Origin of the sequence: Legionella moravica DSM 19234 (genome assembly GCF_000423305.1) — a bacterium.
Taxonomy (GTDB): domain Bacteria; phylum Pseudomonadota; class Gammaproteobacteria; order Legionellales; family Legionellaceae; genus Legionella; species Legionella moravica.
This window is the reverse complement of record NZ_KE384000.1, coordinates 72,121-187,463: the sequence shown is the minus strand read 5'-3', so window position 1 is coordinate 187,463 and position 115,343 is coordinate 72,121. Positions and strand designations below refer to the sequence as shown.

The window sequence follows — 115,343 nt, the reverse complement described above, 5'->3', positions numbered from 1 at the left end:
GGGTGACCAGTTTTTATGAAGCAGATTTAGTCATAAAAACCTGTTTACTGGTGCGGCAATTAGGTTATGAAATCTATGTGATGCCCTGGTTTGAGAATGGAAAATCCCTTCATGTTCAGGGAAAGTTGAAACAATTTGCTCGAGTAGCTCATAAAAATGCATTGGTTTTGGAGCAGTTGGCACGTCACCATGTCACAATGATAGGGATTGATCCTGCTATGGTATTAACCTATAGAAATGAATATCCGGATCTCTTAAAAAAGACTGTTGAGTACCGGGTTTTATTAATTCAGGAATGGTTATCGGAGCAAATGGGAAGTCAGGATTCAAATCAATTCAAAATAACAAACTCAGAAATCAGGACACAATATAATTTACTGAGTCATTGCACAGAACAATCTAATTGCAATGAAGCACAGGAGCAGTGGCAGAGGGTATTTGCATTCCTGGGACTTCACCTAAACCTGATAAAAACTGGATGTTGTGGCATGGCAGGTTCTTATGGCCATGAAGTTATTCATCAAAATGAGTCAAAAGGGTTGTTTGAACTCTCCTGGAAGCCATTTTTTGCCGATGAGCAAGCAGCACAATCAAATCTTGTGGATGGGTATTCTTGTCGCACTCAAGTGAACTATCGGACGGGATATCAAACGCGACATCCGGTTGAGGTGGTGTATGATTTATTATCACTTCATCATCAAAGTATCGATAGCTAATGCACGTTACCCACTCTATAGATTTTTACTGTCGTTATCGTTTCGTCAAACCCAGTCGCGGGGGTATCATGTGACGAAACGACGACTAATCGCAAAAACTCTTATTGTAAGGAGCAAGTATTTTGTTCGACCTCTTGGTCAAACATAAGTATGTGAGGGTTATCCTTTAATAAATTTGCAACGCGTTCCTGAGTTAAACGCAACGCATCAAAATGCATGTCAAAAAAGCAATGAGTAAATTTGGAGGCGCTGTCTGTTCCGTTTGGCACATCTACCTGAAATTTTAAAGTAATCTTCATTTGTTCACAGGATTCTCTAAATTTAAAAAAAGAGGCCCAAGTTCCTGATCGCGGAAGAAGAATATCTTTTACTCGGTATTGTGTTTGCCTGCTTGTACTAATATTCATGGGATCAATGTCGTTATTAATAATATAATCTTTAAAGCAGTCACGATCTATGCCTTTAAAATTTTCTATAGTGACGATCCCAAACAATCCGGGCACTAACTCAATCAATGAATCAGGATTATCCATTGCAAAAATAATTTTTAATATTTTGACAAGATTATTACCTACATATTTTTGAAGACTCCGATCTTCAAAAAAAACTTCAGGTGCTTTTGCTGTTGATTCTTCATCCAACTGCTTTTTAACAGACTCGCTACTTGCTGACATAATTCAAACCTTATTTTAAATGTTACTACTACCAAAAAAATTGAAGTAGTGACTTATAAACAACCCAAGCTTTCTAGTAATATAGATATAGGTTGTTATCGAAACTGGCACACGGTTCAATATACTAAACTGATATATTGCTGAGAGCAATCCAAAAGCTTGCGGTTTGACAGCAGACAAAGAGTTTGGTGGAAATGTCCTGTTTTCATGGTTGTGATCATGTTATTTACCTTCATATTTATATCGCATTTGTTACTTACATATGAAATACATCCTCAACGGTTGATTTAGCACGGTTGATAGTAGCGTTTGCTATTGTCTCTATAAATCTCTCATCAATTTGATTAAAATGTTCGAGTACCTCATTGCAGTAGGTCAATGCATCCCCACTTGTACATCTTAAACTAATATCGGAATTCATCATTGAATTAACGAGATTTACAATAGCTTGTTCAGTAACTGTATAGTCCGATTTATTAATAGATACATTTGCCTTGCCTTCATTGAAAGAAACTGCATATATTTCTGGGAATAAATACATTGTTACAATACCCATGGCATAGATATCTTTGTAGAAGCCGTCTCCAAAAGTATGAGGGTCACTATATGCAGGAGTCCATGCAAAAGATTTAGATGAGCCTTTTTTATGTGAAGTACCAAAATCAATTAGATTCAGGGATCCATTATTTGGGTTGAGAATAAAATTTTGACATTTTACATCTCCATGTACTCGGTAGTGTTGGTGTAACATATTAAGATCAGCTAAGCCGGATTTGAGGCATCCAAGTCTTTTTTCTATTGGCATTTGTAATAGTTCACTTGCATTATAAAGATGCAATCCCTTTTCACGTTGCCAATCTGAAACTATGCTTGTTGTCCCGTTTCTCAAAAAATAAAATGCTTGTCGTCCAAGTAATCGATGATATTTTACCTCACGGCTCGCTTCTTTTTGAGCTTTAGACGGATCTGATTCCACTAATTTTTTAATGCCATAAATAGGTTCATTGGAATCAGGTAAATTGTACCCTTTTTTGACTTTACCAAAACCGCCACTTTCATATTGTGTACTGTGTTCTATAAAGAAACAATTTTCATTGTCTAATATATATTCAGAGCGAGGAGCACTTGTATTTTTCTTGCTATTTTTATTCACAGTTGAGTCTAGAACAGGGGGTAATTTCTCCATTATTCGATTGAATGTTTTTTCCAAAGAAGGTTGATCTAATAGTTTACTTGTTATAAGCCTCGATACTATTCCATGAAGTCGTCTAAGATTAGCATCAGATAAAGAAAAGAGTGTTTCTAGCTGTTCCTTGCTAATATTGAAGCTACTCTCATGAAATAACTCCAATACATTTAAAACACCTGTTTTAAATAAATCAGCATTTGATTTTATTAAAATTAATTCAAAGCAATTAGTTAATGATTTTTGATCCAGTAAATCGGCTTTTTTTAAATAATCAATTGTTCGATAGAATCGAATTCCACTAAATTCTTTATTGATTAGTTTATTAACTATTTCTTTATTTTCCGTTAACAAAGACTCCTCCGATAAAATTTTTAATATTTGTTTTATTGAAAAATCATCATTATTACAAACAAAATCAAAGGTTTTATCATCTAATAAGTCATTTTCCTGTAATAATTTCATAGCATCGTTTTTATTTAGGAAAAATTTGAAGTCTTGCTTTAAAAGCATTATCAACGTTTCACTCTTCAAATGAAATTCTTTAGATTCAACTAATGTTGTTATGAGTTCAACAAGGTAATGAATATTGCTGTTTATGCATATGGATTGAATTAGTTCTTCATTAAGGGTAACTTTTGCACGATTTAGCAGCGCAATTAGGGCGTCAAGTGAATAAAGAGATTCCCGATGTGCAAAATGTACTAGGCATGCATCATTTAAACAATTGGCTTTATCAAGCTCTTGTACTATTTGAAAGACAGTGTTTAGTCCATCAGTTTTGGTAGTAAGTAAGTTAAGTGAGGTTGATGTAAGATGATTTTTTTTATGTAAAAATCTTAAAGATTGCTCAATTGCTGGATAATAAAAAGCTGATCGGGAAGCTATTGCTAAAACTGCTGCAAGAATTTCTGAGTTTAGACTAATGCGTTCAAATGTTAATCCACAAAATAAGGTATTTAAAAGGCAACGCCACTCATGTGAAAGGCCATAAATAATTGTAAAATTAGCTTGGGAAATTACCTGGGCACTTTTCAAAACGTTAAAAATATCAAACAAGTAACTACTGTTTAGACTCGCTCTTATTGATCGGATAAATTGCAAATTGCTATTAGCGTCGTTCAGTTCGGGTACTTTTTTGAGCAGCCTAAAAATGTCTGTAACAGTTAACTCATAATCATCTTGAACATGTTCATATTTTTGTAAGTATTGTTTAAATTTTTTGGCTCTTTCATGATCTCCATACACATATTTGCGAAAATACCATGTTTGATCATATTCATTTACTAACTGTCGAAGTTCCAGTAATTTCATTTTGGTTCCTTATTTTTAGGAAACTCACATAAGCAATGTGCTCAAACTCTATCATCTAGAATAAATAATAAAAATATGTTGATGATATTATTGATAAAAATATTCTTGGATAAGGCTACAGACTAATTAACAGTCTTGTCATAAGTCATACAACTTTAACGAAAGGTCAGAGGATAGGGGGGCAAGTCTTTTGATTGCAAGTAAAATAAATTAACACTCTTATTTTGAATAATTAAACAAATTAATTAACCCACAACTTGGTGTTCGCTCATTGAAATAATTAGTAGTGTAGGTGGTTCATAAATTTAACATTTTGACTTCCGTATTGACAGAACACCATTTTAGGTGTGCTATTAAATAAAAAGAGTTGATATTGTGATAACAGAGGTTTAAATAACGAAAAATGCTCTTAAAGATTTGAAAAGAACACAAATAAGGGGCAAAGAAAGGGGGGCCCGAAAAGAACCTTTGATCATTGGCATTATGATGAAATGGATCAAGGAAGACCTTATAATTATGTTAATGCAGGTAAGGATGATATTGGGTAAATAGTATTTAGATAACAAGATAACTATCTGATACAAAAAATTAAAAGTATCTATGTGTTATAAGTCATGATGTCTTAAAAAATAGGGGAGAGCGGTTTCCACCCCAAAAAACGGTTGTTTTGTGAGATGACTGCATACAGAATACCAGACGGTGTTGCGGATCCTCTGGATGAAATCAAATGGGAATTGAACCGACAGTATTATTAGCTTTACCTTAAGTTTTAGTTACCGCTACAGAGTTACAGATTCCAAACTAACTGTTTCCATGGTAGAAATTTTTGCTGGCTTTAATGGTTTAAAAAAGAATAGGCGTGGGTTGCCATCATATTTTTTGATCGGCTCAGACTCTACGTGTTTCAATGTTTTTTTTAAAATAGCGCACGAGGCTATATTTTCAGGATGGGCGGTAGCTACAATTTCCTTTGGTAAAGGACCTCCATGCTCAGCAGCAATAACTCCAACAGCATGTTTAATGTATTTTTTTGCAGCAATCGCGATTTCAGTACCATAACCTTTGCCCCAAACAGCTTTATCTATGAAAAATCCAATTTCTATAACATTCGCATGACCGGCGCCAGTTGTATGATAGGTTTCCAACTCTTTTTTGATTGAAACCGAACCAACAAACTGATTCGTGTCGTTTTCATAAATTGAAAACAGACTGAATGGATCGCCGTTATTCCAGGCAGAAGTTTTCAGATCAATAACCGTTTGAACCAACTCAAGAGACCAGGTTTTTCCATCATTAAGCAATTTAACGATTTCTGAATCACCTAGTAGTTTTGAATAATTGTGTACCAAGGTTGCTCGCGAATCTTGATTCAATGATTTGAATGTGAGTCGATTTGTATGTATTGAGGTAATACATGTATCTGATTTAATTGATACATTACCAATTCTTTTTGATTTGTAATTAAATGTTGTCATCAGCAATCCTTATTAATTCCAATTGATGTGAGTTGTTTCAAAATCTTAGCGGTATGTCTGGTGCCATTCGAGCCTTTGTAGCTGACATAGTAACAACAATAGAATTTTGTGATCATCAATAAGATACCTCATGTGTCCTCGCTTCTAAAATAAGAGAAACGAGTTTGCCAAATTGCTCACTGGTAACTTTTCGTTCAGGAATATCTGTGTTTACGCGATGAACAATTACAAGATCCCATGATGGTACGATAAGAATGAAATGCCCTCCTGCGCCACGTGCTGAGAATGAGCCCTCTGGCAAAATCACGCCAGGGAAATGCTGGCCGTTCACGGCCACCCACCAAAGATAACCGTAACCTCCTGCATTGTAAGTATCGTCAATCGACCAGGGGGTTGTACTTTCTTTTACCCAGTCGGAAGGAATGATCTGATGATTATTCCAATTGCCCTGCTTGAGAAACAATAAACCAAAACGAGCCATATCACGAGCGGTCATACGAAAGGGGTAGGCTGGGTGAATGGATTCGCTGCCCGTAATATATTCCCCATCTTCCAAGCGAAAGTCCTCCATGCCTATAATATCTGCAATACGAATTTTGAATTCCGCAAATATTGATTTTTTTACCAGTTGTTCAAAAATCGTTCCCAAGGCATTAAAGTCCCAATTGTTATAATACCAAAATGTATTGGGCAGATGACTGCCGCGTGGCGGGCGTGTGGACGACATTTTCTCTGTTTCATAAAGGGCAGGGTGATATACCCCAGACCGAGCTTTTAATAAATCACGTACGGTTGCCGTTTGTTCAAGAGCAGTTAATGAGGGCGCATTGTCATTAATATCAAGTTCGGCCAATGTTGCATCAAGGCTTATCGTTTTCTCTTTGATGTGTATGCCATACAGGGCATTAAGAAAACTTTTTCGAATGGAGTGTATGTTGAATCGTGTTGTTGTTTCGCCCCACTCATCCAAAATTTCTCCATTTACTACAATCATGACTGCCGCTGTATCGATGGTTAAAGAGTAGTCTCTGGCGGCTTTAAGAACTTCTCTCGACCAGCCCAATGTTTCTGGTGACTCCATGTGCTTCCAACTGGTTTTTGGGTAATTTTCAGTATGAGAAAAAGCATTAGCCTGAAAACTTGCCAAGCACAGAATGATTCCAATTCGTCCCCATATCCTTGTATATTTATTCACGAAGAACTCCGGATTGTATTGATACAAAAAGCAATGGAGTATTGTACCGGGTGAATATGCTCGTCTGTGAGTAGTATCTGAAATAATTCATCGTATTATTCATCATTAGTGTGACTGTGAATCAAAGTGTCTTTCTAAAAAGCACACGGGTATAATTTGTATATTCCTCCCAGCTTACGCCTGCACTGAAGACATCCGCTTTTGTCTATTTGAGGATGTATCAAATTGGATTGCTCAGGATAGTTGCATATCTCTCAAAATTCAGGATAGAGTTAGGCATGAATTTTTTTAACAAATCCTTTTATTTTAAAGAGACTGATGCATACTGGTACGGTAGAATCACCATCCCCACTGTTGATGGTGTTGCTGTTCTGATTCAATATTTGCATAACAAATATCAGACCAACATCAGTCACGTTATTAAACATTACTCTGTTTTTCGCGATGACCAGTATCCGCAAGTCCAATTTCTTGAAACGGCAGGAGAGGACGATTTTTGCTGGATCAAACCTTACCTTGCCAAAGCGCACCGGCAGCCCGGCTCCTGGCGGCACGCTTTTTTGATTTGGATAGGCTCTCGGCATGCCCGATTTATGGCATATATTCGTGACAGTGGTAAAGAGTGCTTTTTGTATAGTGACTCTTTGGGGGGATATCCTGGCAATCTGGAAGTGCTGTATGAAAAAACAGGCATTCCTGTTTATGTCACGAGTTATCAAAGACAGACTGATGATTATTCCTGTGTGACAGATGCACTCGTGTTTTCCCGGGATATCACAGGCAAACGCCCTGAAACCGGTGAGTATATCATCCCAAACCTGGCCGAGGTTCTGGAAAGCAGAAAACAGGCGGTCATACAAACAGGGGTTTACCGCGTCCACTTACCTGAAATATTATTAAAATCGGCACAAAAATCCTCTTTTATTGCTGATAACCAGGGGGATTTATCAAAAATAATTTTTAAAGGTCAAAGTCTTGCAGAGTTTCGGGCACGTTATCACATTCAAGAAGATATAAACAGCACAAAGGGTACAACTATAAGCGCCATTCATGGATACCTGTTTGCAAAAGGTAAAAAATACGAACGGATTATGCAAATACAGTATTATCTGAATGAAATGGAATGGATCATACAACAGCCGTTGACCAGTGCACAAAAAAGGGAGTTTATTCTCAAAGCCAAAAGCATACTGCGGCAAAATGCAGAGGACAGGGATGCCATTCTGTTTGACGCTGCAACAGCCTTTGCCCAAACTGTGTCGCCATCCGTAAGTACGAGCATGCCAATTGCAACTCCTGAAGTGGTTTTGGAATCCGCTGCGTTCATTGAGATCGCTAAAGCAGCCAATTACCTGTGTTCCATGGAAGAAGATGCATTGCTTGTGCATCTGTCCAAAAAATACAATCTGGAACATGCTGAATGGGTATGTTACCTCAAAGAGTTTATTCTTTCTGTTCAGTCGTTGTTTGGTAAAGACATCAAACGATCCATTTCAAATATGGAGCAAGCATGGAAATTTGAAGATCAATTGATTGTGCATTCTATGGGGTTGGCCGCAATGGACTATTTGCTCACAAGACAATCACCGATGCTTCGAAATGCAACCCATTTTTTTTCCCGTCTTGTAGAAAAAGCAGCAAAACAGGCGCATAAAGATTTCCGGTTTGTGCATTTGCTACTTCAGCATCCTTGCTGGATTATCAGTTTGTGCAATAATAGGGAATTGTGTCATTTTGGAAACATGGATGCATGGTATGCAAAAAAAATACTGGATTGCTACCCAGAGCTGTTAAATCCCACAGAAAGGGACGTATTGATTTGGACAGCTGAATTCAAATCGTATCAATCTTTTTTTCCTGATCTGCTCGAGCCGGCTCCTGATACAACTGCAGTTCTTTCGTCATCCTCCTCCCAGTGTTTTTTTACGCCACCTCCTGATAGCAGCACAGATTGCATTTCATGTGCCCCAGTTGAGCAACTCATGAATGGCTGAAACAGGCTAGATGCAGCGCAGTTGCGCTATGAACATAAAAAAATCACCCTACCTTGATAGTACTCCCTGATTTTATGAGCCACTGAAGTTTTGCTTACCATTAATAAACATGTAATTAGGCAACGTCCTTAAAGTTTATTTAGCTTTCCCAGACCGAATCTGAGCACGGATAGTTCCATTCCCTCTCCCCAACCCTCATCCCGCGAAAAAGCATCTTCATAGGTCCGACCCGGGTAGATAGGCAACACATATTGAAAGGGTCAAAATCTCCCTTCTCCCTTGAGGGAGAAGGGAGACTTGCAAACCGGATAGGCAACACATATTGAAAAGGTCAAAAGCATCATCATACTCAAATTCCTTGCGCGAGAGAGGGGGCAGATCGAAATAATCTGAAAAATCCGTGCTCAGATTCGGTCTGGGAAAGCTAAAAAACTTTTGGGACGTTGCCTAATATCGCTCAAGAAAATATTTTCCATCTTGACCTAAATAATAGATCTGTCTTTGTTTTAAATAGACACTCACGTATACAACTCCAGCTCGAGCAATTTCCTTATGAAATGTTACAACCGATATTTTGTTGTGATCGAATTTATCCAAAGCATTTTTGAGTATGTCTAAGTCTAAATACTCACCAAAGGTAAACGAATTTTTATCTATGGACTTATCGATTGCTGCTGCGGGAAAATGGTACAGCATAGAAATCATTGAGAAGTTGCAAGAGAATTATAAACTCATTTTAGATAACTCCGAATACCCATTTTAGAGTTAGACTTGCACAAAAGCTTATTTTATTCCAGTTGGTGCCTCTCCCATACTGGCAAGCGTATCGATTTCCTCCTCCGTATTTTCTACGGTAATGTCAATCTCATATCTGTAATAAAATTGGCCAAAAAGCAGGTTTGATAAGATTAATGAGGGGAGTACTACTATGAGTGTGTGTTTTTTACCAAAAAGTGAAAAAAATTATAGTTCAGCGGGACATTTAAAAGTTGGCCTTTTACGACCTGGGGCTATATTTTTTACCATGACTGACAATGAGATTTTTTTAAATTTAATAGAGCAATTAGAAAAAATTGAAGGCCTTGATTTCTTTAAACCTGATTTTGAACATTGTTATATCAGAATTAAATCTGATTACTTGGGAAACCAACTCCTGATTAATAACATAATGTCTGCTTTGGATAAACTAACGAGCAGCATAGACAATAATGAAACCAGTAAGGAAATATCGTCTAAAATTATAACAACCATTGAACACTTAACGGGAATTCAGTACGCATTGAATAATGTAATCAATGACCATTCTGTTTCCCCGCCTTCCTATGCAGTCCTTGCCGAACCGGCAACGCCACTGGCTCTTGACGCTGCCCGAGAAGAAAATGCTCCACTTCAAAATTTAGCCGAACAATTTCCTCTACATTCGAGCAGCATGGATAATAATGAAACCAGTATAGAACTATCGTCTGAACCTATAACAACCATTGAACACTTAACAGGATTTGAGTACGCATTAATTAATGCAAGCAATGACCATTCTGTTTCCCAGCCTTCCTATGCAGTCCCTGCTGAACCAGGAACGCCGCTTGCTCTTGACCCTGCCCGTGAAAAAGCAGTATCGGAAGCCAGTCAGGCAGCTGCAAGTGCCATAATGCCAATGGCTGAACGGTCAGTTGCTGCTTCATCTGCAGCCAGTTCCTCCTCCCGTTCCGATTCTTCTGAAGAGAACTCTCCCTGGAAAATGATAAATACCATTCCCCAATCAGCAGAAAAAATAGAAGCGGATGATAAGGTGGCGCTTGCGTTTTTACAAGAAGGTTTTGAGATTTTGGCTAAAGGAGATGCTGCGACTTTTATGGCACCTTTCTTGGATAAAGATGAGGACATGATTTCGGTTGAAGCTAAAGATAATGAGGGACAGAGTCTGCTCCATTATGCTGTGTATAAGGGTCATTGCGAAACCACAAAATTATTGATTCGAGCGGGAGCCTCATTGTTTGAGAAAACGGCCAGTGGACTACAGCCGGTGCATATTGCTGTCTTGCAGGGCCATATAGATTGCATCAAAGTGTTGGCGCATCATGGCCAATTTGCGCGAGAGCAGCCTGTCGATATAAAAGTCGGTGATGAGGCGTTGTCGGTTAAATCGTTTCACCTGGCTGTTCTATGTGGCCAAATAAAGCTTATTGATGAGCTGCTCAAAATTGACCCCAAAGAGAATCTGCTTCGTAGAGGGGGGGAATTCAATGTGTTGCACTTGGCTGTTTATGCAAATAATCCAGCCATGTTGACCTTTCTTCTGAATCATCCAAAAGTAGAAAACAATAAAGATTTATACAACGGATATGACAGCAACGGGTACGCGCCCCTGCATCTCGCCATAAAACTCGGGCATCGTGATTGTTTCGACATATTGTTGCAATGTCCCTACGTGGATAAAAATCATTTGACCCTTAACGGTCTTCATCCTTTCCAGCTGGACTCATTGGAAGATCCTGAGCTTTCTGCATCTTTTGCTGGCTCCATCACCTCAGTTTCTTTTAAAAAAGAAGCGCCAATAGCTAAGATTTTAGCAACAGGAATTCTTCCATCCAATTTACTGAAAATGAAGTTAAGTGACATCGATCTACGAAAGAAAACCGGTGCAGAACTTTTGGCCCTGTTTCAGGCATTGCCGCAATGTCTGAAGGCGTTAATTTTGAAAAATAATTATCTCGGTTTTAAAACCGGCGCAGAGCTTCTGGATATGATTAAGATATTGCCCCAGGGGCTGCAATCATTTGTCTGGTCAAATAGTAGCCTCAGCAGGAAATCGGGTACAGAGCTACTGGCTATATTTCAAGCTTTGCCCCGAGGGCTGCAATCACTGGATTTAAGTCGTAATAACATTGGCAATAAATCCCATGAAGAATTTTTGGCCATGATTCAGGCCTTGCCAGAGGGATTGCTATCTCTGGGCTTGATGAGGATTGCTCTCGACAATAAAACCGGCGCAGAGCTGCTGGAGATAATGCGGGTATTGCCCCAGGGGTTGCAGTCGCTTGATTTGAGGGATAATGACCTTGATCAAAAAACCGATGAGGAGCTCATCGCTATACTTAAATTCTTCCGGGGAAGAGCGCTTAGTGAACTGAAACTTGATGACGATATTCTCTCTCGACCCGAGGTGAAAAGGATTTATGATGAGATTTTTGGAGCAGAGGCTCGTAACGCGCCCCTGCACGACTCGGCCTATTTGGGAACGGCGCCTGAAACAGAGGCTTTTAGCGCCTTGCACTCTGAGACCAGAACGGGCACATCCTCTGACCAAGGCGTCATTCGGTTTGCGGCTTCCTCAGGCACCTTCTTCAGACCAGAGACGCCCGAACCACTGGCTGCCTCACCAGGCCAGGTGCATCGCTGCGCCATTTGATGAAGCCATGCAGCGAGGTTGCCTGCAGGTATGGTCCTATCTCTTGTGCACAACTCACTGAAAAGCCATAATTGGTGCAGGTTGAGGAAACCATTCTGAAAAATGCTCACATAGCCATCTATGCTGCGCTTTTTCAGAATGGTTTTTGCTCAACCTGCCCGCAAATATGACTTTTCTCCAAGATTCAATATTTGTGACCAAGAGTCAGGGCTATCGTGCGGAGAAATTGAGTTCCCTATATGGAGATTTACCCATTTTTTTAATTCAAGCCCCCATTTATCAAGGCTTCTTAATAATTTCTTAATATTAAATATGTACCCTATAGCGCAACTATTGGTCGACTATTTTTTTGGATGTATTATGTTTAATGATGATAACAGCTCGGCAAGTTCCTCTGTAGATCAGGAACAGGTGATTCCTTTTATGATTCTCCCTCCTCTAAGTTCCATTATTCTTCCACCATTGGAACCCCGTGCAGAGCTACAAGCTAGTGATCTGCTTTTTCTTTCGTCAACATTTCAGAGCAGAGGTACTAAAAGAACAGAACGAAGTATACCTCCTGCCTTAATGGTTGAATTGACCACTATCAGTAAAATTCAACGTACTCTTTGGGGAAAACAACCAATACCCATAGAGTTAAAATTAATACAATTCAAAATAGACCCAAAGGACTACTCAAAATTTTATAATCAATTAAAAGATTTGGGCTATGAGCCAGAAGATATTAACAAGTTAATATTGAACCGCAGTAGAAAATTGACTCTTGAAAAATTGGTTGAAGAACATGATAACTTGATGGAACTTTGTCGTGAAGATAAATTGAATCATAAAGATTTGGCTAAAATTGGCGCTTGTAATGGTGGATGTAATAATCTCGATGCGTTTAAATTGTTCTATGGATCATTAAGATCATTGAGCTATTCAAAACAACAAATTGTTAATATAGCAGCTCATCATGGAGGCTCCAAAAATCTGGCTAGCGTAATAGCACATCATAATAAACTAACTTTGGAATGTAAGTATACTGTAGATCAGATTGTCAAAATTGTATCTCGTAATGGCGGGGCAAAGAATTTAGACGCCTTAAGTAAATACCACCATAAGTTGATTAGTGTTGGATTAAACAAAGAAGAAATAATTGGTATCGTCGATCGCTCAGGTGGTTCCAAAAGCTTAAAGGCGGTCGCGCAAAATTATACAAAACTCATCAATTTGGGTTATAAAAAGGATCAGGTACTTAATTGGGCTTCTAAACCTGGCTGCGACAAAGTGATTGAAGAAACCCTATCATTACACTCAGCCCCCACAAAAGGATACGGTTTTTTTGGGCGTATGTTATCGTCTTTATCCCGATCTGCTGCGGATCATCCCGATCAGGAACTATCAGCACCTGATGATGAGCCCTTAGCTCCGCTTTACAATAGCCCAAGCGCTTCCTTAACGTCTTAAACCCATAGAGTGTTTATCACTTTTTGAGATCTTTTTAATGGGGAGGTTGCCTACTATAATTCTTTAATCATCCAGTTTGTTTTGCATAACAGCGCGAGTTCCGAAACAAACCATATCTTGGTATGTTGGGCAAAAAGATGAGTCAAGAAAAGTAGGAAAAAATGGATTAGCATGACATGTTATTATTTTTACACATTGTTTATTTTATCAATCTTGTTTATTATAAAATTTTTTCTAATGATGTAGGTCGTGTCGTCACGAATTATAAAATCTGATATTCTTGCTGTTTTTATTTCCCCTATCCCTACGTCCCGCGGCTCGTCCGCGGGATCCAGCGATCTCGCTTGTTTTGGTGATGGTGGGTATATCACCAAAATTAATAGACAAGGATGTAAAATGTCAGAACCAGCGCATCATTGAGACACTGGGTAGAAAACGCTTTTATGCATCTTAAATAATGGCGTGGTATTGCGGCAAGATATGCTAAAAATACCCCCTCTTTTGTCGCAGCCGTTCAGATCCGGTGTATTGCATTATGGGCATCTATCTTGTGATGAAACTTCAGATAGCCTGGCGAGATCGCTTGGATCCCGCGGACGAGCCGCGGGACGTAGGCTTTGATGAGTTGGTTCGTGACGACACGGCCTAATCAAATTCAAATAATGGAATATTTTTAGGAAATAATAGTAATAATGATAATTGAAAATGCCATTTTGTTTCGTTACAAGAAAAAGGTTAAAACAGCTGAACCAGATACCGATTTATTATTTGATGTCATTTCACAGTATATTAAGGAAATGAATTGGATATATGAAGGCACTGCTGTCCAACAAGAAATTCACAAATTAAAGGAACAAAGAAAACTCAAAGTTAACTGTTTTATGCTAACTAATTTTTTTATTCACATGTCAACGCAAATTGGAGTTTCCAGTGATGATTGTTTTCAAGTGGTTATTCCTAATTTTGTTGGCACTACAAATAATCCCTATATTCAGGGAGACTACAAGCCTTTTAGTTCAACATATTGTGCTAACAGTGATGGGCTTTATGAGTTTGATGTTCATTGTATCGCAATGATTAACAATGCATGTTTTGACCTTCTGCTCCAGGTAAAATATCCTTTAGTTAATGATGGGGTGGATCTTTATTCCTCTCTGAGTTTAGCTATGAATGACGATAAACTGGATGATTTTAAACTTTTGCTACCCTTTTTATTAGATATCAATGAACAATCTCCCATAACTGGATGTACATTGTTACATCTGGCTTTAAGTGAAGAAAAATTTGAATTTGCTTTAGAATTATTGAAAAGCGGAGCACAAGATAATATTTTAGATAATTGTAAAACAACTGCATTAGATCTTCTAAATAACAAATTATATGAACCTTCTGTGTCATTAGAGATTTTAAGCAAAGCTAGAGAATATCAAGACTTTAAAATAGAGTTGCTTATAAAAAAGCAATTAGAAATACAAAGGCAAGCCGTAATAACCATCATGTCATTCTGGCGAAAAGGACATAACACAAACACATCAAATGCATCTTTAACACAAGAACTGAGAACTGAGCCAATATTTATGGGGGTTTGAGTTTAGTGCTACGAAAACGTAACCTAAGGAAGTGATGCACAAAAAATTAGAAATCGTTAAGGGTTGGGGTGCATCATCGTCTGAACAAAATCAGACGCCCTCAAAAATGATTGATAAAAGCGATTTGCACGATTGTTTTACTGTGACAGTCAAAAGGATCTGCAAATCATCGCTTGTGTAACCATTGACAGGATCTGGCAAGAGGTCTAGCGATTTATACTGAGGAGCCGGTATACCAAAGCCTGTCAATTTCACGATGACCTGTTGGATTGCAACAACCTGCAAATTAGAGGCTTAACTGCAGCGTATTAACTGGCTTGCAACGTGGTTGGGGGTAATCCTATTTTATTTAAAGCAGTGATTAAGGAGTCGTGTTCCCTCATTGCATATAAATCAAAAGGCTCTCGAATCGGAATACCCAGGGCTTCTTCAAACTCTCGTTGATTACCAGGAGTCAGAACAAGTTGAGGGGTATTATCCCCCAAATTGGAAGTAAATATTCCTGCAGCACTAATGGGGAGAAAATCTTCATAAATAATGGGTGTACATTCTAAAGATCCATCGGAGATCAACTCATTCACGGTTTTATTGGTTAGTGTTCCGGCATGCAGAATGCCTTTTTCAGTAGCATGATATTCCAGATAAACCAAGCCCTGGCTCATTAGTTCATGCAGTGAGTCGGGGAAGGCTAAAAATTGATCGTGCAGAACTTGATAATATTCTGCTGCATTGCTTCCATCAAGAGCGGGAATAATGTTGAAGCGCACCTGATTGAGAAGGTGCTCGTACAACGCCCTTCCTTTAGGCGTCAAAGCAATTCCTCTTTGTTCAATTTCGCCAAAACGCGCCTTATGAGTTCCTTTAACTTCACCTCCATCCTTTGTGGGAAAGTAAATCGCTTCTTCCAATGCTTTGAATGACGTTTGACGTAATAATATAGGGACATTTCGTTCGGGAGGCCCTTCAATTATCGCTTTTGGGTTAAGTCCTAGCTCATGCATTTTTTTTTGAATGGCAGTGATGTCCAGAGTACGGGGTGTGAGATGGTTGATATGGGGGCCTTTAAAACAAACGATGTCGGCTATTAAGGGATGTATTGTTTCCAGAATATGATGCTGTTCTAATGAGGTAGTCGCTTTATCATGCCAACGAAAAGTCTCTAAGGCTTCATGAACAAATTCTTGAGCCTGAATCCTTGATAATCCACCATTATCAGCATTGATCGCTATCAGTTCCCTGACTCTGGGGGTGAATATAGAGCGGGAAGCCAGGATGTTTTCTGCCATGAGACGGATTTTCGGATCGTCTATGAGTTCGATGCGTAACAGCGAAGTAAATACTCGAAATGGATTTTTCTTTAAATCAATGTCCGTTACCGGCCTGAACGCTGTTGCGTGAACGGGTATGCCTGCGATGGAAAGATCATAATAGCCGACCGGATACATGCCCATAACTGCAAATAATTCCCGCATGGTATGCAATTCTGCTGCTGTTCCCAGTCGAATAGCACCATGTCGTTCTTCGCTGATTCTTTCGAGATCATCATTCTTTTTTAATGCAGCAAGTAACTCAGGATGTGCTGCGAGTGTTGCCGTGTTGACCTCATCAACAATTTGCAACAAGGTTCCATATTGAGGAACCTCCTTTCGATACATGTCAGACATTGCTCTTGAAAAGAGAGTACGAATCACATGTTGTTCTACACGTTCCATGATTTATCCAAGAACATCCAGAGGCTCATCTCATTATTATAGTAGAAAAAATTTGGATAAATTTGTTAGTGAGCAGAGGGCGGCGAGGGGGGCGCCATTTATACTATGAAAAAGGCGTGATTTATGTTCACTGCTTGGGTTCTGTGAACACAATAACATTCTTGATTGAATTGCTTCACTACCTTAGATCATATTTATTCCTGGATTGACGGCTGAACATTTATGTGTCAATTTAAAAATGAAGGCCGCTTTTTCAAATCATAAATAATCTAAGGATGGATATTATGTCTCATAAGAAAAATCGTAGTCTTAAATTTGTGCAAGGATTAGGTTATGGCGTTTTAACAGGAGTCAGTGCCGTCGGAGTAGTTGTTTTTGCCACGGCTACTGTTGGTTTTTCCGTCACCATTATAGGTGTTCCAGTGGCCATTCTTTGTTTAGCTGCTACTGGGGGATGTGTTGCAGGAACGGTGTATTTTGGTTATAAAACCGGGGACAAATTCGTTCATGCCTTTGAATCAGAAGATCTCCAACCGAATTACGTTACAAACGCTGATATCAAGCATGTATCGGAACATTTTTCCCAAAATCAGATTCAGGAAAATAGACCTCAATTAATGAATCAGGCTGATATTACTGGCTCATCAAAGCCATTTTTTGCTCCAGGATCCAGGCAAAGTGCTTCGAATGCCCCTGTCATGGATACCGTTACCTCAAGCGTCTTTGAGGATGATGCAGTTGCAAAGGCTGGTATGTAATTTGAATGAACATCAGGGGGCTTTGTTATGAGCCCCCGCACTCGGATTCTGAATGTATTTTGACAATATCCCTGCCTGAATTTTTTGCTTTATATAATGCATCATCTGCTCTTAGAATAATCGATTCCAAGGTGTCATTTTTTTGAAATGATGTTACGCCGAAACTTACTGTAATATGGATGCCGTGAGAAAATTGATGAAGTTTAATGACCTGGCGGATGTGTTCAGCTAAAATTGCCGCTTGCTCCAAACTTGTTTTTGGAGTGACAATTAAAAACTCCTCTCCTCCCCATCGTGATACAATATCACTGCTTCTTGATGATTTTCTTAATAGATTGGCTAACTCAAGTAATATTAAATCCCCTACAATATGCCCAAAAGAGTCATTGATGGATTTAAAGAAATCGATATCAATTATGATCACCGAAAGATCGGTGTTGTAACGGTTGATTTGTTTCTTTTCGTATTCAAAAAGTTCCTTCACTTTATATCGATTATATAAACCGGTCAGTTGGTCAGTAACAGATAGTTTTTTTAAAGTTAATTTTTCCTGTTCCAATAATTGGTTCGCTCGCCTGAGCTCATCGGTTCGTTCCTGCACCTTTCGTTCCAATTCCAAATTTAAAGTTCTTAAGTCTTCGGTTTGTTGTTCTTTAACTTGTTCGTAGCTGTTAACGATAAAGTACAGGCAAATAATTGCAAAGCTACTCACCAATACATCAAGATGAGAATAGCCGATTAGGTTAATAAAAAAGACATCTCCTATGAAAATCGCGCTCATAATCGCCATCATCCAAAACAAACCTTGTTTTCTTCCTTTCAGGAACAGTGCAGTGGACATTAATAAAAAAAAGAATGACAAACGAAGAGTATAGGGAAAATTTAATAGATAAAGCGTTATTGCCATAATATAGGATTGCACTAAAACAAAAGTACATACCTGTTCAATGTGTTCTAAATGATGTTTTAAATAATAAAGGAAGTAAAATCCTGTAACTGAGTAACTCAGGGTAATCAGGCCAAGGAGAGTACTTTCGTAAAAACGCACCAAGCCCATAATCAAGCTGGCACAACATACTATAAAATAAATACGGTTTAAAAAATCATATTTATAGCGAATACTCTGAAATTCTTCCGGTATTTGTTGACTGGATAATCGAAATCTATGATAAAGTTTCTTCAAATTCATACCATCAATTAAGATTGATATATTGATTATACCTCATCTGAGGTTCATTTAAGTAGAAGAATTCGGAGTGATTTGAATTCACTCCGGCTGGCAACGGTTATATGATAAGAATGACCTCAAAATAGATTATCGTTGGAGCATTGAGGTCATCATAGAGTGTTCCGATATTTGTGTCACAATCTGAATCTACTGCCAGAAGGCATCATCCTGAACGACTGGCCTCCAATCTTCGTTCTCTGGAATACCATTTAATACTTGATGTGAAAAGAGACGCCTGGTTGTTTTATCAAAAAAGAGTTCATAGAGTTTAAACTCTTGAGAATGATTTTATTTTGATCTATGTGATTTTTTAATGCTGGCGCATCCTTGCAGGCAGTCAAGTTAGGCAGATCCTGATACAATTTGTTAGCAAGTGTTTTTAATACACTAGTGTATTGAAAATTTTTGATTTTTATTAAAGCACGTGTCTTATGAGTTCATTTTTAACGAAGTAGAAAAGTCATCATTTTGAAGACAGGCTTCTATTAATGCCTTTACAAAATCTACTTTTTCTACAGGATCTAAATCTGAATTAAGTATTTGCTTGGTCATTTGTTGAAATTTTTCTACCATGCTGGAATAAGTAGTATGAGGTTCCTCTTGCATAAACATTGAAGTTGACGGGTGTTTTAACGCCAGGTTCATGCCTTCAATCATGGATGAGATAATTAACTTGCGACTTGATGAGGAAAGAATTACATCGTCAGTACTTGAACTAACGCCAGTATTAGAATTCATACCACTCGAAATGGCGATTGCTTTGGCAGGCACATCATCTGCTTCCTCAGTGAGTTTGTGTTTTCTGGATCTTCCTGCTTCTGGAGCAGAGAAAAAAGCGGGAGGCAGATCACTACTGGAGACTTTAAAGCCCTTGGGGGTATTGCTATTGATAAAAGTGGGTTCTAACCAGTTAACCAGCCGATCCGGGTCGGGTACATGAGTACTAAGTGGGTTGTGGGCGCAATCATCGGATATGCTCTGGCCATCACGTATAAAAGGCTTATGGTCTTTTACTAAGAAGAACTTTTTGGTTTCTTCAAAAGATGAAAGAATTTTACCTGGATAAATGATAAAGTTGTAACCTAATTTTCCTGCTAACCACATTACAGCAGGGTTTTCCTCCGTCAAATAGTTTTCGGAGCGATGCCTCCAAACGTCCTGAGATATTGCTGTATCATCTCTATGTCTCATGACAAAGCTGTCTGCGTCAGTATCAATGGCTGCCTTGAGTCCATCGGTTGTCTTATAAAGTGGTACCATCTGTTTTATTTGATCTTCGGCATTGTCCCGGCTAATCCAGGTATGCCAGCGCACGATTTCAATGTTTTTGCCCATATCCAAGGCTAATTGATTAATTACAGAAATTTGTTCATCAACAGTTTTATTTCCATGAGTTGCATTAAACTCAGTACTGTTTATTCCCAGGGGGGTAAGGAATTGATCCAGATTCGCTTTAATGTATTCTTCGCCCATCATTAAAGCCTGATTTTTCAGTTCTTCTTCGCTTGCAGTTTCGGGAGGAAGCGAGCGCAGATTGTGCCAATATATTTCATCGGCTATTAAAAAGGTTGCTTTCCCTTTTGAGAGTGTTCCGTTGGGTTTATTCTGGTGCATATCGACAGCATACTGAACCATTGCACCTAGATATTTTCCTTCACATAGCTCATTTCCTCTAATGCTTAAGAGCACCAGATCTTTGGTGTCGGCTAGAGATGGAAAACGACATTTAGCTTTTCCGTTCGCTTTACCATCGAAAGTGACAGATGAAAATACACTGTCTTTTGGGCCTTTAACTTTAGACATTTTATATTCCTCTGTGTTATTCGTACCGCGTACATCAAGACACTCATTGTCAATGCATTCAATTTAGTTAAATCGAACAATTGGAGTCTTATTTGAACTGGATGCGCGTACTGGGTAAAGAATAACGTGTAGTTGTGTGCTGAACATATTGCATAGTATAAAGCATTTTGAAGAAAAAATAATCATTTTATTTTAAATCGAACTAATTAATCTGATAAAATACAGTTTTCTAATGGACTGTTCCATTAATATACTGATTTTGCTTTTAAAAAATTAATTGCCAGAGGTATTTATCTACTTTATGAGATTTGCAGGGTACATCCAATGTTGTTATTGAGAATATACGACAAGGATGTGCTCTCTAAGCTATAATATGAATACAGGCAGGAACTGGTTTTAATACAATGAACGACATGCACAGTATAATCGAAAAAAAAAATGAAGAGATACAACGGCTTACTCAATGCCTGGAAGAAGAACGTTTAAATTTTAAGAATGAATTACAGGCGGTTCAGGACTATTATGAGAGTATTCTCGCTTTTATGCCTGGACATGTGTACTGGCTGGACAGAAATAATGTCTTTTTGGGGTGTAATGATTTACAGGCTAAAAGTGCCTGTTTGAATTCAAGAAAAGACATTGTTGGAAAAACAAATTTTGATATGCCCTGGAAAGACCAGGCAGAAGAGCTCAACAGAATTAACAATTTGGTCATGGAAACAGGAGTACCTCATACAGCTGAGGAATATGCCATTATGGCTCAGGGTATGGCTATATACATTTCTCAGAAAGTTCCCTTACGCAATAAAAACAATGAAATTATTGGTGTGCTGGGTATTTCCCTGGATATTACGGATCGAAAAAAAATGGAGGTTGCCCTTCGACGCGCAAAAGAGGCCGCTGAAGTCGCAAATCAGGCTAAGACTGAATTTATTACCAACATGAGTCACGACATTCATACCCCGTTAAGTGGTATTGTCGGTATGTCCAAGTTATTGGAAGAGCAGGCAAAAGTACCAGAGCAAAGACAGTATGCGCGTTGGATTAATGAAAGCGGTGAACAATTATTAGGATTGCTTCAGAGTGTATTGGATATTGTCGCGGCAGATAATGTCACGGGAAATGATGTCCAGGTGGAGTTGTTTGATCTGTACAAAAACATTCAGGACATCGCTTATCTGCTTAAACCCACCGTCCAAATGAAGCAAATTCAATTGCGAATTGAGATGGACAAACAGGTGCCTCGCCGGGTGCTTACGGATGGATCAAAATTACATAAGGTACTCTTAAATTTATTGGGAAATGCAGTTAAATTTACCGAGCATGGTGTGGTTACTATTCGAGTAACGACTTTGGCTAACGAAAATGATTATGTTCAGCTTCGATTTAATGTAATTGATACTGGAATAGGTATTCCTCCTGAGCTGCAACTCCGAATTTTTGACCGATTTTTCCGAGCTGTTCCTTCTCATAAAGGCAGACAAGGCGGTTTTGGCGTCGGGCTGCATATTGCACAGAAATATATTGGCATGTTAGGTGGAGAAATTAAACTGGAAAGTGAACCTGGAAAAGGTTCCAATTTTTATTTTACTCTAACCATGAAAGTCGACAGCAGTGAACAACAATGGCTTAATCACGCTTCAAATATACCTGCATTACCTGATTCTCCGCTTATTCTTCTCGTAGAAGACAATATTCTCTCTCTGCGTCTCCTTGAAACAGTTGTGGAGCAAGCTGGATATCATTTTTATTCAGCAGTTGACGGTGAACATGCACTGGAGTTAATTGAAACGAATGATTTTGATTTAATTTTAACTGATTTGGGAATATCGGGTTTCTCTGGCAAAAACATTACTCAGATGATTCGTGAGTGGGAAAATACAATGCATAAAAAGCCTGTGCCTATTGTTGGCTTGATGCCCAATGAATCGAATGCAGAGGAAAAAGTGTATTTAGAGTATGGAATGAATAAAATTTTGAAAAAACCGATTCATTTAAAAGCCTTGCAGAATATAGTCGGTGAACTGGTTAACCCAGCGCCGGATGAGCATGAGGAAATTAATGCTCAAGCCAGGAATTGAACTGCGGACGTATTCGGCTGAGATTAACTTGAACCAGTTATCCGCAAGATACAACGAATAACGGTACCATTTTAAGAGAGCCAATGGGTAATCTGAGTCGGATAAGGATTCAGTATTTTGCTCTCATGTGTGTAACCTGTCGTAAAAAATCCAATGCCTGATAGCATAGAGGCTAATCCAAGGCTACCGACAACTATGCCTGCTGTACCGAAGGTTGCAGCATGGAGCATGGTAAACGCAAGGACAATAGCAACAACGCCTAGAGCCATCATAAATCCGGATACTACTTTATAGTCAATGTGTTCAAATACAGAGTCTAGCGTGTGCTCAATTTCTGTATTTGTAGTCCCTGGCGCACAAGAAGGGGGCTGATCACTGATTTCATCAGGATATCTTTTTACGGGAAGAAATCTACTACCGTTTACTCGCTCAGTTTTATTAGGGTACATTTTTTGTAGTGTATTAAAAAATCAACTGTTCCTAATCTTATATTCAAACCAGGAAATACGCATTATATAAAATCCTGATAACAGGTATTAATATTTTAAATGAACAATTAATGATCAGTTAATCCATTCAATTATATGATGAGTTGTCAATGCAGCAAGAGGAATACCATCATGCCAGACAACAACAGCATCACTAGCAGCAGTTCAAATTCGTCAATCGATTTTTCGCAAGATATTGAGTTGGCGGAATATCAGCCAGAGTCAGAACAAAGCACTGTGTTGTCTGGAATCCGGCAGCTTGGGGGTGAGGGCACTCGACGGTTTGTTATGCCTGTAGGGGCAGGGTTTCTTTCTGCCAATGCCATGTTTGAGTTATTTGTCACTGTATTGCAAGGATATCCCAATCTGGTTCCTCAAATGAAAAAGATATTGGCGGAGTATCAAATACCTGCTGTAGCGGCTACTTATGCTACTCTGGGTGCTCTTGATGCGGTAGGAGTCAGTGAAGTTAAAGAAACAAATCGTGTCGCTTTGTCTATTATGGAGGGTTTAGGCGCTACGACGTTTAGTCTCCCAATGACCATGGAGATATTGACCCGATTTATTCAATTAATCGAGGGACAACCTCGAAATTCAGATGTATTCATTCCCAATTGGTCCGCTGCCATAATTATTACGTTTTGTGGCATGCTGGGAGTGATCCAGTCCATGCAATCGGATTGTCTGAAAACGAATGCAGCAGATCCTGATAGTGAACAATCGACAATCAATGAAATAGTGACTCATCCATTCATGCTTACTGCTTCGGCAATAATGAAAACTGCAGCCAGCATCCACGGAGTCACTGTAGCGTTTATGGATTTGGCTCAAGTGGATACTCAGGCAGATTTGGAATATTACCTACGCTGGGGCATTACCTTGGCAGCCGGGGCGATTGGTGGATATGTACTGGGCAGACCTAATCCTGAAGAACGCTATGACGCCATTATTTTAAATCGTACTTTAACAGTAGCCCAACTTTTTACTTTATGCCTGGCTTTTGCTGGGACCTTTTATTTATCTCCTGATGCTGAAAAAACTTATGGAGACGTAGTAGAGGAACAAACTCTTTTATGGACTGCAATGATTCCAGTACTGGTCACTATGATTAATCTGTTTCAGTATCTTTGGGTGGTAAGTCCCTCTTTAATCAATAAATTTGAGAACGTTTTTAATCAATATCTTGAACCCGTTTTAACAGAACCTGAACAGAATGAGAACGAAGAGCTTGCATTATATTCAGAACACTCTATAAATTATGGTACAGGTGCATATGAAAAGGATTACAGTAGCTCAGACTCCCAATCTTCTTCATACAGTCTCGGGTTTGATTTGAATAGTTCAAGTGATTTAATTTCTTCAGCTGATGATGCATCTTCTGAATCTGATGAATATTCTTCAGATGATGTTTCGTCTGAACTCAACGAAGAGGAACAATCTGATTCTGATGCCCCATCAGAACCAGTGCAAGAAGTGAGGAATAGCGGGGGAGCGATAAGTTATGCTCGCTTAATTGGACTATCCAGTCCCATTTTAAGGGCAGTGCCAGCAGCAACGAAATCTGAAGACCCGACGAACTCAGACGTTGTTGAATCAGATCTAAGAATTAAGAATTAATCAACAGGAGAACAAGATGAACAGATTATTAATCGGGTTGTTTGCGCTGGCCACCGTACTTGTATCACCCTTTGCTCAGGCCCAATCGCCCACAACCCAGTCTAAAAAAGTCCCATTGAACTACATGTTTGTGCAAACAGGTCAATCCGGATCATTAATACCTATCACAGGAAAAGCTGGTTTTTATCAATTGAAACTTAAGAATACCGGTGAATACGTTCACTATTTTTCTGATAGACCAAATCGAGTTACAGGAGTATACCCTACAGCACAATTCGTTAATCAGTGGATAAGTAATAATAATCCCAATGGTTTTAATAAAGTGGCGCCCAATGCAGCCCTGAGTGCCCTGAATGTGCATTTACTGAAGAGCAACCAAGTCAACATCATAGTTCAGTTGTCTGAGCCTTCATATAACCCTAAAACGCGGACTATGACCTACATTGCTCAGATTTTACCTGGTGAAAACAATGTAATACCCATGAAACATCTGGATCAGGTTGCTTTGTTTATTGACAGTTACTGCGCCAGTTGTGTAGGTCAAGGATTCTAAATAACCTGACGGGTCAGAAGTTCTCAAAGAAGCAAACAGCGATGTTTGCTTCTCTTTTTTTATTCATCTTTTGAGTTATTAATTAACTGGATGAACTGTTGTAATTCACATACTGTACCGCCACACGCGGGTATAGTAACGGGCTCATTGTTGTAGGTAACCTGAACCGTATAATAATTGCTACCGCTTTCATAGAGCGAAAAATTGAGGTTTGAGGCATAGGGTGGTGGATTGTCTAATGGCGCACCTAAAAAGCTCAATGCTCCTGCAACAGTCGTATCATGGGCAGATAGTAAGACGTATTTGAGTTTTGAGCTCTGCTTACTGCCTGTCTCTAGAAACTTTGCTATGTTGGTCATTATTTTGGTGCTGTAGGCTTTGGCTACCTCTTTGGGCCGCTCCTGAGCCATAAATGCCCAATTACTGGCACTAATTATGGTTTCAAGATCCTCAGCACTTAATCCGGCAGGCATCGGTGCATTATGAATCTGGTGAATATACAGTGTATCTCCAAGTGGTTGCAGATCGTTTAATGATTTGATCGTGTATCCGGTTAATTGGCTCCAGAGTGGGTATTTATTTTTGAGTGCTTCATTTTTTTGTTGCCAATTTTTGTTGGAATAGACATATTGTTGCATGAGTTTTTCGTGTTCTTCACGGCTTAAACGCTGCAAAATGATCTCATCGTATTTCGATGGGGCACTAAAAATCGGAATGGGTTGAAAGCCATTAGGCAATGCGGGTGATGAAGATTCTGTGGTCTTTGGCCCGGTTCCCTGTGGGTAGAGACCTAATAGTAAGGATTGGGCGCTCATCAGAGTGCGCTCATAATCAGTAGAACGAACGTAAAGAGTTCCATATTCATAGTGTTCAGGCAACAGATGAGTTTGTTCGATGTATTTTTTTCTGAACGCTACACCCAGGTTGTATTCTTGTTGCATGCCTTTGGCGGTTAATTGACCTGGCCCTTCTGGCCATTGATGCGGAACAGTCGGCAAAAGAGTAATCGGTGTTCTATCACCATGACGAATAATATCGATTGCAAAAATAAGCGTATCTGCTGCAAATAAAACAGAGGGGACGCTAAACAGTAGTGCAAATGCTAAACGGATTGTATTGCCCATATAGAGTACTCCTTGATCTAATGATGTAGTGTTACTTTGATTATCCATGCCAGAGTGTGTTAACCATTTATCAATTAATTCTCAACGTCGCGGAACGTCGAACTTGGAATGGTCAACAGCCCCGGGATGTCTTCGGCCATAATGGCTATATCTTAGCCCTTCGCACTATGAAGAGTATTAAATTAAAAATCAAGGATTGAACCTTAATGAGGTAATTAAGTCGCTACACCCTGGTTTGGTTACGTTCGATGATTTTAGGATATCTGATTACTTGTGTTCCCAAAATGACAAAAAAACTATCTTGCTAGCGCGGGCATGACTGCGTACAGGACAAAAAAAATCTGTCTTGCCTAGGTGGGCATGACTGCGTATGGGACAAAAAAAACTGTCTTGCCCGCGCAGGCGGGCAACCATTTATCATTTGGCACTGCAGTACGTTGAGATAACTCGTTGATACACTCTTCAAATCATATCGTCTCGAACGCCAAAAGGAGGTGATATGGAGTGTTTCAGCGAGTTAAAAGAGAGTTTAAACCTGGCGTAGCTCTTTGGCATCGGTTTATTTTGATGAATGGTTGCCCGCCTACGCGGGCAAGACAGGTTGTTTGTCATGTACAAAGGAGGTGATATGGGGTGTTTCAGCGAGTTAAAAGAGAGTTTAAACCTGGCGTAGCTCTTTGGCATCGGTTTATTTTGATGAATGGTTGCCCGCCTGTGCGGGCAAGACTGATTTTTTTGTCATGTACCGAGTTAGTTTGGTTTGAACAGTTGACATTTACTTTGTACCCCCTAATATGGATGAGTGATAACGGAATGATGTACCAGGCGACATTGTCGGCAGACACATCTCACCATAAGGATTTGATGGATCGAATATGCATTTAAGTAGTGCCAACATTTATTCGTTTGTTTCTTTGCTTGTTTTGTTGTCGTTAAGCACTCTGATTCTTTTTCTTCTTAAGCCCCGTTTGGCAACTTCCAGTTGGATTGAGCTGGATAAGCGCATGCAGTCCTGGTGGATAATGATCATTTTGCTCATTATGGCTTTGGCAATTAATACCACTTTGATGTTGTGTTTTTTTGGTTTTGTCAGTTATCTCGCGCTAAAAGAATACATGACCATTATTCCAACGCGTAAGGTTGATCGGCGCATTATATTTATCGCTTATATTTCTATTCCCTTGCAATATTACTGGATTGCGATTCACTGGTATGGCATGTTTATAATTTTTATTCCCATTTTTATGTTCTTGCTGATGCCGATGCGCATGGTTACTTTAAAGCAGACCAAGGGTTTTTTAAAAGCATCTGGAACGATGCAGTGGGGCGTCATGATGACCGTATTTTGTTTGTCTCATATCGCCTATCTAGGGGTACTTCCTGATGATGAAGATTGGCAAAACAAGGGGATTAGCCTGATTGTATATCTTATCGTATTGACCCAGTTAAATGACATCAGTCAATACGTTTGGGGAAAGTCTCTGGGGAAGCGTAAAATTATTCCGGAAATCAGTCCGAATAAAACAGTGGCAGGTTTTTTAGGCGGTGTTTTTACCACTACTATTCTTGCGATGGCACTGGCACCATATCTAACTCCATTTAATTGGTATATGGCTTTGATTGCCGGGTTAATTATCTCGGTTTCGGGTTTTATTGGTGATTTGACAATGTCTGCTGTAAAGCGCGATCTGGGGCTCAAGGATACCGGTCAGTTACTTCCCGGACACGGAGGAATTCTGGATCGTATGGACAGTGTAATCTATACAGCGCCATTATTTTTTCATTTTATGAGGTATTTTTACTACTGATGAATACGGTACTGAGATTTATCTTTTACCAATTGTTTATTCGCCCTTTTATCTATGTGATTCTTGGATTGAATGTCTCACACAGGGAGCGCTTGCCGCTTCAGGGACCTGCTATTATCGTTGCGAATCATAATTCTCATCTCGACACCATGGTCTTAATGAGTTTGTTCCGCTGGAAATTACAGAACATAATGCAACCTGTTGCTGCTGCAGACTACTTTTTAAAAAAGCCAATTCTTTCGTGGTTTTCACAAAAAATTATTGGCATTATTCCAATACCCCGCAACAGTGGTAAAAATAAAATTGATCCGTTTCTTAAAGTTCAGGAAGCAATTAATGAACAAAAGATTATTATTTTTTATCCTGAAGGTTCACGAGGGGAACCTGAAAAAATGAGTGAGATAAAAAAAGGGATCGCTCATTTGCTTAGCGCAAATCCTGATATTCCAGTATACCCTATTTATATTTATGGCCTGGGTAAATCCTTACCCAAAGACGAGCGATTGCTGGTTCCATTTGTAATTGATGTCATCGTTGGTGAACCTTTTTTGGGAAGCCGTGTCGAATTTTCCCATATGGTTGATACCGTACGAAATTCATTTGATGCATTAAAATTGGAAATTCCGGAACGCGAATGGGAATAGTTTTTTAGCAGACGACATAGGGATATCAAGACAATGAATGAACGAAGAGAAATTAACTCGCGCAATACCTCCTGGGCTCAAGCAATTGCAAACGTATTGGCAAAAACTCAGATAACACCGAACCAAATTTCAATCCTTAGTATTTTTATGTCTTTACTGGCATTCATTGCTTTTTATTATTCATTTAATTATCCCCTTTTATTGTTGGTTGCCGTTTTTTTTATTCAAATGAGATTACTGTGTAATCTTTTTGATGGAATGGTAGCGGTAGAATATAAAAAGAAATCCAGTTTAGGGGATATCTTCAATGATTTGCCGGATCGATTTGCGGATTTATTTATCATTCTTGGTTTTAGTTATTCGGTTCAAAATATGCCATTTGCTGTTCAGCTTGGTTGGCTTTGCGTGGTGATTTCAATGATGACTGCCTATATACGAGTGTTAGGGCGTTCTCTCGGAACCAAAACTTATTTTAGCGGCCCTATGGCCAAACAGCATCGGATGTTTGTGTGTTCTTTATGTGCTGTAGTGCAATACGTGGTTTATTTGATGAATGGTCACTTTCCCATCATTTATTGCGGTTTGTATGTGATTGCTTTAGGTTCCATCATCACCTGTTTTAATCGCCTGGATAAAATTTCCAGTGAAATAAAATTAACCCAATCAAGATGGAGTCGTGAGGTTGCATACTGAAAATAGAGGCTATATGATTATTTCGTAGTTAAGTCATATTAATTTAAATGAGTGAGTCAGTTACTTAGGGATAAGGAGTTACTATGGGCCACGAGGGAAAAAATACAGCATCTGATTGTGTTGATAACAATTTTAATATTCCACAAGGATTAGTTGCCAAGAAACGAGATGAGTTATTGTTGGCAAAAATTTCAGCTTTAGTAGCCGCAGAACAAAAAGAAACGGATGTGACCCATCAACCGGAACATACGACCATTCAAACAGCAACGCGCCTATCCCATCCTACTCAATCAAGACCGATTCTTCACCATAGACGTCCTAGTCGTTTTAATCATCAATTTTTTATGGAACATCAGGAAAATATGAGTGAGGAAAGTAGTTCAGATTCCAATCTGAGTGTTATTGATCACATTAAAAACGCGGTGGTTCTTGCCAAAGAATGTTATGCGTCGCACACCAGATCAGGTGAACATCCGCGTCATCAATCCGGGTGGTTGACTGGTTGGCGACATGGGGGTGATGGATTGGAAAAAGCAGAAGAGCTCAGCAGGCAAATAAAGATCTTAGACTCTATTGATTTAATACTTCTTAATTTGTCCCATTTCTTTATGGACGTTAACACGCGATACAATAATCATTCTTTTGCTTCTTATTTATTAGATGAACTGAATAGCGTGTTAGAGAGGGGGGGGATGTCTTCTTATCGATCAACCGCAGATGCACCTTATGATAAATTTTCCTGGGTCAATGTTTCAGGCCAGTTGAAGATATTATGTTTCGATAAAAAAGAGATGAGTCTTGCATCCATCGCTTTGCCGCATAGTGAATTGGGAGCGTTTTAACGTTTTGATGACTTGTTAATGTTTGCATTTCTGAACGGTGATGGTTTTTTGTAAGACATCCTCGCAAAAGATGGGATCCATCCTCAAAATTGGCCCAGTGCTGCTTTCAGGAGATCCCTCATTGCATTCGTAATGATGTCTTTATTTATTGGTCTTAATTTTATCTTCAGCCCCTTTTTTCATTACTATAATACTGATTCGTCGATTTTCAGGATTTAATGGATTGGTTTTATCCAAAAGAACGGTAGAGGAGAATCCGGAAACGGTCATTACTTTATCTTCGTTCATCCCTGCTTTAATCAATGCTCGCCGTGCTGCATTTGCTCTTTGGGCGGATAATTCCCAGTTGGTGTATTCCAGTTCATCTGGGTTATGGTACGGGCTTGCATCGGTATGCCCTTGAATGGTTATTTTATTAGGGACTGAATTGATTAATTTCACTATGTTGGCAAGAATAGGTTCAATTTCAGGATTAATTTTATCAGATCCCACATCAAACATGGGTCTTTTTTGATTATCAATAAGCTGGATCCTCAAGCCATCTGAAACGACATCCATTAACAATTGTTTTTTTAATCCAGCAAGAGCAGGATCATGTTCAATACTCAGATTAATTTCTGATTTGAGTTCTTCAAGTTTTTTCAATTCCGCTTTATTCAAGTCAATAACATCTTTATTTTGACTCGTTTTTTGATTATTAAGTGGTTTATTATTGGCAGAAACCTGCCCATCACTTTGTTCGATGTTGGGACCGCCTCCTTTAACGTTAATTTGTCGGTTGCCTAAACTTTCTCCACCAAATAAGGCGACTTTCATAGGCTGTTTGAAATATTCAGAAATACCGGCTTTTTGCGCTTTATTTAAAGAAGAAACTAACCACATTAACAAGAAAAATGCCATCATTGCGGTAACAAAGTCAGCATAAGCGATTTTCCAGGATCCCCCGTGATGTTGGTGTTTTTGTTTGCTTATTTTTCGGATAATCGGCTGAGTAGAATGTTTCTCCTTTTTTTCCTTCTTCTCCTTTTTATCGCCAAGATCGTCATTGGTTGAATCACTAATATCATTTATGTCAGTCATAGTCAGGCTCTAGCTTGGAGTTGGTTCAGTAGTTTCTGTAGAAGTAGCGGCAGCCGCAGACGACTTTCCATTTTTGATTTCTTCATTTAATTGATTAAAGGAAGGTCGTTGTGATGAGAACAGTACTTTTCGGCCAAATTCCACCGCAATAATTGGGGGATTATTGTGTAAACTTGCTAAAATAGTTACTTTAATGCATTGGAGCATGAGTTGTGTTTGGTTTGCACGTTGTTCCATTGCTGTGGCAATAGGGCCTATGAAGCCATAACCTAATAAAATACCTAAAAAGGTACCGACCAGGGCATGAGCAATTAAAACTCCAAGTTCTGAAGGCGGTAAACTGATCGATTCCATAGTGTGAACTACACCCAGTACCGCCGCTACAATACCAAAAGCAGGCATGGCGTCTGCAAGCTTGGTAATGGAGTTAGCTGGAATCATTTCTTCTTCATGATGCGATTCAATTTCCATATCCATTAGAGCTTCCAGTTGAAAGGGTTGCATATTGGACGTGATGATTAATCGTAAATAATCACAAATAAATTCGATAATATGATGATTTGCCATTAATAAGGGGTAACCACCGAAAATGGGACTGTTTTCTGGCTCATCAATATCGTTTTCAAGAGACATCAAGCCTTGTTGTCGCGCTTTGTTTAATAGATTGTACAGGAGTGCCAGTAAATCGATAAAAACCGCTTTTGATGTTTTCTGGCCCCGAAAAATACCTGGCAGTGATTTAAGAACGGCTTTAATTACTGAGCCATTATTGCCAACTATAAATGCCCCGACTGCTGCTCCTCCAATGATAAGCAGTTCCAGCGGTTGAAATACTGCAGCTAAATGGCCTCCTGCAAGAGCGAATCCACCAAACACACAAAGCAATATGACAATATATCCCAAAATTATTAGCATCTTTTATCATCCTGAAACGTTTCGTTATATAGTATCCTGTTACAAGCCGTTCAATCTACTCCGAGCCATCAGAGCATTTACTTTAAAGTTTTTCGCTACGATTGGCCTGATTAGTAAAGGATTATCTGGTTAAATAATCATGAACAACTGTTCCATAGGGTAACGTCAAATCCGATAGTATATGAACGGCGTTTATTATTTTACGCACTGGAAGGCTGGCTACCGGGGCCAGAGCATGATGCGCTAGTTCAATTTGTGCTGGTCCTTGCCAGGCGCCTTTAACAGTAATATCAATCAGATGGTATTCAACTAATTCGCAAATTCTTGTGGTGCCGTCTACATGAGGAATGATTTTTAGTAAATAATTTGCAGACGCCATTGATTCCTCAATTTTTTTTACATCAAGGGATTCGTATTTATAACCCATGGTTGCGGTTGCAATCCGACAAGGTCCATATTCTAAAGTCCCCAGCAATGTTTCGTTGACAACTTGCAGTTTGGGTTGAGCCAGTTTTTTAGGGAACCCCCAAATTTCACGACCACCGGCTATTGGGGGTTGATCGTCAAGATACATAGCATGGGTGTAAGCGCCTGTTTTACCTTGATACCTTACCGGAATGACTTGGCCTGATTCGGTGTAATTACCAAAGCCTGTAGAGTCAGGCATTCTGATGAACTCGAATTTGACTAATGGTTCGGTTACTTCCAAAGGAGCTGGAACGATTTCACGCAGCAAATCCATATCTGTTTCATAAGTGATAATGAAGTATTCTCTGTTAATAAAACGATAAGGACCTCGTGGATAAGATGGACAGGTAAAGGGCATTGCAAATGCATTTTTTACCACATCAGCTTTATTCATCATGCTTCTCCTCTAAGGTTCTTAAATCCGACATATCGTATAATGCAATTCCTTCAGTCGCAGGAACTGGCTTGAGCCAGGGCGATTTTTGTATTGCTTTTGTTCCATCATGGTATCCGTTAGCCAAACGCTCATGGACTGATTTAGATGAAAATTCAGTGTCTTTTGTAGACAATTCGGTTTCGTCATGTCTGTATAAGAAGCGAACCAAAGATATTGTGGACTGATGTCCTCTGGAAACGCAGAGTTTGATTTTAGGATCTGATTTTTTCTCTTTGGGCACGAAATGGGACAACATATGGATGGTGTTTTTCAAGGTGTGGATTTGTTTATAAAGTTGAACGGTTTTAGTAAACCGACTGGAATATTCAATATCCTTTTTGCGTTTTAACACCTCATCAAGCGTCGTAGGATTTAACCCAAAGGAATCGAATAAATGCACCATAAAGCACAATACATTTTTACGCTGTTCACTGGATAAAAAATAACTTATAGGAGTGTTATTGGAGATACCTCCATCCCAATAAAATTTTCCTTCGATTTCAACAGCAGGGAATCCAGGGGGTAGAGCGCCACTGGCTATAATATGCTCAGGACCAATTTTTTGATTGAGCGAGTCAAAATAGATCATTGTACCCGAACTGATTTCTACTGCCCCAACACACAATCGAGTGACTTTTTTATTGTTAATTCGATCGAAATCAATAAATCGTTCAAGGGTACTGCGCAGAGGCGAAGTATCGTAGTAGCTGATTTTATCCGGGTTTTTATGCCATCCCCAATTTGGTGGCGGAAATCGAGGTGTAAAAAAACCAGGCTGTCCCAAAAGAAAGGCTGAATGAGCTGCTAATAAATGATGGATTTTCCGACTGTCCGGATCATTGGGTAATAAGGTGTCGTTTATATTGGTGGGCGTAGCGATGGATTCCCAGAATTGATACAACTTTTCAATACGTATGTGTTCGGGATTGCCTGCTGCTATCGCGGCATTAATTGCTCCTATTGAGGTACCTATATACCAGTCAGGGAAATATCCTTCTTCATCTAAAGCGCGAAGAACGCCTGCCTGATACGCACCTAAAGCGCCGCCTCCCTGAAAAGTACAGGCTATGTTTTTGAAGAGTGTCTTGAATTTGTTGCCTTTGGTTTGAACCATGGTTTACTCCATAAACCATCCATGACTGACAACAAGGGATTGACCGGTAAGTGCATTCGATTCAAAAGAAGCGAAAAATAATGCTGTTTGAGCGACATCATCTGTAGTAGTGAATTCACCATCAACGGTTTCTTTCAGCATTACTTTTTTGATGACTTCTTCTTCACTGATGCCTAGCTCTTTCGCTTGTTCCGGAATTTGTTTTTCCACCAAGGGGGTGCGCACGAAACCCGGACATATGACATTCGCTCTTACATTATGGGCTGCTCCTTCTTTTGCAACCACTTTGCATAAACCCAGCAAACCGTGTTTAGCAGTAACATAGGGGGCTTTTAGCAACGAGGCTTCCTTGGAATGAACTGAACCCATATAGATGATGCTTCCACCTTTGTTGGACGCATACATATGCTTTAATGCTGCACGGGTTGTTAAAAATGCACCATCAAGATGAATGGCAAGTAATTTTTTCCAATCAGCAAAGGCTAATTTATCCACTGATTCAATGATTTGAATACCCGCATTACTGACTAAAACATCAATGCCACCAAATTGCTCGGCAACAGCATCCATTCCCTGATTCACTTGATTCTCATCAGTAACGTTCATGGCCACTGCCATGGCTTGACCGCCAAGCGATTTGATCTCTTCTGCAGTGCTCTTTGCCTGCTCTGGATTAAGATCGGCAATCGCTATTTTTGCGCCTTCCTGGGCATAAACCAAGGCAATTTCTTTGCCTATACCACTGGCTGCCCCGGTAATTACGGCGACCTTATTTTTAAGTCTCATGGTAACGATCCTTGTAATTTATTATTTTATTCAAAAGTATAGCAATGAAATTTTATAATGCTGAATGATTTGACAAGAAATTTTAATAAAACACCCTACCCTGATTCTCTAGATCAACTAAGAATCAGGGTAATCAGGTACAATTGAATCTGAAACAGGAATAATAAAGTCTTGCATTGGAATTAGTAATAATAAGGACGACCGTAATAATAATATTCACGTCTATCCTGTTCTCTTCCGACAGCATTACCTACCAGAGCGCCAGCTCCTGCACCAATAGCCGTTCCCAAGCCTGAACCACCAGATACTGCATATCCTAATCCGGCACCCAAAGCTGCCCCACCTGCTGTACCAACTTGTTCATTGGTGCAACTGATCAGCATTAAACTTGATGCGCCTAATAGAATTGACGTTGCAATTATCTTTTTCATAGTTGACTTCCTCTTATAATTGTCCTTCATAGGAAATAATAGTACATAAATAATGAAATATGTAGAAATATTATTCAAATAGTAAGGGAGGAGCAGATGAGCAGGATGTTTCCGCTCCTTGTGGTCTTGCTGTTCATAGGGACGTGTTTTTGATGCGGAGATAAGGAAATTTGGAGGGCTGGTAATTGGGTTTTTTCCCGGAGCTTATATATAAATTTACTCTGACCCCGGTTTTCCAGTAATATAAAGGGTAACTCATAATAAAAATAGAGGGCACCATGTTTAGAGGAAGTATAGTAGCCTTGGTTACACCCATGCAGAATGACGAAGTGGATGTGCATCATCTGCGAGAGCTGGTTGAATTTCACATAGAAATGGGAACTCATGGACTTGTAGCTGCAGGCACTACTGGTGAGGCTGGTACTTTATCGCATGAAGAAAAATTATTGGTTATTAAAACAGTTATAGACCAGGCTAAGGAGAGGGTGCCTGTAATCGCTGGAACAGCAATGAACGCTACCAAAGAGTGCATTGCGTTGACCCAGCAGGCTATGGAGTATGGTGCCCACGCAGCGTTAATTATGACTCCGGCCTATATTAAACCGACTCAGGAAGGGTTGTATCTACATTACCAACGCATCGCTGAGGCAGTAGCAATGCCTATCATTCTGTATAATGTTCCTGGTCGAACCGCTTGTGATTTATTACCTGAAACTGTTGCACGACTGGCGAAAATATCCAATATCGTCGGAATTAAAGAAGCAACAGGCCAGATGACCCGGTTACAACAAATTCTTCGTCTTTCTGAAGGTCGAATCGATGTCTACAGCGGTGATGATTTAACCGCAGCACAATGGATGCTGGCTGGAGCAAAAGGAGTGATATCGGTTACTGCCAATGTTGCGGCTAAATTGATGGCTAAACTGTGTGATTTGGCACTGGATGGTGATCATGCGGCTTGTCTTCGTCTACAGGAGCAATTAATGCCTTTGCATGAGTTGATGTTTGTGGAAGCGAATCCAATTCCTGTGAAATGGGCGTTGAATAAAATGGGCTTAATTGGCGGGGAGATCAGACTGCCTCTTACTGAATTATCAGAAACGCACCACCAGGCATTGGAAAAAGTACTAAAAAATCTGGAGTTGATTTAATTGGGGATAGTTGTGAAAAAATTGAGTTTTATTGTTCTTGCTACATTGGCGCTGTCAGCCTGTAATTCTCGTTATTCCAGTAATGGAGAGAATGTTTATTTACACAGTCATAATGGAACGAAAATAGTAGTACCACCTCCATTGACCAATGCGAACATCAGTAATTTTTATGATTTACCCTCTCAAAATCAGGACGCGCAAGTCAGTATTGCGCCGCCAGGGGAAGACATTATTAATTCATAAGGGTTGACTATGACACCATCAGAATCAGGGGAGTTGCATATTGTACAGGAGTTATCCAAGCGCATTGTGGAAGCGCAACGCAAAATCAGGATTCTTGATAGTATTAAATGGGATGACTCGGTAAAAAAAGAATTTTTTAAAGCCAAGGGAAATAAATTACCGAGTGTTGATAAAGCCTATTATGATAATAAACCCTTGCCTTTTGATGTGCGCGAAAAACAGGAAGAGTTTCGACTGATTCTGCGTGATGCTCAGAATCAGTTGGGTCAGTACTCCTCCTTGACCCGGTTAATCAGGCGCCAGTGTGAAGAATACAGCCGAGCCACACAAATGTTGGCAGCCCGGGGAACTTCGTCATTTAGTGAATTGGCCATGGAATTGTATGGCAGTCCTGATGACGTTTTTTATGCAGGCGGTCCCCGCATGTCCCAAATGGGTACATTGCTGTTTGATGTGTTAACCAATCTTGATGTTCAACTGCAATCTGAAGCGGATGTAAAACGTCATACACCGCAACAGGCCCAGGAAATGCTGCAGGCACGACTAGGACATTTCTTTTCTAAACACCCAGGAAAAGTAACGGTTATGGTCAGTGATGATATGGTTGCTGATGCCTCAGCTGGTGCTGACAGCATTAAACTAAGTCAGCAGGCAATGTTTAGTGATCGTGATTTGCGTTATTTGGAAGTGCATGAAGGTTGGGTTCATGTGGGCACTACATTGAATGGTGCAATGCAGCCTAATTGCTTTTTCCTGTCCAAAGGTTCTCCGTCAAGCAGTGTGATTCAGGAAGGCTTGGCCGTAATCACTGAAGTTGTTACTTTTTCCTCTTATCCTGGACGTATGTTGAAGATTACCAACAGGGTGATTGCGTTGGATAAGGTAACCAAAGGCGCTGATTTTCTGGATATCTACCGCTACTTTATAGAGTGTGGATTGACAGAAGAAGACAGTTATAACCAGACTGTACGGATTTTTAGAGGCAGTACACCAACCGGTGGTCCCTTTACTAAAGATTTATCCTATGCCAAGGGTTTTGTCCTGATTTATAACTACATTCGCTTTGCGATCAGTCAAAAGAGAGTGGACTCCATTCCCTTGTTGTTTACCGGTAAATTGATTCTCGATGATTTACCTTTATTAGGTGAATTAAAAGAACGAGGAATTTTAACGGCCCCTGTTTATTTGCCGCCACCTTTTCAGGATTTAGCCGCGTTAAGCGCCTGGATGAGCTTTTCGCTTTATTTAAATCAATTTGATTTAAATGAAATCCAGAAGAACTTTCGCTTTTTATTGGTCTAATGCGTCTGCATTTCACCAAGATGGAAGGGGTAATCATGACGGCATCGGGCGTAAGCCGATCCAATCTTCGCCGGATTCGGATAAAAGGCATAATGAGTTGCATTATACGCGCAACAGGGCACTGAACTGATAAAACAGCCTCGTTTTGCGTTCCAGACAAGTCCGCTTTCCGTGGGCTCCAGAGTTCTGCCATCAAAACAAACATAGCGTGGTTGAGAGGGCTGCCCACCTTGAATGCATCCTTGAGCATGAGCAACATGAACCAGAATCATTCCAGCCAGTATTATTTTTATTCTCATTTATTTGCCCTTAAACTTGCTATACTTCTATTTATAAAATTAGCTTAAGTTTGGATCTATTCAAGCACCTTGAGCAAAATGATAATAAATTTAAGGTTAAATTAATAAAATAAGCTTAAAATAAAGACATATCAGTCTACGGAGTAAGTTTATGGCGAAGAATGGTGCGATCAGCAATGCAATTACCAATAATGAGGCACTGGCCGGGATAGATTCTGCTGTTCGCAACAGAGCATTAGATGATCTTTTAAAAGCTGATCCTGCGGATCTGAAGTCAATAAGGCTCGCAATTATCATTAACAAAGGATTTTGGGAGCATTTTCCAGGTTTAAAAGAAGCTGATGGTCATAAATTTTACGAGGATAATGATAATTTATTAACCCTTGTGGGACCTCCGGGCGTAGAGGTAATTCGCCAAATGGCTGCTCAGCAACGTGTCACTTTAGGCTTAAAGGATGTTGATGATGATGTTCTGATTGGTATTCTCACCCATAATGAAGAGGAATGCCGGGCATATCTGGCATCTAAACCCGTATTGGGAAAATTCGGAGTCGAAAATCAAGTTCATGGTTGGAAAAAAAATGAACCTGCTGCCGCTGCACAACCTCCTGCCCCGGTTCCACCAGCACGAAATAAATCCGATAATATTTTAACCGCAGATGCCATTCGTGAGATACGCCATCACGCGCGAGATCTTTTATTATTACGCTTGATTGCGCAATCCAAAGATCGTAATCACATAGAACTGTTGCTCACTGCACGGGATAAAGCTTCTGTTGATAATGCTGCAAAAAACTTGAATTATCCTCAATCTGCCAATGCTACTTTATCATATCCTTTGAGCGAGCCAATTCAAAATGCTCTTCAAAATCGTTTGCAGGTGCTGGATCATGCAGCTGGAAAGACTGAATTTCAACAATATGTGGCGGATCTCTCATCGAATGATATTTTGAGGCAAGTTGAAAATTTGAAAAAAAACAATAATGCTTTTTTAGAAAGCATACCTCAACCAATTAAGAATAAATTAACTATAGAAGATATGGATTGGGCTAAAAGCGTTCTCGGAGTAAGCTATCTTAAGGTCGCTGTAGCCCAGTTAGAAATTGATTTATTGCCTCTTCTTAAAACAAATACCGAGGAAGAGTTCAAGGCAAAATTAAAAGAGACATTTGGCCAACATGATTATATTGATTTGGCAGTTAAAGATAATCTCGGTGTCATCAAGAATGCCATGTTGAAGCAGTTTATTCCCAGGCTGGATCTTCAAAAATTAAAGGCTCTGAATGAAGCTGTCGGTTTGAAACAATGCCAGAAGGTATTCGTTGATGCAGGGGTAACTCCTGTTGACTGGATTGTAGACACGAATCTTAAAGATATAAAACAATCTGCTCGATCTTTTTTATTTGAGGATGAAATAAAAAAAGTGCCGCAATTGGGGGTAGCACCACATCCTCAATTGATTAGGGTATTTAACGAGTTGCCTGTAGCAAAACAACAAGCATTGCTTAAAAAAACTCCTCCGCTCTATCAGGTTCTAACAGCATTAGATGTGGAGCAATTGGCTGTTCATTTGGGAACGGGTGTCGCGGGTCTTGCCGAACTTGCTGAAGAAAATAAATCTCTAGCGGTTTTTCAGCTCATCCACAATCCAGCTGTAGCACGCATTTTGTCTGCTTTTCAACCTACCATTAAGTTAAGCGCTGTGCAAGTCGATGCCTTAAATAGGGATTTGGATGCGGCAACGGCTAGAAATAATGGGCAAGATTTTAATAATCCAGCTCTATACAAGGGCATAATTGATAACATTAAAGTACACTGTGGAGCTGACGTCAATGCAGGACGTTTTTATCAGGCTTTTGGCTTGAGTAACGACGGCTCGGCTTTCAAAGAGCCCTCTGCAATAAGAGATCAAATTAAAGCTCAAAATCAGCACAATCAAGAATTGCTCAGAGCATATGCTTTAATTTCTCCTGAGGATAAAAGTAATAAATCACTGGAAAAACAGTTGCTTGGCATTTTATTAACACTTAATAAAAATGCACCAATTGACCCAAAAGAAATTGTCAAACAATTTAATGGATCCCGGACGTATAATGAATTTATTGAACGTGTTGTTCCAAGAGGAAATTCAGATCTGCAAGCCCAGTTATACACTCAATTATCCAGCAGTATTTTTTATCAATTAAAAAATGCTGTATTAAAAAATAATTTGAATGATGCTGATCCCTTTGTTGTCATCGATGCGGTAACTGATTTGAAAAAGATTGCAACATCAATTAACCAGCATCTGGGTGCATTAAACAAATCCAGGGAACATTTTAAATTCATTGAAGGCATAAAACCACATCATTTATACAATCCATCGTTCAGGGGTGAAGCACAATTAAGTGCTAAACAAATGAAAGGTCAATACCAGCAGCTTTCTAATGATTGCGATCTTATTGTGGAGCAATTAAGACGAGATCAAAAAGCAATTGAAGCGATTTTAAGCCAGAATGAGAATCCTGGAAATATGCTGTCGGAGGAGCTGGATAAGCGTATATTAAGAGTGTTTCAACAACTCAGAGAAGAACTGGACGCCATTAAATCGAATTTACAATTTTATGAAACAATTCAGCAAAAATTATCCGGTGATGATGGGATTCTGCAAGCACTAGATGAGGCCGCTGATCATAAAAAAAGCTATATGTTCCATGCGGACTATATCACTCGCAGGATAGAGTCTCGTGATCACGTTGAGGGTTTAACTTATTCATCACAAAAACATAAAAATGGACTTGAAACACCAAGTGATACTGCAGGGGGACGAAAACTTGAGTTAGGACAGTCTATCCCTGAAGGAAAAATTGCTGTTGTTGACTATGTTCAAACTGCATATAAACAAGATAAGGTAAGTAAAGATTATGAAGTCGTTGGCCGGTATACCGTAGATTTATCTCCACCTGGTACCATGACCCTAAAAGGGGATAAAGTAACCAGATCCTCTGGCGGCAAGTTTGAGATACAGGAATTTCCAAGACAAACCCTGCCTGTTCCTGCCAAAGGTTCAGCTGAAGATTTTCGGCTTATCAAAGCGAAAATGGAATTTTCCCTGGCTCTTGCTGCTGATGCCATTGCTAATCTGGATTCACCCCCTACTAAAGAAAAACCATTAAGATTGTACGGTGATAATGAAGAGCAAATGCGTTATTTATGGACTGCTCTGATTATTCTAGGCGAAAAAAATCCTCACATGAAGATTAATGCTGACGCAATCAAGCTGGATCGTTTCGGTGAAAACCAGTTCGATCCTGCTCAGGAAAAAGGTTCTTTTCTGGGTATTAGCACTGGTTTTCACAACAATTCCTTATATCAACTTTTTAAAAATTCTCTAGTCAAGGATTCAGTTGAACAGACTGTAGACGCAGTTAAACAAATGAGCGCGGATAAAAAGAGCAGTGAGAAAGAGCGTCCAAAAGTCGACTCACAGGCTGCTAAAGCTACAAAATCAATTAAAGATGGACTCAGTGTGTTCCTGAGAGATGCCAGAACTACAAGAAATGCGGAGGGCCCTGAGGAGAAAAGAGATACTGGCCTAAAAAATTCATAGTGTCTTATAGAATAATAAAAAAGGAGTATTGAATTGAACTCTAAACAATTGGCTATTGGTGTATTTGATTCGGGTATGGGGGGATTGACCGTATTAAAAGCGTTACGAGCCAGTTTACCGCAAGAGTCATTCGTTTATTTGGGGGATACTGCCCGTTTACCCTATGGGACAAAAAGTCCTGATACGGTAAAGCAATACGCCATGCAAATGGCGAAACTGTTGGTAGAGCGGCGTATTAAGGCATTAGTTATTGCTTGTAACACGGCAACTACCGCAGCGTTACCCCATTTGCAAAGCATGTTGACGGACATACCTGTTCTTGGTGTGGTTGCTCCAGGTGCATCAGCGGCTGTGGAAGCGACTCGAAACCAACGTATCCTGGTTCTTGCTACAGAAACGACTATAGCGTCTAAAGCGTATCAAGAGCTTATAGCAAAAAAATTGCCGCAAGCGGTCATCAACACGCGCGCTTGCAGTGTATTGGTTGCATTGGCTGAAGAAGGCATGGTTGATAATGCGGTAGCCAGGGAAGCCTTAAAGCATTATTTGGATAAAGTGACTGATGAGGATGCTGTATTATTGGGCTGTACGCATTTTCCCGTGTTTAGGCCCTTACTCTCCAGCTTGCTGCCTGATAATGTAACTTTAGTTGATTCAGCTCAGGCAACAGCACGTTCACTACACAGTTTATTGAGCAATCAGAATTTGCTTAATGAAGATCCTGTGGCGGCATCCAGAGTACATTATTTAGTGACGGACTCAGTGAGCCGATTTCAGAAAGTGGGTGAAATCTTTTTAGGTGAACAGTTAAAGCTCGAGAATATAGAACTGGTTGACGCGAGGTAACTTCTTGATTTCCTTGTGATTGTCAGCATCCTTAACGCAATGAAGGATATCCTGCGCGGGCAGAGTCTTCCAATTAGCCTTAAGTTTTTCTTGACGAAATGCCAAATTTATAAATCCAAATGTTATCGAAATCTCGATAAAATGTCCTTCTCCCTCTGGGAGAAGGTGCCAACGGCGGATGAGGGGATCTTAAAACGATTAAAATTATCTATTAAAATACTTAGTCCAACCAAAAAAGAATTAAATGCATGGGATTAATTGATAATGCAAAAAGCCTACGCAAAAACAGCACCTGCATGGAAATTAAAATGTGGAACTCACCTGGATCACAACGATTTCAAGGATTTAAATTCAGAAGATAATGCCCTATTGGTACCTATATTGTAGATTTCGTTTGTATCGAAAAAAAATTAATTATTGAAATAGATGGTGGTCAGCAGAATGAGTGCAGGCAAAATGAATACGATAATAGAAGGACTAACTATCTTAATAATTCAGGCTATGAAATTTTAAGGTTTGGGAATAATAAAGTACAGCAACAATTTAATTGAGTAATGGATGTTATCTATAAGTATTTAATTAATGATGTTTGATTCCCTCATCCGCCGTTGGCACCTTCTCCCTGAGGGAGAAGGACATTTTAGCGAGATTTCGATAACATTTGGAATTAAAGATTTAGCATTTCGTCAAGAACAACTTAAGGCTAATTGGAAGGGCAGAGTATCCTTCTTATTTGAAGTCAATCATTGCACTCGGAATTAACATTCCCTGGCATGATTGAGAGTCAGGATGCAAAAGCGTAATCAGGAGGATGCTCGATTACATAAGCCTGCACCAGCCTTGATCTGGCTGAGAGGGGATTTCAACATCCAGACTGATTTCTTCGAAAGATAAATCCTCATCAATAATTAGAGAGTGCTGCAGCAAGCCATTTCCGAGATCACACAGTGGATCCGAACTGTTCTTTAATGCCACAAGATTGTTGAGCATATGCAGACAACATTGATGATCGCCACTGCGTGGTAAAACCGCGGCAAATTCACCTTTTCTTGGATTCGTGGGGTACGGTGCTTCGTCTAAATCTGCAAGAAAAGCGACTAAACGGGAAAAATCAGGGTGCCTCGTTTTTTCTAACAGGCTGAACATTCGAATATGCAATGCCGCTTTAGGCAGATTGATTAGTTCCAGAAGATACCGAATTAACGAGGCGCTTTTTTGTGTGCTGTCACTAGCATGCATTGTTTCCCTCGCATCCATCTCGGTATTCAGTTCAGCAACATTGCTCTGGGTAGAGTGTCTCTTAAGTTCCGTGAGCATTTTTTCTAAAAGAGATCGTGATGCTGGTAGCGCTGATTGAATGGATTCAAGATGTTTTTTCCAGCCTGCAATTTGTTCATGGAAATTCACTGGACCATGGACGTGTCCTGATTCATCGGGAGCAGGGATGGGGAAATCGGAAAACAATGAGATTAAATGATCAAGAGTATCTGCATTTTTAATACGGATAATTAATTCTGATGCCAATTTACCTTTGGAATTTTGTGCGTTGGCATTTTTGTATCTGTTGAGCCATATAACGTAATTTTCAGTGATTAGATTCTTCATGTAAAACACCTCTGAATCATGCCCCAATTGATCATCTGATCAATTATTCTTCCTTAGCTGGACGGCTCATTAAATTAACTACAGCTTGTTGTGCATCTATTTTATTTTGTAACAGGTCGTTTATTTGTTCACAAATAGGCATTTCAATTTGATGATTTTGAGCTATGGCACAAATCTGCGCAGCATTATTTTTACCCTCAACCACCTGTCCTATTTGTTTTTCGGCTTCGTCAATGGCAACATTATTTCCCAATAATAATCCAAAACGTCGATTTCTGGATTGATCGTCAGTACAGGTTAATACCAGGTCTCCCACACCAGCCAAACCTATAAAAGTATCCTGTTTTGCTCCCAGACTCAGACCTAAACGACTCATTTCAGCCAAACCTCGGGTAATTAGTGCGGCTTTGGCATTGGAACCGTAACCCAAGCCATCACTAATGCCACAGGCAATAGCTAAAACATTTTTAACAGCACCACATAACTGTACACCTATCAAATCTTCACTTAAATATACACGAATATTGTCATGATGGAATAATTTATGAATCTTTTTTTGATAGTCTGTGTTATTACATGCCAAAGTGAGTACTGTTGGTAAGAACCTTGCTACTTCTTTAGCAAAAGAAGGGCCAGAAACTACGGCAACAGGATAATCAGAGCCAAAACGATGAGCAACCAAATCACTTAATAAGCTATGGCTTAAGGGATCAACTCCTTTGGTTAACCAGGTTAGGCCTTGTGGCACATGATCAATTTTGTTTAGAAGTTCTGCAAAAGCATGTGAGGGAACCGCGATAATAACGTAGTCCGCTTCATGAAGGCATTGGTGTAAATTGACCGTTGGAATCAGTAGGTCAGGAAAGGTGATGCCGGGAAGATAATCAGGATTGGCGCGTTGCGATTCCATAAGAGCCACATGCTGTGGGTTATGACCCCACAGCAGAACGCGATGTCCGGTTTTGGCTAAATGTATTGCTACTGCGGTGCCCCATGAACCGGCACCGAGCATGGCAATGGTTTTTGTCTTCATTGCTTAGTGCGACATTGCTTCTTTAACACCGCCTTCTTTTTGTTTTTCTGCAAGTTGTTGCATGTACAGAGCATCGAAGTTAATGGGTGCTAAAACGAGTTGAGGGAAACTTCCACGAATCACTTGAGAAGTAATGGCTTCTCTGGCATAAGGGAACAAGATGCTTGGGCAGAAGCTATTTAATAAATGATCCAACTGATTATCTACAGCGCCTTGAATAGTGAATATGCCGGCTTGTTTCACTTCAACAAGAAATGCGGTGGCTTTCTGGTTAACAACGGTTGCAGTTACGGTTAAAACGACTTCATAAATGCCATTATCCAATCGAGTATTGGAGGTGTTGAGATCTAAATTGAGTTCTGGTTCCCATTGTTGTTGGAATACAGCTGGTGTATTGGGGGTTTCATAGGATAAGTCTTTAACATAGATTCTCTGAATCATGAATTGAGCTTCGTCATTGTTTTGTGGATTATTGGGTTGTTCAGTCATGATATTCCTATCCTTTTAAAAGTTGGTTCAATGTTCCCTGAGCTTCCAGGGCATATAAATCATCGCAGCCACCAACAGCTTGGCCATTAATGAAAATTTGCGGTACCGTACGTCTGCCGCTTTTAATTATCATTTCTTCCCGTAATTCCGGATGTGTATCCACTCGAATCTCAGTGAAGCTGATGTTTTTTTGGTTTAATAGCTCTTTGGCTTTGATACAGTAGGGGCAATAAGCTGTACTGTACATAATCACTTCGGACATGGGCTTAACCTTTGCCTTTGACTAAAGGAAGATCAGCGTTTTGCCAAGAAAGTATGCCACCACCAAGAACCATAGGCTGGTAACCCTGGGTGCTGATTTTGGCAGCCACCGAGGGAGATTGCAAGCCACGTGCGCAAACCAGAATTATTTTCTTGTTTTTGTATTTATTCATTTTTTGTTGTTCAAAATCGTCCGATGTACAATTGATTGAATCGATAATATGTCCGTTTTTAAACGATTCTTTATCGCGCAAATCAAATACTACTGCATTTTCATTGTTGATCAGATCCACTGCAGATTGAGGAGTGAGTTCTTTTGCTTTCTTTTTTTGTGATATAAATTCATTGATTAATATTAAAAACAATATAGCAATAAGGGCTAACCAAAGCTGCCAGTGATTTGCAATAAACTGTCCTAGATGTTCCATAACGTACCCAAAATATTTTTATAATTGGCGAATTATCCTCAGATTAGTTGTTTAACGCAAGTCATGTAGGCTTTTAGAACAGTAATCTTCCTGTTTATTTTTTTTTAATAAAACATAAACGGCCCCATGACCACCGTCTTTAGCCAATGCACTATGAAAAGCGAGTACTTCATGAAACTGGGGCAACCATCGATTAATTAAATTTTTAATGACAGGAGGAGCGCCCAGGTGACCTCCCTTGCCATGAATAATTAATAGACAACGTTTGTTTTGTTGTGCTTGTGCTTGAATGAACCGGCAAAGCGCCTCTCGGGCTGTTTCTGTTTTTAAGCCATGTAAATCCAGTCGGGCTTCCCAGGGAATTAAACCATTTTTTAAGCTGCGTAATCGTGATCCTGTGATGCTGGGATGAGCATAGGATAAAACAGAATGGGATTGAACAGTCTCACTGATGAAGTCCGATAAATGATAAGTGCTGTTCTCGGGTTGTGTAGCCGTTTTTTTCTTATTCAAACGAGGTGCAGGCATGGATGGTGGATTACTCACCCTCTTTGTTTTTTCATTTAATGGCTTAACGGAACGCATGTGTTCACGAAACAGGGCCTTGTCCTCTTCGGACATTAAATCATCAGCCATATTTTTGCAGGAGATTGTTGATTATAAACAAAGTATAACTTAGGTTATGACATATATTCCAACATAGAGTACAATTTGTTCCTTTTCTATCGTTATAGAATGTTAAGGAACGAAGCACTAATGAGTAGTTACATCATAAAAGAAACACAAGAGTTGGTCAGTATTCTTGATTTTTTACGTTTTAGTCTGTCATGTGCCATTGACGCGAACTTGTATTATGGCCATGGAACTGATAACGCCTGGGATGATATGCGATCTCTCATTTTAAGAAGTTTGTCACTGCCTTACGATAGTGATCCCATCTTGCTTAATGCACGATTAACAACTACTGAGAAAAAACACTTGTGCCAACAGCTGGATAAGCGTATTAATCAACGAGTTCCTGTGCCTTACCTGATTAAGGAAGCCTATTTTTGTGATATGCCCTTTTATGTCGATGAGCGAGTTCTTATTCCGCGCTCGCCTATAGCTGAATTGATTAATAACCAGTTTTCGCCCTGGATAGAGGCAGATGAAGTTCATCACATTCTGGATTTATGCACTGGCAGTGGCTGTATTGCAATCGCTTGTTGTTATGCCTTTCCTGATGCTCTGGTCGATGCAGTCGATATTTCCTCGGAGGCGCTTGCTGTCGCTACTATCAATCGTGAACGGCTTGAAGTGGAAGATCAATTGACTTTGATAGAGTCTGATTGCTTTGCCAGGGTTCCTGAAATTCAATACGATTTGATTGTAAGCAATCCTCCTTATGTGGGTAAGGAAGAAATGCAGACTTTACCCGATGAATACCGACATGAACCCGTATTGGCTTTGGAAACCAGTAATAATGGCCTGGCCATTGTTGAAAAAATTCTCAAAAGCGCCCATGCTTATTTAAGTGATCATGGAATACTGGTCGTCGAAGTTGGGAATAGCGAAGAGTTACTGTGCGAAGTCTATCCTGAAGTCCCATTCACCTGGCTTGAAATGAGTCATGGTGGTCAGGGAGTATTTTTACTAACAAAACAGCAGTTGGATGAATTTTTTAACTAAGTGAGTACCGCATGTCTGGTAATACTTTTGGTACATTATTTTCAGTGACAACCTTTGGCGAGAGTCATGGACCTGCTATCGGTTGTGTTGTTGATGGTTGTCCTCCAGGCATGCCACTTACTGAAGAGGATATTCAACCTTTTTTGGATAAGCGCAAACCGGGTCAATCCAAATACACGACACAACGACGTGAAGACGATAAGGTACAGATTCTTTCCGGGGTATTTGAAGGGATAACCACAGGTGTTCCCATTGCTTTGCTGATTCAAAACACGGATCAGCGTTCGAGTGATTATGATGAGATAAAAGATTTATTTCGTCCAGGTCACGCGGATTATACCTATCAGCATAAATACGGTCATCGCGACTATCGTGGTGGAGGTCGTTCTTCTGCTCGGGAAACTGCGGCCCGGGTTGCAGCTGGCGCTATTGCCCGATTGTATTTACACCGGACTTTAAATTTGGAGATTGTAGGCTATCTGCAACAAATGGGTGATTTGGTTTTGTCTTTTGAAGATGAAACTGAAATCAACAACAATCCTTTTTTCTGTCCTAATAATCGGCAAATTCAAGAACTGTCGGAGTATATTGAGAAACTGCGCCGGCAGGGGGATTCTGTTGGCGCGCGAGTCAATGTAATCGCCAGAGGAGTTCCAGTTGGCCTTGGAGATCCTGTTTTTGACAAGTTGGATGCAACTTTGGCTTATGCCATGATGTCGATAAATGCAGTCAAAGGTGTGGAAATTGGTGCCGGTTTTGCAGCAGTAGAACAGCTGGGGAGTGCACATCGGGATCAAATGTCGCAACAAGGATTTTTGAGTAACCATGCCGGTGGGATTTTGGGAGGGATTTCTACGGGGCAGATCCTTGAGGTCAGTATGGCGTTAAAGCCAACCTCCAGTATTACTACCCCTGGCAAGACGGTTAATTTATTGGGTGAGGAAGTTAGTGTTGTAACAAAAGGCAGGCATGATCCTTGTGTGGGTATAAGAGCAGTGCCGATCGCTGAGGCCATGATGGCATTAGTGCTGATGGATCATTATTTACGACATAAAGCTCAATGTACCTAAGTTAAAGCGCTCAGTTTGAGTACCAGCAACAGAGAATTTATTTTTACAACAGTTCATGAAATAAAGAGGCAATAATAATGAGCAGACAATTAAATATAGCCATAGTAGGCGCCACAGGTGCTGTGGGAGAAACTTTTTTAACCGTATTGGAAGAAAGAAAATTTCCAATAAAGACTCTTTATCCTTTGGCCAGTTCTCGCTCAGTTGGTAAAACGGTTACTTTTAAAAATCAGCAATTGGACGTGCTTGATTTAGCCGAATTTGATTTTAGTAAAGCGGATATCGCCCTTTTTTCTGCAGGAGGCTCTGTTTCTAAAGAGTATGCTCCCAAGGCGGTTGCGGCCGGTTGTATCGTTGTTGATAACACATCTTGCTTTCGTTATGAAGAGGATATTCCGCTGGTAGTTCCTGAAGTGAATGCTCATCGTATTGCTGAGTACACCAAGAGAGGCATTATTGCTAACCCCAATTGTTCTACCATTCAGATGGTTGTTGCCCTGAAACCTTTATATGATGAGGCGGGGATTACCCGAATTAATGTAGCAACTTATCAATCCGTATCGGGTACTGGAAAGAAAGCTATTTCAGAACTGGTTGCGCAGGTAGGTGATCTTTTAAATGGCCGACCTGCAAAATGTTCTGTTTATTCTGAGCAGATTGCATTTAATGCTCTTCCTCATATCGATCAGTTTGAAGATAATGGGTATACCCGCGAAGAAATGAAAATGGTTTGGGAAACCCGCAAGATACTGGAAGATGAGAGTATTATGGTCAATCCTACCGCGGTCAGGGTTCCCGTATTGTACGGACATTCTGAAGCAATTCATGTGGAGTTAAAAAAACCAATGACTGCTGATCAGGCGCGTACCCTTCTTTCCAAAGCCCCCGGAATTAAAGTTGTTGATAACCCAGCTAAAGTCAGTTACCCAACAGTGATAAAAAATGCTGTGGGTCATGATGAGGTCTTTGTTGGCCGTATACGGCAAGATATATCCCACCCCTGCGGATTAAATTTATGGGTGGTTGCGGATAATATTCGAAAAGGTGCAGCAACCAATGCAGTGCAAATTGCAGAAATTCTGCAAAGAGAATATGTGTAGGTATTTAGGCTGAGCTCATATAACAGCTCAGTAATGCCGGGATACCTCATCCCGAATTTAATAAGGGCTCTTCTTAGGGTTGTGCTTTGCCTGAATCTGGAGACCCTCTATTGAGTTCGGGGTGATGATTTTTTGGGATTGATTGAAGCAGCACAGGTTGATCCGATAAATCATTAGAGCGTATTGAAAATTATGGTATAAATGCCAACAGGGCAATTATCTTGAATACAATGAGAGAAAAAAAGCACTACTTTTTCTAACCTAAGTTATACTTTGATCATAACTATTTAGATTTTGAAAAAAAATGGCTGATGAATATTATTTATCTGATGATATCGAAGACGCAGTTTTTTCAGATACCATTTTATCTTATGTAACATCCGGTGTTTCTGAGCAACGTGTCCGCGAGTTAAAAAATGGAACAATGCATTGGGAGGCACAACTTGATTTGCGTGGGTTAAAAACAGAAGCCGCCCGCGAAGCTTTAACACAATTTATTCGGACTCAGCTACAAAATCGCAAACATTGTGTTCTTATAATACATGGTACTGACAGTCCTAAAAAGGCTCCTCCGTTATTAAAAAATCTGATCAATCGTTGGTTACCCCAGATTAACGAAGTGATGGCGTTTCACAGCGCAAAGCCTAAAGATGGTGGCTCTGGGGCTGTTTATGTTCTCCTTAAAAAGAAAGCCGAGTTACCCAGACGCTTACCCAAAGCGGGCGGAGATGGCTCTTTTTTGGTAGCAGAAACCAAGGCTATGGAGCGAAAAAGACGACTTGCTGAACAGCAGGGTGAGCGGCAAATTGCCCCGGTTAAAGCTCGCGAACATTCTGATGTTGAACCTCAGCCCGGCCCTGAGGGTGAATTACAGAACAGTATTTTGCAACATCCAGTATTGGATAGTCAGCGATTTGATGGTATTGATCCTAATCTCAACCCTGAGCCGCCTTTAAATACCGAGGCTCGTCGTGAATTTGATAATGAAAAAAGAGAACAGGAGCAAGAAAAACAATTGCGTTTGGGTAATATGCCTAAATTCACAACCGCTCCAACCCCACGGGGGCCCTAAATGACTATTGCGAACGATATAATCAGTCATCGTATGCCTGAGTTTGAAGCGTATCTTCGGGAAGGCGAATCTTTGGATGATATTGATGAGTACGGGTTTACCCCATTGATAGAATGTGCCATTACCCGTCAAACCAAAATTGCTGAGCAGTTAATCGCTCGAAAAGTGGATGTCAACAAGCCCGATGTCACTGGTCGTACCCCTTTGCATTGGGCCATAGATAATAATGATCTGGAAATGGCTCGATTGTTATTACACTATGGTGCCGATCCGAATGCTTATACTCGAAATGGCCTTTCAGTATTGGTTTATCCCGTGCTTCGGGGGCAGGATCCCTTAAAACAATTGTTATACCACCATGGTGCCAAACTGGATTTTGCTCTTGATTTTATTCATGCCAAATTACTGGGGCATCGATTTGAATTACAGGGCGATGTTGACATTGTTAATGCCAAAGGTGAATTCATAGAGCTGGATTATGAGGGGTTTATTCTTGAATTTACTGTGGCGGTGGTGAAAGATTCGTTACGTCGATTTATTAGCAGTTATTCTACGCGGCACTTACGCGATCATTTTTCCTCTATTCACAAGATTATGGATGCTTTTAGTGATGCAGGAGAACTGTTGCAGTTTCAACATCAACCCAGACTCACTGATGCGCATTTGAAGCGAATCAATGAATTATTAAAATCACCCATGTTAATTCTTCCCGCAGCAAGCAGAGGGCATGCGCTTTGTTTTGTGCGTTTTCACCAATGGTGGGCCAAGATAGACAGAGGCGAAAACAGTCTAAAAGAGGGAAGCGTCAATATTTACAGAATAACAAGACCAGAGGCATTTACCGTTCATTTTATTCAGGATTTTTTATATAAAAAACAAAACAGACGTTATTTTCATCATGTAATTAATCAACAACTGGGTTTATTGCCTATAGCTCAGATGCCGGTCAGTGCTCAAATAAGCGGTAATTGCTCCTGGGCCAACGTCCAGGCGGTAGTGCCTGTGGCTTATGCAATGCAGGAATTGAGGACAGCAGAAGCATTTAACCCTGAAATATCGATGTTTTTATATGATGAATGGGTTGAGTGGGATAAAGACCGAGCCCTGGATGAATGCATCCAACGCTTTTATATAGCCAGCCCGGAGCGAAAGGCGAGCATTGCTGCCATGTTAGGAGGCGTTCTTTTTCAAGCCTGCGATCATAAAAACAAGCAGCATTTGGACAGGGCTGAGAAAATACTGAATATATTAACCTTGCCAGACTATTACTATGTTCTAAAGAGTTATCTGGATGAATATTGCATCAAACGTTTGACCCGTAAGGGCAATAATTTATTAAAGATTCTTGATGATTGTGGGGTCAATCCTAATATCGGTGTTAATCCTGTAGCTACAGATTGAAGCGCTATATGGCATCACTGAATACACAAAAATTAAAAGAAGTTTATTTAAACGCGATACCGTTGTCACTCATGTAGGCAATTTCTTTGGCCATTTGATCAAGACGTGGGACCAAGTTGGGATTTGTTTCTATTAATCTTTTTGCTTCTTTAGAGTGAGTATACTGCTTCAGATTATGTTTGAATAACGCGTGACTTTGTTCGGGTGTTTTAGGTTTGAACAAGCCCAGCTTAAGTAAGCTGTCTATATGGTCGTAGTCAGGTACAGCAGGATAAAGTTGGATATTCTTCTGATCTGTTGAAATCGTTACAGCAGGATAATAAAAAGTCGCTTCGTTCCAATCTTTTTGGATACCAATATGGTAGGAATAACCATCTGATGTATGGTAGGTTATGTGCATTTTAATACTATTAATGGTCTTGGTGCGTATTATTTTAACATGTTAGTTGTAAGTTGTATCTATTTTATGAACTTCACCCTATAATTCGTTTTATTTTTATTCATTTAGCAGTAGTTACATACATATCATGGATCATAAAAACATTCTGGAGGAGAAGAGATTGGGCGATTATTCCTGGATATTATTTGATGCAGATGAAACCTTGTTTCATTTTGATGCATTTAGAGGATTAGGACTCATGTTTTCAGGGTTTGGTATGACCTTTACTCGGCAGGATTATGAGGAATATGAGCGGATTAATAAACCATTATGGGTAGATTATCAAAATGGCGCCATTAATGCCCAACAACTGCAACATAGACGTTTTGCACCTTGGGCGGATAAATTGGAGGTTAGTGCTCAGCATTTAAACAGTACTTATATGGCTGTAATGGCTGAAATTTGTACCCCTCTTGACGGTGCTGTAAGTTTGTTGAATGCGGTTAAAGGCCAGTATCAATTAGGCATCATAACCAATGGATTTACAGAATTACAACAAGCTCGTTTAGACCGAACCGGTTTTAAAGATCACTTTGAATTGATAGTGATTTCAGAAGAAGTGGGGCACGCAAAGCCTCATCCCCAAATTTTTGAGCATACACTTTACAGAATGGGTAACCCCTCTCGAGACCAGGTATTGATGGTGGGAGATAATCCAGATTCAGATATTCTTGGAGGGTTAAATGCCGGACTTCATACCTGTTGGCTTAATACTCAGAACAAAGCAGCTCCAGAAGGAATAACTCCTCATTTCGAGGTTTCTTCACTAAAGGAGCTGGAACGAATGTTAGTACGATATGAGTGATTCGCTTATTTATTTATTACCACCCTCAGTGCCTGGAGATTTAATGCGGCTGAATTAATATAGTGCTCGCACTCAACGATTTGTTGTTTAAAGTATTCAATTTCTTCATTTCTGATAGTGGGATTAATTTTTTGTAAGGATTCAAGCCGACTGACTTCGTCACTTATGGATTGAATCATGCGGATTTTTGCTTGTTCAATAACATCCAACATGTGTTGCTCGGCAATTCGATTACAATTTTTTAAAATGATTTCAATATCTCCAGTGACTTGTTTTATGATGGGGTAACCCAAATGGCGTTTAACTGGCTCACACATTGCATTAAGTTGATTGAAGTCTAATATTTTGCTTAGATTTTTTCCTGACAGATCCATTAGAATTCGAATAGGGATAAAGGGTAAGAATCTATCCAGTTGAAGATGCTTGGGTGCAGCACAATTAATTGTGTAGAATGTTTCCAGGAATAAGGTTCCTGGGGCAATGCTTTTCACCGATATGGTGGTCAGGGTTGCATTCCCTATTTCTGAGTTCAGTATCATCTCCATAGACTCATGAACCATCGGGTGTTCCCAACTCAAAAACTCCATATCTTCTCTAATCAGGGCTTTGCTTCTGGAATAAGTCACCGTAACTCCATCCTCTTTTAAGCCTGGAAAGTGAGTTGTTTTCATGTGATCTGTAGGTCTCAGGATTTCGGCAAGCTCAGAATGATATTCATGATCGATACCAAATTCATGAAAAACCTTGGCCATATAGTTTTCCAGTTCGATACTGCTTTCTTCAGCCTCTATCTCAGCAATAATCTCTTGAGCGACAACAGGATTGCATGAGTTCAATTCCAACAAGCGGTCGCGACCCTCATGAACCATTTTATTTATTTGCTCAGTGTATTTTTTTGTTTCATCAATAAGTCGATTCAGAGGTTCGGGATCTGAATGAATGTTGTTGGCTTGAAGAATTGGCATCAGTTGGTCTTGAAATTGCTCATAAATTGAGAACCCTACAGAGGAACTTTGTTTCAATAAATTGATCCCTTCATGAAACCAACGAAACAGGACTTCTTGAGCTGTATTAAGCAGATAAGGAACATGAATTTCAATGGTATTTTTTTGTCCGATGCGGTCCAATCGCCCGATACGTTGTTCCAGTAAATCAGGATTCAGAGGCAAATCAAACAGAACAAGATGATGAGCAAATTGAAAGTTTCTGCCTTCACTGCCAATTTCAGAGCAAATCAAGGTTTGAGCACCTTGTTCTTGTTCAGCGAAATAAGCTGCTGCGCGATCGCGCTCAATGATGGTTAAACCCTCATGAAATGCTGTAGTGCGTATTCCTGCATTTATTTTTAAATACTGTTCCAGAGCCAGGGCTGTTTTTGCTTTGGCACAAATAACCAGTACTTTTTGAGGATGCAGTTCATTAATTTTGGAAGCAAGCCACTGAACACGGGGATCACTCAAGACCCAGATATCATTACCCAATCGGGTCTCCGGGTACAAATTAATGGTGTTTTCAATGGCATTCAATGCGGCATAAAGGGGTGGATTGGGTAGAGGATAACTGTTTACATTTCGTTCTGGAAAGCCTTTAATCGCCGCGCGTGTATTGCGAAACAAGACTCTCCCAGTGCCATGTCGGTCTAATAAATTCCTGATGTTAGTGCTAATACTCGTACTGAGATCGTTACCAAGATATTCTATTAATTGGGATTTTAAATTGCTATTGAGTTCATCAGTTTGTTCCTTTTCTTTGTAAGCGATTAAATTCTGAACTAAAGAATTGACTTTCTGGTAGCCTTCTTCCTCTTGTTTAAACAGATTGAGATCATAAAAGCGGGATGGATCGAGAAGACGAAGCCGAGCGAAGTGGCTTTGAATACCAACTTGTTCGGGTGTTGCAGTCAGTAAGAGCAACCCTTTGCTTTTAGCGGATAATTGTTCAATGAATTGGTATTCTGGACTTGGCGATTCTTCTGACCAAAGCAAATGATGTGCTTCATCTACTATTAAAAGATCCCATTGTGCTTCCAAGGCCTGTTTTCGTGCCTCTTCATTACTCATGAGGAAATCCAGACTGCACAGAATCAGTTGTTCCATTTCAAAAAAATTACTATCAGACTTTGGATCACAACAGTCTAAATCTTCATTTTCTTCATCATTATTCATTAATTCAAAACGATTTTTATCAAAGATTGAGAAATAAAGATTAAATCGTCGAATCATCTCAACCAACCACTGGTGGATAAGGGAGTCTGGTACTATGATGAGTACCCGACTGGCTCGTCCAGTGTGCAGTTGATAGTGCAAAATCATGCCTGCTTCAATGGTTTTACCAAGTCCCACTTCGTCTGCAAGCAGAACGCGGGGCGCATAGCGTTGCGCGACTTCACTGGCTATGAATACTTGATGGGGCAGATGATTGGTTCGGGATCCCAGGAGACCTCTTACCCTGGATTGTTGCAATCGGCTGGTATGATTTAGGGTGTCTATTCTTAATTTGAATGCGTTAAGTTTATCCAGCAAGCCACTAAATAGCCTTTGTTGGGGCGTGCTCAATGTGATAAAACAATTTAGAGCCAGTTCATTAATCTGATGTTCATTTCCATCTGCGTCCTGTGCTGTATAAATAATAAGTCCTTTCAGATCATGAAGTTCGGTAACTTGTAATGTTCTACCATCATTAGTGCTGATTTCCTCACCAATCTTATAAATGATCCGGCTAAGAGGAGCGTTGTCTATAGCATAAATTCGGTCTTCTTCTGCAGCGGGAAAGCTAATGCTTACATTCCTGCCTTGTAATTCAGTGATAATTCCCAAACCGAGTTGTGATTCAGTATTACTTATCCAGCGTTGGCCAATGGTAAAGGTCATAAAAAGCAACTTCCTATCTTGAAATGAGTTTCAGCAGTGCTCTGTCTTCAAGAGCATCTACTGTTTCTTTGTTTAAAAATATAATCTGCGGATTGTATCAATTTTCATAACAATAGACATTATTTTCCCATGTTTATCTTTTTTGTTGCTTAAGCGTGAATTGAATTCGTTTGATAAGAGATATAATGATCATCATGGACAATTTGTTGACATGCGTTTCATGAACCTTGTATGATGAATTGCAGTATTTTTTTTATTGTTAATTAATATAGGGGAATGCATATGTTGACACGCGTCGCAGCCCGAAGGCTTTTGAAGAGCAGTATCAGATCGACTCAGGAACGGGGGTATCTTTTTAGAATCCAGTCGCACCAGTTATAATCCCAGCTTAAGATTTTTCCATTCCAAATCATCTGAACAATCCATTACAGATCTTTCTGAACTCATTAAACATCAATTTCTTGAAAGTCATAGCCGTTATGCCAGGCAAGAGCCTTTAACTGGCATTGAGCATGTGATCATTTATCTTAATGGCCGTTTATCTCTGTGGAGTAAACAGTTTAATAACCGACTTTATGAAATTGAGTCCGAACGAACTCCTGCTCTTGAATTACAGTATAATTTAATTAAATCCATCTCTCATTGCAGTGTTTGGTTGCATTTGATTGTTCAGTCCATTATTAATGATCAGCAATTTCAGATACATCATGAAGAAGACATACAGAATATCAAGAACAGGCTTAAGGAGTTAAAACAAGTAAGTCACGAACGCATTGCTCCTGAATCTGAGGTAATTCACAGAATAATACTGTACAGTGATCACCTGATGAATGCTAAAAGTTTGACAGAGATTCAATTGATTCACGTTCAGTATCTTAAGGAAATGGAATCAATCAATGAAACATATGCTGGTAGTGCCACACGTTTGCAATTAAGCGGAATACATCAGACCATTGATCAATGGATTTCCAGATATAAAATTCAGCTTGATTCCAGTCGTGTGCTTATTGTGAGTTCTCATGGACCTAGAGAAGATTTAATAGAGAAGCAATATTTTCTCGATTTGTATCAACGACATGGATTTGAGAATGCAGAAAAAGGAAGCTCCCACATCATTTGTGTAGAAATGTTGCCTGAACAGATTGCGACAGTCAGCAAAGAATCTTTAATTGATTTTTTAAGAAAACATCAAATCAATATGATGATAGGTCAAAATATGTTAGGAGATCCTCAGGCCATGAATAAGGATGTATTAGGCCAGTACGCTCCTGAGGTACTCAAAACGTTATGTCCCTATTCAAGGAAGGGATCAGATAGTGCTGGAATGAGTGCCTCTTCGTTTGCTCAACCAAAGGTTCTGAGTCAATCGGCTGATGCAGCGTCTGACTCAAGTCAACTAAGAAATAAATGATTAAGAGAAGTACCCAAAATGTTGGGTACTTCACTGATTTTGTTTAATTTTACTCTTATTATTTATTTAAAATCTAAAAATATATTAGATAACTCTTGTCTTATTAGTAATTTTTGATTAAAAATGGACATCTAAGGATGGTTTTTAATTGTAAGGAGCGCAATCATGGGTGATCAAGATAAAGAGCTTCAGGCACAAGACAGCAAAGTAGTCACTAAACCCATTAATTCTGAACCGGAACCTACTGAATCACATCCTCTGCAACCTACTACAGATCTTCCTGAAACCCTCGACGATCTGACAAGTCTTGAAACGCCAAAAATTGAAATTGAAAGCTTGCAAAAGATCACTGCCGCTAAAAATGACCTGTTAAAAGTAAAACAGACCCTAAGTTCTATTATTGATACCATGGCCAGCAATCCAAGTATAATCAATCAGGCTTCCAAATATTGGGGTGAGTTACCACTTTGGCAAAAAATTCTTGGGGGAGTTATTGTTTCCGGCCCTGTTTTAGCTGCTGGGCTATTCGCTCATGTTGGTGTATTAATGGTTATAGGTGCAGTGAATGGACTGGCTTACACTGCCAGCGGTATGATTCTCGATGATCATCACGTCCACACAGAAGATATTGCAAGAAAATTAAAAGAAGGCATATTCAGTTTGGCAGATTTGTTGCAAATTACGATTAATGCTCTGGAACAAATTGTTGTTTCTTTAAAAGTCGAAATTGAAAAATTCATCGTTGAGAATGCGAAACTTGCTGACAGTGTGAGTGATTTAAAATCTGAAGTCACCTCTTTAACCGCTCAGGTGGAATTATTTGTAAAAACTCAGAGTTTGTTGCGCGAAACTCGCAATGACCTTGAGCAATCTGCTGAAAAACTAAAAAGCAGTGTTGAAGTGCAAACGGAATTATTGGCTAAAAATCAGGAGTTACTCGATCAAGTGAAAGAAGATTACAAGAAAAATGAGCAGCAATTGAACGATAAAATTGCCGAGTTACAGGCAGTTAAAAATGCCATGGACAAACAAATTCAACAGGCTACTCTCGTGTCTACAACTCTTCAGGGAGCAGTAGAAACTATGGCAGGTACTCTGGTTCAAGATGAAGAAAAGAGAGCTCATTTTCAGAAACAATTGGATGAATTCCTTTCGGGCAGGAAGGAAGGTTTCCATAATATTGCAAATCGAATCTGTGACGCTGAGACAAAACTTGCTGAGCTGACGGGGAAATTAAGTGATACACAACAACAATACAATCAATTATTAGCTGTGCAGGAAGGTCATATTTCACGCCTAGAGCAAATTGGAGTTCAACCGGATGTTGAGAACGTTGAACCTAAAAAGCCAAAAGGGCGGCGATCTCATGGACAAGGTATGTTTTCGCACAAACAACAACAGGGTATTGATACGGTGGAATATACACCGCCCACGGTAAGTACTCATTAGTTTATGGTGAGGGCTTATTGACAATGGCCCTCACTACTTGTGGCCTGACTCAAGCTCTGAATCTACCAAACATCTTCTAAAACCCGGTTCTCCTCTAGTCCCTGGATTCCTTAGTAATAGGCCTATTAGAAAAATATAAACCAGCTACAGAGTCTTTAGTAAACTGCAAAATAAGCGTTGGCCTCCTGAAGAATGAACTTTATTGCATGTGTCTTTTTTGATCAGTTTTATGGAGTTATAATGGGCTATATGATAAATTAGATTAATTTCATATCAACATTGATTGTATTATGCCAAGATTTTTTAAACACAATTCTAAAAAAACACAACTTGTAGAATGTGAAGATTCCAATAGCGCTGAATTTATCGAAATTTATTGGAATTGGGAAGCTTTTGCCATACCAATGGTACTGGGATTAGATGATGCATTATGCAAATTCAACGACAGATTTCAACGTGATGGAACTTTATTTTCAGTGATCTCTCCCTCAACCTGGCTTGCCTTGTTTGAACACAATGCAAAGTATTGCTCACCCCACGATGCAGAACTTCTATCTCAAGCAACTTTGGCTGTGCGCCCATCCTGAGTACAATGAGATTTTCTATAATTTAGAAAGGTTAGATGCAATTTAAAAATTGAATAGAACCTACCTCATTACAATGAAGCATCAATTTTTGGTGTAAGAAATTATTCAGGTCAGGAAAGGGCATAAGAGCGTATCAGCTCTTATGCCCATTATTGAAATAACTATTTTTCAGATGGTTCTTTCGCTAAAACTGCTTCACGTTTTTTGTTTCCATCATTTTTTGCAGCACCACCTCGGTTACCTTGTTGGCCTCCTTGAGATTGCTGATTCGGGTTGGTGCGCTTCCGTTGCTGATTCGGATTGGTCGTTCCACCTGGATTGGCAGTATTGGTTCTTTGTTGCTGATTGCCACCTGGACGACGTCTGCGGTTTGGATTATTTTGTTGACGACGCTCGCCACCTTGTCCCTTGGCTACTTGTCGGGATTGATTGTGGTGACGGCCAGGGGTCTTTTTAGATTGATCAGACGTGGTTGGAGCTGACTCAGTATGTCCACCAAACAAGCTGGTCCATAAACGTTTGATAAAACTGTTTTGTGGGTGTTTTCTTGTTTGATGTTCAGTAAAGGATTTAACAGCTGGCTCATCATGAACGGCGGCTTCTTTATCGCTACTGGAAATTTGCAATTCAGGCTGTTGGATTAGAGTATAACTTGGCTTCTTGGACTTACCCACATTATCTTCTTTTAAGCGAGTTATAGAATATTGTGGGGAGTGCAAGTAGGGATTAGCAATAATCACGACGCTGACGCTGTGTCTTTTTTCAATATCTCTGATGAAATCACGTTTCTCATTCATAATGAAGGTAGCCATTTCAGCAGGGAGCTGTACTTGAATTTCAGCGGTCTTTTCTTTTAAGGCTTCTTCTTCAATCAAGCGAGTGATCGATAATCCGTGTGATTGAATATTTCGAACAGTACCACGGCCTTCACAACGCGGACAAATTTCCTGAGCGGTTTCTCCCAGAGACAATCTCAAGCGTTGTCGTGACATTTCCAGCAGGCCAAAGCGTGATATTCTACCGACCTGGATGCGTGCTCTGTCAGCTTGTAGTGCTTCTTTCAAACGGTTTTCAACATCGCGCTGGTTTTTGCTTGAACTCATATCGATGAAATCAATAACTACCAGGCCACCCAAATCACGCAGACGTAATTGGCGAGCGATTTCATCTGCCGCTTCAAGGTTTGTGTTTAGCGCTGTTGCCTCAATATCTGAGCCGCCCGTAGCCTTGGCAGAGTTAATATCAATAGAAACCAGTGCTTCAGTTCTGTCAATGACCAAGGCGCCGCCTGAAGGCAACATTACCTGACGTTGATATGCTGTTTCAATCTGGCTTTCAATCTGATAAAAATTAAACAAGGGAATGCTGCTGTTATAGAGTTTCAAATTGGGCAGGAATTCCGGTTTTACACGTTCAATGTATTGTTTTGCTTTGATATAGGAAATTTGATCATCAATGATGATTTCACTGATTGATTTTCGTAAGTTATCGCGAATGGAACGAATAATGACGTCACCTTCCTGATGAATCAGGCAAGGAGCCAGCTCGGAATTATAAGCTTGCTTTATGGATTGCCATTGATTGCAGAGCATGTTCAAATCGTCTTGCAGTTCTTCCTGGCTTTTGCCAACGCCTGCTGTACGGATTATCAATCCCATATCTTCAGGAAGGGTTAAAGCGTTTAATGTTTCACGCAATTCGTCGCGTTCGTCGCCTTCAATTCGTCTTGAAATTCCACCAGAACGAGGATTGTTGGGCATTAGAACAAGATAACAGCCGGCAAGAGTGATGAATGTAGTAAGAGCGGCGCCCTTATTTCCTCGCTCTTCTTTATCCACCTGAATCAGGAGTTCCTGGCCTTCGCGAATTAATGTGGTAATGGGTGGTTTATCATCACCAAAATCATCCGGGTTTCTGCTCAAATACTCAGGTGCAATTTCTTTTAAAGGCAGAAAGCCCTGGCGTTTTGAACCGTATTCGACAAACACGGCATCGAGACTTGGCTCTCTTCTTGTGACGATTGCTTTGTATATATTCCCTTTTTTCTTTACTTCGCCAGGACATTCTATATCCAGGTCAAATAAATGATTGTTTTTTATAAGTGCAACACGAACCTCTTCAGTTTGCATCGCGTTGATTAGCATTTTTTCCATCTGTAACCCCATATTTAGGGCGCAGGCATTTAAGTTGAGATAGTGTAAGGCTCTGTTTCGAACTGGTTTCATTTCTTCCAGAATGGGCTATGATGTTGATGTTCAGTGTTCCGCAGGCCTCATGCTTTGTTGCATGTCATGCTGCGGGATTCGAAAATCAATATCCTGGCTCCATCCCTTTGAATTGACAACAGTTCCTAGCCAAATAGTCCATAGGAGCGTATAAAAACACTCTTTTCGAACAATCAATGGCATGATCTTTAAGCTGACCCATGACCTTGTGGACAGACCGTACGCATGCTACCTGGATAATCAAAGGTGCACACTGTGAAATATACCGTTTACTTATTAAGTGGGTTGAAAAAAGAAGCCTTTTTATGAGGCGTGAGGAAGCCCGGAAATAATTCGTATTGGGTATAAAGCATGTCTGGCATGCGCAGGTATCTGTCGAAATATTAATCAATTTAGCTCTGGTATTGGGTCGCTTCCTTATATCTTCGACTTAAATGGAAGCGCATCTTGTTGTTCCTTAAGCATCAATCTTCTCATCATCAATGAGTAAATTAACCTGATTTTAAGACTTTTGGTTTAAGTTACAATTAAAATTCAAGCCATTTAGTTCATCTGGATCGATACTTCGTGTGTTGGATTTGTTATCAAATTAGCTAAAACAATAATAATCAGTAGATTTTTTATGCTATGATGATAAAAAATTTAGGTGATTACATGTATTTTAGTGAGTTAATTACAAATCTTTGTCGATTATTAATCGACTATTAAACTTTTTTTCTGTTTATGCGTTATAATTCGGTCGCTAGGGAATGTTCCCATGCGATATATAATCATATCAAAAAATTCACGCCCAGCAAACAGGTTTATTGACAATGAGTGAAGTTAGCTATAAAGAAATAGGCAATGAAGAAGAGGGGCAGCGTTTAGATAATTACTTAATTCGCATTTTAAAAGGTGTTCCGAAAAGTCATATTTATCGAATTATCAGAGGTGGTGAAGTTCGAATTAATAAAAAAAGATCTCAGGCCAGTTCTCGATTGCATGCAGGAGATATCGTACGAATTCCTCCAATACGAACATCGGACTCCAAAGAGGTGTTCGTTGGCGATGCTCTGGCACAACGACTCAATGAATGCATCATTTTTGAAGATCCATGTCTTCTGGTTCTTAATAAACCAGCGGGTATTGCTGTGCATGGGGGAAGCGGGTTGAGCCTTGGGGTAATCGAAGCATTGCGAAAAACCAGACCCGATTTGCCCTATCTGGAGTTAGTCCATCGATTGGACAAAGAAACTTCAGGCTGTCTTTTGCTGGCAAAAAAAAGAAGTACGTTGCGATCCATTCAGGCGTTGCTTGAAGCACGTGAAGTCCAAAAAACCTATTGGGCTTTGTTAACCCACCCCTGGGAAGGGAGCAAGAAAATTACTGTAAATGCAGCACTTGAAAAGAATACCTTAAAATCGGGTGAGAGGATGGTTCTGGTTAAAGATGATGGAAAGGCTTCTGAAACGGATTTTAAATTACTGGAAAATTACAAACAGGCCTGTTGGGTTGAAGCCAGCCCCAAAACAGGACGTACTCATCAGATTCGGGTTCATAGTGCTTATTTGGGACATGTTATTGTAGGCGATGAAAAGTACGGATCACTTGCAGGCGAGGTCGAAGGAATAGATAATCAACACAATCGTCTTTATTTACATGCACGATCCATTCAATTTAATTTGAATGGTACCAAGCAGCTTTTTCAGGCTAATGTAGATGATCGGTTTGCTAATACACTAAAAAATTTGCGTGCAAGGAGCTTAGTGAGCAATGAGTAATCCATATCAATTGGTCGTTTTTGACTGGGAAGGTACTGTTTCAGATACCTTGGGGCTGATACTCCACACAGTAGCTCATGAAGCCAACATACTTGGTTTTGGAGAGATTGATCCCTACCAGGCCAGAAAATATGTGGATTTGGGTTTAACAAATGCCTTAAAAAAATTATTTCCACATTTATCAAGCGAGCAACAGGAACAACTGATTCAAGCGGTACAGCATGCCATGATTACCCGGCCAACGGAAGTGTGTTTGCTTCCGGGAGCGCTGGAATTTATTCAGAAATTGAAGCAGGCACAAGTTGACATCGCTATTGCAACAAATAAAGGTCATCAATCGTTGCTCAGAGCACTGCAAGCATCAGGACTTGATGATTATTTTAAGGTGACACGTTCCGCAGGACAGGTTCCAGCCAAGCCTTGTCCGCAAATGTTAGAAGAAATTATGGACGAGTTTGGCAGAGATGCATCTACAACGTTGATGATAGGCGACTCCGCTATAGACATGGAAATGGCAACCAGTATCAATGTTGCTGCTATTGGGGTGGATTTTTACCATCAACAGGAGGACGCCCTTAAAACGGCCGGCGCCTTGGCAGTATTTGATGATTATAAGCTCTTGGCAGACTATTTAAAGTTGCCAAATATGGAATAGGGAGTAGGAACCAAATGAGTACTTTAACCAGTTTGCCTAATTTATTAACTTTGTTGCGCATAATACTTGTCCCGGTATTTATTATTGTATTTTATTTACCTTTCAAATGTGCCAATGCAGTTGCCGCGGGAATTTTTGCTGCAGCATCGTGCACCGATTGGCTTGATGGATATCTGGCTCGTAAATTGAAAATGATGTCGCCGTTTGGTGCTTTTTTGGATCCTGTTGCTGACAAGTTATTAGTATCCACCAGTTTGCTGTTGTTAGTGGGGGCGAAAGACATCAATTACATTACTATTCCTGCCATAGTCATTGTTGGCCGTGAGATCGTTATTTCAGGCTTAAGAGAATGGATGGCTGAAATCGGACGACGTGCAAGCGTGACAGTGGGTTATATAGGTAAAGTCAAAACTATGTTTCAAATGATCGCATTGATTTTGCTGCTGGCATTTAATCCTGTTAATTCCTGGTGGGGAAGTCTCGGATTTATTCTGCTGTATGTGTCTGCAATTTTGACTATTTGGTCTATGGTTGTTTACTTGGCTATTGCATGGCCAGACTTAATGAAAAAAAATTAATTTTGTAGTTGACAGGGTGTGAAAATTCGGTAAAATCACTCCCCGTAGAGACGCGGGAATAGCTCAGTTGGTAGAGCACAACCTTGCCAAGGTTGGGGTCGCGAGTTCGAGTCTCGTTTCCCGCTCCAAATTAAAGCGACGACAAAGTCGCTTTTTTTTTAGAGCAATAGAGATACTGATGGGGCTGTGTGGCAGAGTGGTCATGCAGCGGCCTGCAAAGCCGTGTACGCCGGTTCGATTCCGGCCTCAGCCTCCACAATGCATAGAATGCCCAGGTGGCGAAACAGGTAGACGCAAGGGACTTAAAATCCCTCGGTGGTAACACCATGCCGGTTCGATTCCGGCCCCGGGCACCAATCACATATCATGGCTCTTTCTAATTCTAAGAGAGCAGTCTTAATCACCAATAAAGCACCTAATTATCGCACTCTTAGCTTGATACTATCTTGTTCCATAGGAGATTCATTTATATGTCTTTTGATAAAATAGTTTGTGTGGGAAAAAATTATCTTGACCATGCTAAAGAGCTTGGAGATCCAGTACCAGAAAAACCCGTATTATTTCTGAAGCCAGCAAGTGTTCTTAAACAAGCTTCCTGCTGGGAGGAGCAATTGCATCTTGATTTTCCTTCTGAAGACACCGCCGTACAGCCTGAATGTGAAATCGTGCTTCGCATTGCCCAAGATGGGTATCAAATGACGTTTGAAGAAGCTAAAAATGCTATTTCAGGCATTACGCTTGGTCTGGATATGACTTTAAGAACGCGTCAATCTGAATTAAAAAAACAAGGCCATCCTTGGACTACAGCAAAAGTATTTAAAGATGCCGCCATTCTTGGCCCATGGATTCCCTATTCATTATTTAAAGATTATCTGGATACGGAATTTCAATTAATTATTGACGGTACTCCCAGGCAAGGTGCTAAGGGTGCAGATATGATGATGCATCCAGTAGATTTATTAGTATATATAAGTCAATTTTTTCCCTTGAAGTCAGGTGATGTTATTTATACTGGAACTCCAGCGGGAGTCACTTCGATATCCAGAGGTACAATTGCTGAAGTCCGCTGGAGTCATTATTTCTACACGGTACAATGGAAGTAGTGTTTTAGTACCTATCCGTTTCCAGAGTTGATTTGAACGGGTGGTGTTTTATTCGGTAATAACGGAACCAGATCAGCATACTCCTGGTTGCTCAGTATTTTAACTCGTTCATGGATGCTTAAGTCATTCCAATAGGTCTGGGTACTGATATGAATTTCTTCTTTATATCGTATCGCCCGAGAATTTTTTGATATCTGTGTTGCTAATTTGGGGTTAAGTTCTTTTAGGTCATGATAGTTCATTTTAACCAGTGGGCGTAAATGTTCTGGAATAGGAGTAATGACCAGTCTCAGATGATTCTGGTTTAATTCAACAGGTAAATGCGGGCTTTGTTTTCTGAACTCTGTGTAGGGCTGGTTATCATCCCATGTCCTTCCTGCGATCAGAATGGTTTGTTCTGAAATATCAAACCCTTTTTTCTTTTGGATTAATTTCTTTATATCCAGGCCGGTCACTGTTCTGCTGTTTTCAATGGTGATGCCAACGGATTGTCCCATTAAGGTTTTTAAAAAAATACGCATAAGCAATGCCCCCTAATCAAGACGTGTGATGCTCAGTCAGCCTTGTACTAATTATAATACAATAATAAGAAAAATCCCGAGTACCGTCTGTTGAGTACTCGGATTGAGAGGTTTGATAACGAGATAAGGTGCTAATTAGGCAGCTGGCGCCGAATTATGAACATCGTTTTCGATGTCATCCAATAATTCGGAGGACTTCGTCTTATGAACAAAAAAGAACGACTTGTTCGTTGCCAGGTTAAATAGCCCTTTTATGATCAGTCCTACTCCCAGAGTTAAAATTCCCAAGGCAAAATTGACTAAAAATTCTGTCCATCCTCGGTGCTTGTCCAGTTTGCTATGTGCTGAATTTATAAGTGTTTTACATGTGGATTCAAATTTATTATAGGCTTGAGGGCTAGGGGCGCTAAAATAAAGGTCTCCAGCTATTGCTATGTTCATATGGAGGTCATTTGCCGCGTTCCAGGCTTTGTCCAATGCGTCAAATTTTTCAGGATTGGAAATGTGTTCATTTCGGCGTGTGGCAAGATCATCCATTTTGTTTTTAAGCGAATCAAGATGTTTTTGAAACTCTTGTTGCGCTAACAGTATTTTCATTGATAGAGGCTTATCACTGTTTGTTCGTTGTTCTTCATCATCCTGTCCGAGTGCAATTTGCCCTGTTGCCAGCATATGTGCCAATTGCTCACGGGTATCTGAAATCTCGTCTTCAGGATGAACATTTTGAGTATCTTGCTCTAATTGCTGGCTTGCAGGCAGAGTTCGCTCTACCTTGTCGCGTGCCAAAAGTTCTTCATCCTGAAGTCGTCTAGCTAATTGCTCACTTTCAAGAAGGTTTTTTTCTCGTTGTTCCATCTCAAAACGCTCAATAGCCTGTAATGCTTCAGCTAATTCTCTATTTGGATCTTGCTCATTAGGCAGTGTAGCTTCAACGTTTACAGGAAAAAAAGATTGTGGCACAGGTGCCATAAGCCGATTGATTAATTGTTGTTCTTCTGCGTTTAATGTTGGTTTAAATTCGTCAAGAGCTCTTATCCATTGCTCAAATATCAGATTATGTTCCACTTCTACAAAGTCATATTCCTCAATGAATCGGCGGGTAATTTCAGATAAACCGTTCCCCAATAATCGAATAGCATAAATTTTGGGAACTGAATTAATGTTATTAAGGTATTTGAGTATTTGAGTCACTGCGATATTTAGTTCCGCAAATTCAGTTTCAAATTGTATTGACTCATTGTGCTTCTCCTGAGTCCGTGCAGTAATCTGAACATGCTTTTTTAATAATTCGAAGCCAAAAGGATTGACTCCAATGTTTTGACCTAAAAGTTGAATGATTTCATTGAGTTGGGTATCGTCCTGGTTTTGAATATCAAGACTTTCCAAGCCTCTATCCGTGCGTTCCCAATGGCCACCAAATTGCGCACCATCAATTCCTCCTTGATGAAAAATATGAACTGTGGACAGTGCATTGGAGGCTTCCAATTGAGTGGCCTCCCCTTCCTGAGGATGATAAATCAAACTTAGACCTAATTCTTTGCTGGCGTATTGATATACTTCGTCAGGAGCCAAACTGGCGTAACGACTGGTATCAGGTTGTACTTCTGTCATGCTGTTGATATACAGTTCAGGTGACGTGTCACTCGCTGCGGCCAGGCTGGGAAGAAGTTCGTCATGGGCCATGGGTTCTTTCATAAACGAACGTAATACCGGGCCTAATATGATTTGCGTATCAAATGCATTATAACACTTCAATATACCGGCGAATGTGCTCCAGGTAAATTCAGCAGGATTGAATCCATAAAACACCGCGAATTTATCTTTTAAAATAGAATAACCCGCTGTATGTTGATTGTCATAGAGCCCATTTTCCCCAAATTTTAAAACTTCCAATTTTATTTCAGGAGTAAGTGCATGTAATGGACAGTTATTCAATACTGCTGAGAGTTTGGGAAATGGCATTGGTTATACTCCAATTTAACATCAAGAAATTATAGGGTAGTTACGTTAAGGAATTATTAAGGATGCACCAAAATTAGGCACAAAGGCAATAGGTTGGATGAGTTTTTGGCGTAGAGGAAAGAAGCTTTTGATAATAACCTATGGATCTGCGAATTGGGTATATCACCTGGCTCAGTTTTTCTCTACAATAGAACTTTAAATCAAATTAATGCAATTATGTATAAACCATTAGCTCTTTTTATAGGGTTACGTTACACCAGATCCAGAAAAAAAAATCATTTTGTCTCTTTTATATCATTAAGCTCGATGTTGGGTATTGGCATGGGAGTAATGGTATTAGTGACCGTCTTGTCCGTTATGAATGGCTTTGATCATGAAATTCATAAACGATTTTTTGGTATGGCTCCAGAAATTACTATCACTGGACCAGATGAAAAATTAACAGATTGGCCCGCCCTGGAAAATAAAATCAAAGCCATCCCTCAGATCAAGGCGATTGCTCCTTATGTTGGTGGTCAAGGTTTGTTGACTCATGATGGGCAAGTTCTACCTATAGTGCTTACGGGTGTTTTGCCAGAAAAAGAAATTGCAGTAACTCATCTTAATGATAAGTTGCTGGCTGGAGATATGAACAACCTGAAGCATTTTGGCATTATTCTAGGTAAAGGCCTGGCTGACACCCTTGGGGTGATGATGGGAGATAAAGTGACCATCATGATTCCGCAAGCAACAGTAACTCCGGCAGGCATGATTCCTCGTTTTAAACGATTTACAGTAGCGGGTGTGTTTTCTGCAGGTACTGGATTTAACTTTGACACCAAACTGGCCTTTATCAACCTGGCTGATGCCCAAAAACTGTTGCAGTTAGGCGATGATGTTACTGGCCTTAAAATGAAGATTGATAATGTTTATCAGGCTCCTGAACTTTCAGAGCGCTTATCCAATCTATTAGGTGAAGAGTATCAGGTAGGAAATTGGACTCAACAATTTGGTGCATTTTTTGAAGCAGTAAAAATGGAAAAAACCATGATGTTTCTTATATTAATGCTCATCATTGCAGTTGCAGCATTCAATCTGGTTTCTTCCTTAGTGATGGTAGTGAATGACAAACAGGCTGAAATTGCTATTTTAAGAACAATAGGCGCTACACCATCCACCATACTCTGGGTGTTTATTGTTCAAGGGATGATGGTAGGAATAGTCGGCACCGGAATTGGGTTGGCTGGTGGTTTGGTATTAGCAAAAAATGCTACTGCCATAGTCAATTATTTACAGAACCTGTTCAACGTAAAAGTATTGTCTTCAAGTATTTATTTTGTCGATTATTTACCATCAGAAATCTTGTTTAGTGATTTATGGCATGTCTGTGTTATGGCTTTATTAATGAGTTTTGCTGCTACAATTTATCCTGCCTGGCGCGCTTCAAAAACAGTGATTGCGGAGGCTTTGCATTATGAGTGATTCTATTTTATACAGTCAAAAATTAGTCAAATCTTATAATGACGGCGCTTCAAGAGTGGACGTGCTGAAAGGAATCGATTTGAGGGTAGCGAAAGGCGATAGTATCGCGATAATTGGCCCATCCGGTTCTGGAAAGAGTACTCTGTTGCACTTGCTGGGAGGTTTGGATAAGCCAACAAGCGGTTCAGTCTGCATTAATGATGTGAACTGGCAAAAAATTAGTGAAAAACAGCGTTGTCAATTGCGTAATCAACGGTTAGGATTTGTATATCAGTTTCACCATTTGTTACCTGAATTCACAGCCCTTGAAAATGTGGCCATGCCCTTATTAATTGCGGGGATGCACGTCAAGCAGGCAGAGCAAAAAGCAAGTGATATGCTGGAACATGTTGGTTTAAAGCCAAGAATGGAACATAAACCTGCCCAACTTTCAGGAGGAGAGCGGCAGCGAGTCGCAATTGCCAGAGCCTTGGTGCACCAGCCTCACTGTGTTTTGGCAGATGAGCCTACAGGCAATTTGGATCAGGCAACAGCCACTAAAGTGTTTGATTTAATGCTGGATTTGAACAAGCAAATGAAAACAGCTTTGGTGATCGTAACGCATGATCAGCAAATCGCCAAACGTATGGATAGAATTATGATATTGCATGAAGGGACTCTATCAGTGCAGGATTAGTTTTATAACAAGGAGCAATAAGGATGTTTAAACAAGTTGATGGAACAGTAGAAAAACCGAATGTTGATTTATTAGAGGATACCAAACGGGATACTGCCCCCGTATCACAAAAAATCCCGTTGAGATTTTTTGCTCACAGAAGAGACAGATCCATTTCGTATCCTTTGATTACTAGAAAGGCAGATGGATCTGAAGAAGGTCAATCTACAGAGCAATCCCGGGAAAGCCAATTAATAAAGTTTCTTAAAGAAAAAGACAGCAAAACTTATGATAGAGTAGACTTTGGTACCCCTGTTTTGCGCCAATCCGAGAATAAGAAGCTCGAGGTTTCCAAGTCTCATGGGTGTCAGCAATCGGAACCCCAGCCGGATAATGAAATTACCCAGGCTGAGTATAAATCGCCACGCCCCTAAAATAGAATTAATAATCAGCATGACCTGGTGTGCGTGGGAATGGAATCACATCACGCACATTGGCTACACCGGTAACGTAACTGATTAATCGTTCAAAGCCCAAACCAAATCCTGAATGAGGTACTGTGCCATAACGGCGCAGATCTCGATACCATTGGTAATGTTCTTTATTCAGGTTGCATTCATCCATGCGTTTATCCAGAATCGCCAATCGTTCTTCCCTTTGGCTTCCTCCGATAATTTCGCCTATGCCGGGTGCTAAAACATCCATAGCAGCAACCGTCTTTTCATCATCATTCAGCCTCATATAGAAGCCTTTAATCTCTTGAGGGTAATTGGTTATAATTACAGGTTTCTTGCAGTGCACCTCTGCCAGAAAACGTTCATGTTCTGATTGCAAATCAAGCCCCCAACTGACCGGAAACTCAAATTTGTGGTCTGTGGCTTCAAGAATTTTAATGGCATCAGTATAGGTCATTACCTCAAAATCGGAATCTGCTATAAGTTCTAACCGCTCAATACAACCTGGTGCGACAAACTGGTTAAAAAAGTCCATATCATCAGCGCGTTCATCAAGAACTGTTTTGCATAGATAGCGCAGCATCTGCTGGCTTAAATCACAGATGTCGTTTAACGTTGCAAAGGCAATTTCTGGCTCGACCATCCAGAATTCGGCTAAGTGACGGCTGGTATTGGAGTTTTCTGCACGGAACGTAGGGCCAAAGGTATAGACTTTGGACATGGCCATACAATAAGCCTCAAGGTTTAATTGCCCCGAAACGGTAAGAAAAGTTTCTCTCCCAAAAAAATCCTTCGTGAAATCAATTTGTCCTTGATCATTTTTCGGGATATTCAACAAATCAAGGGTTGAAACTCGAAACATCTCGCCGGCACCTTCACAATCACTGGCAGTGATGATAGGAGTATGAATCCAGAAAAAACCTTTTTGATCGTAAAATCGGTGAATGGCCTGAGCCAAACAATGGCGAATCCGGGTTACCGCACTGATGGTATTGGTGCGTGGTCGCAGATGAGCGACGTCTCTCAAAAACTCGAGGGTGTGTCTTTTGGCCTGGATGGGATAACTGTCGGGATTTTCTACCCAGCCAGCAACTTCAATGTGCTCCGCCTGGATTTCAAAAAGCTGTCCCTTACCTTGGGACGCAACCAATTTACCGGTAGCAATGATGGAGCAACCTGCGTTCAGTTTTATTACTTCTTCATGGTAATTGGATAAGCTGTCTGTAGCTACTAACTGTATTGGAGAAAAACAGGAGCCGTCATGCAGATTGATAAAGGATAAACCCACTTTAGAATCCCGCCGGGTTTTCACCCAGCCTCTTACAGTAACGGTTTCATCAACGCTGATTTCACCATCCAGACATTGTTTTATAGTAAAGACTTCTGTCATTATGTACTCCAAAATCGATAAAGGCATTTAAAGGGCTGTTGACCTTCCTGCTCAGTTGATAAAATGGTCTGATTTTCTGCGTGCCTATCCTTGGATGCTGCGCTTCAATAATCGAACATCAGGCCATTTTGGCTCAAGCTAGCAAAATCGAAACAGCCGCTTGTTTAGTATGTGATGATACACTAAATAAAATCAGTGGGGGAACACTATGTTGCAAAGAGTTTTATTAGTAGTGCTGTGTTTTTGTTCTTTTTTAGCTACTGCTGGCGATACTGTATTAAAACTGTATAGACCATTTGGTGAAGTGGTTGAGCAAATTGCACCTGTAGTCAAAAATAAAGTGTCTGGGGAATGCTTTTCCCAGTCACAGTTAATTGTTCGCGAAGACGCATGGCGTTGTCAGGCTGAGGGTAGAATTTATGATCCCTGTTTTGTCAAAGCAGGGCGTAACTCAATGGAGGCTTTATGCCCTCAGTCACCTTGGGATAGTGACAGTGTGTTAATCCAGGTGAGTGCTCCGCTAAATAATGAGAACCATACTCTTCTGGATATGTCGCGCGCTTTTCCCTGGGCTATTGAATTGACAAATGGCGAGCATTGTCAGGCGATTGAACCCACCGAGGTTTATGATGCCATGCCCATACGTTATCGTTGCAGCAATGAACATGTTTTAATGGGTTATCTTCAGCGATGCAGGACGGTATGGAGCATGTTAGAGAAAACAGCTCAGGGGGTTGTGACTGTCGAATTCAGCAGAGCATGGTTTTAATGCAACAGTTGCTTCGATTTTGTGAAGCTCTATCAGGGCTTGTCCGTAAAGCGATGAGAATTTATTGATGAGTTGCTCATACACCCTGATTCTGGTTTGAATCAATTTAAAATTTACTGAACCTATACAATCTCATTGGTATAAGTTACCTCTGGACATGACTGTTTTTTTGTCATGTTCAGAGATAAGTAATTGAAAGGGCGTAGTCATTTGCTTTATTTTGGCGAAGCATTTTGAAAAGCCGGAATAGTCAAACAATAGTCGTTTATTGCATTGATTAACGGGTAAGGATCCATAGCAAAATTGAAACGATGCGCATTATAAACCTGTGGTATTAAACAAAGATCAGCAAGACTGACTTTATTGCCGTAGCAAACCGGTTCGCTGCGCTCCAGATGTTTCAATCGATCTTCAAAGGCATCAAATCCGGTTTTTAGCCAGTGATGATACCAATCCATCACTTGATCTTCATTGGCATTGAACTGTTCCTTCAGGCGGTTGAGTACCCTCAAATTGTTAAGAGGGTGCATGTCGCAAGCCACAATTAAGGCTAACGATTTTAAAGTAGCCTTCATGAGTGGATCTTCAGGAAGTAACGGAATTTCAGGATGGATTTCATCCAGATATTCTATAATCGCTAAGGATTGGTGGATTATATGACCATCAACCTCCAAACTGGGAACCAGACCTTGAGGGTTTATTTCTTTATATTCTGGCTTATTCTGTTCGCCATCATTATGGATTAAATGCACTTCCTTTTTGTCATAGGCAATCTTTTTGAGATTCAGAGCAATGCGAACCCTGTAACAGGCTGTAGAGCGGAAATAGTCATACAAAATCATGAAGGATCCTGTTGATGGCGTTGAACGGTTTGATCTATTGCGCCAAAAATACTGTTGCCCTGTTCATCCAGCATTTCGATTCGGATGGAATCACCAAAACGCATGAAGGGGGTTTTAGCCTCGCCTGATTCAATAATTTCCAACATTCTTTGTTCAGCGATACACGAAGACCCTTTGCTGCGATCCAGATTGGATACTGTTCCAGAACCTATAATGGTACCTGCAGTTAATGTTCTTGTTTTAGCTGCATGCGCAATCAAATCAGGAAAGGAGAAGGTCATGTCAATTCCGGCATTAGGTTGGCCAAATAACGTATCATTCAAATGACTTAAAAGTGGCAAATGAACACGCTGACCATCCCAACTGGAACCTAATTCATCAGGAGTAATTGCTACTGGAGAAAAACTGCTGGCCGGTTTTGATTGAAAGAAACCGAATCCTTTTGCCAGTTCACCAGGGATTAGATTGCGGAGCGACACATCATTAACCAGCATTAAGAGTTTAATATGTTGTTGCGCTTGTTTGCTGTCGATACCCATGGGAACATCATCAGTGATGATGGCAATTTCGGATTCAAAATCAATGCCATAGGATTCACTGGCTACAATAACGGGGTCTCTGGGGCCAATAAAGGCATCAGAACCTCCTTGATACATTAAAGGATTAGTCCAAAAATCAGCAGGCATTTCTGCTCCTCGAGCCTTTCGGACTAACTCTACATGATTCACATAGGCACTGCCATCAGCCCATTGATACGCTCTGGGAAGAGGGGAGGTGCAGTTTCGAGGCTCAAAATCAAAAGAGCCTTTTAGCGATTGTTCATTCAGTTGATGATAGATGGCTTTCAGGTCGGCTTCCACCAGAGCCCAATGATCAAGGGCATACTGTAAATTGGGAGCGATAGAAGTGACTTTGATTGCGGTGGTCAATGATTGATTGACCACACATAATTCTCCATCACGAGAAGACGATGATTTTAAGCTGGCAAGTTTCATGTAGACCTCTTAATTGTACTCTTTCAGGGTTCCGCGTTTGACTTGATCTCGTTCAATCGCTTCAAATAAAGCCTGGAAGTTACCTTCACCAAATCCCTGGTTTCCTTTACGTTGAATAATCTCAAAAAATACAGGTCCAAAAATATTTTCAGTAAAGATTTGCAGCAATAATCCATGCTCTGGATCGAGTTCACCATCCATGAGAATTTTTTCAGCATTCAGTAGGCTTACTGGTTCTTGATGCCAGGGAAGACGTGTATCGAGCATTTCATAGTAGGTATCTGGAACATCAAGGAATTTAACGCCTTGCCTTCTTAAACTATGAACGGTTTTATAGATGTCATCAGTAGATAAAGCGATGTGCTGTATGCCTTCCCCTTTATATTCATGCAGGAACTCTTCAATTTGAGAGAGATCATCCTTGGATTCGTTCAATGGAATCTTGATTTTTCCACAAGGACTTCCCAAGGCTCTACTGACCAGACCGGTCATTTTTCCTTTTATATTAAAAAAACGAATTTCCTGAAAGTTAAAGAGCGATTCATAAAATGCCGCCCATTTATCCATGTTACCTCGGTATACGTTATGGGTCAGATGATCGATGTGAACCAGACCGTTCCCAACAACGGGAGCGGTATTTTTTATGTTCCATTTTTGGGCAAAGGGTTGATGAGTGTCATCAACAAAATAAATGACGCTACCGCCTATGGCTTCAATAGCGGGTAAACCGTGATGAGCATGAGCAGAATCTTCAAATGCAGTAGCCCCATGCGATATGGCGTATTGAAAAGCAGCCTTGGCATCTTTAACCTTGAAGCCCATTGCACAGGCTCCAGCGCCGTGAGTTACGGCATGAGCTGCTGCCTGGCATTGGCTTGCTGCATTGACTATGAACTCTATATCACCTTGTTTAAATAATGTAATGTCCTGTTCCTGATGCGTTGCAACGGGCTGGAACCCCATATCAATAAATTGTTGATGTAATTTATTTTTATCTGGCCCTGAAAATTCCAAAAAGGCAAAGCCATCTAATCCGCAGGGGTTATTCTTTGTATGCATTATCAGGTTCTCCTTGTCTACATGTCACATTATGCTACTCGACGGGTTGTACCAGAAATAATCCATCAGCTATAGCTAATAAACTAATATGAACTCGTTGATCGTTTTTAATCAATTCATTCAATTTTTTAATTTCCCTTGTCTGCCCGCTTACATCATTGGGATTGATCACATTACCATCCCAGAACACATTATCTATGGCGATTAATCCTCTGGGTTGAATCAATTTTAAAGCCAACTCATAGTAATTAAGATAATTGGTTTTATCCGCGTCAATGAATATAAAGTCAAATTGGTGTTCCCAACCCTCGTTTAATAAGGCATATAACGTGTCTTTTGCTGGACCAAGCCGTAATTTGATTTTATGATCTTGCTGGGCAGCCCGCCAAAATGGATGTGCTCTTTTAGTCCATTCAGCGCTGATATCACAGGTAATCAGCTGTCCGTCATCGGGTAAGGCAAGTGACATTGCCAGTGCGCTGTAACCAGTAAAAGTTCCTAATTCCAGAACTTTTTTGGCACGGATCAGCCGAATCAGGAATTGCATAAATTGTGCTTGTTCTGGAGCAACCTGCATATTTGCAAGTTCCATCGTTGAAGTTTCTTTGCGCAAATCTTTTAAAACAGGGTGTTCACGCAAGGATTTATCAAGCATGTATTCATACAATTCTGGGGTAAGAGGTAACTGTTTCATCTAACTACTCAATCAAGCCAGTTTTTCTTGGGCTAAAGTATCTGCAATTTCGCTGGCAGGTAAATTATCTTTAGCTGAACGGGTAAATATTTCAGTTAATGAAGTATAAATGCCGTCGATCTGGTCATTTACTTTGTCTTCAGGAGTATGCAAATATTTGGATGCGGCAAAAATTAAACCGCCTGCGTTAATGACGTAATCCGCTGCAAACAAGATGCCCTTTTCATGCAGTTTTTTACCATGGTAGGTGTGTGCCAGCTGATTGTTCGCTGCGCCTGCAATAATGGTCGTCTGAAGTTGAGGAATCGTAATATCATTAATGATTGCGCCCAATGCGCATGGGGCAAATACATCGCAGGGTACTTTATGGATGACGTCGGTACTTATGGGTTTCGCGCCAAATTCATTTACTGCTTGTTCTACAGCTGCTGGAGAAATATCGGCAACAGTAAGCGTCGCTCCTAATTCATGCAAGTGCCTGGCCAGTAAATAACCTACATGCCCCAGTCCCTGAATGGCAACATGAAGTCCTTTCAGGCTGTCTTTACCTAGTTTAAATGCTACCGCTGCCTGAATACCACGTAAGACACCTTTAGCTGTAGATGGTGACGGATCCCCATTGTGTTTGGACAGGCTGGCTACATAATCTGTATGCTCAGCAATAATATCCATATCATTTAAAACGGTTCCACTGTCCAGGGCGGTAATGTATCTGCCATTTAATTCGTTAACAAATTTGCCAAATTGATGCATGTAAGCGGTGCGGTTAAACGTACCTTTAGGTTTCATTATTACCGATTTTCCACCACCCAAGGGAAGATTTACTGATGCGGCTTTAAAGCTCATGCCTCTTGCCAGACGCATGGCGTCTTTTAGTGCTGCAGCTGTATTGGGGTATTCTATAAAACGGCATCCGCCCAAAGCAGGACCTAACTTCGTGTTGTGAATGGCTATCATGGCCTTCATTCCGGTTTCAGGATCGACTTTAAAGTGTAGATCACCGAAACCATGGGACAATGCGTACTCGAGGAAATCATCTTCTGCTATTGTTTGATTATTATTTGTTATATTGTCAACAGACATCATTTATTCGGCTCCTCTTGCAATAATTTGCGACAAGTTATAGACCTATTCGAAAATTAAATCAATGGTAAGATTTCAACAAGTGGGATAAACGATCGTATTTGGCGCACCTTGAAAAAAATTGTTCTAAAATTTAAGGAATTAGTTTGGGGATCGCAATCTTTTTGAACAGGAGAATGATTTGGTATCTTGGGGGTTGGTGGTATACACTATTTTAAACATTTATTCTGAATGGAGATAATCATGAAACAGGCTGCCGGTATTCTTGCTTTATTGGCATTTACCCCTATTGCATTAGCTGGTGATGATGTTCCTGAATTGGTTCTTGATAAAGTTTTGTTTCAGATTTCTGCCAAACAATGGGTAACCACTCAAACTGCCTTGTTAAATGTTAACATTAACGTGACATTGAGTAGTGCTGATTTGGTGAAGGCTCGCGCTGACATTATGGACAGTCTGAATAAAATTGCCAAGGGTGATTGGCATTTGGTTGAATTTGATCGCTCTCAGGACAGCTCCGGGTTGGAAAAACTTTTTGTGCAGGCTCAGGCGAGAGTGGATCAATCTGCTTTAACGGATATTTATCACAATGCCAAGTCGGTCAGTATGCCTGGGGCTAAATATGAAATAAGCGGTGTCGAATTCAAACCCAGCCTGGAAGAAACTCAGGCCGTTCGGGCCAAAGTGCGTGAAAAATTATATCAACAAGTTAATGAAGAAATTGCTCGAATGAATAAAGCTTATCCTACACAAAATTACAGTCTGAGTAACCTGGTGTTTTTAGAGGGCGATAACATTCCTCCTCAACCAAGAGCTTATCAGGCAAAAGAAATGAATGCAGTCGTCATGGCGGCCGCAGCTCCAGCACCCTTAACGGTGAGTAATGAGTTGGTGTTGACTGCCTATGTTGAAGCGGCTTCAAACCGTAAGCAGGGGAATTAAATTGTTGGTTGTAGAAAGGGTCATTGGTCATCGCGGGGCATGTGCCTATGCTCCTGAGAATACTCTTGCTTCTTTTGATAAGGCACTGTCTTTGGGCTGTCGTTTCATTGAGTTTGATGTGATGTGCAGTGCTGATGGTGAGCCTTTTCTGATTCATGATGATAATTTAAAAAGAACAACTAATGGACGAGGTGAAGTAGGGCAGGTCGAGTCGGCCTATTTGCAAAGTCTGGATGCTGGTTCCTGGTTCTCCAAACAGTTTAAAGGCGAGAAAATTCCTCATTTCAGAGATGCTTTAAAATGGTTGTCTTTTTCTGATGTTCAGGCCAATATAGAAATTAAACCTTATCCTGGAACAGCCGAACAAACGGCAGTGGCTGTGTTGAGTCACATCCACCGTCATTGGCCTCAAGGAAAGGATTTGCCTTTGGTTTCCAGCTTTGATTGGGAGGCGTTACTTTTATGCAGAACGATTGCTCCTGAGATGCCTTTAGGTTTATTGCTTCACGAGTGGGATGAGCAATGGCTGCAGAAAGCCAAACAACTCGAGTGTTTTTCGGTTCATTTTAATCGAAAAATATTAACCGCGGATCGTGTTAAAGAAGTAAAAGATGAAGGGTACATCGTGTGCGCTTATACGGTGAATCGAAAACGTCAGGCAAACAAATTATTTAATTGGGGTGTTGATGCTGTCTTTAGCGATTATCCAGACTTATTAACATGAAAGGTCTATTCTCATTCCTTTTGGCAATACTGACTGCTGTGGTAGCACAGGCAAAACCTGTTGAGCTGGTGCTGTGGCATGGCATGGCAGGTCATTTGGGTGATGAAGTACGTTTGCTTGCTGAGGAATTTAACAACAGTCAAAAAGAATACAGTATCAAACCCGTCTATAAAGGAGATTACATTGAGACGTTGACCAGTTTTGCTGCTGCATTCAGGGCGCGTCAGGCTCCGTCTATAGTCCAGATTTTCGAAGTTGGCACTGCAATTATGTTGTCTCCGAAAGGAGTCATCAAACCTGTAGAAGCAATGATGCAAGAACAGGGTATGAGCTTGCCTGAAGAGGATTTTATTCAATCGGTACGTGAATTTTACAGCAGGGATGGTCAGTTGATGGCTATGCCTTTTAATCTTTCAGCTCCTGTTTTGTATTACAATCAGGATGTATTGGCAAACGTTGGCTACACCAAGGCTAATTTTCCGCGAACCTGGGATGAGATGGAAGTACTGGCCGAGAAAATTAAAAAAGCTGGTTATCACTGCACTTATACTACTGCATATCCGGGGTGGATCCTTTTTGAGTCTTATCTGGCAATTCATGGTTTGCCTATTACAGCTACCAATCCAGTCCGGGCCGTTTTCGAAACGCCTCAACTGGCACGGCATTTTGAACGTTTAAAACGCTGGCATAATTTGCGTTATTTCCGATATGGGGGACGAGTGGATGATGCGACCATTCTGTTTACCAGTAGCGTTTGTCCTTTGTTCAGCCAATCATCTGGCGCTTATAACAGTTTGTCCGCGTTGGTTCCGTTTCAATTGGGTGTAGCAGCTATGCCTTTAGATACACAGGCCAGCAAAATCAGGCATGCCAATGTAGCTGGTGGTGCTGCTTTATGGGCTGTAGCGGGGCAAAATGAAGTGAATTACAAGGGTATTGCCCTGTTTTTTAAATTTATTGCAAAACCGGAAATTCAGAAGCGTTGGCATGAACATACCGGGTATTTGCCTATAGGCTTAAAAGGGCGTTACAGTGAAATTGTCGAATCAAGCCGTCATCCCGCATTATTGATTGCCCGGTCTGATTTGGAAGATAATGTTCAGGCTGGAGCGTTAAAACATACCGGTCCGCAAAATCAGATACGTGGTATTAATGATGAGGTATTAGAAGCCATGTTTGCGGGGTTAATCAGTTCTACTGATGCCTTACATGAAGCAGTTGAGCGTTCCAATCACATATTGTCGCGATTTACCCGAAATACTCAATGGGACGACAATAAACCAGCTTCTCCCAAATTAGGGTAGTTCATGCTTTATCAATCGTTTGACTTCATAATCAGTACTTTTTAAGCCGGTATGACGCTTTAGTTGGGCCCCGTTAACGGCAGTGTTGCCTGAGCTTCGGAACCATGTTGCTTCTCTAGCCAATTGACTAACCTGGTGCGAAATGCCAAAAAAAACAATTGAAATCGGCTGGCAGATCGAATTTGAGCTAATTCATTGCTACGATATAAAGTCATCAGTTCATCGGGCGTCGTTAAATTAAGATTGAGAGCAATTTTTTCCATATGGAAACAGAGATCAGTTAGTCCCGGGTTTTCTAATTTAACCTCACCATCAATAATTTCCCTGCCATTTCTTTTAAAATCTCTCAGGGTGAACCGGTGGTGGTAAAAAAAGAAACAATCTTTCCCGTCAGTATTTTTTAATTGATCATTTGCCCCGGCAACCCTTAGCTCCTCAATTAAATCATCAAAATGATAGAAACAGGCCCAATGGAGGGCGGACATCCCATGGCTGTCTTTTTGATTGACATCACAATCCAGTTCCCTCATTTTTGCTAAAATCAGCCTGGCTGCTGCTCTGTCTCCTAACTTGCAAGCTAATAACAAAGCGGTATTTTCATAAGATGCGCGAATGAGTAACTTGTGATTGGCCAAGCTAAGGGATGTTTCCAGATTTGCCCTGTTGCGCTCAATGACACTCAGATGTAAGGGGGTATTTGATGAAACTTTATCATCGTAGCTTTCTGCGGAAACTTGGGTTAGCTGACAATAAAGTGGCAAAAATTCCAATATGCTCAACTGTCTGTGGTTTTGCTCTAGCTCCAGGTGATAAACAGTAAAAAAAGTCCTGATCGAATTTATATGTTCTAATCGTGATATAACCAGTTGTAATACCTTTTCGTGTAATAAATCATGTTTCTGAAGAAATTTAAATATGGATTCAAGCGTTTCGATTTGTGCTGTGCTATGAAAACAGGACATAAGCTCTTTGAAGATCTTCTGATGAACTACCAGGGTTCCACTCAGCGTGTTAAGAAAGTTGATAACGGCACTAAAATGCATGATGGAGGGGGTTGTTTCGATAAGCCAATCCGCAATAATGGGAATTAATTCGGGTGGAGCAATTCGTGTTAAACTGAATAGTTCAAACAGAAAATACCATTCCGTATATTCATCATATTCATCATGTTCATCATGTTCAGATCTTCGATAAATGCGAACAGGGGGAACCATGCTGATATTGGTATAGTATTCCAGTTTATTTTCCTGTGCCAGACGACAAATCACTTCATATGATTTGTCGTCTTTTTCCTGAGTCATCAAGATGGCGCTGATTAAGGCTTTATTCGTTTCTGGTCGGGTATTTTTATCAAGGAATATGTGCAGTGCCCATAGGGGATTAGTAAATTGTCTTTGTCTTATAAAACTGACTAAATGCCCCAAATGAGTTAATAAATCCAATTCGTATGAGACCATGTCGGGGTTGGATCCATAATAGTGCAGTTCTTCCTGGACAATCTGGTCTATTTCATCAATTTGAATGAATTCCCTATTGATAATGAGTATCAGTTTATCGTGAAGAATTTTTTTTTTGATAACAGAAGCTGATGCAGACATAATTATTCCTTTAACTATTAATTACTGAACATGCATACCATTTCAAAATCATCTTATGTTAAAAAAAATCACTTAACAATGCCTAGAACCCACTTATCTGGAATTGCTTTCTGATCGGACTCATGGAATAAATTTCATCCGCCTATTCATCGTTCAATCAATGAATAACTTTTTTAACTCTCTGATTTAATCTTATTTTTCAATTTTTATTAAAAATAATTCATGTGAATTAATTGACATATACCCATACGGGGTATATACCTATAGGGGTATAGGAGAAAAAATGAATAATCACTCAACTCATGAGAAAGAATTACATCGCTTAAATCGTGCAATTGGCCAACTTGAAGGTATTAAACGCATGATTGAAGAGAAACGTTATTGCATCGACATCTTAACTCAAATTCGAGCAGCGCGAAGTGCTTTGAAATCCATAGAGTTAAGTGTTTTGGATACCCACATTAAGGGATGCCTGGGGCATATTGCCACACTAAGCGACGGGGTAATGCGTGACAAAAAATTGAATGAAATCATTGAATTATTGAAAAAATACGAATAGGTGCACTATGAATCATCATACCGGACATCATCACAACACAGCGGAATCTGCTTCATGTTGTCATAAGCATAAAGCACCGAAAGATGCAGAGACAATAAAGCCAGGTGGTTATTATATTTGTCCGATGCATCCAGAGGTTCGTCAAAACCGGCCGGGTAATTGCCCAATATGTGGTATGGCTCTGGAGCCAGAAACATTGAGTATTGAAGAAGAGGCCAGTTCAGAGTATCTGGATATGAGGCGCCGTTTTGGAGTAGCTCTCATTTTGACTTTACCCTTGTTTCTATTAGAGATGAGCGGTCATTTATTAACCCATAGCATTGCTGGAGGTTTTTCTTCCTGGTTACAACTTATCCTAGCAACTCCAGTAGTTTTATGGTGTGGTTGGCCTTTTTTTCAACGAGGACTGCACTCCCTTAAAACCAGGCAATTGAATATGTTTACTTTAATTGCTATGGGTATTGGTGTGTCCTGGATTTACAGTCTGGTCGCAACCCTGGTGCCCGGTTTATTTCCAGCCGCATTTCAATCGGCAAATGGGCAGGTTGCTGTTTATTTTGAAGCTGCGGCAGTCATTACAACCTTGGTTTTATTGGGACAGGTTCTTGAGTTAAAAGCTCGTGAGCAAACTGGAAGTGCAATTCGTGCCCTGTTGAGTTTAGCACCAGAAACAGCTCATCTTATTGGAACAGAGGGCAATGAAGAAGAGGTTCCTCTGGAACAAGTTCAGGTAGGAGATCTGTTGCGTGTTCGCCCTGGTGAAAAGGTGCCCGTTGATGGAATCCTGATCGAGGGAAAAAGCTACATCGATGAATCAATGGTCACAGGTGAGTCTATGCCAGTGAGTAAAGAGGTCGGAGCAAAAATAATAGGTGCTACGATAAACCAAACAGGTAGTTTTATGATGAAAGCCTCGCATGTGGGAAGTGACACTGTGCTTTCACGTATTGTGCAGATGGTGAGTGAGGCACAACGAAGTCGGGCACCTATAGCGCGTCTGGCAGACAAAGTTTCAGGATGGTTTGTGCCTATTGTCATTGTAACAGCCTTATTGACATTTATCATATGGACATTGGTTGGGCCACAGCCTTCATCCGGTTATGGATTGATAGCTGCAGTATCGGTTCTTATTATCGCATGTCCTTGTGCCTTAGGTCTGGCAACACCAATGTCAATTATGATTGGTGTAGGGCAAGGTGCACGGGAAGGCGTTTTGATTAAAAATGCCCAGGCATTAGAACAGATGGAGAAAGTTAATGTGTTGGTTGTGGACAAAACCGGAACATTGACAGAAGGGCGTCCAGCATTGACTCGCATAGTGAGCATAGGCTCATTCAATGAGCAAGAAATACTTGCAATGGCGGCTTCCCTGGAGCATCAGAGCGAGCATCCGCTGGCTCAGGCGGTTGTTAAAGCAGCAATCGAACAGAAACTCTCTTTTGCTCCTGTAGAAGAGTTTAACGCTTTGCCTGGTAAAGGGGTTACCGGAAGAGTGGGAAGCCACCAAATGATCCTAGGCACTCTTCGTTTTATGCGTGAATCTGGTATCGAAATTACTCCGGAGCTAATTCGAATTGCAGATGAAGAGCGAGCGGAAGGGGCAACGGCAGTATTTTTAGCCATTAACAGAACACTGACCTCAATTTTAATCATTAAAGATCCTATAAAATCAAATACTCTAGCGGTAATGAATGAATTACATCAAAGCGGGATTGAACTGTACATGTTGACTGGTGACAGCAAAAAAACAGCTTTGAGTGTGGCAAACTCTCTGGGTATTAAGAATGTAATCGCAGAAGTCATGCCGGAAGACAAGAGCAGACAGGTGCGTGAATTAAAAAACAAAGGTTTTGTGGTGGCTATGGCTGGAGATGGAGTCAATGATGCACCAGCACTTGCTGAGGCGGATATTGGCATCGCAATGGGAACCGGAACCGATGTTGCGATTGAAAGTGCAGGCATTACTTTATTACATGGTGATCTGGAGGGTATTCTTAAAGCTCGTCGTTTGTCGGTTGCAACCATGCGAAATATTCGACAGAATTTATTCTTTGCCTTCATTTATAACGGGCTTGGAGTCCCTTTAGCTGCTGGACTTTTGTATCCTATGACCGGATTACTTTTAAGCCCGGTTATCGCTGCGGCTGCCATGTCATTAAGCTCAGTTTCAGTAATTGGTAATGCGCTGCGATTGCGCAGGATTAAATTCAACGCCACAAGTGAAAAAAAATGATAAAAAAACATATTGTATTTTGTTTGCTTTGTTTTTATTCCTTTGCTCAGGCAAAACCATTGAGTATTGGGGAAGCTGAACATTTGGCCTTAAATTTGTCCCCAGAAATTAAGCAGTTCAGAGCGAAAGCATCTGGTTTAATGGAGCAATCGATTGCCGATGGACAACTTTCAGATCCGCAATTAATGGCCGGTGTTATTAATGTTCCAACCAACTCCTTTAGTTTTACTCAAGATGAAATGACCATGCTTGCAGTGGGTGTCCAACAACAGTTGCCCAGAGGACGTTCTTTGAAGATTAAATCCAGACAAACACAAGCATTGGCTACTGCTGAGAAAAGAAAAGCAAAGGAGCAAATAGCTCTCTTGCTGCGAAGCGTTCGTGAAACCTGGCTTGATTTGTATTATTGGAATCAAGTGTTGGGTATTATTCAAGAGAATCATAAAATTTATCGTAGCTTGCTTAAAGTCAGTGCGTCCCAATACAGTGCTGGAAAAGGCAATCAATCGGATGTTTTGCAGGTACAAATTGAATTAACACGCTTGGCTAATCAAGCATTGCAAGTCGAACAACAAATGGATGTGTTAAGAGCTCAGCTGGGTCGTTTCATTGGACAAAAGCAGGCGCAACGCAAGGTATCCGAACATCTACCATCTTGGTTAAATCCGCCTTCTCGCCCTGTACTGGAACAGCGATTAAAAAAACATCCTTTAATTTTGATTGACGGGGCTACTATTGAGGCTGCACGCCAAGAAGTTGCTTTGGCTAAAGAACAGTATAAGCCTGGTTGGTTATTAGGTGCCAGTTATGGTTTTCGGCAGGGTCAGATGCCAAATGGTATGTCGCGATCAGATATGTTAACAGCGCAAGTGACATTAGATTTGCCCCTTTTTCCAGGTAAACGTCAGGACAAGCAATTTCAGGCAAGTATTTATAAGTTACAGTCTTCTCATATGGACCGCGTGATTCATTACCGAGATTTATTAAAAGAACTTCAAGCCCAGTATGCAATTTGGGAGAAATTGTCAGCGCGAGAGCGCATATATCAACGGCAATTACTTCCTGAGGCAAAGCAAAATTCAAAGGCCTCCTTACTCGCTTATCAAAATACCAATATTGAGATGAATACTGTATTGCGTGCTTACAGCAATGAATTGGAAATTCGACAAGAGCGATTACAAGTACTGATTGAGAAAATGAAAGCACGGGTCGTCTTACTTTATCTGGAAGGATTAACCGCATGAAAAAAAATAAATTGTTCCTTTTTGGAATCATTTTAATTTCATTAATCCTTGGGGTATTAATCGGGAGATTTATAATCGTACCAGGTACAGCTCAGAAACAGCCTTTGTATTGGATTGATCCTATGGAACCCCAAGTCCATTATTCAAGGCCCGGCAAATCGCATATGGGAATGGAGCTTGTTCCTGTCTTTGGCGATGAAAGTAAGGATACTAATGAAACAGGAATTAGTATTTCTCCAACGGTGGTCAACAATTTAGGCGTCAGAACAGCTCAGGTTGTGGAAGGTCCATTAAGCAGGCACATTGAAACAGTGGGTTACGTGACACCAAATGAGAGTGAAATCACCCACATTCATACTTACGCCAATGGATGGATTAAAAAATTGTGTGTTAAAGCGGTAGGAGATGTGGTTAAAAGCCATCAAGTCGTGATGCAGATGTACTCTCCTCAGCTGATTAATGCTCAGGAAGAATTTTTAATTGCTCTGGACAGTCATAATAAGTCACTTATTGATGCCTCTTATAAAAAACTACAGACCTTCCATATTTCTGAAGAACAAATTCAGCAATTAAAAATCAAGCGCCAAGCCAATCAATTGATTGATATTTATTCGCATCAGGGTGGAGTGGTTGTAGACCTCAATGTCAGGGAAGGCATGTATGTGACGCCTGATACCGAGATGATGAATATTGTTGATTTGTCTAATGTATGGATTATTGCTGAGGTTTTTGAGGAGGAAGCCAATAGTGTGCAAATAGGCGAGAGTGCCGTGGCAATACTGCCTGCGTTTCCAGGAACATCCTGGAAAGGTCAAGTAGAATATATTTATCCTCAAATTGACCCAATAACCCGAACTCTTAAAGTACGATTTCTTTTTTCTAATCCACATACTCTGTTAAAGCCTAATATGTATGCTACGGTATCTTTAAACGTTAATCCTAAGCCTAAAGTTCTTAGCATTCCTATTGAAGCATTGATTCGCAGCTCTAAAGAGGATCGCGTCATCGTCTCTTTAGGCCAGGGGCGCTTTCAGGTTCGTCAGATAAATGTGGGAATAGAATCGGATGGGCGTATTGAAGTGTTGTCCGGACTTAAAGTTGGTGAGCGCGTCGTGACATCAGGACAATTTTTAATTGATTCAGAAAGTAATTTGCAAGCAGATTTGGGACGTCTTAATAGTAAAATAGAGGCACAGTCTCAACAAGAAAAAACAATTCAAGGACACGGGGTGATTCAATCTATAGATCTGACCAAAGGAGTGATTACCTTGAATCACGAAGCCATTTCTGAATTAGGGTGGCCTGCGATGAGCATGAATTTTTTAGTCAGTAAAGAAGTTAATCTACAACTGCTTAAAGTCAAGGATAAAGTAGCCTTTTCTCTTAAAAAAGAGGGACAACAATTTGTCATTATTAACATTAGCAAGATGAACTAGGGAACTAAGATGATCGCAGGAATTATTCGTTGGTCCATTACTAATCGATTTTTGGTTCTTTTGACTGCGGCACTGATTCTTTTGTTCAGCTCATATATTATTAAGAATACACCTGTTGACGCTATTCCTGACTTGTCTGATGTGCAAGTGATCATTAAAACAGATTATCCAGGGCAAGCGCCGCAGGTTGTGGAAGATCAAGTAACTTATCCTTTAACAACGGCCATGCTTGCTGTTCCTGGAGCACTCACGGTGCGTGGGGAGTCAGGTTTTGGGGTTTCTTATGTGTACGTTATCTTTAAGGATGGTACTGATTTATATTGGGCACGTTCTCGTGTTTTGGAGTATTTAAGCCAAATTGCCAACCGCTTGCCAACTGGTGCGCAAACAGCGTTAGGGCCGGACGCAACAGGGGTTGGCTGGGTGTACGAATATGCATTGGTTGATAAAACAGGCCAGCATGATTTAGCACAATTAACCAGTCTGCAAAACTGGTTTCTGAAATACGAATTGCAAAAAGTACCTGGTGTTTCCGAAGTCGCAACGGCTGGTGGGATGGTAAAGCAATATCAAATTATATTAGATCCTAATCAGTTGCGTGCCTTTGGGTTAACTTTAGAACAAGTAAAAAAGGCCATTCAGCAAGGTAATAGGGAATCGGGCGGTTCTGCAATCGAAATGGGCGAAGCGGAATACATGCTAAGAGCTAAAGGGTACATCCAATCCATAGACGATATAGAAGCAATACCTGTTGGTTTAGGAAAAAAAGGTATTCCCATTTTATTAAAAGATGTCGCTTTTGTGCAGCTAGGGCCACAAATGCGTCGAGGATTGACTGAATTAAATGGCGAAGGAGAAGTGGTTGGCGGCATTATTGTGATGCGCCAGGGACAAAATGCCATGAATACTATTGCCGAGGTGAAGAAGAAGCTTGAGCAACTGAAATCGAGTTTGCCCAAAGGGGTTGAGCTTGTTACAACTTATGATCGCTCAAATCTTATCATGCGGGCTATCCATACTCTTTATGATAAATTAATTGAAGAATTTATCGTCGTTTCTCTTATTTGCATTGTATTTTTATTTCATTTTCGCTCTGCCCTTATCATCATTGTGAGTTTGCCTATTGGTATTTTGATGGCCTTTTCTGTGATGTATTTACAAGGGATTAATGCCAATATCATGTCATTAGGTGGAATTGCCATTGCAATAGGCGCAATGGTTGATGCGGCCATAGTAATGATTGAGAATGCCCATAAGCATTTAGAAAATCAAAAGAATATGGACAATCAAACACGTTGGCAGATCATCGAAAAAGCCGCGCTGGAAGTAGGGCCCCCCTTATTTTTTTCTTTACTGATTATCACTTTTAGTTTCTTGCCGGTGTTTACTTTGCAAGCACAAGAAGGGCGTTTATTTACTCCCCTTGCCTACACGAAAACCTACGCAATGGCCGCATCAGCTTTCCTGTCCATAACTTTAGTTCCTGTGTTAATGGGGTATTTGATTCGTGGCAAAATCAAAAAAGAAGAAGAAAACCCCTTAAATCGGTTTTTTGCAGCAGTGTATCGTCCTGCAATTCATGCTGTTCTTGCACGGCCTAAAACTATTCTAGCTATTGCATTTTTGGTACTACTCGTAGGATTCTGGCCAATCAACCGTTTAGGCGGTGAGTTTATGCCGGATTTAGATGAAGGTGACTTGTTGTATATGCCGACAACCTTTCCAGGTATTTCGATTGGCAAGGCACAAGAATTATTGCAACAAACTGATAAGCTCATTCGAAGCGTACCTGAAGTAGATACTGTTCTTGGTAAAATAGGGCGAGCAGAGACTGCAACCGACCCTGCTCCGTTGTCTATGGTTGAAACCATCATTCAATTTAAACCTAAAACAGAATGGCGCTCAGGTATGACTCTTGAAAAAATTAAAGAGGAGTTAAAGAGTCGCTTGGCATTGCCAGGATTATCTAATGCTTGGGTCATGCCGATTCGTACACGTATTGATATGCTCGCTACTGGTATTAAAACCCCGGTAGGAATAAAGATTGCAGGGCCTGATTTAAGTACCATTCAGAAGTTGGGAGAGCAAATAGAGTCTATCCTAAAAACAATCCCAGGTACGGCTTCTGTATTTGCTGAACGAGTTTCCTCCAGTCGGTACGTAACCATTGATATTGATCGATTAAAAGCAGCGCGATATGGATTAAATATTTCAGACGTGCAGGATCTTATTGAAACGGCTGTAGGGGGACTGAATGTATCGCAAACTGTGGAAGGACGAGAGCGTTATCCCATTAATTTACGTTACCCAAGAGATATTCGCGATTCATTACAAAAATTACGCTTGTTGCCTATTGTAACTGCAACAGGTGCAACGATACCGCTTAATGAAATAGCGAGTGTTGATGTGACAGAAGGGCCTGACATGATACGTAGCGAAAATGCAAGGTTAAATGGATGGATTTATGTCGATATTACCGGAACAGATTTAACCTCCTATGTAAATGAGGCACATGCCATTTTAGCAAAGGAACTTAAACTGCCGGCAGGTTATTCTTTAAGTTTTGCAGGGCAGTATGAGTATTTGGAGAGAGCCAAGGACCGTTTGCAAATGGTTGCGCCATTAACCCTGTTCATTATTGCTTTGTTACTTTATCTCAATTTTAGACGCATGACTGAGGTTGTGATAATCCTTGCAACCTTACCTTTTGCCTTAATTGGTGGGATATGGTTGTTGTACTTGCTGGGGTACCATCTATCTGTGGCTGTAGGGGTAGGATTTATTGCTCTCGCGGGGGTTGCAGCAGAAACAGCTGTAGTAATGCTTGTTTTTCTTAATCATGCTCTGACGCGTCATCAGGAATTAGCTGCTCAAGAAAAGCGTCGATTCAGTATCAATGATCTGCATGAGGCGGTGATTGAAGGTGCTTTATTACGGTTGCGCCCCAAATTGATGACTGTTGCTGCAATTATTGGTGGATTATTACCGATTATGATTTTTGGAGGGACAGGAGCTGAAGTCATGCGCCGTATTGCAGCACCAATGATTGGAGGCATGATCAGTGCGACCATACTGACTTTAATTCTTATTCCTGCAGTGTATTTATTATGGCAAGAATATCGAATTTCCAAAAATGATTGAGTTAGATAAAAGTGATCTAAATGTATATCCGTGCCTTTTAGAAATATTATTTTTATTACCTTGATTTAAAGGTTTTATTGAACCCGAGCATAGGGTATTCACGTGTTACGTCTGAATAATTCGCCAAACTTTTGGTGATTTCAATTGAAGGCTGTATAGTTTAAGCCATCTGAATTATTAATGAGATCAAGAGGAAGGAATGATGATACGGCTATCAAAAATTGTACTTGTAGCAGCGGTTTCTTTTTATTGTCTGTTAACAGCTTTTGGCAATATCACTGATTATGCTTCAAATCTTCCTGCTGTAGAGAAGGCATTATCAATGAAGGACGTATTTCCTGGTTCGAAAATCACCTACAGAGCCATTACAACCCCTGAGCTTCAGCATGCCGCTTATATTGGTATTATCAGCATGGAGACATTAACAACCCTTCTTTGCGCTCTGGGAGCCTGGAAGTTGTTCCGAGCCAGAAAAAAGGAAGCTTCTGTATTTAATCAGGCAAAAAGTATGTCCGTAGCCGGTTTAACTTTAGGATTTTTAACCTGGCAGGTTCTGTTTATGTCCATTGGTGGCGAATGGTTTGGCATGTGGATGTCTCCCATGCTTAATAACGCAATAACAACTGCGTTTCATATATTTATTATGATTCTGTCCGTATTGATTTATTTAGTGATTAAAGATGAGTAAATAAAGTGGATTCAATAGGGCATTTTTAAATAATATTTATTTTGGTGTGTTATGTGCTGTTCAATTATACTCAGAAGGTCCTTCATTTCTTGAGGGAGCTTCTATTCATTTTTAATACATTATTCCAATCCTGTACTATGAATTTACAGTGCTTTTGCCTTGGGATTTAGAAGGGAGGGGTTAAATCAATGGATCAACTTTGTCTGAGCATCAGTTAGCTGCTGTTAAATAAATATAAGCCGAATACCCGCAGCGAAGACCGCGGGAACTCGGATACGCTGTGATGATACTCTACATTTCGAATTTCCGCGACTTTGACCGCGGAATCGAGGATAGTCGGGCTACAACATTTATAATGGTGCTAAAATTTTATTTAAATCGGGTTTCTGATTGAGCCTGTATTGATAAACAACATAAAATGCCATGACGTTCTTTAAATAATTTCGTGTTTCCTGCCATGGCAGGGTTTCTATCCATACATCGATCTCTTTAGGAGGATGATTTTTTAGCCAATACACGACTTGCCTTGGTCCAGCATTATATGCTGCGGCTACAAGCACGGGATGATTGCTAAATCGTTTGGTTAGTTGTTGAAGATATGCAATGCCAATATTGATGTTTTTGTTCGACAGGAACAATTGTTTTTGATCGTTGTATTGAATTTTACTCATTTTAGAGACCAAACTGGCAGTTTGAGGCATAACTTGCATTAAACCCCTGGCTCCTGCGGTTGAGACTACATCTTCTCTAAATCCGCTTTCCTGACGAATGATGGCATAGACAAATTCAGGAGGAATTGAATACTGATTTGCATAGGATTTAACCGTGGATTTATAAGCGAGGGGGAATCTTAAGCTTAGTTGGTTATTAAGCGTATCATTGTTACTTAAATAGACTGATTTACCGTGCCATCCCAGTTCACTGTCAACCCAATACACCAAAGCACTGGCCTCGTCTTTGGGCAGCTCGCTAATGAAATCATTCAGTAATCTGCTTGCTTCAACAGTTTGTTTCGAAAGGTACAGTGATTTAATTTGATCGATAATGGGTTGATAGGGCTTTAAGGCCGTTAAACTGGTCGTTGCTTTTTCATTTTCAAAATTAGGAGTTTTCTTTAAGCGTATACTGGCCAGAAAACCATAGTATTGTCTGCTTTTAGCCAGAGATTCATAAATTGCCTTTGCTTCCGTTGTTTTTCCCTGAGCCTCAAGGGAGCGAGCAAGCCAATATTGCCAGCATGGCGTATCTTTATTTTTAGAGCTGTTAATAAATTGAGCAACATGTTCCCAGTCCTGATTTTTTAATGCAAAACGGATCTGCCAATCCACCAGTACATCGTTGTAATACTCGGGTTTGACTTTTGCAAACCATTCCATCGCGTCTTCATGGTTTCGCATCGCTTTATAGAGGGCTACATGAGCTAAAAACGCCTGTTTTTGGGATTCATTTAATAGTTTGTTGGTTTTTGCCTTTTCCCATAGGGTTATTGCTTTATCCATATTGATGGACACCATGCGTTTTAAACCATAGAGATACAATTGGGCATTGATTTCGCCAGGGGTGAGTTTGCTTATATTTGCAGGATTTTGGTGAACGTCGGTTAATGATTGTACTTCTGCAATTTGAGGTATTTTATACTGTTTTAATAGATAACGTGCCAGTTGAATATTGCGTTTATCAAGAGCAAGAGTGATGCGCTGGGTAATCAAATTTTGATCGAAATTATCGTTTTTCAGCATCAAGTCAAATAAAGTATTGCAGGCAGGAGGACGTGAATCACCTGTTAGCCAGATAGGAGTCGATTCGTGTAAGGCTTGCTTTTCCATTCCTAAATTAAATTTTGCGATTTGATCATAACACTGCAGATTGATGTCGTTAGTGGGTTGGTAATAGCTTACATAAGTTGCCCAATTTTTGGTACGAGCTAATTCATAAAGCCATTTATCACGTAATTTGTTGGATAGAGGGGTTGTACCTTTTACGAACTCAAGGAATTCAGGTGGCGGATTAATGGGGAGATTCTGGTACCAGGCCATAAAGGTGTTAAATCTATCCATGTAAGCTTGGCCCGATAAAGCAAAAGCAGAGAAAGTCCAAATCAGTCCACACAACAGCCCAATAATTTTGTTCATAGTTCCTCTTGCAAAACCTGAAAGAAAAAAGCAGCTACAGTTTAAATGTTTGCTAATGCCTCACGCATATTTTTTATGGTTTCATGATAACTGGTGCTATTGAATATAGCAGAACCGGCAACAAACTGGTTTGCTCCAGCGCGTGCCAGAACAGCAATATTGTGTGTAGTCACTCCACCATCGACACACAGATCAAGTTGAGGATAAAGCTGATGTATCTGGGTGATTTTACTGATCACTTCGGGAATCAATTTTTGTCCACCAAAACCAGGGTTCACCGTCATGACGAGGGCAAAATCAAGATGATGTGCAATCCAGGTAAGATGATCAATGGCTGTTGCAGGATTAAGCACTAACCCCGCTTCACAACCCAGACTTTTAATTAATTGGATGCTGCGATCCAAATGGATTGTTGCATCAGGATGGATGCTAATCCTTCGGGCTCCCGCTTTGGCAAATGACTCAATCAATGCGTCTACGGGAGTTGCCATCAGGTGTACGTCAATAGGGAGATTGGGAAAACGTTTTACCAATGCGTCGCAAAAAGTAGGGCCAAAGGTTAGGTTGGGTACATAATGATTGTCCATGACGTCAAAATGAATGTAGTCAGCTCCAGCACTCATCACTGACTCTACCTCCTCCCCAATTCGAGTCATGTCAGCAGATAAGAGGGAGGGTAAAATTTGGTAGCTCATTATGTTATTTCAATAAAGATAATATGTGTATATCATATGCTGTCTGCGAATAACATTCCAGATACACGCTCTGATTCTCTGAATCAGATGAGTCAATACTGGAAATGATTGGTTCAATTTTTGAACTGAGTATTGAGTATTTGTTCAAGTTATGGCATAATAATCTATGATTTCTGCCCTTGTAATTTTTAAAGTTACCCCCATCTAGTGGAAATTATTGTGATTCAACTCATGTTTTTAGGGAGTGTTTTATGAGTCAAAATTGGCCTACCAGAGACAGAGATTTGCAAACTGCTCGTGTGATTATGGAAGAGTATGCTAATGATCGCGAGAGCGATTCATTGGGACTTTTTGAAATAGTAGTGGATCAAATCGAAAAGAGAATGAATTTTCGGTTATCAGGTTGGGTGGTTATATTAGCCAAGCACTTTTCATCGATGTATGGTGCCAGTCAGGGTGATTTCGTTACCCGACAGGTGATTAGCCGTTGCATTACACAGGGCCAGACCGTCCACTAATTTAGGGTGTCAAAACTCTCATTCATGGTCAATGTCATCTATTTTGCTTGAGTTATTGAATTGAATAAACGCTTGATTGCAGCCATTCTCAGCACTTTTTCCTGAGAATGGCATGTCTGATGAGCTCTTTTTAAAATTCAGCCAAATATCTCTTGTAAGATAATTGGTATTCACTGGATTGCTCATACTGTTGCAAGGCCTGATTGATTGATGGCAGTAAATAGCTTTCTTCTTGATTCACGGCTATACCTAGTCCATAACCGTAGACTAAGGGTTTACCTATTACTATAAACGCCCCGGATGAGTTGGCTGCCCAGTACAAAGCTGTAGGATTATCAAAGAGGACATAATCTACGTTGCCTTTTCTTAAGTCTTCAAGCATTACTTCGGTATTGGGATATTCTATAACCGTAGGATTAATGATGCCCATATCCTTGATTTGGTCTTTAAACACCGTAGCCACAACAACTCCAATTTTTTTATCTTTTAATAATTGTAGACTGAATGCTTGCTGAGCTTCATCGGTTTGATTCGTAAGAAATCGTGAGTAGCTTGATAAATAAGGATTACTAAATCCCATTTTTTGGGAGCGTTCGGCAGTAATTGTGATTGAACTGACGGCTATATCTACTTTTTGATCTTCAACAGCTTCCAATAACTTTTCAAACTTCATCGGTACAAAATTACAAGTACGTTGCATGATTTTGCATAGTGAATTGATCATATCAATATCAAAGCCGTAGAATTCCTTATTGGAACCTTGCATGACAAAAGGGGGGGTAAAGCCATCTATACCGACATTGAGTGGTTCTCCTACAGCGTGTAATGGTGACATCAAAAATATTAGAGTACTCACCAGGATGCAACGTAATAAGTTCATAGTTGGGTTTTCACTTTTAGATAAGTTCTATATATAGAGTATAGCGAGAATACGCTGAACTGGAACAGTTATTTTGGGGTTTCTGCCAGTTTTCTGAGGAAATAAAATCCGAAAGCAACGTGATTGATTCAATTGAGGTCTTTATTAATTATTGAGGGAGTCAAGGACAATATGTTGTAATGCCACCAGGTCATAAGGTAGTCTTGAAGCTATATTCTAATCATGATTTCAGATTTGTCTATGACACAGCACGTTCTATTCTCCGAACTTCTCGCCTCAAAAGCATGGTTTATTGAAAAACATCTATCGAATCTTGAGCATCCATTAAAAGAACATGTAGAACAATTGCTTTTAATCAGTGATTATTCCTGCCGACAAATTAACGTGCTGGAGCGTTTATTACAGGAGGATGATTGCAGTTCTTTGTTACTTCGGCAGGACTATTTTGATGCCGTTAATCAATGCAATATAGAGTCAGCTCAGCCTCTTTATTTGAGAGATTTGCGTCAGTTTCGAAACACTCATTTTTTACGGTTACTACTGCTAGAACTTGCTGGAATCGCCAATACCGAAGACGTATTGCGCTCCTGGTCTGATTGTGCTGATGCAATTATTGTTCATGCTTTGCGCTATTGCAGACACTCATTGTCGTTGCGCTATGGTACGCCTCGGAATGAGCTGGGTGATGAAGTTCTTTTATATGCTTTGGCTATGGGAAAACTCGGTGGTAGGGAACTGAATTACTCCTCAGATATCGATTTGATTTTTGCTTTTGGGGAAGTGGGTTCAACTGATGGTGAAGAGGCCATAACCAATCAGCAGTTTTTTAGCAAGTTGGTACAACAGTTTATTCATATTTTGCAAAACGTCACCCCAGATGGATTTGTATTCAGGGTCGATTTAAGACTTCGCCCCAATGGAGATAGTGGGCCTTTGGTTTCAAGCCTCGCCGCAATGGAAAACTATTATCAGGAGCAAGGCAGAGACTGGGAGCGGTATGCTATGGTGAAAGCTCGAGTCATCACGGAATCGCTTAATGAGCCTGTTCCCTGGTATGAACGATTGATCATCCCTTTTGTCTACAGACGATATGTTGATTTTAGTGTTATTGAATCTTTGCGCAGTATGAAATCAATGATTGAGCGAGAGGTGCAGCTTAATCCGCGACTTGATGATATCAAGAGGGGACAAGGAGGCATTAGAGAAGTTGAGTTTATCATTCAGAATTTTCAATTGATTCGTGGCGGACGATTACCTCGTTTGCAAGTTCAAAATACAATGTCGGCACTTGATGTATTGAAACAGGAAAAACTGCTTCCGCGTAGTGAAGCGCTAAGACAAGCTTATCTTTTTTTAAGAAAACTGGAAAATGTATTACAAAGCCTTGGGGATCAGCAGACTCATTCGTTGCCTGATGAACCGATAAAACAGGCACAGATAGTATTGGCTATGGGGTTTGCTCAATGGGATGATTTATTAGCCAAATTACAACAATATCAACGCATTATTTCTAATTCTTTTCATTCTGTTTTGGGAAAAGTAGATGATTATGAAGATGAGAAACGAGTGTTGGCCAATCAGTTATCCAGTCTGTGGCAGGGACACGTAGAACAGAGTATGGCAATTAACCTGTTGACCAGTTTGGGTTTTGAAAACGCGCCACATTGTTATCAAATGATTCATGCATTCCGACATGGTCCACGTTGTAGAAGGTTATCTCAGGGCGCGCGGATCAGGCTGGATCGATTTATGGTGATGTTGTTGTCCGAGCTGACTCATTTTACCAATACGGATGAAGTATTATTACAGGTAATGCATTTACTGGAACATATTGTAGGTCGCAGTGCTTATCTGGCTTTATTGACCGAAAACCCAATGGCATTACGAGAGTTGTTGTTTTGGCTAGCTAACAGCCCATTTATTACTTCTTTATTTGTAAATCAGCCGTTTTTGTTAGAGGTTTTGTTAGATCACGAGGAACACTGGCGTCCAGAATCTCGACAACAATTAGAGTCAATCATCACTGAGAAATTGTCTCACGCAGAGGATATTGAGCTTCAAGAAGAAATTTTAAGGCAATTTAAGCTCACTCATTGGTTATTGGCTGCTCGTGCCGAGCTTAATGGTTCAACGAATGCAATCAGGATTGGCAAGTATCTGGCTGATGTCGCTGAAGTAATCGTTACTCAGGTGATGAATATTGCGTGTCAGCAATTAAGTCTCCGTCATCCGGAGATGTCCCAAATAAAATCGTCTTTTGCCATTATTGCTTATGGAAAATTAGGCAGCCGGGAAATGAATTATTCATCTGATCTGGATTTGGTATTTCTTCATATGGCTAAACCTGAGGAAGAGGCTTTAATTACTCGATTGACCCAAAAAATATTACACATGTTAACAACCCGAACGCAATCGGGTATTTTGTATTCCGTTGATACGCGCCTTAGACCTTCGGGCTCAGCGGGTTTATTGGTAAGTACCATTGATGCCTTTGTTGAATATCAAAAAGCACAAGCATGGACTTGGGAACATCAAGCATTATCAAGAGCACGTATAGTGGCTGGTAATCGCAAAATAAAGCAGGATTTTATGCGATTAAAAAAAGTGATTTTAGGGTTATCTCGAGAAACGTCTTTTTTGCTGGAAGAGGTATTGGCCATGAGGGCTAAAATTGATCAACTTCAGGATCTTGACCCAATCAAACATGCTCCCGGGGGGTTGTTGGATTTAGAGTTTTTAATTCAGTTTTTAGTGCTCAAAACCGGTGACCTGCGATTCGCGCGATACACTCATACTTTGAGTCAACTGGAACAGTTATTTCTAATTCATGTGGTAACAAAAGAGCAATTGACTGTTTTAAAGGATGCTTATCGACATGATCACCATCTCCTGCATCAAAAAATACTTCAGCCTGGAATTGAGTACAGTGACGAGAGAAATAAAGCGGTGTTGGCTGTTTGTAAGGAACTTTATAATTCCTCGCTTTCGCGAGGATAACTGATAAACCAGAGGGGCATTCAGGAACAGGTTGTGGTTGGTTCAAACCCAACGTGCCAACAACCCCAGGTTTTGGAATTTATTACTTCACTTCAGCATACAGATCGTAATCGTCACTATCGACAATAGTGACTTCAACAAAATCACCGACTTTAAGATGTGCAGTTGGTGGAAGATAAACCAGCCCATCAATTTCAGGTGCATCTGCCTTGCTTCGTGCAATAACCTGATCTGCCGTTATTTCATCAATAAGAACGGTTTGAGTACTGCCAATTTTGTTTTCCAATTTATTTCTGCTGATTTCTGCTTGTAATTGCATGAAGCGATGGTAGCGGTCTTCTTTAATTTCTTCAGGAACGGGATCTGCCAAATCATTCGCTTTGGCTCCTTCAACTGGCGAGTATTTGAAACAACCCACTCGGTCTAGCTCAGCCGCTTCAAGGAAGCTCAATAGTTCAGAAAATTCTTCTTCTGTTTCTCCTGGAAAGCCGACGATAAAGGTTGAACGCAGGGTAATTTCGGGGCAGACTTCTCTCCATGCTGCAATCCGTAATAAGGTATTTTCACTACTGGCAGGTCTTTTCATTGCTTTTAAAATACGAGAGTTAGCATGTTGTAAGGGGATATCCAGATAAGGAAGAATTAAGCCATCTCGCATTAAAGGAATGATCTCATCGACGTGAGGATAAGGGTACACATAATGTAAACGAACCCAAATACCCAACTCACCCAATTGTTCACACAAATCATAGAAACGGGTATTAACAGTTTTTCCTTGCCATTCAATGGGCTGATAACGAGTGTCAACTCCATACGCGCTGGTGTCCTGAGAGATGACCAGAATTTCGTTTACTCCAGCTTCTTTTAGTTTTTTAGCTTCTGTTAACACTTGGGTCAAGGGGTAACTTTGCAATTTGCCGCGCATGGTAGGAATAATGCAGAAGGTGCATTTTTGGTTGCAGCCTTCAGAAATTTTCAAATAGGCATAATGACGGGGTGTTAATTTAATTCCTTGTGGTGGAACAAGCTGAGTAAAGGGATCCTTTGGAGGTGGTAAATGTTGATGCACTGCATTCACTACTTCTTCATAGGCATGAGCTCCACTGATATGAAGCACATCAGGACAAGCTTCCTTAATGATGTCGGCTTTGGCTCCAAGACAACCGGTTACTATAACCCGACCATTTTCTGCCATGGCTTCCTTTACAGTATCCAGAGATTCTTTAACGGCACTGTCAATGAAGCCGCAGGTATTAATGACAACTACACCTGCATCCTGATAACTGGAAACCAGCTCATAACCTTGAGCACGTAATTGAGTGATGATTCGTTCCGAATCGACCAAGGCTTTGGGACACCCTAAACTGACAAACCCTACTTTATGATTCATAAAATTCTATCTGTAAAAAAATTGTACGGATTATACCGCAAATCAGCTTTGGTTGTCGACAATTTCCTTCACTTCAATGGTTCATACGCATTGATTAATTTGCCACTATTTCAATTGAAGCGTTATAATCAATAACAGACCGCTTTGTAAAGATGGCATTGAAAGAGCTGAATAACGGTCAGTTTCAGCAGGATGTTTGCGTATAAAATCCATAAATAAGGGACATAATATGAAGCAAAGGAGTATATGGATTGTATCCTTGATTTTATTTTTTTGTCCGTTTCTAAGTTCATGTACTCAACAGAAGCCACTATATCAAACAACAGGCTATGTTGAATCCTCTTTGTTTTTTGTATCAAGTCCTGTTGGTGGGCATTTAAAAAAACTATTTGTCCATGAAGGGGATTCCTTAGATAAAGGCGATTCCATTTTATCAATTGAAGATCAACACCCAATTAAAGCACCAGCAAAAGCAACGGTACATGAAATTTTTTATCAAATTGATGAATTAGTTCCTCCTAATCATCCAATTGTCAGTTTGTTACTTCCCTCCCAGATGCGAATTATATTTTATGTGCCTGAGACGCATCTCAACAAAATAAAAATAGGGAAACAGGTGTCTGTTTTAATAAAGGATCAAAAATATCCGGTTACAATAACGTACCTGGCAAATCAGGCAGAGTACACACCGGATGTACTCTTTAGTCAAGAGAACAGCCATAAATTGGTTTACAAAGTGAAGGCTGATGTGAAGACTTCCAAGTTAAGAAATGCAGTAAAAATTGGTCAGCCTGTGGAAGTGGATTATGAGTAATCCTGGCTTAAGCGAATCGGTTATTGAGGTGAGTGGGCTTTCGAAATCCTTTAATGGGATCAAGGCGGTAATCGATTTAACTTTGCAAATTCAAGCGGGAACCATTTTTGGTTTTTTAGGAGCAAATGGCAGCGGAAAAACGACTTCTCTGCGCCTGCTGAGCGGTTTGCTTGTACCTGATCAGGGAAAAGGGCGTTGTCTTGGTCTGGATTTATTTACTCAAACGAAAATGATTCAGGCGCAAATAGGGTATATGCCGCAACAGTTTTGTCTTTATCAGAATCTGACTGTTTATGAGAATCTGGATTTTATTGCTCGAATTTACGGATTAAAAAATAGAAAGGCTCGTCTGGATGAAATTATTGATTTACTTCATTTAGGAGAAAAGAAAAATCAGATTTCCTGCACCTTGTCTGGAGGATGGAAACAACGGATTGCTTTAGCCGCTGCTTTATTGCATTCTCCCCGAATCCTGTTGTTGGATGAGCCAACCTCTGGAATTGATCCTCAATCCAGGGTATTAATCTGGAACCACATACAGGATCTGGTCGGACAAGGTGTTACGGTATTATTAAGTACTCATAACATGGATGAAGCAGAACGATGTCATCAACTTGCCTATATGTCTTATGGTGAACTATTAGTTAATGGCTCCTCAGTCGATATTATTCGATCCTCCAGGTTGTATTCATGGCGAATAAAAGGAAGGAATCTGGCTGAACTTAAATTATTATTAACTAAAAATTCAGCACCCATGCAGCTAATTGAAAAGGGAAGTGAGCTGCGTATCAGTTCGTTGCATCCTGATGTTTTAACTCAGTTTGATCCGTCCATTTTTTTCAATTATGAAGTTGAAGCAACCGATACTACTCTGGAAGATGCGTTTATTTTTAAAATTCAACATGAGGAACCTTGAAGATGAGGTCCGGGTTTTCAGTTTATCGTTTATGGGCGATCATGCGCAAAGAATTTATACTCATGAAGCGCGATCCTGCAACGATAATCATTATGGCCATTTTACCTTTAATATTGGTATGTATGGCGGGTTATGCGATTAATACCTATCCCAAAAAAGTTCCCACAGTATTGATTAATTTAGACAACAGCGAGATAAGCCGAGAGCTCATCCGGAGTATGGAGCATACTGAATATTTCAAATTTGTTGCCTCTACCGTAAGTAATGAAGAAGCGTATCATCTGCTCAGAACCAGGGATGCCCTGTTGATAATTACTATACCCGCAGATTTTTCCAAACAATTGCGCCGTCAGGAAAATCCTGCTCTGCTTTTGGAGGATGGAAGCATTGACTCTATTTCTACGGGAAGGGCAATAATCGCTCTTGCAGGATTAAAACAACAGATGTTAGAGAAGATATTTCCCGGGACAACTCATGCTCTGGAGCATCGGCCCTCAATTCAGCTTATTATTCATCGTCCTTATGATCCGGAGCGTATTACTCAGATTTATGTTGTTCCTGGAATGATTGGCCTGGTACTGATGTTAACAATGTTGTTGATCACGGTTATTATTGCGTTTCGTGATGTACAGGGAGGGACTATTGAATATTTGTTAGCTTCACCTTCGCATCCATCTGAAATTTTATTAGGGGAAATCCTGTCTTACATTATTATTGGCTACGTGCAGTTAACTTTAGGATTATTGCTTTCATATTACTTGTTTAATATTCCCTTTATCGGTAATCCCCTGTTGCTGTATTTATGTGCCTTGCCCTACATCATTGCTGAATTATCATTAGGATTAACCATAGCGACTTTTTGTAAAACTCAATTTGAGGCTGCACAGATTGTAAATGTATTTATTGCTTTTTCAATCATATTGACTGGATTTGTTTTCCCAATTTTTGGTATGCCAGAATGGGCAAAAATTATTGGATTGTTTTTGCCTCTGACTCATTTCTTTAAAATTTTATTTGGTGTGATGTTGCGTGGTAATGATTTTAGTGAAATTTGGGCCAATTTATGGCCTTTGTTAATTTTCTGTACGGCCATGATTAGTCTGGCAAGTTTTCGATTTAAACGTCAGTTCAAATAAACGCAATAAGCAGATTTTCGTATATGTTATATCCTTTTAATTGCCTCATAATGAGTCGTTTGCATCCGTTTGCCCAGAAAATTGGCGTAATAAAATCTAAAAAATAAAATTGTATTCAGTGCCAGTATGAAAAAACCTTCCATGATGAGATTTGGGTAGAAGGGCAGCAATTCATGTTCCAGGCGTTCCCAAATGAGATAGGAAGTAAGTCCTGGGATACCGATGACCGAAATTCCTGTAATTAAGATAATAAAGTTGGATTTGGTTGATTTAAAAAAGCGGCCAGAGAAATTGATGGGTTTATATACCGTAACGCCATTATGCAACAAATCAAACAGAAAATAAGCCAGAATGATGAGGAATACCCATTCGAGATATAAAGTGGTTTGATGGATGTGTTCAAATAATAAAGTAAATACAGTCAGTGTTGAGGTTAGAATGATTATAAAAAAATGTCCTGGTTTGTATTTGTATAATGTGGCAATGAAATTAAAACTTAATCCAAGCAGCAGCAGGCTTTCGTCCAAAAATCCTATCTTGATGTGTAGCAAGAAATAGATACCAAGCTCAAAAGTAAAAAACATGGCGAGGCTTATTCGTAAGTAATTTTTTATCGTGTTGGTTTTGGTTCTTGAGTTCTGTAATCCCAGAAACAATTCAATACCGTGGATGAGCATTCGTGGAATAAAAAATTCATGATAGGCCAGTTTGTAAAAATAATCGTGCATTTTTTGCGGAATCAAGATGCTGGAAAGCGATCTGTGTTTGAGATGCTCTCTTCGTTTTTCAATGCTATGGTGTTGATAAATGAGCGAAGGTGATTTGAGAAACTCAAAGGAGCGGTATATTCCATTTGCTATTCCATGAATTAATGCCAAAGTATAAAAACCCAACAAAATTTCAATATAGATGAGGCCCAATTGGGTGATAGAAGCATAAGCAATCGCATTTTTTGCATCGGTAGCTTGTTTACTCATAAGACTGGTGAGTATCGTTGCTAGAAGGATGAATCCTGCCGCCACGATAGTGAATGTCAGGCTGGTATTGGGATGATGCATACTGATGTTCAAAAAGATGAACATGGGGATATGAGTCGCAATTCCGCCATAAAAGATGGCACTGGATGGAGTTGGCCCCTCCATGGCTCTGGGTAACCAAATCCAGGGGAAAATACTCGATTTAATTAAGCAAGCGATAAGAATAAAGAGCTCAGCGATTGGATTGTCAATTTGTGTATAGATATGACTGCCAAAATAGGCCGAAGAAATAAGTGCGGTGTAAAAAATTACATCAGCAATTTTATAAATGACCAGAATGATCAGAGAGTTCTTTAATACGGACTTGCGGTGCTCATAAAAGGCAATCAGCAATACTGATGATAATCCAAGTAATTCCCATCCAATAAAGATACTTTCAGAACTGCTGGTTAATACCAATAGCGATACTGCAAGCTCGAGTATGTAGAGTAGAGAAAAGAATTTATAGAAATAATAATCCCGGTGAAGATAAAAAGAAGAAAAGCGAGCAATCAGAGAAATCAGGCTGATACAAAAAATAAAAAAGGCGATGGAGTAGGGATTCCATATTATTTTAAAACTATCAGAAAAATATAAAAAATCATCGATAGTGATTTGAGAAAGATGGTGGTTCAGAAGGAGAATGAGCAGCACATGAATCCCATCGAGAATAATACCTGAGGTAACCACCAGTCTTACTCTCTTTTCGCCTAATGAAATGGGCGTTTGACCACTAAATATCAATACCAGGAAAAATCTTAATAAAGAAGAAACAGTGAAATAATAAAAAAAATATTCTGATAAAAATTTATTCATGATCTGAGGTGTCCAAAGCTGAGGTGGTGTGCATGATTAAATACATCTTCATCCTGATGAAAATAAGTTGGAGGGAAGCTGGAATGTTTGATGGGTTCAAACAACCCATCCTCATAAAGGTATACTTTTTTATCTTCTGTATTGTGAACTGATAATTTAATCCAGCGGTTATTGGCCAATTCACTGAATTCACCTGGTGTTGTTAACACTTTTTGTAATGCAGGTAAAGAACAGATGACCAGAATACATAATCGGATGGGTTGATGTATTTCTATCATCTGACTGGAGAGTCCATTTTGTAGGTCGCTCTGATATCCATTCATGACACCGATTAATGACGTGACATTATGAGGGAGCTTGGTACCGCAGCCATAAGTTTCATTATCGATGTAGCTGAAATAATATTCGAGATTTATTCCGGCGCAAACTGGACCGGCTGTATTGAGAATTTTATTCAGGATGATACCGTCCTTGTCCTGAGCAGGATCATAGGAAATTAGAAATGAACGCCTGTCCAGAAACAGATTTTTGGAGTGGCTTCTCGGCCCAATAATACATAAGGCATTAGTTGAATGACCATACTCTGGTCGAGGTTGGCGTAAATCAATGGAACGTTCTTGTACTTTGCGATGATAATAGGCCGGAGATTTGCCGAACGGTACTGATGAAAAACGCCGGCACCGTTCTTTGGCATTTAATTGACTGGCACGTTTGATTCGGTTCTGAATGGTTTTGAAGTCAGATTGTATTTTCAGGGGGATATCATAATAGGAAATACCATCACTGCAGGTATTATGATAGGCACCAATAAATGTCGTGTGGTCTGGGATGGCAATAGCTCGTTCCTTAAGACGTTCTCTGACCGTGGGTTCATTCAGCAAAAGAGCCATCAAGCGAGAATTCGCTCCTCCTCTACCGCCTCCGCAGGCACCACAATCATAGGCCGCTTCATGAGGATTATTCAAACTGGACGATCCATGCCCCATAATAATGACATAACGGCCAAAATGTTGTGTCAAGCCTATCGCTGATAATAAGTTGTAAGCCAGAGTGCTTCGTGTTTCCAAATCCATTCCTGATGGACAGTCCTCTTTTTTGTAGACCAGTTCGGTATGCACTGTATTATTGATTAATTGAGTACAGGAGTGTTTGATTTTTGCGGTCAGACGAGGGGAAATGATATCCAGGCTAAATGGGATTACTTTGAGAAAGCAGCTTAAAAATGTATCAACAGAACTGCGAAGAATGGTTTTTGAACTTAATACGGAAAGCCATAATAATTCGCCCCATAGAAACAAGGATTTAAGCCCCATCGCATTATTTACTGTTCCGTTCTCGGTGATGAGATATTCTGGTTTGGCATTAACTGGACACAGTGCTCTGGTATGTTTATCAAAATAGCCTTTAAATTGAATATTTAAACCGAAATGCCCAGCATAGCCAAAGGTTTCGCAGGTTGGATCCCTTTCCAGGTATCGTCTGAATGACTCTTCTCGCTCATCAAGGCAGCAAATTATTTGATACTCAGGAGGTATTTCAGTGGGTGTCGGTGATTGGGTAACGTAGGCATTAAAGAAATTGTTATAGAAGGTGCGTTCAAATGATCGGTGCAGAATTTCCTGTCGCGATTTATCATCCAAAAAAGGCAGCGCTTGAATAAAAGCTGAGTGCAGTTCCGGGTGTTTAAAGAGCTTGTTGAAAAAATGGTGGATAAATTGTTCTGAATGAAGGTAACTTGATTCGAATTTTGGAACAGTCGGCAGGTTTTTTGTGATGGTATTGATGGCGGCCCATTCACAGATCATAATGATCGTCATGAGTTCTGTAAAACAGGGTTTGATGTCGGCAACTTTTATCCATTCAGGATGGTGGTTTAAACTTTTTATCATCCCCGACCATCCTTTAAAGCGATAGGCTAAATCAAAAAGATAGTCTGGCAGATCTTCAGCATCAATCTGTAATGCTTCAAGGAGTTCCAGCATTATTAATGAAGGACTCATTTGGCCGTAGTTATTAATTTGCTGGCTTAATGAGTTTAAAAAAGCAGAATCAACAAATGAGGACGACTCATAGAGTGCTCGGAAGCTTGCCCACATTCCTTCCTTTTTATTCGTCATTGACCAATAGGCTGAGCCAAAATCAAAGTAGGTGGCCATGAATCGTAATAAATGAGGCGCGATAAAATGATCAATGTCTATCCCTGATTCCTCACGCAGTGCATAGTGATAAAAATATTTTTTTGTTTGTATAAAATAATTTCTAACCGACTCGCACTCCTGCTTATCCAGGTAGTGATTCGCCGTTTCACTCTGGATTAACAGTCGGTACAGAATGTGATTGGGGATTTGGAGTTGGTGCTCTTTGATGTAGCAGTCAATTTCATAAAAGAGATCAGATTTATTAATGCCTCTATTGGCATACTCTTGCCAGTAAAATTCTTCTGGCATGAACGCATTGCATTGATAATCCAGTGCTGCCTTTTTTACTGCATCACAGAAATCCAGATGCTGATAATGATGAATGGTATTATGGTGAACAAAGTATTCAAGAGGTCCTTGTTCAGGGATCAGCTCCATAGCGTGATTGATTGAATCAATCAGTAACTCCTGTGTCATTTTCATGTTAACCCCAATACATCCTGGTTGAAAGCTCATGATTGTAGAGCGGTCTTAAATGACCGACTCCTGAAATTTGTAACAAAGTATTATCGGACAATTCTCTTAATGCATACAATTTTGTCATGATGGTATGATCAATAAAATTGCTGTCACTCAAATCAACGATGACCGGATTATTATGGGATGCTGCCTGACTAATCAGTCGTTTTAATTTGAGATAGGCCACAAAGGTTAATGGGCCTGATACATTGATTGTTGTTGCATCAGAAGCGTGTATTATGCTTACTTCGGGTCTAAACAGAGTATTGATACTGTTGCCGCGAATCAGGTGGAACAATAATTTTAAACAGATGCCCGCTAGAACGCCAGTCAATAAATCAGTCATCAGGGTAACGAGGAACGTAGTGATGAACAAAAGAAATTGATCACGGCCGATTTGGTATGCGTGAATAAATGCCTTGGGTGAGGCTAATTTGCACCCCACAAAAATCAATAATGCGGCTAATGCAGATAATGGGATCAGGTTGATGTATTGTGTCAAAGCAACTGCTGCAATCAGCATAAACACCCCATGAAAAAAATTAGCTCTGATTGTTTTTGCCCCATAATCCACATTGGCTTTGCTGCGAACAATTTCGGCAATCATGGGCAAACCGCCTATCAAAGAAGAACATAAATTGGCAACTCCTATACCCAGTAAATCTTTATTCAAATCGGATGGTTTTTCAGGCTTGGTGATTGAGTCAATGGCACAGACGGTGAGTAGGGATTCAATGGAGCCGACCAAAGTAAACATAATGATGTATTTCGCGCTGGTCAGGGTAAAAAGATAAGAAAAATCAGGGAAATTGATGGCCTGCAACAGATGATTGGGCAAACTCACCAACAGACTGTGATCCAGAATGTAGTCATTATAAAACAAATGATAAGTGTGGGAGTCTTTTATATCGAAATACAGGGACATAGGAATAGTGGTTGCCACAACGACAATAGATGAAGGAATGAAACTTAATTTTTTTAGTTTGGGCCAGAAGAGTACAATACCAAGAGCTATCATTCCGATACATAAAATAACGGGATTTGAATTGCCTAATTGCATGGGCAAGTTCTCCAATAGCCCAAAGATTGAAGCGTTATTGGGGTGTTCACCGATAAGGACATAGGACTGTTTGGCAATGATGATGACGCCTATGGCTGCAAGCATGCCATGAATGACTGAAGGGGGCATGATTTCAGCGATGACGGCTTTTTTCCTTAATGCAATGAGGATTTGCAGAAGCGCTGCAATGACCCCAATGGCTAATGTACGCTTATAACCAAGAAATAAATCGCCCTGACCAAGCTCCATTACTGATCCAAGAACAATGACAATCAACCCGGCAGCAGGCCCTTTAATGGTTAATTTCGCCCCTCCGAAAAAAGACGTTATTATTCCGCCTAAAATTGCTGTTAAAATTCCGGCACTTGGCGGAAATTGACTGGCCAAAGCGATGCCCAGACACAGAGGCAGGGCGAGTAAAAACACACTAAATCCTGCGATTAAATCCGATTTAAAGGCATTCATTGTTGATCTCACGAAATGAAGTTAACGCTTGCTTTGCATATTTTATGCCAAGGACATTATCGCATTTTGTGTTGGGTTATCAGCATACTATGAAAAAGAACAGAGCAATCCGGGAGCACGGTTTTTTTTCCTGGATTGCATTGTTCAATAAGCGAGACGATATGTCAGGAGTTGTGGTTTATCTGATTTAAGTTGTGTAAAAAATCATTTGCTGAGCTTTCACCAACCAGCTTAAACTCATTGAGTTCTTTTCCTTGTGAGTTAAAAAAGACAAAAGTTGGCGGAGCAACTACTTGATATTCATTCATGATGGCTTTGTTTTCAGTATCATTAGCCGTAACGTCAATTTTAATGATTTTAAAGTGATTTAATGCTGCCAGGACATTGGGATCCTGGAAGGTCGTTGCTTCCATAACCTTGCAGGAGGCACACCAGTCTGCATAAAAATCGAGCATGACAGGCGTTCCTTTTGCTTGTTCGATTTCTCGCTTGATGGCAGCCAGTGTTTTGGGTTGATTTGGTGTCTGTTGCGCAGGGCGTATTGTAGCCGCTTGCAGATTTGCCAAAGGTTGTAATGGATTGGTTGACCCCATGCTGGCGCCAATCAAAATGAGCAAGCCATAGCCCAACATGATGATTCCTGCTCCCTGGCAGAATTTTTCTTTACTGGAGACAGAGTGCGTTAAAGCTCCTGTATAAATACCGGAAAAAATGAGTAAACTTCCCCATAACCCCATAGTTAGTCCAGCAGGTAGAATACGCTCCATCAGATAAATGGCCACCGCGATGAGCAAGACGCCAAAAAATGCTTTCACTCCATTCATCCAGCTTCCTGTTTTGGGCAGCCATCTTCCGGCAGAAGTTCCAATGAGCAGCAGAGGGGTGCCCATACCCAGGCTTAAGAAAAACAAGGTCAGTGTACCTAAAAGAACATTACCCGATTGGGCAATATAGGTTAATACTCCAATTAATGGGGCTGTAACGCAGGGGGATAGAATAAGGGTGGAAAGACAACCCATAATTGCTGCGCCTAAATAGTGTCCTCCTCTTTGACCTCTGCTTGATCCCGCTATTTTAGCTTGCCAGGAATCAGGGAGTTTAAACTCATAGAAACCAAACATGGATAAAGCCAGTACTATAAAAATAAGGCTAAACAGGCTGATTGCCCATGGCGATTGCATGCTGATTTGCAGATTGGCGCCCAGTTTTGCAACGATTGCTCCGACTACAGCATAAGTGATGGACATACTAAGGACATAACTTAGCGAGAGAAAAAAAGCCTTTTTTGTCGTGACGTCTTTACCATGACCAATGATGATTCCCGATAACACCGGAACCATGGGCAAAATACAGGGTGTAAACGATAGCAGTAAGCCAAATCCAAAAAAAATAAACAGTATGGTTACCCATCCATTATTTTCAAATACCTGCGCTATTTCGTTACGCGGTGCCTTGGTGGTGATTTTGGCATCATTTGATGATTGTTCCAGAGTAACCAGTGAAAGGGCTAGTTGGTCATCAATGGCTATTTTGATTTGTTTGACTTCAGGAGGATAGCAGAATCCATCATCAGAACAGCCTTGATAGTTCAGATTCAGAATGGTTTCACCTGGTTCTTCCCCCAGAATTGCGACCGGAAGAACGAGTTGATTTCTGTAAACATCATAAGTATGCCCCTGCTTGTCTGTTTTTTTCAGGGTTGGAGGAAAACGCAAGGTCCCTAAATGAATGTTACTGTCTTTTTGTTCTGTTAATTTGATTCGGTCACCGTATAAAAAATAATCGGGTTTTATTTCCCACTGGATTACAAAAGTATTGGGATCGACTTTATTTACATTCACCTGGAATACTTCCGATGCAGGAAGAGGGTCAGCATTGGCGAGCGAAGTAATAAAGTAAAGTATTGATAATAAAAGCCATTTTTTCATGCTTTGCCTTTATACAGTAAAAAGTTAGTCCTCATTGTAGTGCGAGTATCGATAAAAGCGAAAATATTTTTTGTTTTTACCCTTGAAAGTTTTATTCTCGGCCCCATATGCCAGTCATCAGGATTGTTTGCCAGTTGGCAGGCAAGACACATAAATCATAGTTTAATTAAAATCAGGAGATAAAAGTATGAAAATTCGTCCTTTACACGATCGCGTAGTTGTTCGTCGTATGGAAGAAGAGCGTACCACTGCCGGTGGTATTGTTATTCCAGATAGTGCTACTGAAAAGCCCATGAGAGGAGAAGTTGTTGCTGTTGGCGTTGGCAAAGTTCTGGATAACGGCGATGTTCGTGCTTTGGCAGTAAAAGTTGGTGATGTAGTACTGTTTGGCAAATATTCTGGTACAGAAGTTAAAATTGATGGCAAAGAATTAGTCGTGATGCGTGAAGATGACATCATGGGTGTAATTGAGAAGTAATCTAATCTAATTGTTTAAGGAGATTGAGTAATGGCTAAAGAATTACGTTTTGGTGACGATGCTCGCCTACAAATGCTTGCTGGTGTAAATGCATTGGCTGATGCCGTACAAGTGACCATGGGTCCACGTGGCCGTAATGTGGTATTGGAAAAGTCTTATGGTGCACCTACTGTCACTAAAGATGGCGTATCTGTTGCTAAAGAAATTGAATTTGAACAACGCTTCATGAACATGGGCGCTCAAATGGTTAAAGAAGTGGCTTCTAAAACTTCTGACACTGCGGGTGATGGTACAACTACTGCTACTGTTTTAGCACGTTCTATTCTTGTTGAAGGAAATAAAGCGGTTGCTGCCGGTATGAATCCAATGGATCTGAAACGCGGTATAGACAAAGCAGTATTGGCTGTTACTAAAAGATTACAAGAGATGTCCAAGCCTTGTAAAGATACCAAAGCAATTGCACAAGTTGGTACTATTTCAGCTAACTCTGACGAAGCTATTGGTTCTATTATTGCTGAAGCAATGGAAAAGGTTGGCAAAGAAGGCGTGATCACTGTTGAAGACGGCAATGGTCTTGAGAATGAATTATCTGTTGTTGAAGGAATGCAATTTGATCGCGGTTACATTTCTCCATACTTCATCAACAATCAACAAAACATGACTTGTGAACTGGAGCATCCATTCATTCTGTTAGTTGACAAGAAAGTTTCCAGCATTCGTGACATGTTGTCAGTTCTTGAAGGCGTTGCAAAATCAGGCCGTCCTTTATTGATTATTGCAGAAGATGTTGAAGGCGAAGCTTTGGCAACTCTGGTAGTGAATAACATGCGCGGTATTGTTAAAGTATGTGCTGTTAAAGCGCCTGGCTTTGGTGATCGTCGTAAAGCAATGTTACAAGACATCGCGATTTTAACCTGCGGACAAGTTATTTCTGAAGAAATTGGCAAGAGCCTTGAAGCGGCTACTCTGGAAGATCTGGGTACTGCCAAACGGATTGTTGTTACTAAAGAAAATACAACCATTATTGATGGTGAAGGTAAAGCTGCTGAAATCAACTCACGCATTACTCAAATTCGTGCTCAAATGGAAGAAACTACTTCTGACTACGATCGTGAGAAATTACAAGAGCGTGTTGCCAAATTGGCTGGTGGTGTTGCGGTAATTAAAGTTGGCGCTGCTACTGAAGTAGAAATGAAAGAGAAGAAAGCTCGTGTAGAAGATGCTCTTCATGCGACTCGTGCCGCTGTTGAAGAAGGTATTGTTGCTGGTGGTGGTGTTGCATTGATTCGTGCTCAAAAAGCTCTGGATGCACTGAAAGGTGATAATGATGACCAAACTATGGGTATCAACATTCTGCGTCGTGCTATCGAATCTCCAATGCGTCAGATCGTAACTAACGCTGGTTACGAATCTTCTGTTGTTGTAAACAAAGTTTCTGAACATAAAGACAACTATGGATTCAACGCAGCAACTGGTGAATACGGTGATATGGTTGAGATGGGTATTCTGGATCCAACTAAAGTAACTCGTATGGCATTACAAAATGCAGCTTCTGTTGCAAGCTTAATGTTAACCACTGAGTGCATGGTTGCAGATTTGCCTAAGAAAGATGAAGGCGCTGGTGCTGGCGATATGGGCGGCATGGGCGGTATGGGCGGCATGGGCGGCATGATGTAAGCTACCCTGCTTCTCTTAAAAACCCGCCTTTGGCGGGTTTTTTTTTGATGACATGAACAGCTGGGCGTTTCGCCCGATATTTCTATGTATACCGTTATTAATTTTGCTTTTGGAATTATGGACATGCATCAAAGTCGATTTGTTTATGGTGATCATTGATTGGGGATTGCGGAATCCGTTTACAAATAAATTGAAATAGGTTGTTTTTAAGTCATTTTAAACTATTATTAATATCATGATAATAAATAAGGGATATATTATGAGCAGCGTGATTAAAAAATTGGAAGTGGCTTTGGCTGATACTTATGCTTTATATCTTAAAACTCAAAATTATCATTGGCATGTCAAAGGCCCCCAATTTAAGAGTTTGCATGAGCTTTTTGAAATGCAATATAAAGAATTGGCGGAGGCGGTAGATCAGGTTGCCGAGCGAATATTGATTATGGGGCATAAGTCGCCAGCGACTTTTACCGAGTTTAATCAATTGAAAACCATCAAAGACGGTGATTCAAGCCTGAGCGCTAATCAAATGGTTATTGAATTGGCCAAGGATAACAGTACCTTAGTCAATGATTTAAATCAGGCTATCAAAATTGCCCAGGAGAATAATGACGAGGGAACGGTTACTTTATTAAGCGATCGTATCGCCGCTCATCAAAAAGCACATTGGATGTTGACTGCGTCAATTGATTCAAAATAATTAAACGAACATTAGGGGGGGCTATCTTTATATCGTGGTCACATATCTGCGTTGATAAAATAATATATTGTTCAATGGGGTTGGGAGAATATAAAGAATGCAAAAGGTGGAGCCTCGGCCTTAAGATCCCCTCATCCGCCTGTCGGCACCTTCTCCCGGAGGGAGAAGGCCATTGTTAGCTAGATCTCACTGGAATTGCCTTTTCTCCCTTTTGGATAAGGCCATTGGTTAGCGAGATCTCACTAGAATTGCCTTCTCTCCTTTTGGGAGAAGGCTACTGGTTAGCAAGATC

At 40.2% G+C, this 115,343-nt stretch carries 95 protein-coding genes, 3 tRNA genes and 2 pseudogenes (1 of these 100 running past the window's edge); 57 read left to right on the top strand and 43 right to left on the bottom strand.

The features are described 5' to 3' along the window. Nucleotides 1–716, top strand: partial view of an FAD-binding and (Fe-S)-binding domain-containing protein gene (locus tag G543_RS0112735; RefSeq protein WP_028384863.1) — the 3' end only. It extends 2,311 nt beyond the left edge of the window; only the last 716 of its 3,027 coding nucleotides appear in the window; the start codon falls outside the window, past its left edge; the stop codon is at nucleotides 714–716. Nucleotides 717–817: 101 nt separating this feature from the next. On the opposite strand, the gene G543_RS0112730 is transcribed toward G543_RS0112735, so the two are convergent. From G543_RS0112730 to G543_RS17905, 4 genes are all read right to left on the bottom strand, one after another. Then, nucleotides 818–1,390, bottom strand: a complete 573-nt coding sequence (locus G543_RS0112730) for a hypothetical protein (protein ID WP_028384862.1) — start codon at nucleotides 1,388–1,390, stop codon at nucleotides 818–820. A 256-nt stretch (nucleotides 1,391–1,646) separates the two neighbouring features. Then, nucleotides 1,647–3,890, bottom strand: coding sequence for a protein kinase domain-containing protein (locus G543_RS0112725; RefSeq protein WP_028384861.1), 2,244 nt, complete (start codon nucleotides 3,888–3,890; stop codon nucleotides 1,647–1,649). Nucleotides 3,891–4,669: 779 nt separating this feature from the next. Then, nucleotides 4,670–5,365 (bottom strand): GNAT family N-acetyltransferase, encoded by a 696-nt coding sequence (locus tag G543_RS0112720; RefSeq protein ID WP_028384860.1) that lies wholly within the window; start codon nucleotides 5,363–5,365, stop codon nucleotides 4,670–4,672. A gap of 115 nt (nucleotides 5,366–5,480) precedes the next feature. After that, entirely contained in the window at nucleotides 5,481–6,560 is a 1,080-nt protein-coding gene (locus tag G543_RS17905; RefSeq protein WP_115343551.1) for a serine hydrolase domain-containing protein, read from the bottom strand. Between the two features lie 278 nt (nucleotides 6,561–6,838). Between G543_RS17905 and G543_RS0112710 the strand changes: the two genes are divergently transcribed. Then, nucleotides 6,839–8,554: a hypothetical protein gene (locus tag G543_RS0112710; protein WP_028384859.1), complete on the top strand. Its 1,716-nt coding sequence runs from the start codon at nucleotides 6,839–6,841 to the stop codon at nucleotides 8,552–8,554. 447 nt (nucleotides 8,555–9,001) lie between these two features. Here G543_RS0112710 and G543_RS0112705 read toward each other — a convergent pair whose 3' ends face one another. Beyond that, on the bottom strand, nucleotides 9,002–9,250 hold the full coding sequence (locus G543_RS0112705; RefSeq protein WP_028384858.1) for a DUF1398 family protein: 249 nt from the start codon (nucleotides 9,248–9,250) through the stop codon (nucleotides 9,002–9,004). Between the two features lie 232 nt (nucleotides 9,251–9,482). Here G543_RS0112705 and G543_RS0112700 point away from each other — a divergent pair, with 232 nt between their 5' ends. From G543_RS0112700 to G543_RS0112690, 4 genes and pseudogenes are all read left to right on the top strand, one after another. Continuing rightward, nucleotides 9,483–11,963 carry an ankyrin repeat domain-containing protein gene (locus G543_RS0112700; RefSeq protein ID WP_028384857.1) on the top strand — a complete coding sequence of 827 codons (2,481 nt, stop codon included), beginning with the start codon at nucleotides 9,483–9,485 and terminating at the stop codon, nucleotides 11,961–11,963. A gap of 360 nt (nucleotides 11,964–12,323) precedes the next feature. Further along, nucleotides 12,324–13,412, top strand: coding sequence for a hypothetical protein (locus tag G543_RS0112695; protein WP_028384856.1), 1,089 nt, complete (start codon nucleotides 12,324–12,326; stop codon nucleotides 13,410–13,412). Nucleotides 13,413–13,828: 416 nt separating this feature from the next. Next, a pseudogene (locus tag G543_RS18790) lies at nucleotides 13,829–13,966 on the top strand (IS5/IS1182 family transposase); the annotation flags it as partial. 138 nt (nucleotides 13,967–14,104) lie between these two features. Continuing rightward, complete coding sequence (locus tag G543_RS0112690) at nucleotides 14,105–15,001, top strand: ankyrin repeat domain-containing protein (RefSeq protein ID WP_028384855.1); 897 nt, start codon at nucleotides 14,105–14,107, stop codon at nucleotides 14,999–15,001. Nucleotides 15,002–15,309: 308 nt separating this feature from the next. Here G543_RS0112690 and hglS read toward each other — a convergent pair whose 3' ends face one another. Next, complete coding sequence (gene hglS, locus G543_RS17900) at nucleotides 15,310–16,713, bottom strand: 2-oxoadipate dioxygenase/decarboxylase HglS (RefSeq protein ID WP_035922241.1); 1,404 nt, start codon at nucleotides 16,711–16,713, stop codon at nucleotides 15,310–15,312. Nucleotides 16,714–16,997: 284 nt separating this feature from the next. Here hglS and G543_RS0112675 point away from each other — a divergent pair, with 284 nt between their 5' ends. Next, on the top strand, nucleotides 16,998–17,471 hold the full coding sequence (locus tag G543_RS0112675) for a sensor domain-containing protein (RefSeq protein ID WP_028384854.1): 474 nt from the start codon (nucleotides 16,998–17,000) through the stop codon (nucleotides 17,469–17,471). A gap of 25 nt (nucleotides 17,472–17,496) precedes the next feature. Here the strand turns inward: G543_RS0112675 and G543_RS18480 are convergent, their stop codons facing one another. Both G543_RS18480 and G543_RS17890 read right to left on the bottom strand, forming a co-directional pair. Beyond that, nucleotides 17,497–18,660 (bottom strand): GGDEF domain-containing protein, encoded by a 1,164-nt coding sequence (locus G543_RS18480; protein WP_051190699.1) that lies wholly within the window; start codon nucleotides 18,658–18,660, stop codon nucleotides 17,497–17,499. A 468-nt stretch (nucleotides 18,661–19,128) separates the two neighbouring features. Further along, nucleotides 19,129–20,502, bottom strand: a complete 1,374-nt coding sequence (locus G543_RS17890; RefSeq protein ID WP_051190698.1) for a hypothetical protein — start codon at nucleotides 20,500–20,502, stop codon at nucleotides 19,129–19,131. Nucleotides 20,503–20,915: 413 nt separating this feature from the next. On the opposite strand from G543_RS17890, the gene G543_RS17885 reads away from it, so the two are divergent. Next, nucleotides 20,916–22,583 carry an ATP-binding protein gene (locus G543_RS17885; RefSeq protein WP_238584788.1) on the top strand — a complete coding sequence of 556 codons (1,668 nt, stop codon included), beginning with the start codon at nucleotides 20,916–20,918 and terminating at the stop codon, nucleotides 22,581–22,583. A 71-nt stretch (nucleotides 22,584–22,654) separates the two neighbouring features. On the opposite strand, the gene G543_RS0112655 is transcribed toward G543_RS17885, so the two are convergent. Continuing rightward, nucleotides 22,655–23,032: an interferon alpha-inducible IFI6/IFI27 family protein gene (locus G543_RS0112655; protein WP_028384853.1), complete on the bottom strand. Its 378-nt coding sequence runs from the start codon at nucleotides 23,030–23,032 to the stop codon at nucleotides 22,655–22,657. A 171-nt stretch (nucleotides 23,033–23,203) separates the two neighbouring features. Here G543_RS0112655 and G543_RS0112650 point away from each other — a divergent pair, with 171 nt between their 5' ends. Then, nucleotides 23,204–24,688, top strand: a complete 1,485-nt coding sequence (locus G543_RS0112650) for a hypothetical protein (RefSeq protein ID WP_028384852.1) — start codon at nucleotides 23,204–23,206, stop codon at nucleotides 24,686–24,688. Nucleotides 24,689–24,704: 16 nt separating this feature from the next. Next, nucleotides 24,705–25,241, top strand: coding sequence for a hypothetical protein (locus tag G543_RS0112645; protein ID WP_028384851.1), 537 nt, complete (start codon nucleotides 24,705–24,707; stop codon nucleotides 25,239–25,241). 59 nt (nucleotides 25,242–25,300) lie between these two features. Here G543_RS0112645 and G543_RS0112640 read toward each other — a convergent pair whose 3' ends face one another. Further along, nucleotides 25,301–26,365, bottom strand: a complete 1,065-nt coding sequence (locus tag G543_RS0112640; protein WP_028384850.1) for a histidine phosphatase family protein — start codon at nucleotides 26,363–26,365, stop codon at nucleotides 25,301–25,303. A gap of 875 nt (nucleotides 26,366–27,240) precedes the next feature. Here G543_RS0112640 and G543_RS0112630 point away from each other — a divergent pair. The 4 genes from G543_RS0112630 to G543_RS0112615 all read left to right on the top strand — a co-directional run bounded on the left by G543_RS0112630 (nucleotide 27,241) and on the right by G543_RS0112615 (nucleotide 30,352). After that, nucleotides 27,241–28,173: a phosphatidate cytidylyltransferase gene (locus G543_RS0112630; protein ID WP_028384848.1), complete on the top strand. Its 933-nt coding sequence runs from the start codon at nucleotides 27,241–27,243 to the stop codon at nucleotides 28,171–28,173. Next, nucleotides 28,173–28,817 carry a lysophospholipid acyltransferase family protein gene (locus G543_RS0112625; RefSeq protein ID WP_028384847.1) on the top strand — a complete coding sequence of 215 codons (645 nt, stop codon included), beginning with the start codon at nucleotides 28,173–28,175 and terminating at the stop codon, nucleotides 28,815–28,817. Before G543_RS0112630 ends, G543_RS0112625 begins: the two co-directional genes overlap by 1 nt. Before the next feature lie 33 nt (nucleotides 28,818–28,850). Continuing rightward, entirely contained in the window at nucleotides 28,851–29,510 is a 660-nt protein-coding gene (locus G543_RS0112620) for a CDP-alcohol phosphatidyltransferase family protein (RefSeq protein WP_035922239.1), read from the top strand. Between the two features lie 83 nt (nucleotides 29,511–29,593). Further along, a complete protein-coding gene (locus tag G543_RS0112615; protein WP_028384845.1) occupies nucleotides 29,594–30,352 on the top strand; it encodes a hypothetical protein in 759 nt (252 codons plus the stop codon). A gap of 141 nt (nucleotides 30,353–30,493) precedes the next feature. On the opposite strand, the gene motB is transcribed toward G543_RS0112615, so the two are convergent. From motB to G543_RS0112585, 6 genes are all read right to left on the bottom strand, one after another. Continuing rightward, complete coding sequence (gene motB, locus G543_RS0112610) at nucleotides 30,494–31,432, bottom strand: flagellar motor protein MotB (RefSeq protein ID WP_028384844.1); 939 nt, start codon at nucleotides 31,430–31,432, stop codon at nucleotides 30,494–30,496. A 9-nt stretch (nucleotides 31,433–31,441) separates the two neighbouring features. Beyond that, nucleotides 31,442–32,347 carry a flagellar motor stator protein MotA gene (gene motA, locus G543_RS0112605; RefSeq protein WP_028384843.1) on the bottom strand — a complete coding sequence of 302 codons (906 nt, stop codon included), beginning with the start codon at nucleotides 32,345–32,347 and terminating at the stop codon, nucleotides 31,442–31,444. A 121-nt stretch (nucleotides 32,348–32,468) separates the two neighbouring features. Then, entirely contained in the window at nucleotides 32,469–33,209 is a 741-nt protein-coding gene (locus G543_RS0112600) for an acetoacetate decarboxylase (RefSeq protein ID WP_028384842.1), read from the bottom strand. Further along, nucleotides 33,202–34,365, bottom strand: a complete 1,164-nt coding sequence (locus G543_RS0112595; RefSeq protein ID WP_028384841.1) for a patatin-like phospholipase family protein — start codon at nucleotides 34,363–34,365, stop codon at nucleotides 33,202–33,204. Before G543_RS0112595 ends, G543_RS0112600 begins: the two co-directional genes overlap by 8 nt. A gap of 3 nt (nucleotides 34,366–34,368) precedes the next feature. After that, nucleotides 34,369–35,151: a 3-hydroxybutyrate dehydrogenase gene (locus G543_RS0112590; RefSeq protein WP_028384840.1), complete on the bottom strand. Its 783-nt coding sequence runs from the start codon at nucleotides 35,149–35,151 to the stop codon at nucleotides 34,369–34,371. A gap of 182 nt (nucleotides 35,152–35,333) precedes the next feature. Next, entirely contained in the window at nucleotides 35,334–35,582 is a 249-nt protein-coding gene (locus G543_RS0112585) for a glycine zipper domain-containing protein (RefSeq protein WP_028384839.1), read from the bottom strand. A 278-nt stretch (nucleotides 35,583–35,860) separates the two neighbouring features. Between G543_RS0112585 and dapA the strand changes: the two genes are divergently transcribed. The 3 genes from dapA to G543_RS0112570 are packed head-to-tail and all read left to right on the top strand — an operon-like array spanning nucleotide 35,861 to nucleotide 38,278. Then, a complete protein-coding gene (dapA, locus tag G543_RS0112580; protein WP_028384838.1) occupies nucleotides 35,861–36,733 on the top strand; it encodes a 4-hydroxy-tetrahydrodipicolinate synthase in 873 nt (290 codons plus the stop codon). A gap of 12 nt (nucleotides 36,734–36,745) precedes the next feature. Beyond that, the gene (locus tag G543_RS0112575) at nucleotides 36,746–36,976 is read left to right on the top strand and encodes a hypothetical protein (RefSeq protein ID WP_028384837.1); all 231 of its coding nucleotides are present in this window, start codon (nucleotides 36,746–36,748) and stop codon (nucleotides 36,974–36,976) included. Between the two features lie 9 nt (nucleotides 36,977–36,985). Beyond that, a complete protein-coding gene (locus tag G543_RS0112570; RefSeq protein ID WP_035922235.1) occupies nucleotides 36,986–38,278 on the top strand; it encodes a flavohemoglobin expression-modulating QEGLA motif protein in 1,293 nt (430 codons plus the stop codon). Here G543_RS0112570 and G543_RS0112565 read toward each other — a convergent pair. Further along, nucleotides 38,275–38,577 carry a hypothetical protein gene (locus tag G543_RS0112565; protein WP_028384835.1) on the bottom strand — a complete coding sequence of 101 codons (303 nt, stop codon included), beginning with the start codon at nucleotides 38,575–38,577 and terminating at the stop codon, nucleotides 38,275–38,277. The two genes, G543_RS0112570 and G543_RS0112565, sit on opposite strands and share 4 nt — an antisense overlap. Before the next feature lie 151 nt (nucleotides 38,578–38,728). On the opposite strand from G543_RS0112565, the gene G543_RS0112560 reads away from it, so the two are divergent. The 3 genes and pseudogenes from G543_RS0112560 to G543_RS18785 all read left to right on the top strand — a co-directional run bounded on the left by G543_RS0112560 (nucleotide 38,729) and on the right by G543_RS18785 (nucleotide 43,563). Then, a complete protein-coding gene (locus G543_RS0112560) occupies nucleotides 38,729–42,166 on the top strand; it encodes a hypothetical protein (RefSeq protein ID WP_028384834.1) in 3,438 nt (1,145 codons plus the stop codon). A 33-nt stretch (nucleotides 42,167–42,199) separates the two neighbouring features. After that, complete coding sequence (gene murI / locus G543_RS0112555; protein ID WP_028384833.1) at nucleotides 42,200–43,012, top strand: glutamate racemase; 813 nt, start codon at nucleotides 42,200–42,202, stop codon at nucleotides 43,010–43,012. 248 nt (nucleotides 43,013–43,260) lie between these two features. Next, nucleotides 43,261–43,563: pseudogene (locus tag G543_RS18785) on the top strand (endonuclease domain-containing protein). Between the two features lie 268 nt (nucleotides 43,564–43,831). Here the strand turns inward: G543_RS18785 and G543_RS0112540 are convergent. Genes G543_RS0112540 through G543_RS0112515 form a run of 6 tightly spaced genes read right to left on the bottom strand, consistent with a single transcriptional unit; the run spans nucleotide 43,832 to nucleotide 47,464 of the window. Beyond that, complete coding sequence (locus G543_RS0112540) at nucleotides 43,832–44,617, bottom strand: hypothetical protein (RefSeq protein ID WP_028384831.1); 786 nt, start codon at nucleotides 44,615–44,617, stop codon at nucleotides 43,832–43,834. Between the two features lie 43 nt (nucleotides 44,618–44,660). After that, the gene (locus tag G543_RS0112535) at nucleotides 44,661–45,650 is read right to left on the bottom strand and encodes an NAD(P)H-dependent glycerol-3-phosphate dehydrogenase (RefSeq protein ID WP_028384830.1); all 990 of its coding nucleotides are present in this window, start codon (nucleotides 45,648–45,650) and stop codon (nucleotides 44,661–44,663) included. Between the two features lie 3 nt (nucleotides 45,651–45,653). Then, nucleotides 45,654–46,139 (bottom strand): protein-export chaperone SecB, encoded by a 486-nt coding sequence (gene secB / locus G543_RS0112530; RefSeq protein ID WP_028384829.1) that lies wholly within the window; start codon nucleotides 46,137–46,139, stop codon nucleotides 45,654–45,656. A 7-nt stretch (nucleotides 46,140–46,146) separates the two neighbouring features. Then, complete coding sequence (gene grxC / locus G543_RS0112525) at nucleotides 46,147–46,401, bottom strand: glutaredoxin 3 (protein WP_028384828.1); 255 nt, start codon at nucleotides 46,399–46,401, stop codon at nucleotides 46,147–46,149. A gap of 4 nt (nucleotides 46,402–46,405) precedes the next feature. Further along, nucleotides 46,406–46,828: a rhodanese-like domain-containing protein gene (locus G543_RS0112520; protein WP_028384827.1), complete on the bottom strand. Its 423-nt coding sequence runs from the start codon at nucleotides 46,826–46,828 to the stop codon at nucleotides 46,406–46,408. A 51-nt stretch (nucleotides 46,829–46,879) separates the two neighbouring features. After that, nucleotides 46,880–47,464 (bottom strand): Smr/MutS family protein, encoded by a 585-nt coding sequence (locus tag G543_RS0112515; protein ID WP_028384826.1) that lies wholly within the window; start codon nucleotides 47,462–47,464, stop codon nucleotides 46,880–46,882. A gap of 120 nt (nucleotides 47,465–47,584) precedes the next feature. Here G543_RS0112515 and prmB point away from each other — a divergent pair, with 120 nt between their 5' ends. The 5 genes from prmB to ankH all read left to right on the top strand — a co-directional run bounded on the left by prmB (nucleotide 47,585) and on the right by ankH (nucleotide 53,139). Continuing rightward, nucleotides 47,585–48,496, top strand: coding sequence for a 50S ribosomal protein L3 N(5)-glutamine methyltransferase (gene prmB, locus G543_RS0112510; RefSeq protein WP_035922233.1), 912 nt, complete (start codon nucleotides 47,585–47,587; stop codon nucleotides 48,494–48,496). 11 nt (nucleotides 48,497–48,507) lie between these two features. After that, nucleotides 48,508–49,566 carry a chorismate synthase gene (gene aroC / locus G543_RS0112505; protein WP_028384824.1) on the top strand — a complete coding sequence of 353 codons (1,059 nt, stop codon included), beginning with the start codon at nucleotides 48,508–48,510 and terminating at the stop codon, nucleotides 49,564–49,566. A gap of 77 nt (nucleotides 49,567–49,643) precedes the next feature. Beyond that, nucleotides 49,644–50,666: an aspartate-semialdehyde dehydrogenase gene (locus G543_RS0112500; RefSeq protein ID WP_028384823.1), complete on the top strand. Its 1,023-nt coding sequence runs from the start codon at nucleotides 49,644–49,646 to the stop codon at nucleotides 50,664–50,666. Nucleotides 50,667–50,970: 304 nt separating this feature from the next. After that, the gene (locus G543_RS0112495) at nucleotides 50,971–51,738 is read left to right on the top strand and encodes a Smr/MutS family protein (RefSeq protein ID WP_028384822.1); all 768 of its coding nucleotides are present in this window, start codon (nucleotides 50,971–50,973) and stop codon (nucleotides 51,736–51,738) included. Next, nucleotides 51,739–53,139: a Dot/Icm T4SS effector AnkH/LegA3 gene (ankH, locus tag G543_RS0112490; protein ID WP_028384821.1), complete on the top strand. Its 1,401-nt coding sequence runs from the start codon at nucleotides 51,739–51,741 to the stop codon at nucleotides 53,137–53,139. 43 nt (nucleotides 53,140–53,182) lie between these two features. Here the strand turns inward: ankH and G543_RS0112485 are convergent, their stop codons facing one another. Beyond that, on the bottom strand, nucleotides 53,183–53,539 hold the full coding sequence (locus tag G543_RS0112485; RefSeq protein WP_028384820.1) for a hypothetical protein: 357 nt from the start codon (nucleotides 53,537–53,539) through the stop codon (nucleotides 53,183–53,185). Between the two features lie 127 nt (nucleotides 53,540–53,666). On the opposite strand from G543_RS0112485, the gene yjjG reads away from it, so the two are divergent. Beyond that, entirely contained in the window at nucleotides 53,667–54,383 is a 717-nt protein-coding gene (gene yjjG, locus G543_RS0112480) for a pyrimidine 5'-nucleotidase (protein ID WP_035922231.1), read from the top strand. A gap of 5 nt (nucleotides 54,384–54,388) precedes the next feature. On the opposite strand, the gene rapA is transcribed toward yjjG, so the two are convergent. Further along, entirely contained in the window at nucleotides 54,389–57,253 is a 2,865-nt protein-coding gene (rapA, locus tag G543_RS0112475) for an RNA polymerase-associated protein RapA (protein ID WP_028384818.1), read from the bottom strand. Between the two features lie 514 nt (nucleotides 57,254–57,767). Here rapA and G543_RS0112470 point away from each other — a divergent pair. The 3 genes from G543_RS0112470 (at nucleotide 57,768) to G543_RS0112460 (ending at nucleotide 60,700) form a co-directional block, all read left to right on the top strand. Continuing rightward, nucleotides 57,768–58,664, top strand: coding sequence for a hypothetical protein (locus G543_RS0112470; protein ID WP_028384817.1), 897 nt, complete (start codon nucleotides 57,768–57,770; stop codon nucleotides 58,662–58,664). 165 nt (nucleotides 58,665–58,829) lie between these two features. Further along, entirely contained in the window at nucleotides 58,830–60,113 is a 1,284-nt protein-coding gene (locus tag G543_RS17880) for a LegC2/C7 family Dot/Icm T4SS effector (protein ID WP_051190696.1), read from the top strand. A gap of 290 nt (nucleotides 60,114–60,403) precedes the next feature. Beyond that, nucleotides 60,404–60,700, top strand: coding sequence for a hypothetical protein (locus tag G543_RS0112460; protein WP_028384816.1), 297 nt, complete (start codon nucleotides 60,404–60,406; stop codon nucleotides 60,698–60,700). Between the two features lie 161 nt (nucleotides 60,701–60,861). Here G543_RS0112460 and G543_RS17875 read toward each other — a convergent pair whose 3' ends face one another. Then, nucleotides 60,862–62,853, bottom strand: coding sequence for an Rne/Rng family ribonuclease (locus G543_RS17875; protein ID WP_081675676.1), 1,992 nt, complete (start codon nucleotides 62,851–62,853; stop codon nucleotides 60,862–60,864). An 884-nt stretch (nucleotides 62,854–63,737) separates the two neighbouring features. Between G543_RS17875 and G543_RS0112450 the strand changes: the two genes are divergently transcribed. The 7 genes from G543_RS0112450 (at nucleotide 63,738) to G543_RS17870 (ending at nucleotide 67,021) form a co-directional block, all read left to right on the top strand. Then, nucleotides 63,738–64,685 (top strand): RluA family pseudouridine synthase, encoded by a 948-nt coding sequence (locus tag G543_RS0112450; RefSeq protein ID WP_028384815.1) that lies wholly within the window; start codon nucleotides 63,738–63,740, stop codon nucleotides 64,683–64,685. After that, complete coding sequence (locus tag G543_RS0112445) at nucleotides 64,678–65,340, top strand: HAD family hydrolase (RefSeq protein ID WP_028384814.1); 663 nt, start codon at nucleotides 64,678–64,680, stop codon at nucleotides 65,338–65,340. Before G543_RS0112450 ends, G543_RS0112445 begins: the two co-directional genes overlap by 8 nt. A 14-nt stretch (nucleotides 65,341–65,354) precedes the next feature. Continuing rightward, entirely contained in the window at nucleotides 65,355–65,918 is a 564-nt protein-coding gene (gene pgsA / locus G543_RS0112440; RefSeq protein ID WP_028384813.1) for a CDP-diacylglycerol--glycerol-3-phosphate 3-phosphatidyltransferase, read from the top strand. Nucleotides 65,919–65,970: 52 nt separating this feature from the next. Further along, nucleotides 65,971–66,046: transfer RNA gene (locus tag G543_RS0112435), tRNA-Gly, on the top strand. 54 nt (nucleotides 66,047–66,100) lie between these two features. Continuing rightward, nucleotides 66,101–66,174 (top strand) — tRNA-Cys (locus tag G543_RS0112430). A 13-nt stretch (nucleotides 66,175–66,187) separates the two neighbouring features. Beyond that, nucleotides 66,188–66,274, top strand: a tRNA-Leu gene (locus G543_RS0112425). 114 nt (nucleotides 66,275–66,388) lie between these two features. Then, the gene (locus G543_RS17870) at nucleotides 66,389–67,021 is read left to right on the top strand and encodes a fumarylacetoacetate hydrolase family protein (protein WP_051190694.1); all 633 of its coding nucleotides are present in this window, start codon (nucleotides 66,389–66,391) and stop codon (nucleotides 67,019–67,021) included. Between the two features lie 11 nt (nucleotides 67,022–67,032). On the opposite strand, the gene G543_RS0112415 is transcribed toward G543_RS17870, so the two are convergent. Together G543_RS0112415 and G543_RS0112410 are read right to left on the bottom strand one after the other, a co-directional pair. Next, nucleotides 67,033–67,542: a ubiquitin-like protein gene (locus tag G543_RS0112415; protein ID WP_028384812.1), complete on the bottom strand. Its 510-nt coding sequence runs from the start codon at nucleotides 67,540–67,542 to the stop codon at nucleotides 67,033–67,035. A 135-nt stretch (nucleotides 67,543–67,677) separates the two neighbouring features. Further along, complete coding sequence (locus G543_RS0112410) at nucleotides 67,678–69,504, bottom strand: hypothetical protein (protein ID WP_028384811.1); 1,827 nt, start codon at nucleotides 69,502–69,504, stop codon at nucleotides 67,678–67,680. A gap of 216 nt (nucleotides 69,505–69,720) precedes the next feature. On the opposite strand from G543_RS0112410, the gene G543_RS0112405 reads away from it, so the two are divergent. The 3 genes from G543_RS0112405 to G543_RS0112395 are packed head-to-tail and all read left to right on the top strand — an operon-like array spanning nucleotide 69,721 to nucleotide 72,054. Beyond that, a complete protein-coding gene (locus G543_RS0112405; protein ID WP_028384810.1) occupies nucleotides 69,721–70,965 on the top strand; it encodes a lipoprotein-releasing ABC transporter permease subunit in 1,245 nt (414 codons plus the stop codon). After that, on the top strand, nucleotides 70,958–71,641 hold the full coding sequence (gene lolD, locus G543_RS0112400; RefSeq protein WP_028384809.1) for a lipoprotein-releasing ABC transporter ATP-binding protein LolD: 684 nt from the start codon (nucleotides 70,958–70,960) through the stop codon (nucleotides 71,639–71,641). The genes G543_RS0112405 and lolD overlap by 8 nt, the downstream gene beginning before the upstream one ends. Nucleotides 71,642–71,664: 23 nt before the next feature. Continuing rightward, nucleotides 71,665–72,054: a hypothetical protein gene (locus tag G543_RS0112395; RefSeq protein WP_028384808.1), complete on the top strand. Its 390-nt coding sequence runs from the start codon at nucleotides 71,665–71,667 to the stop codon at nucleotides 72,052–72,054. Nucleotides 72,055–72,061: 7 nt separating this feature from the next. Here G543_RS0112395 and asnS read toward each other — a convergent pair whose 3' ends face one another. Further along, the gene (asnS, locus tag G543_RS0112390) at nucleotides 72,062–73,465 is read right to left on the bottom strand and encodes an asparagine--tRNA ligase (protein ID WP_028384807.1); all 1,404 of its coding nucleotides are present in this window, start codon (nucleotides 73,463–73,465) and stop codon (nucleotides 72,062–72,064) included. 208 nt (nucleotides 73,466–73,673) lie between these two features. Here asnS and G543_RS0112385 point away from each other — a divergent pair, with 208 nt between their 5' ends. Next, nucleotides 73,674–74,234, top strand: a complete 561-nt coding sequence (locus G543_RS0112385; RefSeq protein ID WP_028384806.1) for a hypothetical protein — start codon at nucleotides 73,674–73,676, stop codon at nucleotides 74,232–74,234. A 215-nt stretch (nucleotides 74,235–74,449) separates the two neighbouring features. Here the strand turns inward: G543_RS0112385 and maiA are convergent, their stop codons facing one another. The 5 genes from maiA to G543_RS0112360 are packed head-to-tail and all read right to left on the bottom strand — an operon-like array spanning nucleotide 74,450 to nucleotide 78,910. Then, the gene (gene maiA, locus G543_RS0112380; RefSeq protein WP_028384805.1) at nucleotides 74,450–75,076 is read right to left on the bottom strand and encodes a maleylacetoacetate isomerase; all 627 of its coding nucleotides are present in this window, start codon (nucleotides 75,074–75,076) and stop codon (nucleotides 74,450–74,452) included. Next, nucleotides 75,073–76,071: a fumarylacetoacetate hydrolase family protein gene (locus G543_RS0112375; RefSeq protein ID WP_028384804.1), complete on the bottom strand. Its 999-nt coding sequence runs from the start codon at nucleotides 76,069–76,071 to the stop codon at nucleotides 75,073–75,075. The genes maiA and G543_RS0112375 overlap by 4 nt, the downstream gene beginning before the upstream one ends. A 9-nt stretch (nucleotides 76,072–76,080) precedes the next feature. After that, a complete protein-coding gene (gene hppD / locus G543_RS0112370) occupies nucleotides 76,081–77,130 on the bottom strand; it encodes a 4-hydroxyphenylpyruvate dioxygenase (RefSeq protein WP_028384803.1) in 1,050 nt (349 codons plus the stop codon). Nucleotides 77,131–77,164: 34 nt separating this feature from the next. Beyond that, nucleotides 77,165–77,824, bottom strand: coding sequence for a class I SAM-dependent methyltransferase (locus tag G543_RS0112365; RefSeq protein ID WP_028384802.1), 660 nt, complete (start codon nucleotides 77,822–77,824; stop codon nucleotides 77,165–77,167). Between the two features lie 12 nt (nucleotides 77,825–77,836). Next, the gene (locus G543_RS0112360) at nucleotides 77,837–78,910 is read right to left on the bottom strand and encodes a Glu/Leu/Phe/Val dehydrogenase family protein (RefSeq protein ID WP_028384801.1); all 1,074 of its coding nucleotides are present in this window, start codon (nucleotides 78,908–78,910) and stop codon (nucleotides 77,837–77,839) included. Nucleotides 78,911–79,150: 240 nt separating this feature from the next. Here G543_RS0112360 and G543_RS0112355 point away from each other — a divergent pair, with 240 nt between their 5' ends. From G543_RS0112355 to G543_RS0112345, 3 genes are read left to right on the top strand one after another with little or no spacing between them, the layout of a single operon-like run. Then, on the top strand, nucleotides 79,151–79,849 hold the full coding sequence (locus G543_RS0112355) for a hypothetical protein (protein WP_028384800.1): 699 nt from the start codon (nucleotides 79,151–79,153) through the stop codon (nucleotides 79,847–79,849). Then, nucleotides 79,812–80,573 (top strand): glycerophosphodiester phosphodiesterase, encoded by a 762-nt coding sequence (gene ugpQ / locus G543_RS0112350; RefSeq protein WP_370272433.1) that lies wholly within the window; start codon nucleotides 79,812–79,814, stop codon nucleotides 80,571–80,573. The genes G543_RS0112355 and ugpQ overlap by 38 nt, the downstream gene beginning before the upstream one ends. Beyond that, complete coding sequence (locus G543_RS0112345) at nucleotides 80,570–81,877, top strand: extracellular solute-binding protein (protein WP_028384798.1); 1,308 nt, start codon at nucleotides 80,570–80,572, stop codon at nucleotides 81,875–81,877. Before ugpQ ends, G543_RS0112345 begins: the two co-directional genes overlap by 4 nt. A gap of 59 nt (nucleotides 81,878–81,936) precedes the next feature. Here G543_RS0112345 and ankQ read toward each other — a convergent pair whose 3' ends face one another. Continuing rightward, on the bottom strand, nucleotides 81,937–83,475 hold the full coding sequence (ankQ, locus tag G543_RS0112340; RefSeq protein WP_028384797.1) for a Dot/Icm T4SS effector AnkQ/LegA10: 1,539 nt from the start codon (nucleotides 83,473–83,475) through the stop codon (nucleotides 81,937–81,939). A 283-nt stretch (nucleotides 83,476–83,758) separates the two neighbouring features. On the opposite strand from ankQ, the gene G543_RS0112335 reads away from it, so the two are divergent. The 6 genes from G543_RS0112335 (at nucleotide 83,759) to G543_RS0112310 (ending at nucleotide 92,776) form a co-directional block, all read left to right on the top strand. Beyond that, nucleotides 83,759–84,034: a metal-sensitive transcriptional regulator gene (locus G543_RS0112335; protein WP_028384796.1), complete on the top strand. Its 276-nt coding sequence runs from the start codon at nucleotides 83,759–83,761 to the stop codon at nucleotides 84,032–84,034. A gap of 7 nt (nucleotides 84,035–84,041) precedes the next feature. Further along, on the top strand, nucleotides 84,042–86,267 hold the full coding sequence (copA, locus tag G543_RS0112330) for a copper-transporting P-type ATPase (protein WP_028384795.1): 2,226 nt from the start codon (nucleotides 84,042–84,044) through the stop codon (nucleotides 86,265–86,267). After that, entirely contained in the window at nucleotides 86,264–87,511 is a 1,248-nt protein-coding gene (locus G543_RS0112325; protein WP_028384794.1) for a TolC family protein, read from the top strand. The genes copA and G543_RS0112325 overlap by 4 nt, the downstream gene beginning before the upstream one ends. Beyond that, entirely contained in the window at nucleotides 87,508–88,947 is a 1,440-nt protein-coding gene (locus tag G543_RS0112320) for an efflux RND transporter periplasmic adaptor subunit (RefSeq protein ID WP_028384793.1), read from the top strand. Before G543_RS0112325 ends, G543_RS0112320 begins: the two co-directional genes overlap by 4 nt. Before the next feature lie 9 nt (nucleotides 88,948–88,956). Beyond that, nucleotides 88,957–92,088 carry an efflux RND transporter permease subunit gene (locus G543_RS0112315; RefSeq protein ID WP_028384792.1) on the top strand — a complete coding sequence of 1,044 codons (3,132 nt, stop codon included), beginning with the start codon at nucleotides 88,957–88,959 and terminating at the stop codon, nucleotides 92,086–92,088. Nucleotides 92,089–92,287: 199 nt separating this feature from the next. Beyond that, nucleotides 92,288–92,776 carry a DUF2165 family protein gene (locus G543_RS0112310; protein ID WP_028384791.1) on the top strand — a complete coding sequence of 163 codons (489 nt, stop codon included), beginning with the start codon at nucleotides 92,288–92,290 and terminating at the stop codon, nucleotides 92,774–92,776. A gap of 350 nt (nucleotides 92,777–93,126) precedes the next feature. Here the strand turns inward: G543_RS0112310 and G543_RS0112305 are convergent, their stop codons facing one another. Both G543_RS0112305 and rpe read right to left on the bottom strand, forming a co-directional pair. Continuing rightward, complete coding sequence (locus G543_RS0112305; protein ID WP_028384790.1) at nucleotides 93,127–94,908, bottom strand: transglycosylase SLT domain-containing protein; 1,782 nt, start codon at nucleotides 94,906–94,908, stop codon at nucleotides 93,127–93,129. Nucleotides 94,909–94,949: 41 nt separating this feature from the next. Further along, the gene (gene rpe, locus G543_RS0112300) at nucleotides 94,950–95,603 is read right to left on the bottom strand and encodes a ribulose-phosphate 3-epimerase (protein ID WP_028384789.1); all 654 of its coding nucleotides are present in this window, start codon (nucleotides 95,601–95,603) and stop codon (nucleotides 94,950–94,952) included. Nucleotides 95,604–95,854: 251 nt separating this feature from the next. Here rpe and G543_RS0112295 point away from each other — a divergent pair, with 251 nt between their 5' ends. Continuing rightward, a complete protein-coding gene (locus tag G543_RS0112295; RefSeq protein ID WP_028384788.1) occupies nucleotides 95,855–96,121 on the top strand; it encodes a hypothetical protein in 267 nt (88 codons plus the stop codon). Nucleotides 96,122–96,251: 130 nt separating this feature from the next. Here G543_RS0112295 and G543_RS0112290 read toward each other — a convergent pair whose 3' ends face one another. Continuing rightward, entirely contained in the window at nucleotides 96,252–97,001 is a 750-nt protein-coding gene (locus tag G543_RS0112290; protein ID WP_028384787.1) for a transporter substrate-binding domain-containing protein, read from the bottom strand. A gap of 240 nt (nucleotides 97,002–97,241) precedes the next feature. On the opposite strand from G543_RS0112290, the gene glnE reads away from it, so the two are divergent. Beyond that, nucleotides 97,242–99,998 carry a bifunctional [glutamate--ammonia ligase]-adenylyl-L-tyrosine phosphorylase/[glutamate--ammonia-ligase] adenylyltransferase gene (gene glnE / locus G543_RS0112285; protein ID WP_028384786.1) on the top strand — a complete coding sequence of 919 codons (2,757 nt, stop codon included), beginning with the start codon at nucleotides 97,242–97,244 and terminating at the stop codon, nucleotides 99,996–99,998. A gap of 82 nt (nucleotides 99,999–100,080) precedes the next feature. Here glnE and rimO read toward each other — a convergent pair whose 3' ends face one another. Beyond that, nucleotides 100,081–101,388: a 30S ribosomal protein S12 methylthiotransferase RimO gene (gene rimO, locus G543_RS0112280; RefSeq protein WP_028384785.1), complete on the bottom strand. Its 1,308-nt coding sequence runs from the start codon at nucleotides 101,386–101,388 to the stop codon at nucleotides 100,081–100,083. 229 nt (nucleotides 101,389–101,617) lie between these two features. Between rimO and G543_RS0112275 the strand changes: the two genes are divergently transcribed. Genes G543_RS0112275 through G543_RS0112265 form a run of 3 tightly spaced genes read left to right on the top strand, consistent with a single transcriptional unit; the run spans nucleotide 101,618 to nucleotide 104,254 of the window. Beyond that, a complete protein-coding gene (locus tag G543_RS0112275; RefSeq protein WP_035922222.1) occupies nucleotides 101,618–102,202 on the top strand; it encodes an HlyD family secretion protein in 585 nt (194 codons plus the stop codon). Further along, complete coding sequence (locus G543_RS0112270) at nucleotides 102,195–103,118, top strand: ABC transporter ATP-binding protein (protein WP_028384783.1); 924 nt, start codon at nucleotides 102,195–102,197, stop codon at nucleotides 103,116–103,118. The genes G543_RS0112275 and G543_RS0112270 overlap by 8 nt, the downstream gene beginning before the upstream one ends. A 2-nt stretch (nucleotides 103,119–103,120) precedes the next feature. Then, nucleotides 103,121–104,254, top strand: coding sequence for an ABC transporter permease (locus G543_RS0112265; protein WP_028384782.1), 1,134 nt, complete (start codon nucleotides 103,121–103,123; stop codon nucleotides 104,252–104,254). A 26-nt stretch (nucleotides 104,255–104,280) separates the two neighbouring features. Here the strand turns inward: G543_RS0112265 and G543_RS0112260 are convergent, their stop codons facing one another. The 4 genes from G543_RS0112260 to dsbD all read right to left on the bottom strand — a co-directional run bounded on the left by G543_RS0112260 (nucleotide 104,281) and on the right by dsbD (nucleotide 112,196). Continuing rightward, nucleotides 104,281–106,086 carry a proton-conducting transporter transmembrane domain-containing protein gene (locus G543_RS0112260; RefSeq protein ID WP_028384781.1) on the bottom strand — a complete coding sequence of 602 codons (1,806 nt, stop codon included), beginning with the start codon at nucleotides 106,084–106,086 and terminating at the stop codon, nucleotides 104,281–104,283. After that, nucleotides 106,083–108,707 (bottom strand): putative inorganic carbon transporter subunit DabA, encoded by a 2,625-nt coding sequence (locus G543_RS0112255; RefSeq protein ID WP_162145893.1) that lies wholly within the window; start codon nucleotides 108,705–108,707, stop codon nucleotides 106,083–106,085. Before G543_RS0112255 ends, G543_RS0112260 begins: the two co-directional genes overlap by 4 nt. 1 nt (nucleotide 108,708) lies before the next feature. After that, the gene (locus tag G543_RS17865; protein WP_051190693.1) at nucleotides 108,709–110,268 is read right to left on the bottom strand and encodes a SulP family inorganic anion transporter; all 1,560 of its coding nucleotides are present in this window, start codon (nucleotides 110,266–110,268) and stop codon (nucleotides 108,709–108,711) included. A gap of 164 nt (nucleotides 110,269–110,432) precedes the next feature. Beyond that, nucleotides 110,433–112,196 carry a protein-disulfide reductase DsbD gene (gene dsbD, locus G543_RS0112245; RefSeq protein ID WP_028384779.1) on the bottom strand — a complete coding sequence of 588 codons (1,764 nt, stop codon included), beginning with the start codon at nucleotides 112,194–112,196 and terminating at the stop codon, nucleotides 110,433–110,435. Nucleotides 112,197–112,383: 187 nt separating this feature from the next. Here dsbD and groES point away from each other — a divergent pair, with 187 nt between their 5' ends. The 3 genes from groES to G543_RS0112230 all read left to right on the top strand — a co-directional run bounded on the left by groES (nucleotide 112,384) and on the right by G543_RS0112230 (nucleotide 115,051). Continuing rightward, nucleotides 112,384–112,674, top strand: a complete 291-nt coding sequence (groES, locus tag G543_RS0112240) for a co-chaperone GroES (protein ID WP_028384778.1) — start codon at nucleotides 112,384–112,386, stop codon at nucleotides 112,672–112,674. 30 nt (nucleotides 112,675–112,704) lie between these two features. Further along, nucleotides 112,705–114,351 (top strand): chaperonin GroEL, encoded by a 1,647-nt coding sequence (groL, locus tag G543_RS0112235; RefSeq protein ID WP_028384777.1) that lies wholly within the window; start codon nucleotides 112,705–112,707, stop codon nucleotides 114,349–114,351. A 259-nt stretch (nucleotides 114,352–114,610) separates the two neighbouring features. Continuing rightward, entirely contained in the window at nucleotides 114,611–115,051 is a 441-nt protein-coding gene (locus G543_RS0112230) for a Dps family protein (protein WP_028384776.1), read from the top strand. Nucleotides 115,052–115,343 lie beyond the last annotated feature (292 nt).

Coding starts and splice junctions, on each gene's coding strand:
- G543_RS0112625 (WP_028384847.1), top strand. CDS start 28,173: ATGAATACGGTACTGAGATTTATCTTTTACCAATTGTTTATTCGCCCT.
- G543_RS0112305 (WP_028384790.1), bottom strand. CDS start 94,908: ATGAACAAAATTATTGGGCTGTTGTGTGGACTGATTTGGACTTTCTCT.
- G543_RS0112255 (WP_162145893.1), bottom strand. CDS start 108,707: ATGAAAATGACACAGGAGTTACTGATTGATTCAATCAATCACGCTATG.
- G543_RS0112600 (WP_028384842.1), bottom strand. CDS start 33,209: ATGAATAAAGCTGATGTGGTAAAAAATGCATTTGCAATGCCCTTTACC.
- motB (WP_028384844.1), bottom strand. CDS start 31,432: ATGACTGACATAAATGATATTAGTGATTCAACCAATGACGATCTTGGC.
- G543_RS18480 (WP_051190699.1), bottom strand. CDS start 18,660: ATGAATTTGAAGAAACTTTATCATAGATTTCGATTATCCAGTCAACAA.
- G543_RS0112270 (WP_028384783.1), top strand. CDS start 102,195: ATGAGTAATCCTGGCTTAAGCGAATCGGTTATTGAGGTGAGTGGGCTT.
- hglS (WP_035922241.1), bottom strand. CDS start 16,713: ATGGAACGTGTAGAACAACATGTGATTCGTACTCTCTTTTCAAGAGCA.
- G543_RS17865 (WP_051190693.1), bottom strand. CDS start 110,268: ATGAATGCCTTTAAATCGGATTTAATCGCAGGATTTAGTGTGTTTTTA.
- G543_RS0112290 (WP_028384787.1), bottom strand. CDS start 97,001: ATGAACTTATTACGTTGCATCCTGGTGAGTACTCTAATATTTTTGATG.
- grxC (WP_028384828.1), bottom strand. CDS start 46,401: ATGTCCGAAGTGATTATGTACAGTACAGCTTATTGCCCCTACTGTATC.
- groL (WP_028384777.1), top strand. CDS start 112,705: ATGGCTAAAGAATTACGTTTTGGTGACGATGCTCGCCTACAAATGCTT.
- G543_RS0112325 (WP_028384794.1), top strand. CDS start 86,264: ATGATAAAAAAACATATTGTATTTTGTTTGCTTTGTTTTTATTCCTTT.
- copA (WP_028384795.1), top strand. CDS start 84,042: ATGAATCATCATACCGGACATCATCACAACACAGCGGAATCTGCTTCA.
- G543_RS0112560 (WP_028384834.1), top strand. CDS start 38,729: ATGGCGAAGAATGGTGCGATCAGCAATGCAATTACCAATAATGAGGCA.
- pgsA (WP_028384813.1), top strand. CDS start 65,355: ATGAGTACTTTAACCAGTTTGCCTAATTTATTAACTTTGTTGCGCATA.
- G543_RS0112565 (WP_028384835.1), bottom strand. CDS start 38,577: ATGAGAATAAAAATAATACTGGCTGGAATGATTCTGGTTCATGTTGCT.
- G543_RS0112645 (WP_028384851.1), top strand. CDS start 24,705: ATGAACAGATTATTAATCGGGTTGTTTGCGCTGGCCACCGTACTTGTA.
- G543_RS0112375 (WP_028384804.1), bottom strand. CDS start 76,071: ATGAAACTTGCCAGCTTAAAATCATCGTCTTCTCGTGATGGAGAATTA.
- G543_RS0112230 (WP_028384776.1), top strand. CDS start 114,611: ATGAGCAGCGTGATTAAAAAATTGGAAGTGGCTTTGGCTGATACTTAT.
- G543_RS0112705 (WP_028384858.1), bottom strand. CDS start 9,250: ATGCTGTACCATTTTCCCGCAGCAGCAATCGATAAGTCCATAGATAAA.
- G543_RS0112730 (WP_028384862.1), bottom strand. CDS start 1,390: ATGTCAGCAAGTAGCGAGTCTGTTAAAAAGCAGTTGGATGAAGAATCA.
- ankQ (WP_028384797.1), bottom strand. CDS start 83,475: ATGTCTGCATCAGCTTCTGTTATCAAAAAAAAAATTCTTCACGATAAA.
- maiA (WP_028384805.1), bottom strand. CDS start 75,076: ATGATTTTGTATGACTATTTCCGCTCTACAGCCTGTTACAGGGTTCGC.
- G543_RS17885 (WP_238584788.1), top strand. CDS start 20,916: ATGCACAGTATAATCGAAAAAAAAAATGAAGAGATACAACGGCTTACT.
- G543_RS0112265 (WP_028384782.1), top strand. CDS start 103,121: ATGAGGTCCGGGTTTTCAGTTTATCGTTTATGGGCGATCATGCGCAAA.
- G543_RS0112640 (WP_028384850.1), bottom strand. CDS start 26,365: ATGGGCAATACAATCCGTTTAGCATTTGCACTACTGTTTAGCGTCCCC.
- G543_RS0112690 (WP_028384855.1), top strand. CDS start 14,105: ATGATAATTGAAAATGCCATTTTGTTTCGTTACAAGAAAAAGGTTAAA.
- G543_RS0112410 (WP_028384811.1), bottom strand. CDS start 69,504: ATGCCATTTCCCAAACTCTCAGCAGTATTGAATAACTGTCCATTACAT.
- G543_RS17880 (WP_051190696.1), top strand. CDS start 58,830: ATGGGTGATCAAGATAAAGAGCTTCAGGCACAAGACAGCAAAGTAGTC.
- G543_RS0112405 (WP_028384810.1), top strand. CDS start 69,721: ATGTATAAACCATTAGCTCTTTTTATAGGGTTACGTTACACCAGATCC.
- G543_RS0112320 (WP_028384793.1), top strand. CDS start 87,508: ATGAAAAAAAATAAATTGTTCCTTTTTGGAATCATTTTAATTTCATTA.
- dapA (WP_028384838.1), top strand. CDS start 35,861: ATGTTTAGAGGAAGTATAGTAGCCTTGGTTACACCCATGCAGAATGAC.
- G543_RS0112720 (WP_028384860.1), bottom strand. CDS start 5,365: ATGACAACATTTAATTACAAATCAAAAAGAATTGGTAATGTATCAATT.
- rapA (WP_028384818.1), bottom strand. CDS start 57,253: ATGACCTTTACCATTGGCCAACGCTGGATAAGTAATACTGAATCACAA.
- rimO (WP_028384785.1), bottom strand. CDS start 101,388: ATGAATCATAAAGTAGGGTTTGTCAGTTTAGGGTGTCCCAAAGCCTTG.
- G543_RS0112365 (WP_028384802.1), bottom strand. CDS start 77,824: ATGAAACAGTTACCTCTTACCCCAGAATTGTATGAATACATGCTTGAT.
- G543_RS0112620 (WP_035922239.1), top strand. CDS start 28,851: ATGAATGAACGAAGAGAAATTAACTCGCGCAATACCTCCTGGGCTCAA.
- G543_RS0112515 (WP_028384826.1), bottom strand. CDS start 47,464: ATGGCTGATGATTTAATGTCCGAAGAGGACAAGGCCCTGTTTCGTGAA.
- motA (WP_028384843.1), bottom strand. CDS start 32,347: ATGCTAATAATTTTGGGATATATTGTCATATTGCTTTGTGTGTTTGGT.
- G543_RS0112275 (WP_035922222.1), top strand. CDS start 101,618: ATGAAGCAAAGGAGTATATGGATTGTATCCTTGATTTTATTTTTTTGT.
- G543_RS0112395 (WP_028384808.1), top strand. CDS start 71,665: ATGTTTAAACAAGTTGATGGAACAGTAGAAAAACCGAATGTTGATTTA.
- G543_RS0112295 (WP_028384788.1), top strand. CDS start 95,855: ATGAGTCAAAATTGGCCTACCAGAGACAGAGATTTGCAAACTGCTCGT.
- G543_RS17870 (WP_051190694.1), top strand. CDS start 66,389: ATGTCTTTTGATAAAATAGTTTGTGTGGGAAAAAATTATCTTGACCAT.
- G543_RS0112700 (WP_028384857.1), top strand. CDS start 9,483: ATGAGTGTGTGTTTTTTACCAAAAAGTGAAAAAAATTATAGTTCAGCG.
- G543_RS17875 (WP_081675676.1), bottom strand. CDS start 62,853: ATGGAAAAAATGCTAATCAACGCGATGCAAACTGAAGAGGTTCGTGTT.
- secB (WP_028384829.1), bottom strand. CDS start 46,139: ATGACTGAACAACCCAATAATCCACAAAACAATGACGAAGCTCAATTC.
- G543_RS0112355 (WP_028384800.1), top strand. CDS start 79,151: ATGAAACAGGCTGCCGGTATTCTTGCTTTATTGGCATTTACCCCTATT.
- G543_RS0112345 (WP_028384798.1), top strand. CDS start 80,570: ATGAAAGGTCTATTCTCATTCCTTTTGGCAATACTGACTGCTGTGGTA.
- rpe (WP_028384789.1), bottom strand. CDS start 95,603: ATGAGCTACCAAATTTTACCCTCCCTCTTATCTGCTGACATGACTCGA.
- G543_RS0112615 (WP_028384845.1), top strand. CDS start 29,594: ATGGGCCACGAGGGAAAAAATACAGCATCTGATTGTGTTGATAACAAT.
- G543_RS0112710 (WP_028384859.1), top strand. CDS start 6,839: ATGAATTTTTTTAACAAATCCTTTTATTTTAAAGAGACTGATGCATAC.
- G543_RS0112695 (WP_028384856.1), top strand. CDS start 12,324: ATGTTTAATGATGATAACAGCTCGGCAAGTTCCTCTGTAGATCAGGAA.
- G543_RS0112335 (WP_028384796.1), top strand. CDS start 83,759: ATGAATAATCACTCAACTCATGAGAAAGAATTACATCGCTTAAATCGT.
- G543_RS0112495 (WP_028384822.1), top strand. CDS start 50,971: ATGGCTGATGAATATTATTTATCTGATGATATCGAAGACGCAGTTTTT.
- G543_RS17890 (WP_051190698.1), bottom strand. CDS start 20,502: ATGTCTAAAGTTAAAGGCCCAAAAGACAGTGTATTTTCATCTGTCACT.
- G543_RS0112675 (WP_028384854.1), top strand. CDS start 16,998: ATGTCTCATAAGAAAAATCGTAGTCTTAAATTTGTGCAAGGATTAGGT.
- G543_RS0112485 (WP_028384820.1), bottom strand. CDS start 53,539: ATGCACATAACCTACCATACATCAGATGGTTATTCCTACCATATTGGT.
- G543_RS0112460 (WP_028384816.1), top strand. CDS start 60,404: ATGCCAAGATTTTTTAAACACAATTCTAAAAAAACACAACTTGTAGAA.
- G543_RS0112570 (WP_035922235.1), top strand. CDS start 36,986: ATGACACCATCAGAATCAGGGGAGTTGCATATTGTACAGGAGTTATCC.
- G543_RS0112630 (WP_028384848.1), top strand. CDS start 27,241: ATGCATTTAAGTAGTGCCAACATTTATTCGTTTGTTTCTTTGCTTGTT.
- prmB (WP_035922233.1), top strand. CDS start 47,585: ATGAGTAGTTACATCATAAAAGAAACACAAGAGTTGGTCAGTATTCTT.
- G543_RS0112310 (WP_028384791.1), top strand. CDS start 92,288: ATGATGATACGGCTATCAAAAATTGTACTTGTAGCAGCGGTTTCTTTT.
- G543_RS0112500 (WP_028384823.1), top strand. CDS start 49,644: ATGAGCAGACAATTAAATATAGCCATAGTAGGCGCCACAGGTGCTGTG.
- G543_RS0112595 (WP_028384841.1), bottom strand. CDS start 34,365: ATGGTTCAAACCAAAGGCAACAAATTCAAGACACTCTTCAAAAACATA.
- dsbD (WP_028384779.1), bottom strand. CDS start 112,196: ATGAAAAAATGGCTTTTATTATCAATACTTTACTTTATTACTTCGCTC.
- ankH (WP_028384821.1), top strand. CDS start 51,739: ATGACTATTGCGAACGATATAATCAGTCATCGTATGCCTGAGTTTGAA.
- G543_RS0112520 (WP_028384827.1), bottom strand. CDS start 46,828: ATGGAACATCTAGGACAGTTTATTGCAAATCACTGGCAGCTTTGGTTA.
- lolD (WP_028384809.1), top strand. CDS start 70,958: ATGAGTGATTCTATTTTATACAGTCAAAAATTAGTCAAATCTTATAAT.
- G543_RS0112445 (WP_028384814.1), top strand. CDS start 64,678: ATGAGTAATCCATATCAATTGGTCGTTTTTGACTGGGAAGGTACTGTT.
- G543_RS0112450 (WP_028384815.1), top strand. CDS start 63,738: ATGAGTGAAGTTAGCTATAAAGAAATAGGCAATGAAGAAGAGGGGCAG.
- aroC (WP_028384824.1), top strand. CDS start 48,508: ATGTCTGGTAATACTTTTGGTACATTATTTTCAGTGACAACCTTTGGC.
- ugpQ (WP_370272433.1), top strand. CDS start 79,812: ATGTTGAAGCGGCTTCAAACCGTAAGCAGGGGAATTAAATTGTTGGTT.
- G543_RS0112535 (WP_028384830.1), bottom strand. CDS start 45,650: ATGAAGACAAAAACCATTGCCATGCTCGGTGCCGGTTCATGGGGCACC.
- G543_RS0112540 (WP_028384831.1), bottom strand. CDS start 44,617: ATGAAGAATCTAATCACTGAAAATTACGTTATATGGCTCAACAGATAC.
- G543_RS0112260 (WP_028384781.1), bottom strand. CDS start 106,086: ATGAATAAATTTTTATCAGAATATTTTTTTTATTATTTCACTGTTTCT.
- hppD (WP_028384803.1), bottom strand. CDS start 77,130: ATGCATACAAAGAATAACCCCTGCGGATTAGATGGCTTTGCCTTTTTG.
- asnS (WP_028384807.1), bottom strand. CDS start 73,465: ATGACAGAAGTCTTTACTATAAAACAATGTCTGGATGGTGAAATCAGC.
- G543_RS0112315 (WP_028384792.1), top strand. CDS start 88,957: ATGATCGCAGGAATTATTCGTTGGTCCATTACTAATCGATTTTTGGTT.
- G543_RS0112385 (WP_028384806.1), top strand. CDS start 73,674: ATGTTGCAAAGAGTTTTATTAGTAGTGCTGTGTTTTTGTTCTTTTTTA.
- glnE (WP_028384786.1), top strand. CDS start 97,242: ATGACACAGCACGTTCTATTCTCCGAACTTCTCGCCTCAAAAGCATGG.
- groES (WP_028384778.1), top strand. CDS start 112,384: ATGAAAATTCGTCCTTTACACGATCGCGTAGTTGTTCGTCGTATGGAA.
- G543_RS0112585 (WP_028384839.1), bottom strand. CDS start 35,582: ATGAAAAAGATAATTGCAACGTCAATTCTATTAGGCGCATCAAGTTTA.
- G543_RS0112650 (WP_028384852.1), top strand. CDS start 23,204: ATGCCAGACAACAACAGCATCACTAGCAGCAGTTCAAATTCGTCAATC.
- G543_RS0112590 (WP_028384840.1), bottom strand. CDS start 35,151: ATGAGACTTAAAAATAAGGTCGCCGTAATTACCGGGGCAGCCAGTGGT.
- yjjG (WP_035922231.1), top strand. CDS start 53,667: ATGGATCATAAAAACATTCTGGAGGAGAAGAGATTGGGCGATTATTCC.
- G543_RS0112655 (WP_028384853.1), bottom strand. CDS start 23,032: ATGTACCCTAATAAAACTGAGCGAGTAAACGGTAGTAGATTTCTTCCC.
- G543_RS0112415 (WP_028384812.1), bottom strand. CDS start 67,542: ATGCGTATTTTTTTAAAAACCTTAATGGGACAATCCGTTGGCATCACC.
- G543_RS0112725 (WP_028384861.1), bottom strand. CDS start 3,890: ATGAAATTACTGGAACTTCGACAGTTAGTAAATGAATATGATCAAACA.
- G543_RS0112360 (WP_028384801.1), bottom strand. CDS start 78,910: ATGATGTCTGTTGACAATATAACAAATAATAATCAAACAATAGCAGAA.